The sequence below is a fragment of the Achromobacter kerstersii genome (genome assembly GCF_902859595.1).
GTDB classification, from domain to species: Bacteria; Pseudomonadota; Gammaproteobacteria; order Burkholderiales; family Burkholderiaceae_B; genus Achromobacter; species Achromobacter kerstersii.
In genome coordinates this window covers 170329-284467 of record NZ_CADIJQ010000001.1, presented here as the reverse complement: position 1 = coordinate 284467, position 114139 = coordinate 170329, and the positions used below count along the sequence as shown (strand labels likewise).

The 114139-nt window shown below is 64.0% G+C and carries 106 protein-coding genes and 1 pseudogene (2 of these 107 running past the window's edge); 37 read left to right on the top strand and 70 right to left on the bottom strand.

The window, feature by feature from the left end:
- The 6 genes from HV765_RS01325 to HV765_RS01305 form a co-directional block, all read right to left on the bottom strand.
- On the bottom strand, positions 1-624 hold the 5' portion of the coding sequence (locus tag HV765_RS01325; RefSeq protein ID WP_254600392.1) for an acid phosphatase. The gene continues 150 nt to the left of window position 1, outside the view; only the first 624 of its 774 coding nucleotides appear in the window; it begins with the start codon at positions 622-624; its stop codon lies beyond the left edge, outside the window.
- 361 nt (positions 625-985) lie between these two features.
- Entirely contained in the window at positions 986-1423 is a 438-nt protein-coding gene (locus tag HV765_RS01320) for a GNAT family N-acetyltransferase (RefSeq protein WP_054428040.1), read from the bottom strand.
- A gap of 139 nt (positions 1424-1562) precedes the next feature.
- A complete protein-coding gene (locus HV765_RS01315) occupies positions 1563-2186 on the bottom strand; it encodes a hypothetical protein (protein WP_175168505.1) in 624 nt (207 codons plus the stop codon).
- A 45-nt stretch (positions 2187-2231) separates the two neighbouring features.
- Entirely contained in the window at positions 2232-2642 is a 411-nt protein-coding gene (locus HV765_RS01310; RefSeq protein WP_175168504.1) for a VOC family protein, read from the bottom strand.
- Between the two features lie 127 nt (positions 2643-2769).
- Positions 2770-3021 carry a hypothetical protein gene (locus tag HV765_RS31765; protein WP_254600391.1) on the bottom strand — a complete coding sequence of 84 codons (252 nt, stop codon included), beginning with the start codon at positions 3019-3021 and terminating at the stop codon, positions 2770-2772.
- Between the two features lie 177 nt (positions 3022-3198).
- Entirely contained in the window at positions 3199-3810 is a 612-nt protein-coding gene (locus tag HV765_RS01305) for a hypothetical protein (protein ID WP_254600390.1), read from the bottom strand.
- A 217-nt stretch (positions 3811-4027) separates the two neighbouring features.
- Between HV765_RS01305 and HV765_RS01300 the strand changes: the two genes are divergently transcribed.
- The 5 genes from HV765_RS01300 to HV765_RS01280 all read left to right on the top strand — a co-directional run bounded on the left by HV765_RS01300 (position 4028) and on the right by HV765_RS01280 (position 6655).
- Complete coding sequence (locus HV765_RS01300; protein WP_175168502.1) at positions 4028-4528, top strand: hypothetical protein; 501 nt, start codon at positions 4028-4030, stop codon at positions 4526-4528.
- Positions 4529-4858: 330 nt separating this feature from the next.
- On the top strand, positions 4859-5242 hold the full coding sequence (locus tag HV765_RS01295; RefSeq protein WP_054428044.1) for a c-type cytochrome: 384 nt from the start codon (positions 4859-4861) through the stop codon (positions 5240-5242).
- A 64-nt stretch (positions 5243-5306) separates the two neighbouring features.
- Positions 5307-5750 carry a DUF695 domain-containing protein gene (locus tag HV765_RS01290; protein WP_054428045.1) on the top strand — a complete coding sequence of 148 codons (444 nt, stop codon included), beginning with the start codon at positions 5307-5309 and terminating at the stop codon, positions 5748-5750.
- 73 nt (positions 5751-5823) lie between these two features.
- The gene (locus HV765_RS01285) at positions 5824-6153 is read left to right on the top strand and encodes a YciI family protein (RefSeq protein WP_054428046.1); all 330 of its coding nucleotides are present in this window, start codon (positions 5824-5826) and stop codon (positions 6151-6153) included.
- A 19-nt stretch (positions 6154-6172) separates the two neighbouring features.
- The gene (locus HV765_RS01280; RefSeq protein WP_175168501.1) at positions 6173-6655 is read left to right on the top strand and encodes a cupin domain-containing protein; all 483 of its coding nucleotides are present in this window, start codon (positions 6173-6175) and stop codon (positions 6653-6655) included.
- Positions 6656-6676: 21 nt separating this feature from the next.
- Here the strand turns inward: HV765_RS01280 and HV765_RS01275 are convergent, their stop codons facing one another.
- The 4 genes from HV765_RS01275 to HV765_RS01260 all read right to left on the bottom strand — a co-directional run bounded on the left by HV765_RS01275 (position 6677) and on the right by HV765_RS01260 (position 10151).
- Positions 6677-7057 (bottom strand): GFA family protein, encoded by a 381-nt coding sequence (locus HV765_RS01275; protein WP_054428048.1) that lies wholly within the window; start codon positions 7055-7057, stop codon positions 6677-6679.
- A 108-nt stretch (positions 7058-7165) separates the two neighbouring features.
- Positions 7166-7867, bottom strand: coding sequence for an RraA family protein (locus HV765_RS01270; protein WP_175168500.1), 702 nt, complete (start codon positions 7865-7867; stop codon positions 7166-7168).
- Positions 7868-7935: 68 nt separating this feature from the next.
- The gene (locus tag HV765_RS01265) at positions 7936-8916 is read right to left on the bottom strand and encodes a Bug family tripartite tricarboxylate transporter substrate binding protein (RefSeq protein WP_254600389.1); all 981 of its coding nucleotides are present in this window, start codon (positions 8914-8916) and stop codon (positions 7936-7938) included.
- Positions 8917-8951: 35 nt separating this feature from the next.
- Positions 8952-10151, bottom strand: a complete 1200-nt coding sequence (locus HV765_RS01260) for a pyridoxal phosphate-dependent aminotransferase (protein ID WP_217483327.1) — start codon at positions 10149-10151, stop codon at positions 8952-8954.
- Positions 10152-10187: 36 nt separating this feature from the next.
- Here HV765_RS01260 and HV765_RS01255 point away from each other — a divergent pair, with 36 nt between their 5' ends.
- Positions 10188-11219 carry a LysR family transcriptional regulator gene (locus tag HV765_RS01255; protein ID WP_175168499.1) on the top strand — a complete coding sequence of 344 codons (1032 nt, stop codon included), beginning with the start codon at positions 10188-10190 and terminating at the stop codon, positions 11217-11219.
- Between the two features lie 90 nt (positions 11220-11309).
- Here HV765_RS01255 and HV765_RS01250 read toward each other — a convergent pair whose 3' ends face one another.
- Positions 11310-13094 (bottom strand): tetratricopeptide repeat protein, encoded by a 1785-nt coding sequence (locus tag HV765_RS01250; RefSeq protein WP_254600388.1) that lies wholly within the window; start codon positions 13092-13094, stop codon positions 11310-11312.
- Positions 13095-13167: 73 nt separating this feature from the next.
- Entirely contained in the window at positions 13168-15195 is a 2028-nt protein-coding gene (locus HV765_RS01245) for a tetratricopeptide repeat protein (RefSeq protein ID WP_254600387.1), read from the bottom strand.
- A gap of 149 nt (positions 15196-15344) precedes the next feature.
- Here HV765_RS01245 and HV765_RS01240 point away from each other — a divergent pair, with 149 nt between their 5' ends.
- Together HV765_RS01240 and HV765_RS01235 are read left to right on the top strand one after the other, a co-directional pair.
- The gene (locus HV765_RS01240; RefSeq protein WP_054428054.1) at positions 15345-16193 is read left to right on the top strand and encodes a class I SAM-dependent methyltransferase; all 849 of its coding nucleotides are present in this window, start codon (positions 15345-15347) and stop codon (positions 16191-16193) included.
- A gap of 276 nt (positions 16194-16469) precedes the next feature.
- Complete coding sequence (locus tag HV765_RS01235) at positions 16470-17054, top strand: hypothetical protein (protein ID WP_175168497.1); 585 nt, start codon at positions 16470-16472, stop codon at positions 17052-17054.
- Positions 17055-17083: 29 nt separating this feature from the next.
- Here HV765_RS01235 and HV765_RS01230 read toward each other — a convergent pair whose 3' ends face one another.
- The 7 genes from HV765_RS01230 to HV765_RS01190 form a co-directional block, all read right to left on the bottom strand.
- Positions 17084-17590, bottom strand: a complete 507-nt coding sequence (locus tag HV765_RS01230) for a hypothetical protein (protein ID WP_054428056.1) — start codon at positions 17588-17590, stop codon at positions 17084-17086.
- 64 nt (positions 17591-17654) lie between these two features.
- Entirely contained in the window at positions 17655-28526 is a 10872-nt protein-coding gene (locus HV765_RS01215) for a retention module-containing protein (protein ID WP_276529708.1), read from the bottom strand.
- 84 nt (positions 28527-28610) lie between these two features.
- Entirely contained in the window at positions 28611-29267 is a 657-nt protein-coding gene (locus tag HV765_RS01210) for a response regulator transcription factor (protein WP_175168496.1), read from the bottom strand.
- A gap of 25 nt (positions 29268-29292) precedes the next feature.
- Positions 29293-30726 (bottom strand): TolC family outer membrane protein, encoded by a 1434-nt coding sequence (locus HV765_RS01205; RefSeq protein WP_420840095.1) that lies wholly within the window; start codon positions 30724-30726, stop codon positions 29293-29295.
- A 304-nt stretch (positions 30727-31030) separates the two neighbouring features.
- Positions 31031-31732 carry a hypothetical protein gene (locus HV765_RS01200; RefSeq protein WP_175168494.1) on the bottom strand — a complete coding sequence of 234 codons (702 nt, stop codon included), beginning with the start codon at positions 31730-31732 and terminating at the stop codon, positions 31031-31033.
- A 46-nt stretch (positions 31733-31778) separates the two neighbouring features.
- Positions 31779-32171, bottom strand: a complete 393-nt coding sequence (locus HV765_RS01195) for a hypothetical protein (protein ID WP_254600386.1) — start codon at positions 32169-32171, stop codon at positions 31779-31781.
- Between the two features lie 129 nt (positions 32172-32300).
- Positions 32301-33176, bottom strand: coding sequence for a leucine-rich repeat domain-containing protein (locus HV765_RS01190; RefSeq protein ID WP_175168493.1), 876 nt, complete (start codon positions 33174-33176; stop codon positions 32301-32303).
- A gap of 149 nt (positions 33177-33325) precedes the next feature.
- Between HV765_RS01190 and HV765_RS01185 the strand changes: the two genes are divergently transcribed.
- Positions 33326-33748: a hypothetical protein gene (locus tag HV765_RS01185; protein ID WP_156336804.1), complete on the top strand. Its 423-nt coding sequence runs from the start codon at positions 33326-33328 to the stop codon at positions 33746-33748.
- 51 nt (positions 33749-33799) lie between these two features.
- On the opposite strand, the gene HV765_RS01180 is transcribed toward HV765_RS01185, so the two are convergent.
- From HV765_RS01180 to HV765_RS01125, 12 genes are all read right to left on the bottom strand, one after another.
- The gene (locus HV765_RS01180; RefSeq protein WP_054425669.1) at positions 33800-34351 is read right to left on the bottom strand and encodes a Dps family protein; all 552 of its coding nucleotides are present in this window, start codon (positions 34349-34351) and stop codon (positions 33800-33802) included.
- Between the two features lie 42 nt (positions 34352-34393).
- Entirely contained in the window at positions 34394-35452 is a 1059-nt protein-coding gene (locus tag HV765_RS01175) for a CobW family GTP-binding protein (RefSeq protein ID WP_082387167.1), read from the bottom strand.
- Position 35453: 1 nt separating this feature from the next.
- The gene (locus HV765_RS01170) at positions 35454-37118 is read right to left on the bottom strand and encodes an amidohydrolase (protein ID WP_175169448.1); all 1665 of its coding nucleotides are present in this window, start codon (positions 37116-37118) and stop codon (positions 35454-35456) included.
- Between the two features lie 43 nt (positions 37119-37161).
- A complete protein-coding gene (locus HV765_RS01165; RefSeq protein ID WP_175168492.1) occupies positions 37162-38187 on the bottom strand; it encodes an ABC transporter ATP-binding protein in 1026 nt (341 codons plus the stop codon).
- On the bottom strand, positions 38184-39218 hold the full coding sequence (locus HV765_RS01160; RefSeq protein ID WP_175169447.1) for an ABC transporter ATP-binding protein: 1035 nt from the start codon (positions 39216-39218) through the stop codon (positions 38184-38186). The genes HV765_RS01165 and HV765_RS01160 overlap by 4 nt, the downstream gene beginning before the upstream one ends.
- An 8-nt stretch (positions 39219-39226) precedes the next feature.
- Positions 39227-40126: an ABC transporter permease gene (locus tag HV765_RS01155; protein ID WP_054425677.1), complete on the bottom strand. Its 900-nt coding sequence runs from the start codon at positions 40124-40126 to the stop codon at positions 39227-39229.
- Positions 40123-41091 carry an ABC transporter permease gene (locus HV765_RS01150; RefSeq protein ID WP_054425679.1) on the bottom strand — a complete coding sequence of 323 codons (969 nt, stop codon included), beginning with the start codon at positions 41089-41091 and terminating at the stop codon, positions 40123-40125. The genes HV765_RS01155 and HV765_RS01150 overlap by 4 nt, the downstream gene beginning before the upstream one ends.
- Positions 41092-41103: 12 nt before the next feature.
- On the bottom strand, positions 41104-42681 hold the full coding sequence (locus tag HV765_RS01145; protein WP_175168491.1) for an ABC transporter substrate-binding protein: 1578 nt from the start codon (positions 42679-42681) through the stop codon (positions 41104-41106).
- Positions 42682-42840: 159 nt separating this feature from the next.
- Entirely contained in the window at positions 42841-43848 is a 1008-nt protein-coding gene (locus HV765_RS01140) for a Bug family tripartite tricarboxylate transporter substrate binding protein (RefSeq protein ID WP_175168490.1), read from the bottom strand.
- 115 nt (positions 43849-43963) lie between these two features.
- Positions 43964-44875 carry a LysR family transcriptional regulator gene (locus HV765_RS01135; protein WP_175168489.1) on the bottom strand — a complete coding sequence of 304 codons (912 nt, stop codon included), beginning with the start codon at positions 44873-44875 and terminating at the stop codon, positions 43964-43966.
- 39 nt (positions 44876-44914) lie between these two features.
- A complete protein-coding gene (locus tag HV765_RS01130; protein WP_175168488.1) occupies positions 44915-46051 on the bottom strand; it encodes a CaiB/BaiF CoA transferase family protein in 1137 nt (378 codons plus the stop codon).
- A complete protein-coding gene (locus HV765_RS01125; RefSeq protein WP_175168487.1) occupies positions 46051-46845 on the bottom strand; it encodes an enoyl-CoA hydratase in 795 nt (264 codons plus the stop codon). The genes HV765_RS01130 and HV765_RS01125 overlap by 1 nt, the downstream gene beginning before the upstream one ends.
- Before the next feature lie 204 nt (positions 46846-47049).
- Here HV765_RS01125 and HV765_RS01120 point away from each other — a divergent pair, with 204 nt between their 5' ends.
- Positions 47050-48219 (top strand): MFS transporter, encoded by a 1170-nt coding sequence (locus HV765_RS01120; protein ID WP_175168486.1) that lies wholly within the window; start codon positions 47050-47052, stop codon positions 48217-48219.
- 66 nt (positions 48220-48285) lie between these two features.
- Here HV765_RS01120 and HV765_RS01115 read toward each other — a convergent pair whose 3' ends face one another.
- Positions 48286-48498 carry a YbdD/YjiX family protein gene (locus tag HV765_RS01115; protein WP_156336810.1) on the bottom strand — a complete coding sequence of 71 codons (213 nt, stop codon included), beginning with the start codon at positions 48496-48498 and terminating at the stop codon, positions 48286-48288.
- 16 nt (positions 48499-48514) lie between these two features.
- Positions 48515-50596, bottom strand: a complete 2082-nt coding sequence (locus HV765_RS01110; protein WP_054425691.1) for a carbon starvation CstA family protein — start codon at positions 50594-50596, stop codon at positions 48515-48517.
- A 313-nt stretch (positions 50597-50909) separates the two neighbouring features.
- Here HV765_RS01110 and HV765_RS01105 point away from each other — a divergent pair, with 313 nt between their 5' ends.
- The 3 genes from HV765_RS01105 to folE all read left to right on the top strand — a co-directional run bounded on the left by HV765_RS01105 (position 50910) and on the right by folE (position 53653).
- Complete coding sequence (locus HV765_RS01105; RefSeq protein WP_175168485.1) at positions 50910-52331, top strand: cache domain-containing protein; 1422 nt, start codon at positions 50910-50912, stop codon at positions 52329-52331.
- Positions 52328-52984 (top strand): response regulator, encoded by a 657-nt coding sequence (locus HV765_RS01100; RefSeq protein WP_175168484.1) that lies wholly within the window; start codon positions 52328-52330, stop codon positions 52982-52984. Before HV765_RS01105 ends, HV765_RS01100 begins: the two co-directional genes overlap by 4 nt.
- Before the next feature lie 123 nt (positions 52985-53107).
- The gene (folE, locus tag HV765_RS01095) at positions 53108-53653 is read left to right on the top strand and encodes a GTP cyclohydrolase I FolE (RefSeq protein ID WP_054425697.1); all 546 of its coding nucleotides are present in this window, start codon (positions 53108-53110) and stop codon (positions 53651-53653) included.
- 441 nt (positions 53654-54094) lie between these two features.
- On the opposite strand, the gene HV765_RS01090 is transcribed toward folE, so the two are convergent.
- Entirely contained in the window at positions 54095-54496 is a 402-nt protein-coding gene (locus tag HV765_RS01090) for a hypothetical protein (protein ID WP_156336812.1), read from the bottom strand.
- On the opposite strand from HV765_RS01090, the gene HV765_RS01085 reads away from it, so the two are divergent.
- Positions 54495-55187, top strand: a complete 693-nt coding sequence (locus HV765_RS01085) for a response regulator (RefSeq protein ID WP_175168483.1) — start codon at positions 54495-54497, stop codon at positions 55185-55187. The two genes, HV765_RS01090 and HV765_RS01085, sit on opposite strands and share 2 nt — an antisense overlap.
- A gap of 68 nt (positions 55188-55255) precedes the next feature.
- Here the strand turns inward: HV765_RS01085 and HV765_RS01080 are convergent, their stop codons facing one another.
- Both HV765_RS01080 and HV765_RS32035 read right to left on the bottom strand, forming a co-directional pair.
- A complete protein-coding gene (locus HV765_RS01080; protein WP_175168482.1) occupies positions 55256-56602 on the bottom strand; it encodes an amidohydrolase family protein in 1347 nt (448 codons plus the stop codon).
- A gap of 1 nt (position 56603) precedes the next feature.
- Positions 56604-58295, bottom strand: a complete 1692-nt coding sequence (locus HV765_RS32035) for a methyl-accepting chemotaxis protein (protein ID WP_175168481.1) — start codon at positions 58293-58295, stop codon at positions 56604-56606.
- 377 nt (positions 58296-58672) lie between these two features.
- Between HV765_RS32035 and tauA the strand changes: the two genes are divergently transcribed.
- From tauA to pdxR, 4 genes are all read left to right on the top strand, one after another.
- Positions 58673-59701, top strand: coding sequence for a taurine ABC transporter substrate-binding protein (gene tauA / locus HV765_RS01070; protein ID WP_054425703.1), 1029 nt, complete (start codon positions 58673-58675; stop codon positions 59699-59701).
- A gap of 63 nt (positions 59702-59764) precedes the next feature.
- Positions 59765-60595 (top strand): taurine ABC transporter ATP-binding protein, encoded by an 831-nt coding sequence (locus HV765_RS01065; RefSeq protein WP_175168480.1) that lies wholly within the window; start codon positions 59765-59767, stop codon positions 60593-60595.
- A complete protein-coding gene (locus tag HV765_RS01060; RefSeq protein ID WP_175168479.1) occupies positions 60588-61415 on the top strand; it encodes an ABC transporter permease subunit in 828 nt (275 codons plus the stop codon). The genes HV765_RS01065 and HV765_RS01060 overlap by 8 nt, the downstream gene beginning before the upstream one ends.
- Positions 61416-61564: 149 nt before the next feature.
- Entirely contained in the window at positions 61565-63097 is a 1533-nt protein-coding gene (pdxR, locus tag HV765_RS01055) for a MocR-like pyridoxine biosynthesis transcription factor PdxR (RefSeq protein WP_175168478.1), read from the top strand.
- 85 nt (positions 63098-63182) lie between these two features.
- On the opposite strand, the gene HV765_RS01050 is transcribed toward pdxR, so the two are convergent.
- From HV765_RS01050 to HV765_RS00985, 14 genes are all read right to left on the bottom strand, one after another.
- Positions 63183-64616: an NAD(P)/FAD-dependent oxidoreductase gene (locus HV765_RS01050; RefSeq protein ID WP_175168477.1), complete on the bottom strand. Its 1434-nt coding sequence runs from the start codon at positions 64614-64616 to the stop codon at positions 63183-63185.
- Between the two features lie 23 nt (positions 64617-64639).
- Positions 64640-65032 carry a nuclear transport factor 2 family protein gene (locus tag HV765_RS01045; protein WP_175168476.1) on the bottom strand — a complete coding sequence of 131 codons (393 nt, stop codon included), beginning with the start codon at positions 65030-65032 and terminating at the stop codon, positions 64640-64642.
- 142 nt (positions 65033-65174) lie between these two features.
- Positions 65175-66104 carry a bifunctional enoyl-CoA hydratase/phosphate acetyltransferase gene (locus tag HV765_RS01040; RefSeq protein ID WP_175168475.1) on the bottom strand — a complete coding sequence of 310 codons (930 nt, stop codon included), beginning with the start codon at positions 66102-66104 and terminating at the stop codon, positions 65175-65177.
- Between the two features lie 84 nt (positions 66105-66188).
- Positions 66189-68000, bottom strand: coding sequence for a sulfoacetaldehyde acetyltransferase (gene xsc, locus HV765_RS01035; RefSeq protein WP_156336815.1), 1812 nt, complete (start codon positions 67998-68000; stop codon positions 66189-66191).
- A 164-nt stretch (positions 68001-68164) separates the two neighbouring features.
- A complete protein-coding gene (locus tag HV765_RS01030) occupies positions 68165-69148 on the bottom strand; it encodes a Bug family tripartite tricarboxylate transporter substrate binding protein (RefSeq protein WP_245636400.1) in 984 nt (327 codons plus the stop codon).
- A 133-nt stretch (positions 69149-69281) separates the two neighbouring features.
- A complete protein-coding gene (gene hpaH / locus HV765_RS01025; RefSeq protein WP_175168474.1) occupies positions 69282-70082 on the bottom strand; it encodes a 2-oxo-hept-4-ene-1,7-dioate hydratase in 801 nt (266 codons plus the stop codon).
- A 109-nt stretch (positions 70083-70191) separates the two neighbouring features.
- On the bottom strand, positions 70192-70599 hold the full coding sequence (locus HV765_RS01020; RefSeq protein WP_338077780.1) for a nuclear transport factor 2 family protein: 408 nt from the start codon (positions 70597-70599) through the stop codon (positions 70192-70194).
- 28 nt (positions 70600-70627) lie between these two features.
- Positions 70628-71917 (bottom strand): NAD(P)/FAD-dependent oxidoreductase, encoded by a 1290-nt coding sequence (locus HV765_RS01015; RefSeq protein WP_175168472.1) that lies wholly within the window; start codon positions 71915-71917, stop codon positions 70628-70630.
- Positions 71914-72234, bottom strand: coding sequence for a non-heme iron oxygenase ferredoxin subunit (locus tag HV765_RS01010; protein ID WP_054425727.1), 321 nt, complete (start codon positions 72232-72234; stop codon positions 71914-71916). Before HV765_RS01010 ends, HV765_RS01015 begins: the two co-directional genes overlap by 4 nt.
- A gap of 2 nt (positions 72235-72236) precedes the next feature.
- Positions 72237-73505 carry an aromatic ring-hydroxylating dioxygenase subunit alpha gene (locus HV765_RS01005; protein WP_054425729.1) on the bottom strand — a complete coding sequence of 423 codons (1269 nt, stop codon included), beginning with the start codon at positions 73503-73505 and terminating at the stop codon, positions 72237-72239.
- Positions 73506-73527: 22 nt separating this feature from the next.
- A complete protein-coding gene (locus tag HV765_RS01000; RefSeq protein ID WP_054425731.1) occupies positions 73528-74019 on the bottom strand; it encodes an aromatic-ring-hydroxylating dioxygenase subunit beta in 492 nt (163 codons plus the stop codon).
- Positions 74020-74063: 44 nt separating this feature from the next.
- Complete coding sequence (locus tag HV765_RS00995; protein ID WP_054425733.1) at positions 74064-75164, bottom strand: cupin domain-containing protein; 1101 nt, start codon at positions 75162-75164, stop codon at positions 74064-74066.
- 60 nt (positions 75165-75224) lie between these two features.
- On the bottom strand, positions 75225-76223 hold the full coding sequence (locus HV765_RS00990; protein WP_175168471.1) for an ornithine cyclodeaminase family protein: 999 nt from the start codon (positions 76221-76223) through the stop codon (positions 75225-75227).
- Positions 76216-77079, bottom strand: coding sequence for a fumarylacetoacetate hydrolase family protein (locus HV765_RS00985; RefSeq protein WP_175168470.1), 864 nt, complete (start codon positions 77077-77079; stop codon positions 76216-76218). Before HV765_RS00985 ends, HV765_RS00990 begins: the two co-directional genes overlap by 8 nt.
- Positions 77080-77293: 214 nt before the next feature.
- Between HV765_RS00985 and HV765_RS00980 the strand changes: the two genes are divergently transcribed.
- The 7 genes from HV765_RS00980 (at position 77294) to HV765_RS00950 (ending at position 83761) form a co-directional block, all read left to right on the top strand.
- Positions 77294-78025 (top strand): GntR family transcriptional regulator, encoded by a 732-nt coding sequence (locus tag HV765_RS00980; RefSeq protein WP_054425740.1) that lies wholly within the window; start codon positions 77294-77296, stop codon positions 78023-78025.
- Between the two features lie 41 nt (positions 78026-78066).
- Complete coding sequence (locus tag HV765_RS00975; protein WP_175168469.1) at positions 78067-78834, top strand: IclR family transcriptional regulator; 768 nt, start codon at positions 78067-78069, stop codon at positions 78832-78834.
- Between the two features lie 274 nt (positions 78835-79108).
- Positions 79109-80497, top strand: a complete 1389-nt coding sequence (gene dbpA / locus HV765_RS00970) for an ATP-dependent RNA helicase DbpA (RefSeq protein ID WP_175168468.1) — start codon at positions 79109-79111, stop codon at positions 80495-80497.
- 202 nt (positions 80498-80699) lie between these two features.
- Positions 80700-81107 carry a DoxX family protein gene (locus HV765_RS00965; RefSeq protein WP_054425747.1) on the top strand — a complete coding sequence of 136 codons (408 nt, stop codon included), beginning with the start codon at positions 80700-80702 and terminating at the stop codon, positions 81105-81107.
- 260 nt (positions 81108-81367) lie between these two features.
- Positions 81368-81532 (top strand): hypothetical protein, encoded by a 165-nt coding sequence (locus HV765_RS00960; RefSeq protein WP_175168467.1) that lies wholly within the window; start codon positions 81368-81370, stop codon positions 81530-81532.
- Positions 81533-81563: 31 nt separating this feature from the next.
- The gene (locus HV765_RS00955; protein ID WP_175168466.1) at positions 81564-83090 is read left to right on the top strand and encodes an adenylate cyclase; all 1527 of its coding nucleotides are present in this window, start codon (positions 81564-81566) and stop codon (positions 83088-83090) included.
- Between the two features lie 134 nt (positions 83091-83224).
- Positions 83225-83761 carry a peroxiredoxin gene (locus tag HV765_RS00950; RefSeq protein ID WP_175169446.1) on the top strand — a complete coding sequence of 179 codons (537 nt, stop codon included), beginning with the start codon at positions 83225-83227 and terminating at the stop codon, positions 83759-83761.
- Positions 83762-83849: 88 nt separating this feature from the next.
- Here the strand turns inward: HV765_RS00950 and HV765_RS00945 are convergent, their stop codons facing one another.
- Positions 83850-85298: a CoA transferase gene (locus HV765_RS00945; protein ID WP_054425752.1), complete on the bottom strand. Its 1449-nt coding sequence runs from the start codon at positions 85296-85298 to the stop codon at positions 83850-83852.
- 369 nt (positions 85299-85667) lie between these two features.
- Here HV765_RS00945 and phrB point away from each other — a divergent pair, with 369 nt between their 5' ends.
- Both phrB and HV765_RS00935 read left to right on the top strand, forming a co-directional pair.
- A complete protein-coding gene (phrB, locus tag HV765_RS00940) occupies positions 85668-87086 on the top strand; it encodes a deoxyribodipyrimidine photo-lyase (protein WP_175168465.1) in 1419 nt (472 codons plus the stop codon).
- 143 nt (positions 87087-87229) lie between these two features.
- Positions 87230-88884, top strand: a pseudogene (locus HV765_RS00935) (methyl-accepting chemotaxis protein).
- Here the strand turns inward: HV765_RS00935 and HV765_RS00930 are convergent.
- Positions 88847-89179 carry a hypothetical protein gene (locus tag HV765_RS00930; protein WP_175168464.1) on the bottom strand — a complete coding sequence of 111 codons (333 nt, stop codon included), beginning with the start codon at positions 89177-89179 and terminating at the stop codon, positions 88847-88849. The pseudogene HV765_RS00935 and the gene HV765_RS00930 overlap by 38 nt on opposite strands.
- 412 nt (positions 89180-89591) lie before the next feature.
- Here HV765_RS00930 and HV765_RS00925 point away from each other — a divergent pair, with 412 nt between their 5' ends.
- The 3 genes from HV765_RS00925 (at position 89592) to HV765_RS00915 (ending at position 92855) form a co-directional block, all read left to right on the top strand.
- Positions 89592-91064 carry a DUF1800 domain-containing protein gene (locus tag HV765_RS00925; protein ID WP_254600384.1) on the top strand — a complete coding sequence of 491 codons (1473 nt, stop codon included), beginning with the start codon at positions 89592-89594 and terminating at the stop codon, positions 91062-91064.
- A 9-nt stretch (positions 91065-91073) separates the two neighbouring features.
- A complete protein-coding gene (locus HV765_RS00920; RefSeq protein WP_175168463.1) occupies positions 91074-92273 on the top strand; it encodes a DUF1501 domain-containing protein in 1200 nt (399 codons plus the stop codon).
- Positions 92274-92363: 90 nt separating this feature from the next.
- On the top strand, positions 92364-92855 hold the full coding sequence (locus HV765_RS00915; protein WP_054425762.1) for a glutathione peroxidase: 492 nt from the start codon (positions 92364-92366) through the stop codon (positions 92853-92855).
- Between the two features lie 16 nt (positions 92856-92871).
- On the opposite strand, the gene HV765_RS00910 is transcribed toward HV765_RS00915, so the two are convergent.
- Positions 92872-93339: an Lrp/AsnC family transcriptional regulator gene (locus HV765_RS00910; protein WP_054425764.1), complete on the bottom strand. Its 468-nt coding sequence runs from the start codon at positions 93337-93339 to the stop codon at positions 92872-92874.
- A 124-nt stretch (positions 93340-93463) separates the two neighbouring features.
- Here HV765_RS00910 and HV765_RS00905 point away from each other — a divergent pair, with 124 nt between their 5' ends.
- From HV765_RS00905 to HV765_RS00880, 6 genes are all read left to right on the top strand, one after another.
- Positions 93464-94369 (top strand): DMT family transporter, encoded by a 906-nt coding sequence (locus HV765_RS00905; protein WP_054425766.1) that lies wholly within the window; start codon positions 93464-93466, stop codon positions 94367-94369.
- A gap of 134 nt (positions 94370-94503) precedes the next feature.
- Positions 94504-95205 (top strand): glutathione S-transferase N-terminal domain-containing protein, encoded by a 702-nt coding sequence (locus HV765_RS00900; protein WP_175168462.1) that lies wholly within the window; start codon positions 94504-94506, stop codon positions 95203-95205.
- A gap of 18 nt (positions 95206-95223) precedes the next feature.
- On the top strand, positions 95224-95688 hold the full coding sequence (locus HV765_RS00895; protein WP_175168461.1) for a GNAT family N-acetyltransferase: 465 nt from the start codon (positions 95224-95226) through the stop codon (positions 95686-95688).
- A gap of 26 nt (positions 95689-95714) precedes the next feature.
- Positions 95715-95990 (top strand): lipoate-protein ligase small subunit, encoded by a 276-nt coding sequence (locus HV765_RS00890; protein WP_054425772.1) that lies wholly within the window; start codon positions 95715-95717, stop codon positions 95988-95990.
- Positions 95987-96763, top strand: coding sequence for a lipoate--protein ligase family protein (locus tag HV765_RS00885; protein ID WP_054425774.1), 777 nt, complete (start codon positions 95987-95989; stop codon positions 96761-96763). Before HV765_RS00890 ends, HV765_RS00885 begins: the two co-directional genes overlap by 4 nt.
- A gap of 31 nt (positions 96764-96794) precedes the next feature.
- A complete protein-coding gene (locus HV765_RS00880; RefSeq protein WP_175168460.1) occupies positions 96795-97610 on the top strand; it encodes an RsiV family protein in 816 nt (271 codons plus the stop codon).
- Positions 97611-97897: 287 nt separating this feature from the next.
- Here the strand turns inward: HV765_RS00880 and HV765_RS00875 are convergent, their stop codons facing one another.
- The 13 genes from HV765_RS00875 to mltG all read right to left on the bottom strand — a co-directional run bounded on the left by HV765_RS00875 (position 97898) and on the right by mltG (position 110576).
- Complete coding sequence (locus tag HV765_RS00875; RefSeq protein ID WP_175168459.1) at positions 97898-99007, bottom strand: porin; 1110 nt, start codon at positions 99005-99007, stop codon at positions 97898-97900.
- Positions 99008-99303: 296 nt separating this feature from the next.
- On the bottom strand, positions 99304-99783 hold the full coding sequence (locus HV765_RS00870) for a thioesterase family protein (protein WP_175168458.1): 480 nt from the start codon (positions 99781-99783) through the stop codon (positions 99304-99306).
- A gap of 201 nt (positions 99784-99984) precedes the next feature.
- Positions 99985-101274, bottom strand: a complete 1290-nt coding sequence (locus tag HV765_RS00865) for a Glu/Leu/Phe/Val family dehydrogenase (protein ID WP_054425785.1) — start codon at positions 101272-101274, stop codon at positions 99985-99987.
- 308 nt (positions 101275-101582) lie between these two features.
- A complete protein-coding gene (gene hutG, locus HV765_RS00860) occupies positions 101583-102530 on the bottom strand; it encodes a formimidoylglutamase (protein ID WP_175168457.1) in 948 nt (315 codons plus the stop codon).
- Positions 102527-103315 (bottom strand): amino acid ABC transporter ATP-binding protein, encoded by a 789-nt coding sequence (locus tag HV765_RS00855; RefSeq protein WP_054425789.1) that lies wholly within the window; start codon positions 103313-103315, stop codon positions 102527-102529. Before HV765_RS00855 ends, hutG begins: the two co-directional genes overlap by 4 nt.
- Positions 103312-103980, bottom strand: a complete 669-nt coding sequence (locus tag HV765_RS00850) for an amino acid ABC transporter permease (protein ID WP_054425790.1) — start codon at positions 103978-103980, stop codon at positions 103312-103314. The genes HV765_RS00855 and HV765_RS00850 overlap by 4 nt, the downstream gene beginning before the upstream one ends.
- Positions 103977-104720 carry a transporter substrate-binding domain-containing protein gene (locus tag HV765_RS00845; RefSeq protein WP_054425792.1) on the bottom strand — a complete coding sequence of 248 codons (744 nt, stop codon included), beginning with the start codon at positions 104718-104720 and terminating at the stop codon, positions 103977-103979. Before HV765_RS00845 ends, HV765_RS00850 begins: the two co-directional genes overlap by 4 nt.
- A gap of 218 nt (positions 104721-104938) precedes the next feature.
- The gene (locus tag HV765_RS00840; RefSeq protein ID WP_054425794.1) at positions 104939-105679 is read right to left on the bottom strand and encodes an IclR family transcriptional regulator; all 741 of its coding nucleotides are present in this window, start codon (positions 105677-105679) and stop codon (positions 104939-104941) included.
- A gap of 209 nt (positions 105680-105888) precedes the next feature.
- Positions 105889-106788, bottom strand: a complete 900-nt coding sequence (locus HV765_RS00835) for an ankyrin repeat domain-containing protein (protein ID WP_175168456.1) — start codon at positions 106786-106788, stop codon at positions 105889-105891.
- A 38-nt stretch (positions 106789-106826) separates the two neighbouring features.
- Positions 106827-107597: a TatD family hydrolase gene (locus HV765_RS00830; RefSeq protein ID WP_175168455.1), complete on the bottom strand. Its 771-nt coding sequence runs from the start codon at positions 107595-107597 to the stop codon at positions 106827-106829.
- A gap of 68 nt (positions 107598-107665) precedes the next feature.
- Complete coding sequence (holB, locus tag HV765_RS00825) at positions 107666-108718, bottom strand: DNA polymerase III subunit delta' (RefSeq protein WP_054425799.1); 1053 nt, start codon at positions 108716-108718, stop codon at positions 107666-107668.
- An 8-nt stretch (positions 108719-108726) separates the two neighbouring features.
- Complete coding sequence (tmk, locus tag HV765_RS00820) at positions 108727-109350, bottom strand: dTMP kinase (RefSeq protein WP_054425801.1); 624 nt, start codon at positions 109348-109350, stop codon at positions 108727-108729.
- Positions 109347-110576 (bottom strand): endolytic transglycosylase MltG, encoded by a 1230-nt coding sequence (gene mltG / locus HV765_RS00815; RefSeq protein WP_175168454.1) that lies wholly within the window; start codon positions 110574-110576, stop codon positions 109347-109349. Before mltG ends, tmk begins: the two co-directional genes overlap by 4 nt.
- A gap of 153 nt (positions 110577-110729) precedes the next feature.
- On the opposite strand from mltG, the gene ygfZ reads away from it, so the two are divergent.
- The gene (gene ygfZ / locus HV765_RS00810; RefSeq protein ID WP_175168453.1) at positions 110730-111728 is read left to right on the top strand and encodes a CAF17-like 4Fe-4S cluster assembly/insertion protein YgfZ; all 999 of its coding nucleotides are present in this window, start codon (positions 110730-110732) and stop codon (positions 111726-111728) included.
- A 116-nt stretch (positions 111729-111844) separates the two neighbouring features.
- Here ygfZ and HV765_RS00805 read toward each other — a convergent pair whose 3' ends face one another.
- From HV765_RS00805 to HV765_RS00790, 4 genes are all read right to left on the bottom strand, one after another.
- On the bottom strand, positions 111845-112534 hold the full coding sequence (locus HV765_RS00805) for a VIT1/CCC1 transporter family protein (RefSeq protein WP_054425805.1): 690 nt from the start codon (positions 112532-112534) through the stop codon (positions 111845-111847).
- Positions 112535-112613: 79 nt separating this feature from the next.
- Entirely contained in the window at positions 112614-113051 is a 438-nt protein-coding gene (locus HV765_RS00800) for a PaaI family thioesterase (protein WP_054425807.1), read from the bottom strand.
- Between the two features lies 1 nt (position 113052).
- A complete protein-coding gene (mmsB, locus tag HV765_RS00795; RefSeq protein WP_054425810.1) occupies positions 113053-113943 on the bottom strand; it encodes a 3-hydroxyisobutyrate dehydrogenase in 891 nt (296 codons plus the stop codon).
- Between the two features lie 96 nt (positions 113944-114039).
- Positions 114040-114139 carry the end of an enoyl-CoA hydratase/isomerase family protein gene (locus HV765_RS00790; RefSeq protein WP_054425812.1) on the bottom strand. 1076 nt of this gene lie beyond the right edge of the window, so only the last 100 of its 1176 coding nucleotides appear in the window; its start codon lies off the right edge, out of view; it ends in the stop codon at positions 114040-114042.

The window sequence follows — 114139 nt, the reverse complement described above, 5'->3', positions numbered from 1 at the left end:
CGTGCGGCCGGCATCCACATCACTTTGCCAATGCGCGTTGCAGACGACTCGGCTTTGTCCAAACTCCAGGCCGCGCCGCAAGAGCGCGTTGGCGCGATCAGGATTGATTTCAGCCAGGATCAGCGCCCACGCCCACCCTGCCGCCGTATGGCCCGACGGGTAGGAACCATCCGTGCGCAGCAAGGACTCTTGCTCGGGGAAACACGTCCCTTCGTTGTGGACCACGAACGGGCGCACGCGGTTATAGGTGTTCTTGACGCCGTAAGTAGACAGCCCGGCATCGGTCAGCACCTTCTGCATCAAGCGATACAGGTGCGGAGTTTGCGCCTCGGTGATATCGACACCCATCGCGCACGAAAAATTCTTGGCAGGTTGCGGAAACTGCAAATCAGCATCCAGACGCGCCTGCGTGGCGCGCGCGGAACCCCGCAATGGCACCGTTGCAGCCCTTGCTTCTTCATCGCGCGCGTATGCGGCGCTGGCGGCAGCAGGCGGCGGCCCGAGCAGCTCAAGGCTATTGGGCAAGCGGTCTTTAGGGATATAGCCAGGCGCCAGTTCAAAGTGCGGATCGGTAACCGCAGGGCCATCGGCATTGCCCGCCGCGTACGACATCGCATGGGTCATGCCAAGCACAACAAGGAAAACGCTGGCTGCCTTACCGCGAGTCTTTAAAAGCATACGATCTTCACTGTCCATCTGATTTCCGAACGCTTCACGTGCGGACGCTTGAACGTTGCAAGCCGTCTTCGATGTGAAACCGATGGCGAATTTACACCGGTGCCTTTAGGACAAGCGGTAATCGCCGGGCAGATGAGACAGATCGATAGGAATAATGAGACGCGGCGTGGCGAAGTGCGTCAGACGCAGAGTTTCATCGCCTGCGCGACTAGGCGATACGGAGGAAAAATTGCAGTCTGACTGCACTTCTCTGACCAAATTGCATTCAGACTGCACTTCCAGAAAGCAAGCACAGCGTATGCCCCCGTCAGGCCTCCAGCACCTTCTTCATTGATGGAGCGGGATGCAGCCGGTAATCCGCTCGTTCATAGAACGGCACCGCATCCGGTCGTGCATCCAGGAACACGGCCGTCATGCCCCGCGCACGCGCATCGTTTTCCGCAAATTCCATCAACGATCGGCCCGCCCCACTGCCTCGCACCGCCGCGTCCACAACAAGGTCGTCCACATGCAGGTGCGCGCCGCGCGCCAAGGTGTGGACGGGTCTCATGCCCAGCACACCGATCATCTTTCCATCCAGAAAGGCGGCGGCCAGCTCGTAACCTGAATGCGATTGCCGGCGAACGCGGGCCAGAAATTCGGCTTCATCAAGCGTTCGAAGCTGCGCAATAACCGGATAGGCATCGCGCCATTCAAGCGGCGCTAACCGTCTGACTTCCAGCTTGCCGGGACGTTGTACGTTCATGGTTTCCAGAGCATTGAATGAAAGATGGTGATTGTGCAGAAATAAGCAGTCAGACTGCAATATCTCCCTGACTGCCCTACTTCTTAGAAACTGCAGTCTGATTGCCCGACTTCCCAAACGGCCCCGATCCCTCCTCGCACTAGGCAACCCAGGGATAGCCGATCTCTTCGACGTCAGCGATAAGGGCGTCGCGGTCAATCGGGATGCCTAGCGATTCGATGGCGCCGATTGATAGCGCTTGGTGGTTGAACGCATGACTCACCAATGTCGGGTCTACGTCCACCTCGTAGTACTCCTGCGCCCAAGACCGGTAAAGCTCCGGCCCATTGCAAAGCCACTTGAGCAGCGCCGCTTGGCCGCCTTCGTCGGCATCGCGCGACGACACGGCACGCCAACCCGCCGCATCATCCTCGAACCACAGCACGAAGGTCGCTTGCTCCATGGAGAACGCGGGTTCGGCCATGAAATCGGCGAAGCGCGCGGGAATTTTCTGCGCCACGCTGTCAAGAAACGCGCCGCCTGCCGCCGCCCTGCTATCCGAAAAACAGCCTTTGACGGCGCAACCATAGGGCGCGTGAATGACGAAGTAATCATCGCCCTCACCGTTGCGCATCGAGCTCATCTGCTGATCATCGGCCCACCTGGCGTTATGACTGAAATAACGCATGGTCCAATCTTGGCAATAGATGGCGTCCAGAATGGCAAGCGCCTTTGACTTGATGAGCAGCGCATCGGGCGGGGGCAATTCGTTCAGAAGCGTCATGATCTGGCTGGGCAAAAACAGGTTCTGTTGAAAAAGGGATGCGCGCTAGATCGCCGGCCCTTTCAGTTCAATTTGGTTTCCGTCAGGGTCCAGGCAATAGATCGACAGCCCTTCGCCTTCTGCGCCGTATCGCATCACGGCCTTGTCCGCCGCAACGCCGAACGCCTGCAGATGCTTGAGAATGGCCGTTTCATCGAACGGATCGACGCGCAAACAAAAGTGGTCGACATTGTGCCCCTCTTTGCCAGGGGCTAGCCCGCCTGCGGCGCCCAAGGGGCCTTGCACATCCACCAGATCAATCATGGACCCGCCCGCGCCCAAGTGGATCATCGCTAACTTTTCGTTCTTCTTTCTGATCGAGCAACCCAGGACTTTCGTATAAAAGTCCACGCTACGCTCCATGTCCCGAACCCTGAGGACGACATGATCCAAATGCTTGATCTGAAATACCGACATGATGGTTCCCTGGGGTGAGTCAGACAGCCATCCCGTAAACAAAAATGGATCGCTGACATTTTTTCAGATGTGCGCAACAGCACAACGCTGCGCGCGCACGGCCATTGCTTTGCGTAGCGGTTCGCGGTCAGTTGCTGTTGATCCAGTTCTGAGTGTCCTGGATGAACCACGGAAGATTCAACTTTTCGCCCTCGCCGGACTGTATGGTCAAGCGTTGGCCCGAGGAACCCGGGGCGCTGGTCGCAGGCTTTGCCTTTTCAGATGACCGGGTCCGATATTCCATATCGGTTTGCTGGGGCGGATTATTCGCGCAGGCGGCAATTGACGCGCACGCCACTGCGGCCAGGACTGACCGCAGTGCTAAAAGAAAAATTCTCATGATGTTCTGCTTCCCGCTGGCGGCACAGGCCGAAGTGCCGGGCAATCAAGGCCTATACCGCGTACCTTACTCGCTGTAGGGGACCGGCGTCAGCGGTTTGCGCCCATCAATGTGACCGTTGCCCGGCAACTGCCGCCCATTGCGCTTCGGGCATTCGCAGTTTGCGCTGCCGCCGAATTAAAAGCTGGGCTTCCTGGCGTTCGATTGATTCATGAATTCCATCCGCGCGTTGGTCCACGCCGGATCATAGAGATGGACCGTCACGCCGGAGTACTTCAAAACGGCTTGGGTCATATCGGTCGAGCAGCCCATTCCCGGATTCGAGCTCGGCTTGGTGCACCATTCCAAACTCAGGTCGTTTGGGTAGTTCGACTGCCTTCCGTACTTCTGCACCACCGCCTGCGCCATGGCGTCTTTGTTGGCCGGGGTCCACGGCATTTCGTAGTTGATCTGCGACACCACCAGCGGCCGTTGCTTATCGACGGGCACACGCGGTTCGAAGTGAACGACCAGCTCGACGCCGTCCTTCCTATAGCTGAAATCTTTCGGCGTCTTCGTGTTCGTGACGGGGTCTACCGTTGCGTATCCCGCTTTGATTTCGCTCTTGCTGACATTGAAATTCTTGGCGGCGGCGGCAACCGCCTCGTCATAGTCCATGCCCGTCTTGACCCCGGCGATATCGAAGGTACGGGCATCGACAGACCGTGGGGCTGCTGCGTGCGCGGGGGCAAGCGCCAAGGCATTGAGTGCGGAAATCAGGAGAGCGGCTTTCAACTTCAAAATAAACATCCTTTGCAAATGGTGCCGGGATTATCCGCAGGCCGCTTTATACCGTCCCCAATAAAATGCAACAATATTTATCGATTTAACCATTCATCCTTCGATAAGCCCGCCGCCCACGGCCGCACACGGCGCCAGCAAGCGCGACTCGCGACCATTCGGCTACAGTGCTGTTGGCGCCGCAGCGGCAAGGCTGCGAGCAAATGAATTCAGGAGTAGACCAGCAGTGAATGACACCCACACACCGGACACCGACATCGCCGAAGACAGAAAGGAACAAGAGCCCAGGCTGTGGCGCGATGACGGCTGGACCGCGCGCGTCATCAAGAACGAAGACGACGACGGCTGGGCCGTGGAAATGACGCTGGACGGGCAAGCCGAACCGGCGCTGGTCGGGCCTTGGACCATGGGGCGTGACAAAAAGAACCCCAAGCCGCTCGATTCTTCCGCCTTTTCGACCCTGGTCAAAACCGCCAACGAAGTGCTGCGCCGCCACGAACAGCAATTGCACGCAACGCTGCACAAAAGCGTGAAGATCGACGCTGCCGCGGGCCGCCTGACCATCAAGCTGGATATCGTTCCCGACGAAGACGAGCCCTATGCCGTGCTTAGCGCCTACGATGAATTGGGTGAACAGCTGGCGCAAACCCAGGTTGCGCCCACGTACAAGCTGAGCGTGCAGCGCGCATCCGAGTGGGCCAGCGGCGGTTTCGGCAAGCACGGCTGACCCTTAGGCGCGGCGCAAGCGACTTGTCGACGCTCCGCCTGTCGCAAGTTGTCTGGGCAGAAGCGCACATGCCATGACACCACGCACGCCCCCGCGCGCGGTCAGTGGGAGCCAGCGGCTCCCATTTTTCGCTGTGGAGGTTGCCGGTGATAGCGTGGCTCTGCCCTGCCTTGACCGCCCCCGGCGCGCCGGCCGCTTCCCGCGTTTGCTTCCGGGAGTTGTCCCGCGTTTGCTTCCAGATGTTCTTCCAGGTGTGCTTCCGAGTTTTCTCCCGGGTGTGCTCCCCGGGTTTCTCTCCAACACGTTATTTAATTCCTACAACAACACAAAATGAAAGTAAGAGCCTTGTGCGTGGCTTCGTTGGGCGCTGTGCTGCTGACTCAAGCACCCCTGTCCGTCGCTCAGAATATCAATGGAAAAAATCTCTTCACGCAGCGCTGCGCCATGTGCCACGGTGCGGACATCAAAGGTACGGGGCCATTGGCCAAGAAAAGCAATCCTCCCACCCCCGACCTGACGACCGCGGCCTTTAAGAAAAGGCTCAATGATTATCCGGGCGTGATTGTGTCGTCGGTGATTCTGCGTCCCAACGGAGACCTGATCCCGAGAACGTTGCGAGAGAATGGTGTCAAGATCCCGCCGCACACCTGGACGGTCCAGGATTTTCGGGATTTGAACCAGTACATGAGCAGTGTGATTGCCAAAAGCCGGTGACTTTGAAGATAGACTTAACGGCCGCCGAACCCGTGGGTTCGGCTTTTACAGAGGAATTGATTTAATGAGCAGCATTTTTCCAGGGGATCTGTGGGCGGTGGGAGAAACCCGCATCAACGGTCTGTCGGTCATTGTTCGTTTTCGTACCGGGCTTCCGCCGGTGACGGTTCGTCAGGCAAACGAGAACCTGATCATTATCTCCTGGCCGTATACGGGCATCGAGTCCGGCATGCCCAATGACGAAGACAAGGCGAGCACCAATCGCGTTGAAGAGGCCATCGAGCAAGCCTTCGAGAACTCCGATGTTGGCGTACAGGTGGTTTGCCTGACGGGCAATCACCTGAAGGAGTGGCGCTTCTACACCCATGACGTCGACGCTTTCATGGACGCGTTCAATGCGTGTCTGGCGGGGCATCCCGTCTACCCGCTACAACTGCGCGTGTTCAAGGACCCCGAGTGGAATGGCTTGGCTCAGTTGCAGCCTGAAGGTTCAGACCAGGTTCATTGAAGACGGTTGGCGCGGCCTTCCCGCGCCCCACACCCAGGCGCGGACGAAGACGCCTGATGTCAGGAGCCCCCCAATGCCCAAATTCGTGACGATAGGATACGGAGACCAAGCCGGTTACGACCGCACGCCGGCAACGCTGCGCGATGCCGCCCACGCGCATGACGCCGCGCTGCAACGGCGCGGCGTCTTGATGGGCATTGCGGGCGCGCCTGTGCAGGTCCGTAACCCTGAGACCGCTCAGGTCGAAACGACGAACGGCCCGTATATGACATCGCCCTTGCCCGTGGCAGGCTTTGCCATCATCGAGGCCGCCAATCTGGACGAGGCAATTGACATGGTGTCGCGCACCCCATGCGCGGTCGCACACGGCGTTGTTGAGGTGTGGCCGCTGGAACAGCCATAGCGATAAAGGAGAACCGCCGATGAGCCGGCCGCATTTCATCAAGCATTGGACTGAACTCGAAGCCACGGATGCGCAGACCTATCAGGGCGATACCGAGCCCATGGCGCTGGACGCACCGCTTTCAGCCGCCCTGGGCATTACACGAATCGGCATCCATCACGTCAGGCTGCTGCCTGGCAGACGCACGTCATACCCGCACGCTGAAAGCACCGAGCAGGAATATGTCTACGTGCTGGACGGCACGCCCGATGTCTGGATTGACGGCGTGCTGCATCCCCTGGCCGAAGGCGATTCGGTAGCGTTTCCCGCAGGCACCGGCATCTGCCACACCTTCATCAACAATACGCAGGACGACGTGCGCTTAATGGTGGTGGGTGAACCAACGCGCGCCGACAATCGGGTTCGTTTTCCGCTAAATGAAGCGTACGAACGTACCCGCAAGAACCGCTGGGTGGACTGGCCTGCCAGACCGCTGGGCGACCATGACGGCAAGCCGGACTAAGGGCACGAACCCGCCCAACGCCTAGCTCAGCGCCGCGCCGTTGATGGTGACGACAGGAATATTTTCCAGCTGCACGCCTTCCAGGCAACGGACATTCACCGCCCATCCCACGAATGGCAGTTTGCCTTCGGCCCGCTCTTCGGGCGTGGGATCGCTGGGTATCCGGAACGGCAGAATGCCGCACTGCGGGCAAAAATAATCCTTCGCCGTCTTCGAATGCCACGCGTAGACGCTCAACGCTTCCAGCGGCGTGAACAGGCGCAATGCAGATTTCGGAACGCGGTGAATCAGCGCACCGCGCCGCTTACAGATCGAACAGTTACAGCTTCGAACGTGGTCCAGATCCATGTCGACTTCAAAGCGGCATGCGCCGCAATGACATGATCCTTGATAGGTCTGCATGAGCGATGATCTCCTGTTCAAAACGCCGGGGATGCGCTGGGCGCCAGCCCTTAAATTAGGTATCAGACTGCAATATCGTTCGAGAATTGCAGTCTGACACCTAATTCCTCAAACCGGCAAACCCTTCGCCCGCAGAATCGAATCGAACCGTTCCGGGTCGGACGTCCCCGCACGATTCTCTTCACGAATCCTGGCTTCTTTTTCCAGATGACGATGCGTGCGCAGCAAGACGTCGCGGGCCTGCGCGGCGGGAATGGCGATGACGCCATCCGCATCGCCAACGATGACGTCGCCCGGCGCCACATGCAGCCCCGCGCACGCGATGGGCACGTTGATGTCACCCGGGCCGTCTTTAGTGGGGCCGCGATGGGTGTGGCCCTTGGCGAAGAGCGGCATGCCGCCCTCGGCCCACTCCACGACGTCGCGGACGGCGCCGTCGATGACCAGGCCGGCCAAGCCTTGCGCGATGCAGGTGGTGCGCATCAGCCCGCCGACCAGCGCCTGGGTCAGATCCCCACCACCGTCGATAACCAGCACGTCGCCGGGCTGCACCATGGTGAGCGCTTTGTGAATCATCAGGTTGTCGCCCGGCCGCACGCGCACCGTGAAGGCGTTGCCGCAGAGCACGGTGGTCAGATCCGCGTGGTATTGGCGTAGTCCGATCGCACCGATGTGGCGGCTCATGGCGTCGCCGATGGCGGCGACGGGCAGTGAAGAAAAAGCGGCGATGGTGTCAGCATCCGCGCCCTGCTGGCGCGGGTTGATGCTGTAACCCGCCGGCCATTGAATGGCTGAAGACGGAGAACTCATGGTCGAAATATTCCTGGTGGCAATAGGGTCAATGCGGAGCAAATGCAGGGCAAATGCAGACCCGATGATCAGAGCTGCACATCCGCGTTTTTGACAAGGCCGCCCCACTTGGCGCGGTCGGCCTTCAGGAATGCGGCGAATTCCTCGGGTGTGCTGCCCACCGGTTCAATGCCGTCACGCTGAAAACGTTCGCGTATTTCGGGGTCGGCCAAGGCTTGCGCGGTGGCTTGTTGCAGCACTTTCACGGCTTCTGGCGGAATGCCCGGGCCCGCGCACAGTCCGGTCCACGGCGTCGGGTTGAAGTCCTTCAAGCCGGCTTCGTCGGTGGTCGGCAGATTCGGCAAGCCCGGCAGGCGATGGCTATTCGCGACCGCCAGCGCTTTCAGCGAACCCGACTGGATGTAGGACAGCGAACTGACGGCCTGGTCGAACATCAGCGATACGCGCCCGCTGTTCAAGTCGACCATGGCCTGGCCCGCGCCTTTGTACGGCACGTGCACGATGTCGATCTTGGCGTTGGCGCGCAGCATTTCGCCCGCCAGGTGCGCGGTGGTGCCGTTGCCGGACGACGCGTAGTTGACCTTGCCGGGGTTCTCGCGCGCGTACTTCAAGAATTCACTGACCGTCGACACCGGCAGATCCTTGTTGACCAGCATCAGATAAGGCGTGTTGCCAATCTGCGTGACGGGGGTGATGGTATCGACGTCAAACGGCATGCGTTGCGGCAGGAACGGTTGGATGGACAACGTGCCCGTCGTACACATGAACACCGTGTGGCCGTCGGCGGCCGCCTTGATGGCCGCGTCCGCCGCGATGTTGCCTGCTGCGCCGGGGCGGTTCTCGACCACGACCGACTGCTTCAACACCGCTTCCAGCTTGGGCGCCAGCAAGCGCGCGATGATGTCGTTGGAGCCGCCCGGCGCAAAGCCGACGATCAAGCGCACGGGCTTGTTCGGGTAATCCGCGGCGTGCGCCAGCGGCGCGCACGCGATCAACGCAACGGCAACGGTTTGGGTGATGCCCCGCTTCAGAACGTGTTTTTTAATCATGATTTTCCCCTTGTGATTTTTTAAAGTGCGGCAGGTCAGGCCAACTGCGCCCGTGCCTGCGCGATACGACGGCAACCTTCCTCCAGCACGGCGTCGCTGGCGGCAAATGAAATTCGGAAATGGGTGTCCACGCCATAGGCCGAGCCTTGCAGCACCGCCAGGTTCTGCGCGTTCAGCAGATGCAGCACCCATTGCTCGCTGTTTTGCAATTTGCTGCCATCGGGCAAGGTCGCGCCGAACAGGTCCGAACACTGCGGGAAGACGTAGAACGCGCCTTCCGGGCTGGCGCACTGGATGCCATCAATGGCGTTCAAGGCCTGCACAATCTGATCGCGCCGCGCCTGAAAGCGTTCGCGGCTCTGCGCCACGAAGTCTTGCGGACCGGTCAAGGCCGCCAACGCGGCCGCCTGGCTCACCGAACTAGGGTTGGACGTGCTTTGCGATTGCAGCTTCGTCATCGCCTTGATCAACGCCACCGGCGCGCCGGCATAACCGATCCGCCATCCGGTCATGGCATAGGCCTTGGACACGCCATTGAGCGTCAGCGTGCGGTCCTTCAGGTCGGGCGCCACTTGCGCCAGCGTATAAAACGCGCGGCCGTCATACAGCAAGTGTTCGTAGATGTCGTCCGTCAAGATCCAGACATGCGGGTGCTTGCGCAAGACATCCGCCAGCGCTTGCAGGTCGGCCTTCGTGAAATTCGCGCCGCTGGGATTGTTCGGGCCATTCAGAATCAGCCAGCGCGTGCGGGGCGTAATGGCACGTTCGAGCTCTTCCGCCTGCAAGCGGAATCCGTTTTCCGAGCGCGTGTTGACGATCACGGGCGTGCCGTTGGCCAGCAAGGTGATGTCGGGATAGGACACCCAGTACGGCGCAGGCACGATCACTTCGTCGCCGGTATCGACGGTAGCCATGATGGCGTTGAAAATGATCTGCTTGGCGCCGGTGCTGACGATGATTTCGTCCAGGCCGTAGTCCAGCCCGTTGTCGCGGGCGAACTTGGCGCGGATGGCTTCGCGTAACGCAGCGGTGCCGCCCACATCGGTGTAGCGCGTTTGACCGTCGTTCATGGCGCGATAAGCCGCATCGCGGATGTGTGCGGGCGTATCAAAATCCGGTTCACCCGACGTCAGGCTCACGATGTCCCTGCCCTGCGCGCGCAGCATGCGGGCATGCTGGCCCGCCATTGAACTGGGAGAAGGCTTGATACGCTGAAGTCTTGCGGCGGTCTGCATGGGTGATCCAGGAGTCTATTGAACAGTGGATCGATTATGGATACGATCGGTTTCCAAGGGGTAGCGAGTAATCGGCATACCCCGTCATTCCAGATTGGCATGGGCTTCCAGGTCATCACGGAACCCAGGCCATCCGTCGCAATGAATCCCACCTTCAAACAACTCGAGGCGTTCTATCACAGCGCCAAGCTGGGCAGCCTGAGCGCCGCCGCAACGACGTTGCACGCGACGCAATCCGCCATCTCCAAGCGCGTAAGCGACCTTGAAACCGAATTGGGCAAGCGCCTGCTCCACCGCGGCGCAACGGGCATTGTGCTGACCCCCGATGGCGAACGCATTTTCCCCATGGCCGAAGAGGCGCTGCGCCTGCGCTTGCGCATGGCGGAAGCCGCAGGCGGCACGGCGCCGCTGGAAGGACGGGTCCGCATTGGCGTCACGGAACTGACGGCGCTCAGCTGGCTGGGGCTATTGATCAGCACCGTGGTCAAGGAAAGCCCGGGTCTGACGTTGGAGCCCAGCGTGGCGCCCGGCCTGCAACTGATCGACCAGTTGCGCCAACACGAGCTGGATCTGGCGATTGTGCCGGGGACGTACTGGGGCGAAGAGTTTCAACTGACGCCGGTAGGCGTTGTTGAAAACGTCTGGATGGCCAGCCCTGCGCTGGGCGTGCCGCAAGGCCCGCTGAAGCCGGCGGATTTCGCGCTGTACCCCTTTCTTGAACAGTCCCACGATTCCAGCAAGAGCCTGTTTTATCGGCCCTGGCTGGAAGAACACGGCTTTCGGTTCAACCGCGTCTTCGCCAGCAACAGCCTGGCGGTGCTGGGGGAATTGACCATCGACGGCTTCGGGATCAGCCAGCTATGCCCGGCGTATTTCCGGCCGGAGCTGGATGCGGGCCTGCTGAGAATTGTGCACAGCGTTCCCATGCCCCCGCCGATGGTCTACAACGCGGTGTTCCACCAAGGCACGCTGGACGGCCGCAACGAATACATCGCGCGGCGCGCCGCCGAAGTCTGCGACTTTTCCCGCCGCCGCAACGTGCCGGCCAGTGGCGTTGCCGTTACTTAGCCGCGCGGCCCATGCTCAGTCCGCCTACCCCGACCGTCCGATCCGGCTGATACACGCCTGCCCACGTGGATTTCTGCGCAGGCCTGGCGCTTATCGCGGCGCCAGCGCTGACAACGCGGCGGCTACATCCGTAAGCACCGGCCCCCACTGCCCCGGGGCGGGTTGGCGGAATAGCCGCATCGACGGATACCACGGCGAGTCGTTGCGGCCCAGCAGCCAGCGCCAGTCAGGCGCAAACGGCAGCAGGACCCAGACCGGGCAGCCCAGCGCGCCGGCCAGATGCGCGGGCGATGAGTCCACCGATACCAGCACATCAAGCAGCGTGATGAGCGCGGCGGTGTCGTCGAAGCTGCCGAGGTCATGGCCCAGCGACAGCATCGTCATGCCCGCCGGCGGCGCGGCGGCTGAGTCGGCGGCGGCGCCCTTTTGCAGCCCGATGAAGCTCACGCCCGCTTGCGCGAGGGGCGCTAGATCGGCCAGCGCCAACGACCGCTGCGCGTCGTTCGGATGGCTGGGCCGCCCCGCCCACACCAGCCCGACCCACGGCCGCGGCAGGTGCGCCAGACGTTTGCGCCATTGCTCGACGCGCTGCGGATCGGCGTGCAGGTACGACGTGCGGATCGGCAAGTCGCCCAGTCGCAACCCCAGCGCCATCGGCAGGCTCATCAGTTCGCAATGGACGTCGAACGGCGGCGGTATCGTGCCGGCACGAATGATCTGGTCAAAACCGCCGCTGCGTTCGGCCAAGGCGTGGCAGTCGGCATTGACGTCGAGAATGATGCGCGCCCCGCTACGCTCGCGCGCCCACGCTACCAGCCGCAAGAACTGAAAGGTGTCGCCGAACCCTTGCTCGTCATGGATCAGCAAGGTCTGGCCCGCGATGGGCTGCCCTTCCCAACGCGGCTTCTGCACATGGCGCGCCTGCATCGCGGTATGCGCCATCCGGTAACGGAAACGGTATTCCCGCCAACCCGCATCGAAGTCGCCTTGCAGCAGCAACAGCTCGGCCAGGTCGAACCGCAGGCTCGTATCACTGGGCGTATCGCGCACCGCGCGTTCCAGGAGCTTGCGCGCTTCGTCCACGTGGCCCTGTGTACGAAGCGCATGCGCCTGCACACTTGCCGCGTGGGCGTTGGCCGCCGTGGCGCTCACTTCTCTCGCCCCAGCCGCACCCTTGGCGGCGCGTGCCTGTTCAATGCGCGCCAGGTTCTGGTGAGCAAGCGGGGTCAAAGGGTCGATGTCGATGGCGCGGCGGATTGCGGACAGGGCCTCGTCATGACGGCCTTGGTTGCTCAAGGCAAGTGATTGATTACACAGCGTTTGCGCGTGATCGGGGTTCAACGCCAGCGCGCGCCCATAGTGCAAAAGCGCCTGTGCGGTATCGCCCAGCAGCAGGCAGGTGTTGCCCAGGTTGTTATGCGTTTCCGGGCTGTCGGGCAACAACACCGCCACGCGCTGCAAGCATTCCAGGCTGGCGGCCAGTTGCCCCGCCTCTTGAAGGATGATGCCCAGGTTGTTCCAGCCTTCGGCCAGTTGGGGTTCCAATGCCACCGCACGCCGGGCCGCGCTTTCCGCGTCGCCCAGCCAGCCCCTCTGGCGGCACATTTCCGCCAGATTGCTGTGGTACATGGCGGGCGCAAGCGGCGACCGGCACGCGGCGCGAAGGTGCTCGATCGCCATGTCTTGGTGTCCGTAGGCATGCGCTATCAGGCCCAGCAGATGACGTGCGCCGGGTTGATCCGGCACGGTCTCCAGCACCCGCAGGCAAAGCTGTTCGGCATGCGCGGCCTGGCCGGCGTGCCAATGCGCGTAGGCCTGGGTCAACGCGGTTGAGACGGTCAGCGCAGGAGTGGCGGGAGAATGGTTGTTGCCCAAGCGATCCGTTCCACGAAGGGTATGCAAACGTCAGAAAGCAGACATTATCCTCGCAGCTGGCCTGTGGCGGACATCACTCCACCCCGATTCGCCGCGCCCCTTTCCTGAACAAGGCTTGCGCGTCGTCGGTCAGGTGAAATGCCGCCAGGAAATCGCCGACGCGGTAGGCGGGATGCGACTTGCGGATCAACGCCAGAAAGCCGCGCGCCTCGTCCACTCGGTCCGCAATGGCCAGGCTATAGGCGGCAATCGCCAGGATGTGGACATGGGCGTTAGGACGCATCGCCGCCTTGACCGCCCAGTCGGCGGCTTCCTCGATCCGCCCCAACCGGACCAGCGCCAATGCGCGCACGGCCAGCATGCCGAACATCAAGGGGTCGAAGGGGCTCAGATGGCGTGAATGGTCGGCTGACCCGATCGCGGCCTGCGCATCGCCTGACTGGCAATGGACGAACCCCAACGTGTAGTGGCCCAGCGCAAAATTCGGGCTGAGGTCCACGGCGCGCTGCAATTCCGCCAGCGACGATTCCTGGTTGCCGCGTAGCCACAGGGCCCGCCCCATCGCCCAATGCGCCGCGGGGTCCCGGTCGTCGGCCGCCAGGCTCTGGCTCGCGGCTTGTTGCGCCAGGTCCATCGACGGTTTCTGTTCGCCCCACCGCTGGAACGCGTCCTGCCAATGCGTGAACGACAGACCCGCGTACGCCCGCGAATAGGTGGGGTCCAACCGCACCGCCATCTCGAAGAAGTGCCGTGCCTGCAAATTGTCCGCTTGGTTAAAGCGATACATGTGCCACAGGCCGCGATGATGGGCCGACCACGCGTCCAACGAATTCGGTGGCGTGAGAATGGCCCGGTTGCGTTCGGTAGATTCAATCTCGATGTCGATCGACGCGACAATCCGGTTGCCGATTTCATCCAGCGCCACGAAGGCGTCATCGATCGCGTGGTCGAACGTTTCCGCCCACACGATGCGCGCGGAGCGCGACTCAACCAGGGCCACGTCCACGATGATCCGCTTGGCGTGCCGGCGCAACGAACCACTGACCACGAAGTCCACATTCAGCGTGCGGCCGGCCTCCTCTGGGCCCACACTGCGCTGGTCCAGCGCGAAGACGGTTCCCTGCGCAATGATGAACAGGCTGCGCAGCTTCGCCAGCCGGGTGATGATGTCGTAAGCCAAGCCGTCCCCCAGCCCGCCCCGCACCCCGCTGCGCGCCGACGCGTCCGTGAATGGCATGACCGCAATCGACGCACGCCCGGTCCGCTCCCTGCCCCCTTCCGATGGCGCGCCAAGCGCTGCCTCTCCGGTCCTTGCCCCCGCTTCAGGCGGATCGGCCGGCGCCTGCCGCAGTTGCCGCCACGCATCCCGCAAGGGATGCCAATCCAGCCCCTCGTCTTCGAACGCGCGAATCGCAGCGGCCAGGTGCTCATCGCCTTCGCGAAATTGCCCGCGGTCGTTCAGTGATTGCAGCATCAATGCGTGCGCACGCCGGTCGAAGGGCGCCAGCCGCAACCACTGGTCCAGGCAGCCATAGCGTGCTTCGGAACCGGCCGGCAACGTCGCGGCCAGGTGTTCCATAACCGCCGTCTGGCAGGCTCTGAACCGGCGCCGTTGCGCCACCAGCCAACTGTCAAACATGGGACAGGATTTGAGTTGCAGGCCGTCCAGAAAATCGCCTGCGAACAACGCGGCGAGCGCTTGCAACCGCTCGCCGCCCACGCTGCTGATGCCCTGCTGCATTGCCTGTTCAACCTCGACAGCATCGACCTGGCAATCGTGCAGGTCGAGGCTCAGCGTCTCTTGGAAGGCTTGGACACGGCGCAGGCCCGGCCCGTCGAGCAACGCTCGCGCCTTGCTGAGACACCAGCGAAGTTCACCGCGCGGGTCATTCGGAATGTCCCAAAGCAACTCGCACAGATGCGCGCGCGAGACCGCGTGCGGGGCAAGCGCAAGATACGCGATCAGCGCACGTAACTTGCGTGACGGCGGCAAGGCCACGGTGGCGCCCGCCCGGCTGATCGTCATGGCCCCCAGCATTCGAATACGAATGGCGCCAGCCTCTTCGGGCAAACCCGAATTCCCGGCTGCGGCAGATTCCACGCCCGCTACCACGCTCGCCTCCACGCGCCCGACTTACGGTTGAGGTCGGGTCGCAGAACGTGCGGAAACTTTTCCGTCCCTGCCTGTGCATCCACGCCGCGCCGGCAATGCCCGCCAGCGCATTTCCCCCGTCTTAATGGAGACAGACCATGTCCATTTCCGCCACCGCAGCCCCTCAAGCGCAGACTCCCGCGCCGCCCGATCTTGCCGCCCTGAAGGCCCGCCAGCAAGCCACCTGGTCGTCCGGCGACTACGCCGTTGTCGGCACGACGCTTCAAATCGTCGGCGAACAACTCTGCGAATCGCTTGATGTCCGCGCCGGGCAAAAAGTCCTTGATGTCGCAGCGGGTAACGGCAACGCCTCGCTGGCCGCCGCACGCCGGTGGTGCGAGGTCGTCGCCACCGACTATGTCCCCGCATTGCTCAGCCGCGCCCGCGAGCGCGCCGCCGCCGAACGGCTGAAGATCGAATTCCAGGAGGCCGATGCCGAAGCCCTGCCCTTTGCGCCAGCGAGCTTTGACGCCGTCATGTCCACCTTCGGCGTGATGTTCACGGCCGACCAGGACAAGGCGGCCGCCGAACTCATCCGCGTGTGCCGCGCAGGCGGCAAGATCGGCATGGCCAATTGGACGCCAGAAGGCTTCATCGGCCAGATTTTCAAGACCATTGGAAAATATTTGCCCCCGCCGGCCGGGGCAAAATCGCCCGCGCTGTGGGGTACCCGGGCGCGCATCGACGAGATGTTCGGCGCGCACGCTTCGGCAATCCAGGCGGAACCGCGCCATTTCGTTTTCCGTTACCGCTCGCCAGCGCATTGGCTGCAAGTGTTCAAGACCTATTACGGGCCGCTCCTCAAGGCGTTTTCCGCGCTGGACCCTGCCGGGCAAGCGGCTCTGGAAAGCGATCTCATAGCGCAGATAGACCGGTTCAATCGCTCTGGCGACGCCGGTATGGTGGTGCCCAGTGAATACCTGGAAATCGTGATCACCCGCCGGTGACCGGGATGCAATCCCGGCGCCGTCACTGCCAGGGAAATCCGGGTAGGCAGCAAGCGATAGATGGTCCATGGCGCGACGCCTCCACGCCCCTCCGCGCGGCAAGCGGAGCGAGCAATGCGAAGCAGTGACATGCAAAACTGGCGCGCGGGCTAAGCACCCAGCGCCAGGCCGGGACTGATCCTCAGCCTGAAATCATACGCCTGGGCTGCGGGAAGCGGCCAGGGGGAGTTTTGCCCTTGGTTTATGCTGTCAGACTGCAATTTCTGGAGTCAATGAATGCTTTGCATGAAGTGCGGATCGGGTTGCGAGCGCGAAGATCGTTATTGCGGCCAGTGCGGCGCCTCGCTTGCACGCCAGTTTGGCCGCAGCGAAGAAACCGACAAGGCGCAGTCCACGCCTTATCTCACCCGGGTGGACATCAAGCCCTTTGTCATCCGAGGGCGCCAGGTCAAGGTCGACTGGCTATATTGGCCCAGCCTTGCCGCCTGCTTGCTGGCGGTGCTGGGTTTCATCAACGCGTGGGGGCAAGGCTCGGGGTATTTCTGGTTTGCGCTGCTGTTTGTCTTTGGCCTGGTCTTCAAACCGGCCAACGACCTGCGCCGCGTGCGCTTTGGCCGTGTGTGGCGCAGCACCTGCCTGGAAGCCAATGAGTCGGGCGACGTGTTCATCACGCAGCTTGGCGGCGATTGCCCGATTTGCGGCGGGGAATTAGGCTTGCGCACGGTGCGCGGCGGACCCCGGCATTACACCGACAACCCCGTCTACACCGTCGTGCGCTGCGCGGATCAGTATGACCATTACTGGCGCTTTGATCCGCTGGCCATTCACCCGCTGCGCAACGACGCGCCGCCACGTGAATGACGGCAACCTGACCCGGCTGGCCGCGGCAATCAGCTCTTGGCTTGCCGCGCCAGCTTTTGCTTGCTGCGGTCTGCGGCTTCCTGGGCCAGGTTCTTGATGTAGCCCTCGTAGGTTTCACCGTGCGTCGCCTTGCGCACTTCTTCACCGACCTGGCACGCCCACTTCTCGCCGCCGATGATCAGCGCCGATTGCGTGATCAGGTCGGCATACGACGACCGCAACACAAAGGCGATGCTCTTCTCGTAATTGCCCCCCTCGCGTTCAAGCTTGGTGGCGATCTGCCAATTCGACACGGCATTGATCAGCACCGCATTCAGGTGGTCGAAGTGCGCACGGTAGAAGGTATTGCGCGGCAACCGTATCAGCGCTTCAAAGAAACCGTGGTTAATGTCGTCATCAGGAACGTCCTTGTCGCGGTCGATCAGGTCGTCCCACAAGTGCGCGATGCGGCACACCATATCGACGTAGTCCGCCGCAGCCGCGTTCCCCTTGAACCAGGTCAGCAGCTGTTCACGCTCGAAAAAATGCTTGGGCATGGGATGAATTCAAATAGCAGCGATCCGGCCCGCTGGGCCGGATCGCGTGGGGGAAAGGGCAGGCTTATTGATCGACGATCAGTTTACCCTTGGTCAGCAAGTCGTTGATGACCTGCGCGCTGGACAGCGCCCCGTTGTTGGTCAAGTCCACGTTCTCCAGCACGATCTTCTGGTTCACGTTGTGCTGCAAGTCGCCGTTGGTGCTGACGTTGATCACCGTATCGTTGCCCTGCTTCTTGAACTCCAGGAACTGCGACAAGGTGCCCGTGTGCTCGCCCTGCAAGAGATCACGCAAGTCCAGCACGTCGCCCTGATTGGCGATGGTGGCGTTGGAGAAGTCCTTGATGCGGTCAACGGCAGGCGCTGCCGCCGTACCCTGGTCGTTGAGTTCCCACTTGAAGGTATCGCTACCGGAACCGCCCACCAGGATGTCGTTACCCTTGCCGCCGACCAGGACGTCGTTGCCCGTGCCGCCGTAAAGAATGTCGTTGCCCTCGCCGCCGTTCAGGTAGTCGTTGCCACCCTGGCCGTAGAGAATGTCGTCACCCTTGCCGCCATACAGGAAGTCGTCGCCGCCGCGCGTGTCGTTGGCTTTGTCGAATTCAGCATGGTTCTGCTGCAAGTACGAGAACAGGTCCGCCGTCGTCGGCGCCACACCGCCCTTTTGCGCCGTCAGGTAATCCACCAGCCCCTGCCAGCCCTGGCCGTCGTGCGTGCCTTGAGCATGGCCAGCCCATGACAGGTGATCCGTATTGATGGTGTCACCGAACATGATGTCGTTGCCGTCGCCACCGTGAATCGTGTCGCTGCCCACCGCGGCCAGCTCCGTCGACGAATGGCCGCCTTGCAGCGCCGCATTCAGTTCGTTGGCGTTGTTGACGATCTGCGGCTGGCCCACTGTGCCGGTCACGTACTGCGTTGAGGTGCTGCAACCGCTGCTCACCTCGACCCCTTGCGAACCGCTGCCGGTGGCATTGGTGTTGTCGAAGAAGCGCAGGTAGTCGCTATTGACGCCCGCACCCATGCCAATACCGTACATGACCACCTTGTTGCCGCCCACCAGCACGCCAGAGCCGTCCACCAGCGGCTTGGCCGCGTCGATGGAACTCTGCAGCACTTCCTTCATGTTGCCCGACTGGCCATTGCTGCCATAGCGGGTGGGATCGCCATCCGTCAGGAAGAAGGTCAGGTTCTGATAGTTGTGCGCTGCGTCCTTGCCGCCGTTCACCTGCGAGTTGAACCAGCTGACCGCCTTGTTGAAGGCGTCTTCGTAGTTCGTGTTCCCGCTGGCGCTCAGGGCGTCAATGGCGTCAAGCAGTTGCTTGACGTTGGATGCGCTCAGGTTGTTGATCGTGACACCCGTCTTGGCCGTGTCCGCGAACGGAATCAGGCGCACGTTGACGATGCCGTCGTGCTGGGCCAACTGGTTGGCCAGCGACGTCAACGACGCCTTCAGCAAGTCGATACGCGTCATGTTGGTGTTGCCGATCTTGTCCTTCATGCTGCCGGACACGTCGACAATCAACGAGATGTTGTAGTTCTTGCCGGGCTCCACCGCCGTCACGGAACCGCCGCGGTCGCCAACGATGATGTCGTTGCCACCACCGCCGTTCAGGTCCGTATTGCCGTTGTTGTTGCCCAAGACCAGCTTGTCGGTCGACAACGTGAACGTGTGCTCGGCCGAGGTGTCCTTGCCGCCGTGTTCCGTGCCGCCCGCATCACGCACCGAGAAGCCAAACGACGAATCGCCGCCATTGCTGCCCGCCGTGAAGACAAGCTTGCCCGACTGGATATCCGCCACGGTGATGACCTGGCCGGCGGTAACCGGCTGGCCGTTGAACGTCAGCGTGCCCTCGCCTGCGCCCGGCGTGCGGGTGATGACGACGCTTTGGAAGCTGTCGTTCTCGACGCCGTCGTTGAACGGGAAGTCGCCAACCTTCAACACGTAGCTGCTGCTGATGTTGACGTGCGCCGATGCGTCGCCCGAGACCGGGGCGTCGTTCGTGCCCACGATGGTGACCGTGACCGGGCTGGACGCGGTGCCGTCTTGCGACGCCACGCTGAAGCTTTCCGACAGCGTTTGGCCGGCCTTCAGGTTTTGCACGGCGGCCAGCGCGTTGTTCAGCTGGTACGTCCAGTTGCCGTTCGCGTCCACCGTGAACGTGCCATACAGACCCGGCACGCCGGACTGCGCCTGCATGAAGCTCTGGTTGGCGTCAGGGTCAGACACGGTCAGCTTGCCGCTGGCGAAGACGGCAGAGTCTTCGTACACGGTGTCGGCGCCCGATCCAGTGATCGTCGCCGCGTCGTTCTTGCCCATGACGGTGACCGTCAGCAAGGCCTGGCTGGTGCCGCCCTCGCCATCGGACACGGTGTACCAGACCGAGGTCTGGCCAGACTGGCCTTCCGGCAGGGACTGGAAGTCAGCGCCCGGGTCGAAGGAATACGTGCCATCGGCGTAGATGATGAACGTGCCGCCTTGCAGGCCGGCAACCGCCTGGCCCACCTTGTTCCCATCGCCGCCCACCGCCGACACGTGCAGCGCGTCGCCGTCCGGGTCCACGTCGTTGGCCAGCACGCCCTTGGTCACATCGGTGACCTGGATGGACGTGTCTTCGTCCGTATTGGCCTGATCATTCACGGCTTCAGGCGCCGGGTTGGTGATGTTCCACTTGAACGTTTGCTCGGTCGATGCGCCCGCCGAGTCCGTCGCCGTCACAGTGATCGTATGCACGCCGGTGCCGCCATACTGGGACGCCGAATGGTCGATCTTGCCGCTGATGACGCCGGTTTCCGGATCGATGCTCAGCCCCGCCGGCAGGCCGGTGGCGGTGAACGTCAGCTTGTCGCCGGTTGCCAGGTCGGCGTCGTTGAAGTGGCTCGACACATCCACGCTGACGACCGTTTGCGAATCTTCGCCGTTCTGGTTGGCGATTGCGGTGGACGTGGGACCCGTGTTGGTGCCCGTGACCGTCACCGTCAACGTGGCCGACGACGTGCCGCCCTCACCGTCCGACACGGTGTAGGTAATCGACGTCGTCGCCGTCGCGCCGTTCGCCAAATTCTGGAAGGCGCTGCCGGGGTTGAACGAGTAGGAGCCGTCAGCGTTCAGCGTGAACGTGCCGCCGTTGGAACCGGCGATGGCCGTGCCGACATTTGCCGCGTTGCCGTTCACTTGCGAGACGGTCAGCGTGTCGCCGTCCGGATCGGTGTCGTTGACCAGCACGCCATGGTCGGCGTCAACCGACAGCGTCGCGCTTTGCTTGGTATTGCCTTCGTCATCAAGCGCCGTCGGAGCCGGGTTCTTGACGTCCCACGAGAAGTCTTGCGTAACCGAAGCGCCAGCCTTGTCGGTCGCGGTGATGGTGACGGTGTAGACCCCGTCGGTACCACCTTGCGAGGCGGAACGGTCCAGCGTGCCGGTGATGATGCCGGTAGCCGGGTCGATCGTCAGGCCGGGCGGCAGGCCCGTTGCCGAGTAGGTCAGCACGTCGCCGGTGTCGACATCCGTGAACTGGCCGGAGATGTCGACCGGGGTGATGGCCTGGCCGTCGTTGCTGTTCTGGTCGTCGAGCGTCACGCCCGGGGTCAGCGTGGGGGTGTCGTTCGTGCCGGTGATCGTGACCGTCAGGGTCGCGGTCGACGTGCCGCCTTCGCCGTCGGAAACGGTGTAGGTGATCGACGACGTTGCGGTTTGATCAACGCCCAGCGAGTTAAACGTCGAACCCGGGTTGAACGTGTAGGAACCGTCGGCGTTAAGCGTGAACGTGCCGCCGTTGGAACCCGTGATGGCGGTGCCGACGTTGGCGGCGTTGCCGTTGACTTGCGAGACCGTCAGGTTATCGCCGTCAGGATCGGTATCGTTGGTCAGTACGCCATTTGCAGCGTCAACCGACAACGATGCGCCCTGCTTCGTATCGCCTTCGTCGTTGACGGCGGTCGGCGCCGGGTTCTTGACGTCCCACGAGAAGTCTTGCGTGACCGAAGCGCCAGCCTTGTCAGTGGCGGTGATGGTGACGGTGTACACGCCGTCGGTGCCACCTTGCGAGGCGGAACGGTCCAGCGTGCCGGTGATGATGCCGGTGGCCGGGTCGATGGTCAGGCCGGGCGGCAGACCGGTGGCGGAGTACGTCAGCACGTCACCGGTGTCGACATCCGTGAACTGGCCGGAGATATCGACCGGGGTGATGGCTTGGCCGTCGTTGCTGTTCTGGTCGTCCAGCGTCACGCCCGGGGTCAGCGTCGGGGTGTCGTTCGTGCCCGTAATCGTGACCGTCAGCGTTGCCGTCGAGGTGCCACCTTCGCCGTCGGAGACGGTGTAGGTGATCGACGACGTCGCGGTTTGATCAACGCCCAGCGAGTTAAATGTCGAACCCGGGTTGAACGTGTAGGAGCCGTCGGCGTTAAGCGTGAACGTGCCGCCGTTGGAACCCGTGATGGCGGTGCCGACGTTGGCGGCGTTGCCGTTGACTTGCGAGACCGTCAGGGTATCGCCGTCAGGATCGGTGTCGTTGGTCAGTACGCCGTTGGCGGCGTCAACGTTCAGCGATGCACCTTGGTTCGTATCGCCTTCGTCGTTGACGGCGGTCGGTGCCGGGTTCTTGACGTCCCACGAGAAGTCTTGCGTAACCGAAGCGCCAGCCTTGTCAGTGGCGGTGATGGTGACGGTGTACACGCCGTCGGTGCCACCTTGCGAGGCGGAACGGTCCAGCGTGCCGGTGATGATGCCGGTGGCAGGATCAATCGACAGGCCGGGCGGCAGGCCCGTTGCCGAGTAGGTCAGCACGTCGCCGGTGTCGACATCCGTGAACTGGCCGGAGATATCGACCGGGGTGATGGCTTGGCCGTCGTTGCTGTTTTGATCGTCGAGCGTCACGCCCGGGGTCAGCGTGGGGGTGTCGTTCGTGCCGGTGATCGTGACCGTCAGGGTCGCGGTCGACGTGCCGCCTTCACCGTCGGAAACGGTGTAGGTGATCGACGACGTCGCGGTTTGATCAACGCCCAGCGAGTTAAATGTCGAACCCGGGTTGAACGTGTAGGAGCCGTCGGCGTTAAGCGTGAACGTGCCGCCGTTGGAACCGGTGATGGCGGTGCCGACGTTGGCGGCGTTGCCGTTGACTTGCGAGACCGTCAGGGTGTCGCCGTCCGGATCGGTGTCGTTGGTCAGTACGCCGTTCGCGGCGTCAACCGACAACGATGCGCCCTGCTCCGTATCGCCTTCGTCGTTGACGGCGGTCGGAGCCGGGTTCTTGACGTCCCACGAGAAGTCTTGCGTGACCGAAGCGCCAGCCTTGTCGGTGGCGGTGATGGTGACGGTGTAAACGCCGTCGGTACCGCCTTGCGAGGCCGAGCGGTCCAGCGTGCCGGTGATGATGCCGGTGGCAGGGTCGATGGTCAGGCCCGGCGGCAGGCCGGTTGCCGAGTAGGTCAGCACATCGCCGGTGTCGACATCCGTGAATTGCCCGGAGATGTCGACCGGGGTGATGGCTTGGCCGTCGTTGCTGTTTTGATCGTCGAGCGTCACACCCGGGGTCAGCGTCGGGGTGTCGTTCGTGCCGGTGATCGTGACCGTCAGGGTCGCGGTCGACGTGCCGCCTTCACCGTCGGAAACGGTGTAGGTGATCGACGACGTTGCAGTTTGATCAACGCCCAGCGAGTTGAACGCGGAACCCGGGTTGAACGTGTAGGAGCCGTCGGCGTTCAACGTGAACGTGCCGCCGTTGGAACCGGTGATGGCGGTGCCGACGTTGGCGGCGTTGCCGTTGACTTGGGAGACGGTCAGCGTGTCGCCGTCCGGATCGGTGTCGTTGGTCAATACGCCATTAGCGGCGTCAACGTTCAGCGATGCACCCTGCTCCGTATCGCCTTCGTCATTGACGGCGGTCGGTGCCGGGTTCTTGACGTCCCACGAGAAGTCTTGCGTGACGGATGCGCCAGCCTTGTCGGTGGCGGTGATGGTGACGGTGTACACGCCGTCGGTACCACCTTGCGAGGCGGAACGGTCCAGCGTGCCGGTGATGATGCCGGTGGCAGGATCGATCGTCAGGCCGGGCGGCAGGCCCGTTGCCGAGTAGGTCAGCACGTCGCCGGTGTCGACATCCGTGAACTGGCCGGAGATGTCGACCGGGGTGATGGCCTGGCCGTCGTTGCTGTTTTGATCGTCCAGCGTCACGCCCGGGGTCAGCGTCGGGGTGTCGTTGGTGCCGGTGATCGTGACCGTCAAGGTCGCGGTCGACGTGCCGCCTTCACCGTCGGAAACGGTGTAGGTGATGGACGACGTCGCGGTTTGATCAACGCCCAGCGAGTTAAATGCAGAGCCCGGATTGAACGTGTAGGAACCGTCAGCATTCAGCGTGAACGTGCCGCCGTTGGAACCGGTAATCGCCGTGCCGACATTCGCGGCGTTGCCGTTCACTTGCGAGACGGTCAGCGTGTCGCCATCCGGATCGGTGTCGTTGGTCAACACGCCATTGGCGGCGTCGACGTTCAGCGATGCACCTTGATCGGTATCGCCTTCGTCGTTGACAGCGGTCGGAGCCGGGTTCTTCACGTCCCACGAGAAGTCTTGCGTAACCGAAGCGCCAGCCTTGTCGGTCGCGGTGATGGTGACGGTGTACACGCCGTCAGTACCGCCTTGCGAGGCCGAGCGGTCCAGCGTGCCGGTGATGATGCCGGTGGCCGGGTCGATGGTCAGGCCGGGCGGCAGGCCCGTTGCCGAGTACGTCAGCACATCGCCGGTGTCGACATCCGTGAATTGACCAGAGATATCGACCGGGGTGATGGCTTGGCCGTCGTTGCTGTTTTGATCGTCGAGCGTCACGCCCGGGGTCAGCGTCGGCGTGTCGTTGGTGCCGGTGATCGTGACCGTCAGGGTTGCCGTCGACGTGCCGCCCTCGCCGTCGGAGACGGTGTAGGTGATGGACGACGTCGCGGTTTGATCAACGCCCAGCGAGTTAAATGTCGAACCCGGGTTGAACGTGTAGGAGCCGTCGGCGTTCAGCGTGAACGTGCCGCCGTTGGAACCCGTGATGGCGGTGCCGACGTTGGCGGCGTTGCCGTTGACTTGCGAGACCGTCAGCGTGTCGCCGTCGGGATCGGTGTCGTTGGTCAGTACGCCGTTCGCGGCGTCAACCGACAACGATGCGCCCTGCTCCGTATCGCCTTCGTCGTTGACAGCGGTCGGTGCCGGGTTCTTGACGTCCCACGAGAAGTCTTGCGTGACCGAGGCGCCAGCCTTGTCGGTGGCGGTGATGGTGACGGTGTAGACGCCGTCGGTACCACCTTGCGAGGCGGAACGGTCCAGCGTACCGGTGATGATGCCGGTGGCAGGATCAATCGACAGGCCGGGCGGCAGGCCCGTTGCCGAGTAGGTCAGCACGTCGCCGGAATCCACATCCGTGAATTGACCAGAGATATCGACCGGCGTGATCGCCTGGCCGTCGTTGCTGTTTTGATCGTCGAGCGTCACGCCCGGGGTCAGCGTCGGGGTGTCGTTCGTGCCCGTAATCGTGACCGTCAACGTTGCCGTCGAGGTGCCACCTTCGCCGTCGGAGACGGTGTACGTGATCGACGAAACGGCCGTTTGACCAACGCCCAGCGAGTTGTAGGTCGAACCCGGATTGAACGAGTACGAACCGTCGGCGTTCAGCGTGAACGTGCCGCCCGTCGAGCCGGCGATTGCCGTGCCAACATTGGCCGCGTTGCCGTTGACCTGCGAAACCGTCAAGGTGTCGCCATCCGGGTCGGTGTCATTCGTCAACACGCCGTTGGCGGCGTCAACCGACAGGGTTGCGCCCTGGTTCGTGCTGCCGTCGTCATCCAGCGCCGTCGGAGCCGGGTTCTTGACGTCCCACGAGAAGTCTTGCGTGACCGACGCGCCGCTCTTGTCCGTCGCCGTGATCGTGACGGAGTAAACGCCATCCGTACCACCTTGCGAAGCCGAACGATCCAGCGTGCCGGTGATGATGCCGGTAGCCGGATCAATGGTCAGTCCAGGCGGCAGGCCCGTTGCCGAGTACGTCAGCACGTCCCCAGAATCCACATCCGTGAATTGGCCAGAGATATCAACCGGCGTAATCGCCTGGCCGTCGTCGCTGTTTTGATCGTCGAGCGTGACACCCGGCGTCAGCGTCGGCGTGTCGTTCGTACCAGTGATGGTGATCGTCAGCGTCGCCGTGTCCGTCGCGCCTTGTGCGTCGGACACCGTGTAGGTGATCGACGTGGTGGTCGTCTGGCCGACGCCCAGCGAATTGAATGCGCCGCCCGGATTGAAGGTGTACGTTCCGTCCGCATTCAGCGTGAAGGTGCCGCCGTTGGAACCTGCCACGGCCGCGCCTACGCCCGCCGCGTTGCCGTTGACGTGCGACACGCTCAGCGCGTCGCCGTCGGGGTCAACGTCATTGCCCAGCACGCCTTCGGTGCGGTGGTCGACAACCAGCACGTTGTCTTGCGACGTCGCGCCGTTGTCATCGGTGGCGATCGGCTCGGGGTTGCCCACCTTCCACAGGAAGGTCTGCGTCACCGATGCGCCCGACTTGTCGGTGGCCGTGACGGTGATCAGGTACTCGCCCTTCACGCCGGTGTTGGTGTGGTCCGACGCCCAGTTCGCGAACGTGCCGGTGAACGTGCCGGTTGCCGTGTCGAACGTCAGGCCGCCGGGGATGTGGTCGACCGAATACGTCAGGACGTCGCCCGCGTCGATATCGCTGAATGCGCCCGCGACGCTGACCGTCACGGTGTCGCCGTCCATGTTGTCGCGGTTGTCCAGCGCGATGGCCGTGGGCGCGTCGTTGGTGCCGGTGATTTCAACCGTCAGCGTTGCCGAGCTGAAGCCGCCCTCGCCGTCCGAGACCGTGTACGTGATCGAGGACGTGGTCGTTTGGCCGGCGGCCAGCGAGTTGAACGCGGAACCCGGATTGAAGGTGTAGGAACCGTCGGCGTTCAGCGTGAACGTGCCGCCGTTTGAGCCCGCGATGGCGGCGCCGACATTGGCGGCGTTGCCGTTGACTTGCGACACCGTCAGGGTGTCGCCGTCGGGGTCGGTGTCGTTCTTCAGCACGCCATTCGCCGCATCAACCGTCAGCGTGACGCCTTGGTCGGTGCCGCCTTCGTCGTTGACGGCAGTCGGCGTGGGGTTATTGACGTCCCACGCGAAGTCTTGCGTGACCGAGGCGCCGCTCTTGTCGGTGGCGGTGATGGTCACGATGTACAGGCCATCCGTACCGCCTTGCGACGCCGAGCGGTCCAGCGTGCCGGTGATGATGCCGGTGGCCGGATCAATGGTCAGCCCGGGCGGCAGGCCCGAGGCCGAATACGTCAGCACGTCGCCATTGTCCACGTCGGTGAACTGGCCGGAGATGTCGACCGGGGTAATCGCCTGGCCGTCGTTGCTGTTCTGGTTGGCAAGGATGACGTCGGGAATCAGCGTCGGCGCGTCGTTGGTGCCGGTGATCGTGACCGTCAGCGTGGCGGTCGACGTGCCGCCCTCACCGTCCGAAACGGTGTAGGTCAGCGACGAGGTCGCGCTTTGGCCAGCTGCGAGCGAATTGAATGCGGAACCCGGGTTGAAGGTGTACGAACCATCGGCGTTCAGCGTGAAGGTGCCGCCGCCGGAACCGGCCACGGCCGTGCCGACGTTGGCGGCGTTGCCGTTCACTTGCGAGACCGTCAGCGTGTCGCCGTCCGGGTCCGTGTCGTTGGCCAGCACGCCATTTTGTGCATTGACGTTCAGCGTGACGTCTTCGTCCGTGCTGCCCGTGTCATTCACGGCCGTGGGTGCGGGGTTGGTCACGTCCCACTCGAACGCCTGCGAGGTGCTTGCGCCAGCGGGGTCCGTGGCGGTGACGGTGACCGTGTAGACGCCGTTGGCGCCGCCTTGCGAAGCGGAATGGTCGATCGTGCCGGTGATGATGCCGGTGTTGGGATCGATGCTCAGGCCCGGCGGCAGGCCGGTGGCGGAATAGGTCAGCTTGTCGCTGGTGTCGATGTCAGAGAAGTTGCTCGACACATCAACGCTGATGCCCGTCTGCGCGTCCACGCCCGACACGTCGGAGATGGCGGTAGAAACCGGACCATCGTTGGTGCCGGTAATGGTCACGACCAGCGTGGCCGTGGACGTCGCGCCACTGGGGTCGGTGATCGTGTAGGAGATCGTGCTGGTGGCGGTTTCACCGGCGGCAAGCGACACATACTGGTTGCCCGGCGTGAACACATAGCTGCCGTCGGGCAGCACGGTGAACGTGCCGCCGTTGGAGCCAGTCACGGTGACACCGGCCGGCGTCATCGCGCGGCCGCTGACCGACACGATCGCCAGCGGGTCGCCATCGGGGTCCGTGTCGTTGGACAGCAAATTGCCGCGCACTTCGGCGCTTTGTTCACCGCGGCCCGCGTCGTCCAACGCAACCGGCGCATTGTTCAGCGTCGGCGTCGCGGCGGCGTCGCCGTCGCCGGTCGCGCCTGCGCCCGACACACGATTCAGCGTATCGTCGCCGCGCGCCGGGTTGGGATACGCCAGATCCAGCGGCGTGGTGGTTTCCAGGATGCGGGCCAGGCGCACGAAGCTGCTGCCGCCGGCATCGCCGCCGCCCGCCACGATGGCAGCGGTGGGGTCCAGGTCATCGAACGGGTCGCGGCCAGCTTGCAGCGCGGCCAGCAGGCGATCCGAATCCGTGCCCGAAGGCGGCGTCACGGCGGCTTCGGACGGGTCGGCAAGCGGGCCGCCCATGTCGGGGCTGATAGCGACTTCACGGCCTTCGCCGATCACGATCGGCATGCCGTTTTCAACTTGAAGCGAAACCGTTGCGCCCGACGCCGTGACGACGTCGCTACCGGCCGGAACCTTGCTGCCTTGGTGAAGTTCAGTCAGAGAGCCGTCGCTATTGCGAATCCAGGCACGACCGGTGATTTCGTTGACGACAGCGGGAGAAGTATTGGCCATAACGATTCCATTTCAGGAGGTTATCGAAGATGACCGGATACTACATAGGCTCGCAGGATTGCGATATTGTCCGTAAGGACAATGTCAGCTGATTGCCCTTGCGCGGGGCGTCGGACGTGCAGAAATTCCATGCACCAACAGCGCAAGCTGCAAGCGGTCCGAGACCTTGAGCTTGTCGAAGGCCGACGAAAGATGCGCCTTCACCGTGCGCTCGGTGATGCCGAGTTGATCGGCGATTTGCGCGTTCGCTTGCCCGCTCGCGGCGCATTCAGCAACGGTGACTTCGCGGTCGGTCAAGAGGCCGCCGTCCCACGCTTCGGACTCTTCGCCATGCTCGGACACCATCTTGAGCAGACGGGTCACTAAGGAGCGGCCCATCCAGATGCCGTCGGACGCCACCACCTCAAGCGTTTGCGCCAGAGACGTCACCGGCGCATGGCTGTGCCGGTAACCATGCGCCCCGGCCGCCAACACGCGTGTGCCCTCTTCATCGCTGGGATGCGGGCTGGCGACCACCAGCCGCAGCCCCGTCATCGTGGCGCTCCACGCGGGCGCATTCCAGGACGGGAGCCCCGGCACACCCGTGTCCAACACGACAAGTGAGCGGCCCTGTTCGCGCCAGCCTTGCAAATCCGACAGCGCAGCCCCGCGCACCGGCAGCCAGCGCGCAGCGTCAAGCGCGCTCCAGTGGCGCCAGAGCAGATCGTCATGCGTGATCAACAAGACAGGAGTGGGCTTCATCAGTGCGTCCTGCTCGGTTGCGTGTTCATCGGGCACGCGACAACGCGGCCGGCGAGGCTTCGCTGGTTTGCATACGCACCGGAGCCAGACGCGCCTCGTCGGGCACCGTCGAATTGCACTGCTTGATCACTTCGTCAGCCACAACCATTTGGCCGTTTTCTTCAGGCATTTCATTGCGCGCCGGTTGCAGCGACAACGCGGGCAACAGCGCATGCGACAGCGCCAGCCAGCGGTACTGCGCAAGCTTCAGGTCGTACAGCCCATTGGTCAGCGCGCGGCGCGATTCGAACAATTCGTTTTCGGTGTCCAGCAAGTCCAGCAGCGAACGCTGGCCGATCTGGAATTGCTGGCGATAGGCGTCGCGCACTTTGGTGGTGGCCAGTTCGTGGTCACGCAGGAACGGCAGCTTCTGGCTCAGGCTCTGGATGTTGTTCCAGGCCACGGCCAGGTCTTGCTGCACGTTGCGGCAGGTGTAGTCGCGAATGTCGCGCGCGGCGTAAGACTGCGCGGTCGTTTGGCGAATGCGCGCGGCATCGGCGCCCCCGCGGTACAGGTTGTAGTTCGCCACCACCTGCACGCTGGTGCTCTGGATGTCGCGGTTTTGCGGCGTGGGGTCGTTCTGATCGCGGCCAGTAGAAGCCACGAATTCAAACTTCGGCGAGTACGCGCCCTTGGACGACGCCACGCCTGCTTCGGCCGCTTGCAGGCCCGCTTGCTTGGACAGGAAGCTGGGGTTGCGGCGCAGCGATTCGTTGAAGCTGCCCGGTTTAACCGGAAGCTTGTCGCCGACGTCGGGCGGCGGCTGCATGGCGTCTGGCGGGAAGGCGCCGGTGACGCGCTGGAAGCGCTGCTGCACGTCCAGCAGGTTGGCGGTTTCTGTCATCAGGTTGGTCTGGGCCAGCGACAAACGGCCGCCCGCCTGTTCCAGATCAACCCGGCGGCCAACGCCCGATTCGGTGCGCTCGCCAATCTGCTTGAGCGTTTCTTCGTGCAGGGAATAGTTCTGGCGGGCCAGCAGTTCCATGTCGCGATAGCGTTGCAGGTCGATATAGGCCTGCACAGCGGCAAACGCGGTGCTGTCGCTGGTGGCCAGCACGTCATAGAAACGCGCAAGCTTGTCGAAACCGGCTTGCTTGACGTCGTTATTGGTGCGGAAGCCGTCAAAAATCAGCTGGCGCAGTTCGACGTTGTAGCCCGGGCGGCTCCAGTTCTGCGAGCCCACACCCGGCACGTTGCTGCGGTATTCGCGGCCGACGTAACCCTGGGCATTGATCTGCGGAAAGAAGGCGGCGCGCGCCACAGCCTGCCCTTCCAGCGACGCTTGAAAGTCGTGGTACTTGGCTTGGATTTCGGGATTGCTAAGCAGCGTCTGCTCAACGATCTGATTCAGGGTGATCGCCGACTGGGCGCCGGGGGCCGCAGGGGGCACAGGGGCTTGTGCAAATGCGGTGGGAGCCATGACCAAGGCAAACATCGAAACCGAACGTCTGAGCAAAGGCGAATTCATATTAAGTATGCGCAAGTAAACCAAATGAAATGGTGGAAATTACGCGCACCCAGCCCATGCAAACAGAACCCAAAAATGCCCGGCCCTACCCGCCTTCAGAACGCTGACTTTGTCGCGCAATAATGCTTAACATCGCTGATCAGGACGGGATTGTACGTGGCATTAATTGCTAATACTAATAATTCGTTTTATTTCCCATTATTGCCGAACATGCTTGCGAATATTATTAATTGATTATCTATTCTTCGCTTTAATATCAGTCTTCTAGAAACCCCAACGTACGCAACTCGGCGATGGCGCCGCGCTCTTCTTCGCGGCGGGCTTTGGGCGCCGCCAGCGACACGGTCAGCAACCGCGTGGAATCGCTGGATGCATCGAAGCTCTGCAAGACGCTGTGAGCCAGGGGAAAAGCTTGCGCAAAGCCAGGTTCCAGCGCGTGAAGACCTGCGTAGCGGCCCCCCTTATCAACGATCACCTGCGTCTGCGGGTCGCGCTTGATCAAATGCAATGGCACGCCTTCGCAGCGTAGCCCAAGCAGCTTGGCTTCGCTGATATCCAGCGCCCAATCCGTCTGCGCGTAAAACGCCGCGCGCGCCGTCTCGAAACGTTCAAGCAGGCCCACGTCCTTGCAGAACGCGGTGGGCGCCAGATTCAGATTGAGCTTGCCGATTTTGCCGACGAGTTTGACGCGGCGAAAGAACCCGGCCCACACCAGCAGGATAGGGTTGGTGGATAGTTCTTCCACCACCACATCCTCGAAGATGCACGGCATGATCTCCGAATTAACAGCACGGCATTTCGAGATCCGCACGCCCTGCACGCGCGACATATTTTCGGGAATCTTCACCATCGACAATCCACAATTGTCGAACGTGCAGTCATGCAAATTCAGATCGTGAAAATGGGATCTGCCTTTGTCGAACGCCATCTCGAACGTCGCGCCATTAATGCAATCCATTACTCTCCGATTGACGTAGTGGGCTGGATGGGCGCTCGCGCCGCGCTTATTGCGGGCGCGCCGCCGACATGGCCTTCAATTGCGCGCAGGTCTTTTCCTTATCGGCGGCACTGAGCGAAGCCAGTTGACCCTTGGCCGCGGTGTAGGACTGCGAGAAAGTGGAATCGAAATCGGCGGCGGCCATACCTTGAGCGCTTGTCGCCGCCCGCTGCTGCTGCTTCATCTGCTCAAGCTGCGCGGCCGTATAAGCGTTGCAGTACTCGGCGGCGGCGTGCATCTGGCCGCTTAGCGCCGCCATGTTCGGCATTTGACCCGGCATCTGACCCGGCGTCGCCTGCTGGGCCACGGCAGCGCCGCCACTCAAGGTCAGCGCGGCCGCAAGCAGAACGGCCTGACGGCGATGCAAAACAATGGCGCAAGCTTGCTTGAGAATTTGCAATTTAAGCTCCAACACAAAAAGGGGATGGGGTTTTCGCCACGGCATGTGACGATCAAAGCGGGAGCAATATGCCTTAAGCCGTGTAATGGGTTTATGAGCCGATGCAACAGTGTGTATCACCCACCGCGATCACGTCGTTGCCGCAATATTCGAGCGCCGCAAGCGCGCACGCAACGTCTCTTCCAACTTACCTAGACCGACATCGCCGCAACCCACCAGCGTGAGCTCTTGTAGTTGAGACAGTTCCCCCAACACGTCAATGTCGGCAATTCGCTTGCAGTACTGAATGTTCAGCTTCTCCAAATTCGATAGCGCGGCAATGGGACGAATCGTGTGCAATATTCCTTGGTTCTTCACCTGCAGCGACCGCAATCCGCCAAGCTGTTCTATGCCTGCCAGGGTGTCCAAGGTACGGCCGTTAACCAAGCCAAGCGCCACCAGCTGCAATCGCGCAAGACGATCGAACACTGACGCATCGACCGGCACGTTCCACAGGTTCAGTTCCTTAAGCGGCAGTTGCAATGCCCGATCCAACATGACGCCGCGCCGATCCGGAACCGCCGTTAGCGACATCAACGCCGGAAAATCTTCCGGTTCAAATCGCAACGCCGCCCCCACGGTCAGGGACTCCAGCCTGGGCATCGCGCCGCCCTCCCAGGTATAGGTGTTTTGACTGGGATGCAGGGAAAGGTGGCGCAGGCTGTCGGGCAACATGTCCGCGCGCAAGCCCGTCATGACACTGGGGTCGATGGCGCCCGGCCCCATGGATAAATCCACCAAGGATGGCAGCCGCGCGATGAGTGCGGGCATTTCGGTCAACGGATCGCCGTGCGGCGCCCAGACATGCACGGATTCAATCTGAGCCAGCGTGGCCGCATCCGGCGGCGCGTCGTAAAACACCACGGGTTTGTTCGGCACCTGCAATTGCGCACCCTGACGGCTATGCATCAACCCCCAGGTTTGATCGCGGCCGGGCTGCGGCGTCGAAAACGGGACGAATGACATGCGGCTTTCCGGTGAATGTTGGAGCACCAGTTTACGTTCATGTTCGACACATTCTTAGGCGCCCGATGTATGTCATTTAGTTACCGAGCAGTCCCCGATTTAACCGACTTTCTATAGAATGCTGCCGGTGCCGCCACCAGGAGATCTTCATGACACATCCCCGTCTTGCAATACTTGCTGCCGCCGCCCTGCTGTCGGGTTGCGTGGCCGGCCCTCGTCCCGCCACACTTTCCCCGGAACTGCAAAAAGCGTTGGATACGCCTCTGTATTGCAACGAGGCATCCGAGTGCAAACTGGTTTGGGAACGCGGCATTTACTACGTGGCGAACAATTCCCGGTGGCGCGTCATGGCCGAAACCTCGAACCTGATCGAGACCGAGTATCCGGACAAAGGGTATTACGGGCTGGCGTATCGCATCACCCGCGAGCCGATGGGCAATGGCCGCTATCGCATCTCGACCCAAGCCTGGTGCGGTTTGAAGGATTGGCAATGCAAGCCGCATGCCGATGAAGGTGTGGCGCGCGCCAAGTACTACATGATGACCGGCCAATCGCAGGACAAGGCGCGGTAATCAGCATGAAGCGGGGCCACCACGTGGCCCCGTCAATAGCCTAGCCCGGTATTAATGACCCGTTGAATCGCCCTGACGGCTGGCTTCAAACAGGAACCACGTGCGCCGTTCGGTTTCGTCGATCCAGTTTTCGATCAGGCTGGAACTGGCGATGTCGCGGTGCTCGTCGGTAATGTTGTGGGCCTCGCGTAGCGCGGCCGCCAGCATTTTGTTGTCTTCGCGCAGCTCAGCCAGCATATCCAACGGCTGGACGTAATCGGCGTCGTTGTCAGACACCCGCTGCATGCGCGAGATATGCCCGATCGACCGTAGCGTGGTGCCACCAATCTTGCGGATGCGTTCGGCAAGGGGGTCGGTCATGGCGAACAGCTGGTCGCCTTGCTCATCCAGCAGCAAGTGGTAGTCACGGAAATGCGGCCCGCTGACGTGCCAATGGAAGTTCTTGGTTTTCAGATACAGCGCGAACACGTCGGCCAACAGTTGGTTCAGCGCGGCTGAGATATCGCGGGTAGCGGCCGCCGCCAGATCGGTGGGCGTCGCCAGCGGCAGCTTGCGCCGCTCTTTCAACGTCTTGGTGGTTTTCTCATTCAGTTTCTTGGCCATGGCAGTCCAGATGAGTTCCAGGAAATCTGATGCTACTGCAAACTACCGGCCGCCATGAGTGGTACTAGACGCTTGATTTGAAAGCGAACTTTGCCAAAGTGACGCCCATGCCGGGTGCGCCTGTGGTCCATCACGAAGGCCGATAAACACGATGCCCGGCGATGGAAGGTCATCGGGCGGCGTCGATTGCGTGTCGAAGCGCACGCGGCGGCCCGCCCATTGCACCAGCACCCACCCGTGGCGATCCGTCCTGACCCAGCCCTTTGCCCGCAACAACTGCCTGGGCATGGCCCGAAGCCGGCCCGCCAGTTGATCGGCATTCAGCACCGCCGGGGCCTCCCAGAACCAGCTTTGGAAGGGATGGTCGGGCGCGGCTTGATGGAGGTCGCCATGGACCCCGCCATGGCCTGCGTCGTGACCTGCGCCATGCCCCCCACAATGCCCCCCGCCGTGGCCGCAGTTCGCCTTCGCACAATCGTGGGGTGCGTGCCCCGCGGGTATTGCCTCACCCGACAAGCCCCGCAAGTCCACGCGCCCTTCCCGCGTTTCGACCATGGCCGCGCCACGCGTTTCGTCTTTCAGCCACTGCCTCACCTGCCCCAGCGCGTCGGGCGTCACCAGGTCAGTCTTGTTCAGCACCAGCAGATCCGCCGCCTGCAACTGCCGCGCGACGGTGTCGCTTAGCAAGGGGTCGGAAGCCAATGCGCGCACGTTCGCCGCATCCACCAGGACCACCACGCCTTCCAGTTGCAGCAGCGGGTCGCACATGCCGACCTGCGCGATGCGGGACGGGTCCGACACGCCGCTAGCCTCGATCACGATCCATTCTGGCAAGGGGTCCAGCGCCAGCACGCGCGCCAGGGCGTCGTCCAGACCGCCCGCCATCGAGCAGCAGACGCAGCCGTTGGCCAGCCGGATCACTTCATCCGCGCGCCCGGCAAGCAGCCCGGCGTCGATGTCGATAGGCCCGAAGTCGTTGACCAACACCGCGGCACGGCGGCGGCTATTACGCAGGACGTGATTCAGCAACGTCGTCTTGCCCGCCCCCAGAAAGCCGCCCACCACCGTCAGCGGAATACGCGCTGCATGGGAAGCCGCCATGTCAGGCTCCTTCCAACGACAGCGGCCGGCCGCCCACCACCGTACCCAGCACGGCGACGTCTTTCAGGCGTTCGGCAGGCACCGCGGCGGGGTCGTCTCCCAACACGCAGAAATCCGCATACTTGCCCACTTCAATGGAACCGACCAGATGGTCCATATGCAAGGTGTAGGCCGCGCCCAAGGTGACGGCGTGCAGCGCCGCATCCACGCTGATGCGCTCAGACTCGCCAAGAATTCGGCCCGAGGCAGTTTGACGATTGACGGCGCACCACGCGGTGAACAAGGGCCCAAGCGGCGTGATCGGCGCGTCTGAATGGATGGAAAACGGCACGCCGGCCCGCGCCGCCGACGCACACGCGTCCATGCGGTTTGCCCGGTCAGGCCCCATCGTCAGCGCATAGTGCGCGTCGCCCCAGTAGTACAGATGGTTGGCGAACAGATTGACGCACATACCCAAGCTGGCCATGCGCCGGAACTGGGCGGCGTCGGCCATCTGGCAATGCTGCAAGGTGTGGCGGTGGTCACGGCGCGGGGTGCAGCGCAGGGCCAGGTCTACCGCTTCGATGGCGCGCTGCGTGGCTTCGTCGCCGTTGGTGTGGATGTGCAATTGCACGCCTGCATCGTGATAGGCCTGCACGGTGGCATCCAGCTCGGCGGGCGCAATCACCCAGATGCCATTGGGCGCGCCGTTGTAGTAACCGGGCCAACGCACCCGCGCGGTGAACCCCTGGATGGACCCATCCACCACCAGTTTGACCATGCCCAGGTGCAGCTTGTCGTGGTTCAAGCGCTTGGCGGCCGACAGTTTTTCCAGGCACTTCGCGGGGTCGCCGGCATACGTCAACGCCGACGCGGCGGGCACGATGCGCACCGGATAGTCGGCCTCGGCAGTGATGCGCGCCAGCGTCGCCAGACCGTCATCGCCCAGCTCATTGACCAGATCCGTCGCGGTGGTCACGCCCGCCCACTGCGCCACCTTGCCGAACATGCGCAGCCCGTCTTCCGACAGCCCTACGGTACGGAAGGGGCTGCCGATCAGCCGCATCACCGGGAACATGGCCGCAAATTCACAGAGCTCGCCACTGGGGCGGCCATCTTCCATGCGGGTCACGCCTTCGATGTCAGTGTCGCGGTCGATACCCGCGCGGGCCAACATCGGCGAATTCACGTTCATCAAATGCATGCTGGCATGCATGACGACAATCGGCCGCGTGTTCGATACCGCATCCAAGTCCTGGACGCGCATGCGCTGGCCATCGAAGAAGATGGGGTCAAAGCCCCAGCCGATCAACGTTTCGCCCGCAGGCAGATTGCGTTCGGCTTCGCGCAAGCGGCCCGCTACCGCGTCAAAGCTTTTCAGGCCGCTCCATAACCGGCCATCGGGCCCACGGCGGTCGTAGAAGCCCACGTAGACGAACTTCCACATCCCGCCTTCCGGCAGGTGGCAATGCCCTTCGACCAGGCCGGGCATCAGAACCTTGTCCGCGTACCGGTCGTCAACCTCCGACGGCCCCCATCCGGCTAAGTCTTCTTTACTGCCCACGCCCAGGATGCGGCCGTCTTTCACCGCCACATGCGTTGCGCGCGGCTGCGCCGGGTTCATGGTCAGGATGCTGCGGGCGGCGTAGATCGTCACCTTGGCATTGCTGGGATGGCTTACGTTCATGCCTTCGTGCCGGGTCATCGATGCTTCCTTCTGACGGTTGGATTCAGCCGGCAAGCGGCGCCACCAGGGCGCCGTCGCGGACTTCGACAAAATGGCAGGCCACACGGTGGCCCGATACGACTTCGCGCAATGCCGGTTCGTGCGTGGAACAGACGGCTTGCGCGGCGGGGCATCGTCCGGCAAAGCGGCAGCCGGGCGGCGGGTTGACCGGGCTGGGGGGATCGCCCATCAGCCGCACGCGGCGGGCGGCCGATTCGCGCCCGCCCTTGACGGTGGGCACCGCTGACATCAGCGCCACGCTGTAGGGATGCAGCGGGCGCGTGAAGAAGGCCTGGCGCGAGGCTTGCTCGATGATCTTGCCCAGGTACATCACGGCGATGTCGTCGCAGATGTGTTCCACCACCGCCATATCGTGCGAAATGAACAGGAATGACTGGTTCTGCTCACGCTGGATACGGCGCAGCAGGTTCAGGATCTGCGCGCGAATGGCGATGTCGAGTGCGGACACGGGTTCGTCGCACACGATCAGGTCGGGCGCACTGGCAAGCGCCCGCGCCACGTTCAGCCGCTGCCGCTGGCCGCCCGAAAACTGATGCGGAAACAACTGGCGCTGTTCGGGCCGCAAGCCCACCAATTCAAACAAGCTGGCCACGCGCGCTGCGCGTCCGCCAGGCGGGTCGATATGCATCAGGTCCAGCGGCGCCCGCACGATATCCTCGGCGCGCTGGCGCGGGTTCAACGACGAATACGGGTCCTGGAACACCAATTGCAAACGGCGGCGCATCTGCCGCATCGACGATGCGCCCAACGCGGTCAAGTCGGTGCCGTCGAAATGGATGGAGCCTGATGTGGGGTCTGCCAGGCGCAGCACGGACAGCGCCGTGGTGGTCTTGCCGGAGCCGGACTCGCCCACGATGGCCAGCGTGCGTCCGCGGGCCAGATCGAACGACACGCCATCAACCGCCTTGACCACAACGGGCTTGCCGTCGCGGCCCCGGCCGCCTACTGGAAAATGCACGGCCAGGTTGCGCACGGACAGCAATGCGGGAACATTCGGCTGCGCCATCATGAAGCCTCCTGGTAAAGCCAACAGGCCACGTCTTGGCCGTGCGCCACAGACGTCAAGGGCGGAAACTCGCTGCGGCAGCGCGCAAGCGACTGCCCGCAACGATCCAGAAAAGGGCAACCCACGCCGCGATCCCACACGGATGGCACCACGCCGGGAATCTCGGGCAAGTCCGGGCGCACGTCGTCGGGTTCGCGGTCCAGCTCGGGCAGACAGGCGATCAAGCCTTGCGTATACGGGTGGCTGGGCTGCGTCAGAATCTGCCGCACACCGCCCTGCTCCACCACGCGCCCGCCGTACATCACGACAACACGGTCGGCCATTTCCGACACCGCGCCCATATCGTGAGTGATCAACAACATGGCGGTGCCACGCCGCGCCTGCTGGTCGCGAAGCAGATCGAAAATCTGCGCCTGCACGGTGACATCCAGCGCGGTGGTGGGTTCATCGGCAATCAGCACGTCGGGGTCGCAGGCCAGCGCGATGGCGATCATTACCCGCTGCCGCATGCCGCCAGACATCTGATGCGGGTAGTCATCCACCCGCCGCTCCGGCACGGGAATGCCCACCGACTTCAGCATGCCAATAGCGCGTGTGCGAGCCTCGGCCTTGCTCAGCCCCTGATGCAGCCGCAGCGGCTCGGCAATCTGGTCGCCCACCGTATAGACGGGGTTCAGCGCGGTCATGGGTTCCTGGAAGATCATCGAGATCTTGTTGCCCCGCACCCGCCGCATGGCTTCGTCATCGTGCAAGGCCAGATCCGCACCCGATAAGCGCACGCGGCCGGCGCCGATGCGGCCCAGCTCCGGGATCAAGCGCATGATGGCCAAGGCGGTCATGCTTTTTCCGCAGCCAGACTCGCCTACCAGGCACAGGGTTTCGCCGGCGCGCAATTCGAAGCTGACCTGGCTCAAGACCTCTGCCACGCGTCCACGCGAACGGAACTCCAGGCTTAGCGACTCCACCTCCAGCACGGGGCCGCCCTTGTGCACGCCCCTTTGCTCCCCCCTGTCCGCTTCCGGTATTGCCTCCATGCGCGCGTTCATGACCGGCCTCGCGACTTGGGATTCAATGCGTCATTCAAGCCATCGCCAATCAGGCTCACGGCCAGCACCGTCAGAAAGATGGCCGCGCCGGGCAATGTCACCGCCCACCACGCAGTCAGGATGTACGGGCGGTTGCTGCCAATCATCAGCCCCCAGCTCATGATGTTCGGGTCGCCCAGCCCCAAAAACGACAAGCCCGCTTCGAAGAGGATGGCGGTGCCGATGGCGAGCGTGGCCGAGACGATCAGCGGCGCCAGCGCATTGGGCAAAATCACGCGCCAGATGATGCGCGCATCGCCCGCCCCAATGACGCGTTCGGCCAGAACGTATTCGCGGCGCTTCAAGCGCAGAAATTCTCCGCGCGCCAGCCGCGCGGTGCCCGTCCAACTGACCACGCCAATCGCCACCGCAATGGTCGCCAGCGACGGCGAGAACAGCGTGACCAAGACCATCGCGAAGAGCAAGGTGGGCAGGACCTGAAAGAACTCGGTGATGCGCATCAGGGTCTCGTCCACCCAGCCGCCGTAGTAGCCGGCCAACGCACCCACCGTCAGGCCAATGGCCATCGACAGCACCGCGGCCACCACGCCCACCAGCAACGTTGCGCGGCCGCCGTAGACCATGCCGGTCAACACATCGCGGCCCAGGTAGTCGGTGCCTAGCAGCATTTCACCACCGGGCGGCTCCATCGGTGCGCTGGCGATTTCAAACGGGTCTGCCTGCATCAGCATCGGGCCAAAGATCGTCACCGCCAGAATGACCGTCAGCAGCAGCACGCCAATGATCGCCGACGGATTGCGCGCAAACACGCGCAGGGCCTCATAGGACTGCCGGGCCGGCGCGCGGGATGGCGCGGGGGCAACAGCAAGGGGAATCGCGGAAGGCGCTTGGCTCATGATGTCTTGATCCTCGGGTCGATCAGCCGGTAGGCCAGATCCGTTAGCTGATTCATCACCACGACCAGCAGCGAGGCGAACAGCAGGATGCCCAGCAACGTCGGGTAGTCGCGCCTGAGCACGGAATCAAACGCCAGCCGGCCCAACCCCGGCCAGTTGAAAACCGTCTCCACCAGGATCGCGCCAGCCAGCACGTTGCCAAATTGCAGGCCTAGCATCGTCACGACCGGCAACACCCCGTTGCGCAAGGCGTGCTTGTACAGCACGATGCGCTCGGGCAGCCCCTTGGCGCGGGCCGTGCGGATGTAGTCAGCGGACAGGGCTTCCATGACGCTGGCGCGCGCCAGCCGGCTGTATTGCGCCAGGTACACAAACGCCAGCGTGAACGCCGGCAGCGCCAGATGGTGCAACACGTCCACCACGCCCGCCCATCCGTCTTGCGGCCCGCCGGCCGACCGCATGTCGGACACCGGAAAGACCGGCAGCACGGACGCAAACAGGATGATCAGGATGATGCCCGTCCAGAACACCGGCGCGGAATAGCCCACCACCGACAGCAGCGTGATGCCTTGCGACAGCGGCCCGTTCGGCTTCCTGGCGGCCAGCGTGCCCAGCAACGTGCCGACGATGAATGCGCTGAGCACAGAGGTCACGACCAATAGCAGCGTGGCCGGCACGCGTTCCCAGATCAGCTGCGCCACCGGCACGTTGAAGAAGTACGAATAGCCCAGATCGCCGCGCAACACCTGCGACAGATACAGGCCCAACTGCACCAGAAACGGCTTGTCCAGCCCGTACTGCGTGCGCAGCTGCGCGCGCAGGTCTTCGCTGATGCCGCCCATCGAACCTGCAATGGTCTCAACAGGATCGCCCGGTGAAATATGGATCAGCAGAAAATTCAGCGTCACCACGGCCAGCAGCAAGATGGCCGCATAGGCAAACCGGCGAAAAATAAATCGCAACATGGCGGCCCCGTCCTACTGAAGGTAGACGTCGTCCAGGGGCGACAACATGCCCCAGATCCCCTCGGGCATGCCGTGCACCTTCTTCGACATCAGCGTGTGATACGGAATGACCGTCAGAAAATCGATCGGCACGTCTTCCGTTACCAGGCGCTGGAACTCCGCGTACAGCGCGCGGCGCTTTTCCACATCGGTCTCCGTGCCCGCCTGCTCCAGCAGCGCGTCGACTTTCGGGTTGGCGTAGGACTGGGTGTTGGTCCAGATGATGTCGCGGATGTTGCTCGACAAGTACGTGCGGTGCACGCCAATGACGGGGTCGCCCCAGTTGAAAACAATGTCCGTCGTCATGTCGAAATCGTGGCTGGCGATGCGCTTGGCCCAGGTGGGAAAGTCGGGCGAGGCGCGAACCTGCACCGCGATGCCCACCTTCTTTAACTGGCTGCGCAAGTATTCCGCCACGTTCTTGCCCTGCACGTCAGAACCCGGCATGTAGTCCACCGTCAGCGTCAGGCGCTCGCCCTTGGCGTCCTTTTTGAAGCCGGCCTCTTCCAGCAGTTGTTCGGATTTCTTCAAATCCAGCGGATAACGCGTGACGTCGGGCGTGGCGAAGGGGCTGGTGCCAACAATCGGGCCGTCGGCGGGCTTGGCAAAGCCCGCGTTAAGCGCCTTGGTGATGAAGCCCTTGTCGGTGGCATGCGCAATGGCCTGCCGCACGCGCACATCGTTCAGGGGTTTGCGCGCCGTATTGAAGGCCAGCCAGCTCAGCGCACCAATTCCTTCGTAGCCGCGGCTGGTCATGACGATGGCGGGGTTGTCTTTTGCGCGCCGCAAAATGGTGGGTTCGGTCATGAACGGCAAGGCCGCAATGTCACCGCGTTCCAACCCGATCAGCAGGTTTGTTGCATCAGGATTGATCTTCACGACAACCCGGTCCAGGTAGGGCTTTCCGGGCAAGAAGAATTTATCAAAGCGCTCCAGCACGATCTCCTGGCCGGGCTTGAATTCCTTGAACTTGAACGGGCCTGAGCCCACCACATCCGCCGAGTTTCGAGGATGCGTCTTCAAGTCCTGCCCATCGTCGTAGATGTGTTTGGGCAGCACCGGCATCAATGCGGGCGACAAAGCCAGCAGAATCGCCGGGTGCGGCTGGCTCATGCGCAGCACGGCGGTGTAGGCGTCAGGCGTATCTACCGCTTGCACCGGCGCAAGCATGGTCTGAAACGGGTGGTTCTTCTTTACCGCCATCACCGAGAACGCCACGTCGGCGGACGTCACGGGTTTGCCGTCGTGAAATACGGCGTCTTTGCGCAGGTGCAGCGTCAGGGATTTGCCGTCGGGCGCCAACTCCCACGATTCCGCCAGATAGGGTTGCGGCTTCCAGTCCGCGTCGTAGCGCAAGGGGCTGGCGAACAATTGCGCGCTAGGCAACGCGGTGGCGGTGCCCGACTGCACCGCGCCGTTCAGGTGCCGGGGCACTTGTGTCGACCCCACCACCAATGTGCCGCCGGGTTTGGGTGTTTGCGCAGCGGCGGCGCCTGCCGCCGTCGCCAACACCATCAGAATCGTGGCCAAGCCTTGTCGAGCGCTGCGCATGATTTGCCCCTTGATGTGTTGCGATCAGCCATTCATTGGATGGCTTAGGTCGAAGGGTAGCGACCCGATGAAGCAAGCCTTAGTACCAGACCACCGGAATCACTGGTACCAGGCTGTTCATCATTGCTTCACTGCGCAGCGCAACAAGAAACGCGGCGCTTACTGCGGTTCAATCTTTGCGTCGACCGCACGCTGCGTCCAGATCTGGCGCTGCGCCTGGGCGAAAGACTGGTGTTCGGCCACCGTGTTGGGCGACACCTGCATGCCCAGCGATTCGAAGCGCTGCAACACGTCGGGCTCGCGCAGAATCGCCGCAACTTCCGTGTTGAGCTTCTGCACGATGGCGTCCGGCGTCTTGGCCGGCGCGGCAACGCCCACCCACACCACCAGGTCAAAATTCTTGTAGCCCAGCTCGGCAAGGGTCGGCACGCTTGGGAATGCCTTGGCGCGCTCATGACCGGTGTACGCCAGCCCGCGCAGCTTGCCGCCTTGCATGAACGAGGTCACGACAGACAGGTCGGCGAAAAGATAATCGACGTGGCCGCCCAGCAGATCCGTCACGGCCGGCGGCTGGCTCTTGTAGGGCACGCCGTTGGCGGCCGCGCCGGCAACCGTGTTGAACGTGGCGCCGGCAATCTGGCTGGTGGGCGAGCCGTAGGCGTAGTTCAAGGGCTTGGCCTGCGTGGCCTTGACCAGTTCCGGCAGCGTTTTGTAGGGCGCATCATCGCGCACCACCAGCATCATCGGAATGGTGGCGATGCGCACGATATGGATGAAGTCGCCCGTGGGGTCGAACGGCAGCTTGCGAAACAAGGCGGGCGTGGCCGAGTGCGTCGAGCTGCTGGTAAGAATCAGCGTGTAGCCGTCGGGCTGCGCGCGTGCGGTGAACGACGAGCCGATCGTGCCGGAGGCGCCCGGCTTGTTCTCGATCACCACCGGCACGTTCATGCGCGGGCCCAGCTTTTCCGCAATGATGCGCGCGCTGGTGTCGGTGGCGCTGCCCGGCGAGAACGGCACAACGATGGTGATGGGCTTGTCGGGATACGACGATTGCGCTTGCGCGGCGGCCCAGGGCAGCGCGCCGCCCAGTGCACCCAACGCGCCAAGAACAGTGAAGGTGCTGGCTGCCAGCAGGCGGCGGCGCGGTGCACCGAACGGTCGAGTCATGCTTGTCTCCTGTTGGGGCCGCGGGTCGGCCCTCTTGAATGCATGCCCGTATGATGCTCGCGCTGCGCTTATCCCAACAAGGGACTAATTTTCATAGACTTATTCCAATCAAGGATTAATGCTCGGCACTCTGCCGTTGGCGCAGATAGTCTTCCGTGCGCGCTAGAAAGGCCGACGCGGCCAACGACAAACGCGCGTTGCGGCGCTGGATAAGCCAGAGTTCATGCCCATGCTTGCGAGCGCCATCAATGGCCAGAATGCGCAAACCCAGCTGCCGCGCCAGGTCGCACGCATAGCCCGGCACCACTGTGATGCCCAGCCCCGCACCCACCAGCTTCAGCACCGAGATCAGCATGCCGGCCTCGATGCGATACCGGAATTCCAGGTTCAGGTCAGCCGCCACCCGGTCCAGGCTGCGCCGCACACTGTAGACGTTGCGCAGCATGATGTGGTCGTGCGCGGCCACATCCGCCCACGTCACCGCACGCTTGCGGGTCAGCGCGTGGCGTGGCGCGCACACGGCGTACATGGTGTCGCGATAGATCACCCGAGTGGTCAGCTCTTCCGAAGGCGTCTCCAGCGACACGATGCCAAAGTCTGCACGCCCGTTGCGCACATGTTCGATGGTGTCGTCGGTAGTGAGCTCAAAGAGGTCCAGTTTCACGCTGGGATGGGCGCGGTGGTAGTCCGCAACCACCTCACCCAGCAGACCGGCCATCATGAGCGGGGACGTGGCCACGCCCACGGTGCCGCGTTCCAGCGTGCGCAGGCCCGCCATGCTGCGCTCGGCGGCGCGCACGGTGCCCAGAATCTCTTGCGCATAGGCATAGAAATCTGCCGCGCCGTCGCACGGCGTGACGCTGCGTGTCGAACGCTCGAACAACGGCTGGCCAACTTCGGCTTCCAGTTCGGCGCACAGTTTGCTGACCGCCGACTGCGTCACGAAGGCCGCGCGCGCGGCCGCCGTGAAGCTGCGCAGTTCGTACAGCGCGCAGAAGACGCGCAATTGCTTAAGAGTGATGTTCATGGTCGAAGTCGCCGCGGGGCGCCGCCGGCCATGCCGGCCTTAGCGCGCAGGCACGAGCATATCGCGATCGGCGTCCTGGCGCGGGGCTTGCCGGCTGATTTCACCTGGCGTACGCGAGAAGCGCACGGGGATACCGCAAGCCATCAACGGCCCTTCGCTGGGATGGTCCACGCGCTGGAAAAATCCGGTCGCCTGCAAGTGCGGGTCGTCAAACAGGGCTTCGGGCGTATTGACGCGCGAATGCGGAATATCGGCATCCGCCAGCAGCGCCAGCCACTGCTCAGTGCCTTGCAAGGCGACGATGTCAGCCAAATCCTGATAGAGCGCGTCGAAATGGCGCGCGCGCGACGCGGCGTCGGCATAGCGCGCATCCGCCGCCAGATCGGGGCGCTGAGCCAGCGCGAAGAAACGCCGCCATTGGGCGTCGGTATACGGCAGCAGCGCCAGGTAGCCATCCTGCGTGCGGTAGGGCCGGCGCTGTGGCGACAGCACGCGGCTGTAGCCCATGGGGCCAAGCGGCGGAACAAAGCTGTGGCCGCTCAGGTGCTCGACCAGCGTGAACGACACCAGCGTTTCAAACATGGGGACCTCGATGGCCTGCCCCTGCCCCGAACGCTCTCGCTCGTACAACGCCATCGGGATGGCGTAGGCCAGCGTCAGCCCCGCCACCTTGTCGGCAAGAATGGTGTTCACATACGCGGGCGCGCCGCTGTTGCGGCCTTGCAGATCCGCCAGCCCGCTCATGGCCTGGATGATGTCGTCGAACGCGGGGCGCGCGGCGTATGGGCCGTTTTGGCCAAAGCCTACCGCTGAACAATGGATCAGCCGGGCGTTGCGTGCGCACAGCGAGTCCGCGTCCAGCCCCAACCGCGCCAGCGCTGCCGGACGCACGTTCGATACGAAGACATCGGCCCCGTCGATCAGGCGCAGCAGGGTTTCGCGATCGGCCGGCGTCTTGGCGTCCAGCGTCACGCTGTATTTGTTGCGATTCAGGTTGAGATAGGCAGGCCCCATCCCGGCATGCGCGGCCGGGGCCGACGTGCGAAACACGTCCCCCTCGGGCGCCTCGACCTTGATGACCTCGGCGCCCATGTCGGCCAAAATCTGCGTGGCGTACGGCCCCATCGCCACAGAGGTCATGTCGATGATGCGCACGCCCTGGAGCGGACCTGCCATTACTTGGGCTCCCCGTGCTGCTTGCGCGTCAGGAAAGGCTCCATGTAGCGGCGCGGCTCGTCGGTGGTGAAGGCGTCACCGAAGGCGTCCACGCTGCGGTCCAGCCCGGCTTCGATGGTTGATTCGCGCCAGTAGCGCAGCAGCGCCTTTTGCGAACGCACCGCGCGCGGCCCGCTGGCCGCAATCGGCGCTACCGTGCGTTCCACTAGCGCATCCAGTTCGCCCGTCTCGCAAACGAATTCCAGGAAGCCCCATTGCTTTGCCTGGGCCGCATCCACCGTCTCGCCGGTGAGCAGCAGCCAATTGGTCGGGCCAGGTCCGATCAGCGCCGGCAACAGCACGGCGTGAATCACCGACGGAATGCCGACGCGCACTTCCGGCATGCCAAACACGGCGTCCGCCGACGCCAGCCGGATGTCGCAGGCTGCCGCCAGCTCCATGCCCGCGCCCAGACAAAAGCCCGGCAGACGCGCAATAGTGGGCACCGGAATGGCGGCCACGGCCTCGCAAAGATCGCGCAACCGCGTGATGAAGGCGCGCGCGCCCTGGGGATCAAGCTCGGCCATCTCATAGATATTGGCGCCGCCTACGAAAGCCCTGTCGCCCGTCCCCCGGACGACCACGGCGCGGGCGTCCTCTTGCGCTGCGATCCAGCGCGCCGCGTCGATCAAACTGAGTGTGACCGCCGACGCCAGAATGTTCAGGCTCTTGGCGTCGTGAATCTGCAAGGTATAGACGCCACGCTCATCGCGCGTGACGCGAGCGTGAGAAAAAGAAGGAATGGGCGCAGTCATGGAAGCTCCAGCTTGAGGTGTGACTACCGATGCTAATGGCGAGGTTTGATCACAACAAACAAGTAATTTTCATGGAATAAGTCTGGAATGGAATAAATGGGGGCTTTGAGCTGGGGCGCCCTGCGCGCTCATCCAGGCATCCGAACGCCCCCCCGCAAAGGAGTATCCTACGGCGCTTCGTCTCAGCCAGATTCACTCATCGCTATGCGCGGCAATCCCGACGCCAGACAAGGCGCCATTGCGTTGCACGGGTTCTACTTCCTGTATTACGGCTTGCAGGGAGTCAGCATTCCCTTTCTACCCCTTTGGTTCGCCAGCCGTGGGCTGGACCCCGCCACCATCGGGCTGATCGTCGCCACGTCTTTCCTGCCCAAAATTCTGTCGACGCCCGTCGTGGCGCATGTGGCCGACCAGACGGGCCGTGCCCATGCGCTGATTGCTTCGGGGCTGGCGGCGTCGCTGGTGCTGTTTGTCTGCTACCCGTTTTCTCAGACGCCGGCGTGGCTGCTGGCGATCACGCTGCTGTTGAACGCCGTGTTTCCCGCCGTGTTGCCGCTGATGGACCGCATGGCGATCGCCAGCGGCCGTACGCAGGGCAATTCCTACACCATCATGCGGGCGTGCGGGTCGCTGGGCTTTGCGGTGGTCACCGTTGCGGGCGGCTATCTGATCAAGACGTTCGACACCAACTGGGTCATGTGGCTGTCGATCCTGCTGATCATCGCCTGCCTGGCCTGCGTGCGGCTGCTGCCGCAGGCCGCGCGCCCTGCCGCGGACGACGCGCCGGTAGAACGCGTGCGCTTGCCCATGCGGGAAGTGCTGCGCGACCGCCCGCTGCTGCTGTGCATCGCCGCGGCCTCGCTGGTGCAGGCCAGCAACGGCTTTCTGTATTCGTATTCCACGCTTTACTGGACGGCCAGCGGCCTGTCCACCGCGCTGATTTCCCTGCTGTGGGTGGTGGGCGTCAGCAGCGAAGTGCTGTTCTTTTTCCTGGCGCCGAAGATCCTGGCTCGCACGGGCGCGCAGTGGCTGATCTTGGCGTCGGCGGTGATGACGGCCATCCGATGGGCGGGCCTGTCGGCCACCACGGACCCCGCCTGGATCGCCGCGCTGCAACTGCTGCAATGCTTCACGCTGGCGGGCAACAACGCCGCCATCATGTGGTACATCACGCGCCACGTGCCGGCCGCGTGCAAGACGTCGGCGATCGCGCTGTATGCGCTGCTGTCCGGCGGCGTGTTCATGTTCGCCAGCATTCAGCTGGGCGGCGCGCTGTATCGCAGCTACGCGCCGGGCGGCTTCATGATGATGGCGATGTGTGCGGTATGCGCAGTTCCGCTGGTGCTGTTTGCGGAGAGATTGCGGCGGGGGTGATGCCGCGGGGGTGACAAAAAATTCCCACAAAAAAAGCCACCGTTCCCGGTGGCTTTTTCATGGTCATCAGCAGCAGCCGATCCGTTTCTTTCCGCCGTAGCGCGCGTCCTGGCGCTCGCGGAAGAATGCCTCGTAAGTCATCGGCTCCTGATCAGGATGGGTACGCCGCATATGCTCGACATACGTTTCGTAATCCGGCACGCCGACCATCAGCCGGAGCGTCTGCCCCAGGTAACGGCCAGCGGCGCCGGCTGCCGAACTCATGTTGGTAAACAGCATGCGGCGCCTCCCGGGGTCAGTCCGCGCCTGCCGGCATGGGCAGGGGCTCGTACGGCGTCTCGCGCGAGGTCGGCTTGTTCTCGGCGCGGGCGCGCCGCACCGATTTCACGCCGAACACCACGATGCTGACCACGACGAACATGAAGATCGCGCACAAGCCGGCGTTGATGTAGTCGTTCATCACGACGCGGCCCATCTCGGTCAGCGACTTGGCTGGCGCCAGCACCTGGCCTTGGTCAATGGCCGCGTTGTACTTGTTGGCGTGAGCCAGGAAGCTGACGCGCGGGTCGGCGTCAAACAGCTTCTGCCAGCCAGCGGTCAACGTGCATGCCAGCAGCCACAGCGTCGGCAGGATCGTGACCCAGGCGTAGCGGTCGCGCTTCATCTTGAACAGCACGACCGTACCCAGCGTCAGCGCAATCGCGGCGAGCATCTGGTTGGCGATGCCGAACAGCGGCCACAAGGTGTTGATGCCGCCCAGCGGGTCGACCACGCCTTGGTACAGGAAGTAGCCCCAGGCCGCCACGCACAAGGCGGTGGCGATCAGGTTGGCGGGCAGCGAATCGGTGCGCTTGAGCGACGGGGCGAAGGTGCCCAGCAGGTCTTGCAGCATGAAGCGGCCGGCGCGCGTGCCCGCGTCCACGGCGGTCAGGATGAAGAGCGCTTCGAACAGAATGGCGAAGTGGTACCAGAACGCCATCATGCCCGGGCCGCCAATGGCCTGATGCAAGATGTGCGCCATGCCGACGGCCAGCGTCGGCGCGCCGCCCGCACGCGAAATGATGGTGCTTTCGCCCACGTCCTTGGCCGTCTGGATCAGGTCTTGCGGCGTGACCACAAAGCCCCAGCTGGACACGACTTGCGCCACCTGGTCCGGCGTGGTGCCAATGACGGCGGCCGGGCTGTTCATGGCGTAGTAGATGCCCGGCTCGATCACGCAAGCCGCCACCAGCGCCATGATGGCCACAAACGATTCCATCAGCATGCCGCCGTAACCGATATAGCGGGCCTGGGTTTCGTTTTCGATGAGCTTGGGCGTGGTGCCCGACGAGATCAGCGCATGGAAGCCCGACACCGCACCGCAGGCGATGGTGATGAACAGGAACGGGAACAGGTTGCCCGACCACACCGGGCCGGTGCCGTCCACGAACTGCGTCAGCGCGGGCATCTTCAGTTCCGGCGCCACGACCACGATACCGATCGCCAGACCCAGGATCGTGCCGATCTTCAGAAAGGTCGACAGGTAGTCGCGCGGAGCCAGCAGCAGCCACACGGGCAGCACGGCGGCGATGAAACCGTAGACGATCAGAATCCAGGTCAGGCCCTTGCCGTCGAAGTCGAACATCGGGCCCAGCACCGGGTGCGCGGCCACGTCCTGGCCGAACGTGATGGCGGCCATCAGGCCCACGAAACCGATGATGGACACTTCACCGATCTTGCCCGGACGGATGTAGCGCAGGTACACGCCCATGAACAGCGCGATGGGAATGGTGGCGGCCACCGTGAAGGTGCCCCACGGCGAATGCGTCAGCGCCTTCACCACGATCAGCGCCAGAACGGCCAGAATGATCACCATGATCATGAAAGCGCCAAACAGCGCGATCACACCGGGGATCTTGCCCAGCTCGGACTTGACCAGATCGCCCAGCGAACGGCCGTCGCGGCGGGTCGAGATGAAAAGAATCGTGAAGTCCTGCACGGCGCCGGCGAACACCACGCCCGCCAGAATCCACAGCATGCCCGGCAGATAACCCATCTGCGCGGCAAGCACCGGGCCAACCAGCGGGCCGGCGCCGGCGATGGCGGCAAAGTGGTGGCCGAACAGCACGTGCTTGTTGGTCGGCACATAGTCCAGACCATCGTTGTGCTTCCAGGCCGGCGTCATGCGCGAGGCATCCAGCTGGAAGACATTTTTTGCGATGAAGCGGCTGTAATAGCGGTATGCGATCAAATAGACGCACACGGCGGCAATCACCACCCATAGCGCGTTGATGGTCTCCCCTCTGGCCAGCGCCACGGTGCCCAGCGCAAACGCGCCCAGTACCGCAACCGCCAGCCAGACCAGGTGCTGACCCAGTCCCTTACTGCTGGTTTGCATAAGTGCTCCTCTTGCCTCCCGCCATGCTTGTGGCGTGAAACGCTTTTTTCGTCTCGCGGAAGGCAGACTCATTGTTGTGGGGTGGCGGGCGCGCAAGCGTCCGCGCTGCGTCCAATGGACGCGGGCGTTAGTATTTCGTTTTGCTCCGGGGCCAACAAGCGCGGAACTACGCAAACCGCGTACGTGTTACTACGCAATGCGCCGCAGCATATTCCTGTGGGAATCGTAAAATCGTCGTCATGAATCCCGTTTCCCCCTAGGGGACGCGGCTTGGTGCATCGCACCAATCTCCATCCGGGCTGAATCCCACGCCATGAAGCTCCGACTGAAAATCCTGCTGCTTGCCGCGGTGCCTTTGCTGGTGGCCGTGGCCGCCATCACGGTGGCCGTCTACGTGCAGGGCCTGCAACTGGCCCAGCGCGAAAAGCAGGTTGTCGAAAGCGCCTGGCTGGCCAGCAAGGAAAGCGAGCTGCGCCACTACGTCAGCCTGGCCTACAGCGCGGTGGCCCCCTTGCAGGCGGCGGGCGACGACGAAGCCACCCGGCAACGGGCGCTGGATCTATTGGCGCAGATGGAGTTCGGCCACGACGGCTACTTTTTCGTCTACGACCTGCACGGCAAGAACCTGATGCACCCGCGCCAGCCCGAACTGGTCGGGCAAGACCTCTGGGACTTGCGCGACACACGCGGCCAGGCCGTCATCCAGAACCTGTTGACGGCGGCCCGGCGCGGCGGCCAGCAAGGCGAAGTGGTGCATTACCTGTGGGAAAAGCCCTCTACCCATCAGACCGTGGAAAAGCTCGGCTACGTGGTGGTGCTGGACCGTTGGGGCTGGATGCTGGGCACCGGCATCTATCTGGACGACGTGGAGCAGGCGCTGGTGCGCATCGACGCCGCCGCGCAGGCCAACATTCGCAGCATGTTCGCCTGGGTGGCAGGCATTGCCGCCGTGTCCATCCTGGGCGTGGCCGCCTGCGGCCTGGCGCTGAACATCAGCGACCACCGCCAGTCCGACGCCAAGCTGCGGCTGATGGCCCAGCAGCTGGTGCGCTCGCAGGAAGAGGAGCGCGCACGGCTGTCGCGTGAATTGCACGACGGCATCAGCCAGGTGCTGGTGTCGATCAAGCTGTCGCTGGAGGCGTCGCGCGAACGGGTGCGGCAGGCGTTGCCCGGCGATCCGCAAACGTTGGCCCATATTGATAAGCCGCTGGGTGGCGCGCTGGACCGCTTGAATACCGCCGTGGGCGAAGTGCGGCGCATCTCGCACAACCTGCGCCCGACGCTGCTTGATGATCTGGGCCTGCCCGCTGCCCTGGAACACCTGGGCCGCGAGTTCGCCATCCCCAGCCCCGATGGCGCGCCGCCCCTGGCCGTGCGGCTGCACACCACCGGCCAGCCGGTCAAGCTGCCCGACGCCTACGCCACGGCGCTGTTCCGCGTCACCCAGGAAGCGTTGACCAATGTGATGCGCCACGCGGGCGCCTCGCGCGCCGAGATGACGCTGGCCTACAGCGCGCAAGACCTGCGCCTGACCATTTCGGACGATGGCCGTGGCTTTGACTACGCCGAGGTCCAGCAGGACCCCCGGCGCGGCATCGGCCTGCGCAATATGCGCGAACGCATGAACGCCCTATCGGGCAACCTGAGTTTTCATTCCAGCGCCCAAGGCACCACCTTGCAAGCCTGGCTGCCCCTGCCCGGCGCAGCCGCCCCTACCGCGACGACCCAAGCATGAACGACACCCCCGACGCCATCCGACTCCTGCTGATCGACGATCACCCCCTGGTGCGTGACGGCCTGCGCCTGCGCCTGGAAACCGTGCCGCGCCTGCGGGTCGTGGGCGAAGCGGGCAACGCCGCCGCCGCGCTCGCCTTCCTGGCCAGCTGCCACGCCGAAGACCCGCAGGGCGACACCCTGCCCCATCTGGTGTTGATGGACTTGAACATGCCCGGCGTGGGCGGGCTGGAGCTGACGGCGCAACTGCATGAACGCTATCCGCAAATTGCCGTGCTGGTGCTGTCCATGCACGACAACCCGGAATACATGGTGCAAGCCGTCAAGGCCGGCGCCCGGGGTTATCTGTTGAAGGACGAGCCGGCCGAAGAGATCATCACGGCGATCAGCGCGGTGATGGAGGGGCGCAGTTATTTCAGCGCGGCGGCGGCGGTGCGGCTGTCGTCGGCAAGCGCGCCGGCCACCTTGCTGACCCAGCGTGAACGCGATGTGCTGCGCCACATCGCCAGCGGCCAGGCCAACAAGCAGATCGCCCACACGCTGGGCTTGTCGGTGCGCACGGTTGAAACCCATCGCCTGAATATCAAACGCAAACTGGGCATCGACGGCCAGGCCGAGCTGATCAAGTACGCCGTGGAGAACCGGGGGGTGTAGTCCCAGACCGCCCGCTGCCTGCCCCGTCGCCCGCCCTGCGGTAGACTTGCCTCCATTCCCGCGTCCCGGACGCGACACGACACAACAACACGCCACGATACGCGCGCTGCCCAGGAGTCCCCCATGTCATTGGAAAAGAACTACACCGAAATTCTCAAAGCGCTGGGGGAAGACCCGTCTCGCGAAGGGCTGGCCGACACGCCCGCCCGTGCGGCCAAGGCCATGCGCCACCTGTGCCGCGGCTACGCGCAGAACCTGGATGAAATCGTCAACGGCGCGCTGTTTACGTCCGACACGCGCGAAATCGTGCTGGTCAAGAACATCGAGCTCTACTCGCTGTGCGAACACCATATGCTGCCGTTCATCGGCAAGGCGCACGTGGCTTACCTGCCCGCGGGCAAGGTGCTGGGTTTGTCTAAGGTTGCCCGCATCGTCGAGATGTACGCGCGCCGTCTGCAAATCCAGGAAAACCTGAGCCGCCAGGTCGCCGAAGCCGTGCAGACGGTGACCGGCGCCGCAGGCGTGGCCGTCGTTATCGAAGCGCAGCACATGTGCATGATGATGCGCGGGGTGGAAAAACAGAATTCGTCGATGGTCACGTCGGTGATGCTGGGTGAATTCCACGAAAATCCTTCCACGCGCGCCGAATTCTTGAGCTTGATCCGTTGAGCTGCTGATCACCGCAAGACGCCAACACGGGCGGCAAGACCAAAAAGGTCTTGCCGCCCGTGTTGTTTAGGCTTCATTTGGCCTTCCTTTGGTCTTCCTTTGGTCTTAGTTTTCCACCTTGTCTTAGTGTTCCACTTGGCCTCAGATTTCCACTTGGCCTCAGATTTCCACTTGGTTTTAGATTTCCCCTTGGCCTCAGTTTTTCCTTTGGTCTTAGATTTGCATTGAGCGGCGTATCACCTTCAATTCAATTCACAGAGATACGCCCTGCTCTGCCCCCTGCTCTTTCGTTTACTGCCCGCTAAGCCGCAGCGCTTGAAAAACAAGGTGGCGCAATGCCGCCGCATCACGAAAAAACGGTGCAGATCACCCTCAATTGAAACGCCGCAAATCCCGGTGGCAAGCGGCTGTTCTCGTCCGAACAGCGCCTGCACAGGCGCTTTACATTGAAGTTGTTCGCAGCCCCCTCACAATCATTACGCTGCGAACCGCGGCCAAGCGATCGGATTCCGCCACAGCCTCCGAAAGCAAACGTCGTGATGTCTGGTTGTTGTTTGCAGTTGCAGTTGTCGCAGCACGAACGGTGACGCCCGCCTTCCCCCCGATCTGGCGCACCGTCAGCAGCAGCTTTCCCCGGCCGGTCTGCCGGCTGGCCGGGGTATTTTTAATAGTCGTCTCATTCACAAAAGCGTTATTAGCAGTCAGCATGACGGGTCGCCTGGCTCGCCCGTTTTGACCGCTGTTTTTCGTCGCGCCAGTTCGTTTGCAGAATGCCGTCAGGCTGCTGGTCGCGCCTTTGCCCACAAGGCAAATCAACGGTGTCCATTCGATGCTGTCTCCCATGAAAGTTCTCGTAATCGACAATGACAATTCCTCGGCGCAGGCACTGCGCAACACCCTTGCCGAACACGGCCAGGTCGTCCACATTGCCGTCGATGGCGCTACAGGACTGCGCATCGCAAGAACCTTTCCCTATGATCTGATCCTGCTGGAAGTCCAACTTCCCGTCATGGATGGCTTCACCGTCTTGCGTGAACTACGCAAGGAAAGCAATGTGCCGGTGTTGATCGTGTCCTCTCGCGACGAACTCCAGGCCCGCGTGCAAGGCCTGAGCGAAGGCGCGGACGACTACGTCACCAAGCCCTACGCCACGTGCGAACTCGTCGCGCGCATGAAAGCCATCAACCGGCGAGCCGTTCCGCCGGACGAGCATTCGTCGCAGCACGTCTTGCGCGTAGGCGACCTTGAACTCCAGCTGCTCAGCCGCAAGGCTTTGCGCGAAGGCCAGCGCATCCGGCTCACTTCGATTGAGTTCGCACTGCTTGAACGGCTGATGCGCAAGCATGGCGAAGTGCAATCCCGGATGAATCTGGCGGCGCACGTGTGGGGTATCAACTTCGACCGCGGCACCAACGCCATTGACGTCGCGGTGCGCCGCTTGCGCATGAAGATGGACGACCCCTTCGAAACGCGCCTGCTGCATACCGTTTGGGGGTTGGGCTACATCATGGAGCAGCGGGACCCGCCCCAATAAAGAAAAAAGGCTGAAAAGAAGAGGACCAAAAAGAAAGGGGCTGAATAAGCCCCTTTCTCTATTGGCTGCTAGGCCGCCTTGGCGCTGCGCTCCTCATGGGCCATCGGCGTGCGGGCGCGCAGAAAGCGGCCCGTGCCGGGCGCGGCCTGTACGCGCCTACCGTCATACACCAGCTCGCCGCGCCGCCACGTGCCGTAGACATGCACGGAATGCGGCCGCCCGATGCTGGCCAGCGGCTGTACCGGCGACGGCCCCGGCGCCAGCACAACGAAGTCGGCGTCCTTTCCGATATCGAAAGACCCTTTGCGGTCATCCAGCAGAAAATGCACCGCCGGGTTCAGGCAAAGCAGGCGCACGACAAGCGTGGGCGACAGGCCTCGGGCTTCGCAGCCGGTCCACAGTGTAGGCAGCAGCAGCTTGGGCCCGTAGTCGGGCGTGCGCCCCGGCCCTTGCAGCGTGTCGTCCACGCGCGCGTGATAACCGGTCGACACGAACGTGCAGGCGTCATTCGCCAAGCGCCGCCAAAGCGCTTCAACCTCTTGGCGCGAGCGAAGCAAGGGATAGTCCTGCGCCGATCCGCCCAGCAAGGCCACGGCGTCTTCGGTGCACAACATCAGGCTGCGCAAGCAGGTTTCGATCATGACCCAATGGCCGGCCTTGCGGGTATGCGCGCAGAGCGCATGGCCTTGCTCGGACCAGACATCGGCCGCTTGCATCCGTACGCCCGCCGCCGCGCCAACCCGGCACAGCAAACGCGTCGTCAAGCCTTCGATCAGCGCAAGATTCGCCCGGGCCAGCACCTCTTTGCCGGGCTTGCCTGCGTCCAGCAGTTGGCGGGCGTTGCGGCCCGCGGTCAGGCGTGCGTGGTTGTGCATGCTGCACGCGAGCCCGAAGCGCGCGATGGCCTGAAAGGCCTTGATCAAATCACTTTCATGGTGCGCAAAGCGAGACCGTTCAACCTCGAACGTGGGAATCGAGAACGCGCAAATGCCACCGTCTGCCAGTGCTTTGGTGGCCCGCAGGCCATGCTCGGCGTTGAGGGTGCCGGCCACGGCCACGTCCACCTGCGCGCCCTGCTCGATGCGCGACACCATCGCATCCAGTTGCGAACGGCTGGCAACGACTTCGGCATGCTCATAGGGCATGTCCACCAACGTGGTCACCCCGCCCGCGGCGGCCTCGCGGGACGCGCGGCCGATGCCTTCGCCGTCGCCCCAGCCGCCAATGTAAGTTCGGCTGTCGATCGCGCCCGGCAGCACCCAAAGCCCGCGCGCATCGACATAGTCTCGCGCCGCAGGCGGGCTGTGGCTGCCCATCGCCGCGATCTTTCCGTCGACGACGCCCAACCAGCCGTCTTCAAGAATGCTGTCGGCTCCCACCAGCGAGCCGCGTATCACCATGTCGAAGTCGCTCATATCAGAACACCTGCCAATCGTTGGTCAAATCAGGACCGGTGCTGGCCGCCCGGGCGCGCGGCAGCGCGGAGCGGCCGCCACGCGCAGCCGGCACGGGCATGACCGGGTCGGGCTCGCGCGGTACCGCCATATCAATAATGACGCGGGGCGCCACGGTAAAGACAGCCACGGTCTGCGCCAGCTTTTCCGCCTGATCGTGCAAGGCGCGCGCGGAAGCCGCCGCCTGCTCGACCAGCGCGGCGTTTTGCTGCGTGGCCTCGTCCATGCTCGACACCGCCAGATTGACCTGGTCGATGCCCTGCGCCTGTTCGCTGGAGGCCGCCGCGATTTCACCCATGATGTCGGTCACGCGATGCACCGCGGTTTCGATTTCGCGCATGGTCGCGCCCGCCAGCTCGACTTGCTGTGCGCCCGCCTGCACCCGGCCTGCGGAATCGGCGATTAGCTGCTTGATCTCGCGGGCGGCCGTTGCGCTGCGCTGAGCCAGCGCCCGCACTTCACCCGCCACCACTGCAAAGCCCTTGCCCTGGTCGCCGGCGCGCGCGGCCTCTACGGCGGCGTTCAGCGCCAGGATGTTGGTCTGAAACGCGATGGCGTCAATCACCGACACAATGTGCGTGATCTTGGCCGAGCTGGCGCTGATGTCCTGCATCGTGCCAACCACGTCAGCCACCACGGCCGCGCCGCGCCCGGCCACTTGCGAGGCGCCTTCAGCCAGTTCGTTGGCGCGCTGCGCGTTGTCGGCGTTTTCTTTTACGGTGACGGCCAGCCGGCCCATCGACAGCGCCGTCTCTTCCAGCGTGGCCGCTTGCTGCTCGGTACGCGAGGACAACACGACATTGCCGTCCGCGATCTCGCGCGTGCCCACGCCAATCTGCTGCACGCTCTGGCGAACGGCGGCCACCGTCTTGGCCAGACTGGCCTGCATGCGTTGCAGCCCCAGAAAGAGCTGGCCGATCTCGTTGTGGGATTTGATCTGGATGTGATTGGTCAGGTTGCCGTCGGCAATGCTTTGGAAATGGGTGCCCGCGCGCAACAAGGGGCGCAGCACCGACCGGCTGACAAAGAGCGCCGCGCCGATGCTGAGCAGCACGGCGGCCGCCAGCAACCCCACAATCACCAGATTGGCGCGCAGGTGCCGGGTGGCGGCGGCGGCCACGAGCGCGTCTGTCCGGAGGTCGACAAGGTCCAGGTAAGCGGCCACCTGCGCGTCGAACGCCAGATGCGCGCTCTGGACGGCATCCATCTGCAAGGCGAACGCGCGGGCGTCCTGGCCGCGCATGGATTCGAATTGTTCGGCGGCCAACGCGTCGTAATGTTTGAACGCCGCCAGCACGGGCGCCGCGCGGGCTTCGCGCTCGGGGGTTCGAACTTCGCTGGAGAAGGCCTCGAACCGGCTGCGCGAGCGGCGCCACAACTCTTCCGCGCGCTCGGCGTCCGCAGCGCTTTCGCGCGTGCGGCCAACTTGGCGGTTGATCATGGCCGCGTCCATCGCCAGCCGCGCCCGCAACATCAAGGTGTAGGCCTCGTACGCAGGCACCACCTGGCTGGAGTACGCGTCATTGACCTGGCCCAGATTCGCGTTGCTGGAGCGCGTGTCCATCCAGGCGGCGCCGTTGGCGGCCAGCATGCCGGTAAAGAACAGCGCCAGCAAGATGCCAAGACAGGTGCGGACTTTTAGATTGTTGAACATACGACCTCTGCGTTTTTTTGCGGCGAAATCCGGCCGCCCAGATGGCGCGGCGGCGGTAAGCGCAGGCCGGACAAAAAGAATGTATGCCGGCGCCGCTAACAAATCGTTAACAAATGAATGACATTTCCGTCACCGGCCGACATGCGCAGTAGTGCTAAGCCAAGGCCGCCGACATGGCCCTCGGGCATTTGGCCGATACCTCGCGCGCGCGCCCGGGATTAACCATGAGGGCAAGGCGGCGGCGCCAGCGTGTGGCTCCTACTGATCCGCCCATCTGGACCTAGCGTTCTGCCCCTATCCGGGCAAACTGGCACCAGGCCGCACCGGCACAAAGCCGGTCGCGTCGGGGCGCGGCCCACTCTCTTTCGGAGATCACCATGAACGCGATTTACCGCCTCATCCGCCGCTGCACCCTGGCCGGCCTGACCGCCGCGCTGCTTGCCGCGCCCGCCTACGCCCAGACCAAACTGGTCGTCGGCTACCAGCTCATCGTTGGCCCCTTCCTGTCTTCCATCGCCGATGGCAGTTTCGACGCCGCCTTGAAAGAGGCTGGCTACCAGGTGGACTGGCGCCAGTTCACATCAGGCGGCGATATCTCAACGGCGCTGGCCTCCGGCAATGTGCCGGTCGGCGTGCTGGGCTCCACGGGCATGACGTCGGCCGCCACGCGCGGGGTCGACTTGCAGCTGTTCTGGATTCTGGACAACATCGGCAAGTCCGAAGCGCTGGTGGCGCGCAACGGCTCAGGCATCAACAGCACAGCCGACTTGAAGGGCAAGCGCGTGGCCACGCCGTTCGTGTCGACCTCGCACTTTCACCTGCTGGTCGGCATGGACCAGGTCTGGAAGATCAATCCGCGCGACGTGCGCATTCTGAACATGCAGCCCCCGCAGATCGTGGCCGCCTGGCAGCGCGGCGATATCGACGCCGCCTACGTGTGGCCGCCCGCGCTCACCGAAATTGAAAAGACCGGCAAGATCATTGCCGACTCCGAAGCCATTGGCCGCGCCAGCGTGCCCACCTTCGACGGCATCGTCGTTGACCGCGCCTGGGCCGCGAAAAACCCGAAGTTCATGGCCGCCTTCACAGGCGTGCTGGCCAAGTCGTATGCCGACTATCACGCCAACGGCGCCAAGTGGACGGCCGACTCGCCCCAGGTCAAGGGCATCGTCCGGCTGATTGGCGGCAAGCCCGAGGACATCGTCAGCGCGCTCAAGCTGCTGGTGTTCCCGACCGCGCAGGAACAGGCGTCCAACACCTGGCTGGGCGGCGGCAAAGAGTCGGGCGCGGTGCGCGCGCTGGACGCCAGCGCCAAGTTCCTGAAAGACCAGAAGCAGATCGACCGGGCGCTGGGCGACTACAGCCCGCACGTGACCGACCAGTACGCGAAGGCTGCGGCCAAGTAAGCGCGCCGTCTTGGCGCAGGGCGCCCGCCTGGCCGCGGGCGTCCTGTCATAAGGGGAAACCGCATGACTCACCCACCCATGTCCGCCGCGCAGGCCCTGCGTGCGGATCACGTCAGCGTCACGTATCCCGGCCTGCACGACAGCGGCCCGGTGGTTGCGCTGCAAGACGTCAACCTGACGATCGAACCCGGCGAGTTCGTCGTGGCGCTGGGCGCATCAGGATGCGGCAAGACGACCTTGCTGAGCCTGTTGGCCGGGTTTCTGTCGCCCACCGACGGCGAGATCACGCTGGGCGGGCGGCCCATTACCGGCCCGGGCGCCGAACGCGGCGTGGTGTTTCAAAAGCACGCGCTGCTGCCCTGGCTGAACGTGCTGGAGAACACCGAGTTCGGCCTGAAGCTGCAAGGGGTCGACAAGGAAACGCGGCACGCCCGCGCCCGGCGCAACCTGGAGCTGGTCGGCTTGCAGGATTTTCACCGGCACATGATCTACCAGTTGTCCGGCGGCATGCAGCAGCGCGTGGGCATTGCCCGCGCCCTGACCTGCGACCCCGCCATGCTGTTGATGGACGAGCCGATGGCGGCGCTGGACGCGTTGACTCGCGAGACCATCCAGGAGCTGCTGCTGGACATCTGGCGCCAGACCAACAAGATGTTCTTCTTCATCACCCATAGCGTGGAAGAGGCGCTGTTCCTGGGGTCGCGGCTGATCGTCATGTCGCCGCGCCCAGGGCGCATCACGCACACCTTCACGCCGGACTTCAACCGGCGCTACCTGGAGACCCGCGATGGCCGCCGTATCAAATCCAGCCCCGACTTCATCGCCATGCGCGAGCAAGTCCTTGGCATCATCTACGGCGACGAGCTTGCCGTCCAAGAGCCCGCACATGCCTAGGCCGCGCGGCGGGCACAAGCCCGCAGCGCCCGGCAAGGTGTATGGCGCCCCGGGCGCGGGCTACAGCGGCCACATCAGCCTGATCACCACCATTGCGCTGATCGCGCTGTGGTTTCTGGTGACCAGCGCCGGCTGGGTCAAGCCGCTGTTCCTGCCCTCGCCCTTTGCGGTGTACGACAAGTTCGTGTCCGCCATGACCGACGGCGTGGCCAATTCCACGCTGGCCGAACACGCCATGGCCAGCCTGACGCGGGTGTTCTCGGCGTTTCTGCTGGCCTGCGTCACGGCGGTGCCGGTAGGTATTCTGATGGGCGTGAACCGCTATGCGCGCGGCATCTTCGACCCGCCGATCGAGTTCTACCGCCCGCTGCCGCCGCTGGCTTACCTGCCGCTCATCATCATCTGGTTCGGCATCGGTGAATTTCCGAAAATCCTGCTGATCTACCTGGCCATCTTTGCGCCAATGGCAATTGCGGCGCGCGCGGGCGTGCGGTCGGTATCCATCGAACAGATCCATGCGGCCTACGCCATGGGTGGCACACCCATGCAGATCGTCTGGCACGTCATTCTGAAAGCCGCCATGCCGGAAATCTTCACGGGCTTGCGTATCGGTATCGGCGTGGGATGGACCACGCTGGTGGCGGCCGAAATGGTGGCCGCTGACCGGGGCCTGGGCTTCATGGTGCTGAACGCCGCGCAATTTCTGGCCAGCGACATCGTCATCATGGGCATCATCGTGATCGGCGTGTTCGCCTTCGCGTTCGATCTGCTGGTGCGCTACGTGGAAAAATTCGCCATCCCGTGGAAGGGACGCATCTGACGCGCCACGCTAAAGGTAAAGGGCAATCCCCCATTTCGCCACCCAGACCGCTCCTCTATCCTGAGTCTCCGACCCAGACTCACACCCCGACCCCGGCCGCGCTTGCCTCATGCGCGCCGGGCGTTGCGTCGTCTACTCAAGGAGCCGTCATGTCCAGCCAGGCCTCGATGCTCAAGCCTGTGTTGTGGGAACGCCTGTTTGAACGGGAAAGCGCGCCCAATCTCAGCCTGCAAGGCCGCGTGCGCCAGATGCTGGTGTCGGCCATTCTTAGCGGCCACTTGCCGCCCGGCACGCCGGTGCCGTCCAGCCGGCAATTGGCCGACCAGCTGCGCATTGCGCGCAACACCGTCGTGTTCGCCTACCAGCAGCTGGTCAGCGAAGGGTATCTGGTGTCACGCGAGCGCAGCGGCCATTTCGTGTGCGACTCCGTCATGCAGGGGCATTCGGGACCCGCGCCCGAAGCCGCCGCCGCGCTGCCCGATGCCGACACCCCGCAACGCGTACGCTGGGACGAACGCTTGCGCTTTCGCCCGTCGCGGCAACGCAATATCACCAAACCCCAAGACTGGCAGAAGCAGCCCTACCCCTTTGTGTACGGCCAGTTCGACCCGGACCTGTTCCCCACCGCCGAATGGCGCGAATGCTGCACCAAGGCGTTATCGGTGCTGGACATCCGCAGCTGGGCGCCTGACCTGATCACCCACGACGACCCCGCGCTGATCGAACAGATCCGCACGCAGGTGCTGCCGCGCCGGGGCGTGTGGGCCGACGCCGAAGAGATCGTCATTACCGTCGGCGCGCAGCATGCGCTGTACTTGCTGGCCGACCTGCTGGTCAATGAAGACACCGTCGTCGGCATGGAAGACCCCGGCTACCCCGACGCCCGCAACATCTTCGCCAGCCATACCCGCAACCTGCTGCCCATGCCGGTTGACGAACGCGGCCTGTGCACCGGCACGCATTTGCTCGGCTGCGACTATCTGTTCGTGACCCCCGGCCATCAATGCCCCACCACCGTGACGCTGTCGATGGAGCGCCGAGAAAGCCTGCTGGCGCTGGCGCGCCAGGCCGACAGCATGATCATCGAAGACGATTTCGAAAGCGAAAGCCGTTGGGGCGAAGGGGCGATCCCCGCGTTAAAAAGCCAGGACCGCGATGGCCGCGTCATCTACGTGGGCAGCCTGGCGAAGTCGTTCGCACCGGGCTTGCGCATTGGCTACATCGTCGCGCCGCGTGAGCTGACGCGCGAATTGCGCGCGCTGCGCCGGCTGATGCTGCGCCATCCTTCCGCCTACATCCAGCGGGCGTTCTCGCTGTTCATCTCACTGGGCCATCACCATTCCTTGCTGCGCAAGCAGTCGCAGGCTTACCAGCGGCGCGGTGCGGAACTGACGCAGGCGCTGGCCCGCTACTTGCCGGATTTCAAACCCACGCCCATTACCGGGTCGTCGTCGTGCTGGCTGGAAGGCCCGCCGTGGCTGAACGCCGCTGACCTGTCCGAGGCCGCCCTGGCCGAAGGCGTGGTGGTGGAACCGGGCGACGTCTTCTTCATGAACGGGGCCGATGCGCCCCGCAATTTCCTGCGCGTGGGGTTCACGTCGATCCGGCCGGAACTGATCGGCCCGGGCATCGAAAGGCTGGCGCAGGTGGTGCGCCGCTACCGCTTGCAGGCAGCGGCGTAGCGGCGCATCGCAAGGCGTTACCGCTTGCAGGCAGCGGCGCATCTCAAGGCGCTACCGCTTGCAGGCAGCGGCGCATCGCCGGGCGCTACAGATGTTCGTCGCGCAGGTGATACCAGCGGTACAACAACGCCTGCCCGATGCGCCGGAATGGCGCGAACGGATGCCCCGGCAGCGGCGAATCGTAGATGGGCAGGTTCCACGGAATGCCGTCCTTGCCCATCATTCTCTCAGCCAACCGCTTACCCGCTTGCGCCGAAAACGCGACGCCGTTACCGCCATAGCCAAAGGCGTAATACACCGGCTGAGCGGGATCGGGCTGCGTCACGCGCGGCATCATGTCGTGGCTGACATCGACCCAGCCCCACCACGAATACGCCACATCCACGTTGCGCAATGACGGAAACTTGCGGGCCAGCCCTTCGCGCAGCAACGCCAGATGCCGGGGGTGCTGCGCATCAGCGCCATGCAAGGCGCTGCGGCTGCCAATCTGCATGCGGCCATCTGGCAGCAGGCGGTAATAGAACCGCAGGGTGCGGGTGTCGGTGATGAATACCGTGCTCTTCAAGCCAGCGGCTTCGCGCTCGGCCGGGGTCAACACCCGCGTCACCAGCGAATTCGACAGCACCGGCATGATGCGGTTATCCAGCAGCGGGTTCACGCCCTGCGCCGTATAGCCGCCCGTGGCGAACGCCACGCGCCGCGCCCGCACCACCCCGCCCGGCGTTTCCAGCAGGATGGCGCCTTGTTCTTTACGCCATCGCAGCACCGGGCTGGACGGATGCACGCGCACGCCCAACGCGCGCGCCTGACGCAGATAGCCGTAGGCCAGCTTCAGCGGATGCACGCCCACGCCATCGGGTTCGTGCATGGCGCCAACGGCCTCGTGGTCGTGGACATAGCGTTCGCGCAGCTCGGCCTGGCTGAGCATCTTTGCGTCGTAGCCGAACACCTCGCGCATCACGCGGGCCTCGTTCGCCAGGAACGCGATCTTCTTCTGGCGATGCGCGGTGTACAAGTGGCCGCCGGGCTGTGCATCGCAATCCACCTGCGCGACCAGGCTCTTCCAGTATTCAAACCCTTCGCGGATCTCGGCATCCAGGCGCTTGGCGGTATCCAGGCCCCAACGGCTGATCCATTGCGACCGGTACAAGCGGCCCGACGCGTTCTGCCCCTGGCCGCCATTGCGGCTGGTGCAGCCCCACACGGCGCGGTTCGCCTCCAGCACCACCGCCCGCACGCCGAAGTCGCGCGCCAGCGTCAGCGCCGCCGATAAGCCGGTAAAGCCCGAGCCCACGATGGCGACGTCGACATCGATATCGCCCCGGATGGGGCCGTCGTCTTCGGGCGGTTCGCCGGCGGTTGCCACCCAGTACGTGGGTGCATAGTCCTGGCCTTGGCCGGGCGGCGACACGAGCGGGTCGTAAGTTGGGTTGTAGGCAGCCACAGGCGCGGTGGGCGCTGCGGACGCTGCGTGCGCACCGGGTGGAAGGGACGTGTCGAAGGGCATTTGCGTATCCATGCTTCGATTCCGTGGGGCAACGCTCAGGCACGGGCCGGCAAGGCCGGACGCTGCTTGCGGAACGCGTTCTTCACGCGGATCTTGCCGTCCTGGAACGTGAAGATATCAACCATATCGGCCTCTACCCGCGAGCCATCGGCGGCGGTGCCGGTGAACGTGCATTCCGACACGCCACGGTCGCCCGCCACCCAATGCCGGCCGTTGTTCCATTGCGCATCAGGAAAGTTCTTCCAGGCCGCCGCAAAGGCGGCGCGCACCGCTTCCGTTCCGCTGTGGCGGCTGCCGCAAGCGTCCGGCCCGCCCACGGTTTCGAACACGCAGTCTTCGCTCATGAAGCGCATCAGGGCATCGATATCGTGGCGGTTCCAGGCGGCGGCAAAGTCGGCCAGCATGTCCACGGTGACGGTCTTGTGCATTGCGTACCCCTTTCTCAAAGTCCGGCGCAAAGCGCGCGCGGGCGTCTGGACTCAAGGTACGTGGGCCACCTGGCAGGGTCTAGAACCAGACGCGGGGAATCGCTTGCACCAGAATTGCTTGCTCCCCATTCCGGCAGCCGCTTTAGCGGACGGCAGCCGCCAAGGCGCGTGCGTGCAGCACGGCGATGGCGCAGCTGTTGACGCGCGCCTCCATCGAATCGGAACGGCTGGTCAACAACACGGGCACACGCGTGCCCAGCACCAGGCCCGCGGCGCCTGCGCCCGCCAGCCAGGTCAGCTCTTTGTAGAGCATGTTGCCGGCTTCGATATCGGGCACCAGCAGAATGTCGGCATCGCCCGCCACGTGCGACACGATGCCCTTCTGATCGGCCGCTTCACGGGATATCGCGTTATCGAACGCCAAGGGGCCATCGATGTCACCGCCCCGAATTTGCTGGCGGTCGGCCATTTTGGATAGCGCGGCGGCATCCAGCGTGGCGGGCATCGACGGGTTGACGGATTCTGTCGCGCACAACACCGCCAGCTTTGGGCGCGCCACGCCCAGCGCGCGCGCAAGGTCGATGGCGTTCTGAGCAATGTCGGCCTTCTCTTGCAAGGTCGGCGCGATGTTGACGGCGGCATCCGTCAGGATGAATAGCTTGGGGTACGCCGCTACCGCCATGACGAACACATGGCTGATCCGGCGCTCTGTACGCAAGCCCGATTCGCGCGCCACCACGGCCGACATGAAATGATCGGTGTGCAAACTGCCTTTCATCAACATGCTGGCCGCGCCGTCGCGCGCCAGGGCGGCGGCGGTGCGCGCGGCAAGCTTCTCATCGTCCGGCGTGTCCACGATTTCCAAACCGCCCGCGCGCACGCCCATTTCCGCCAGCAGGGCCTGAATCCGGCGCGCCGGGCCAACCAGCACGGGTTCGATATAACCGGCCTCGCGCGCCTGGACCGCCGCGCCCAGGCTCGCCGGGCACAAGGGATACGCCACCGCGGTGCGCAGGCGCCCGCCCGATAGCGCGGCCTCGCGCAGCGGTGCGAACAATCGGTCGATTGCCATGGGGGGTCGTGCCTCCTGCCGCGAATGTTGGGGGCAAAGTGTGACGCGAGCGGCGCGGCGTTTGCCGTGCCGCTCGCGCGCCGATCAGCGCTTGACGGGCTCGATCGACAGCGGCACCTCGCCCGCATGGAACGGCTGGTTCACGTACGACTTGTACTTGTCCAGGAAGCGCACCGGCTGCTTCAAGGCATCGCGCCGGAAGGGGTCGCCCAGTTCCTGGCTGACCATCATTTCCAGCACGGTGGTCTTGCCTTCGGACTGCGCCTTGCACGCCGCCTGCAACGCCGCACCCACCTGGTCCGCGTGCTCCACCCGAATGCCCTCTGCGCCCATGGCCCGCGCCAGCTCGGAAAAGTTCGGGTTCAGCAGGTTGCTGCCCACGAAGCGGCGGCCATAGAAGTCGACCTGGTTTTTCTTTTCAGCGCCCCATTGGCCGTTGTGAAAGACCACGGCCGTGACCGGAATCTTTTCGCGCACGCAGGTCAGCAATTCCTGGAAGCTCATGCACCACGCGCCGTCGCCCACATAGGCCACGGCGGGCCGGTCGGGCCGCCCGAGCTTGGCGCCGATGAGCGCGGGCAGCGCATAGCCGCAGTTGCCGAAGCTCATGGCGGCCAACATCGAGTTCGGCTCATCAAAGCGCAGGTAGCTGTTGGACACCGAGCAGATGTTGCCGATGTCTGTCGACACCATCACATGCTTGGGCATCGCGCGTTCCAGCTCGCGCAGCATGCGCCGCGGATGCATGCGCCCGCCGCCCTGCTCGATGATGTCCAGGCTCCAGTCGTCGCGCTCGTGCGACCAGCTGTCCAGTTCGTTTTCCCATTCCGCTTTCTGCGAGGCAATCGCGTCACCGCGCGCTGACTTGGTGCGCACGCAGGCGACGTCACGGCCTTTCAGCTTTTCGGTCAGAGCGGCGGCGGCGGGCTTGGCGTCGCCGCAGATGCCCACCGATACCGGACGCACCAAGCCCAGCATGCGGTGGTCGGCATCCACCTGGATGATGCGCGCGCCTTGCGGCCAGTAGTCCAGCCCGTGCTGCGGCAAGGTGCCGAATGGCCCCAGCCGCGTGCCTAACGCCAGCACCACATCGGCCTGCGACAACAGCTTCATGCCGGCTTTCGCGCCCTGATAACCCAGCGGACCGCACCACAGCGGATGGCTGGCGGGGAACGCGTCATTGTGCAGATAGCTGGTGACGACCGGCGCGCCCAGCAATTCAGCCAGCGCCACGCATTCCGCCTGACCCTCTGAGAACAGCACGCCGCCGCCCGCCACGATGACGGGGAACTTTGCCTCGGCCAGCATTCGCGCCGCCGCTTCCAGGTCTTCTTCCGAGCCCGGCCCGCGACGCACGCGGCGCGGCTCGGGAATGGCCACGTCGATCTCGCCGTAGAAGTAGTCGCGCGGAATGTTCAGCTGCGTGGGGCCGCGTTCGGCCAGCGCGTTATCAAACGCCTTGGCCGTGAATTCCGCCATGCGGTCCGGCCGGTTCACGTGCGCCTGGTACTTGGTGATGCGGGAAAAAATCGGCAGCTGTTCGGTCTCTTGAAAACCGCCCAGCCCCATGCCGGCCGTGCCGGTTTCGGGCGTAATCGCCACTACCGGGCTGTGCGCCCAATAGGCGGCGGCTACCCCCGTGACGAAGTTGGTGATGCCCGGCCCGTTCTGCGCAATGCAGACGCCGTGGCGGCCCGTGACGCGGGAGTAGCCGTCGGCCATGTGGGCCGCGCCCTGCTCGTGCACCGTGGGCACGAAGCGAATTCCCGCAGCGGGAAACAAGTCCAGCGCATCCATGAAGGCCGAACCAACGATGCCGAATACGTCTTTGACGCCTTGCGCCACCAGCGTTTCAACGAACGCTTCACTGGGGGTCATGTGTTGCTTGCTGCTCATGGTCTCTCTCCTGGCAGGCCGGCGCTTGCGTGCGTGCATCGTGGCCGGTGTGATCCGATACTGCCGGAGAAAGGCGGCGGGTCACAGCCCACCGCGTTCCATTTTCTGCAAAATCCGCACGGCAGCCCGGAGGCCGCCGCGGAAATTGCAGATATTGGAAGTCCTTAGTCGATCGCCGCGCCAGCGGTCTTCACGACCTTGCCCAGCCGCGTGTATTCCTCGGCGCCAAATTCACCTAGCACCTGACGCGTGGTGGGGGACGGAATGGCCCCGCGCGATTCCAGCGCCTTCTTCACGTCCGGCCGTTGCAGCGCCTGGTTGACCGCGGCGTTCAGCTTGTCCAGCACGGCAACCGGCGTGCCCTTGGGCGCATACAAGCCATCCCAGGCGAAGAACTCGTAGCCCTTTACGCCCGCCTCGTTCATGGTGGGAATGTCGGGGTTGGACGCCACGCGCTCAGGCGTCGTCACCGCCAACGCCCGCAACTTGCCCGCCGCGATCTGGCCCGACACGTTGGGCATGACGTCGATCAGGAACGAGATCCGCCCGCCCAGCAAATCCGTCATGGCCGCGCCGCCGCCCTTGTACGGAATATGCATGACCTTGATGCCCGCCATCTGGTTCAGCAGTTCACAGGCCAGATGGGACGATGTGCCGTTGCCGGCCGAGCCACAGGTCAGCTCACCCGGGTGTGACTTGGCGTAGTCCAGCAACTGCGCCAGCGATTTGAAACGGTCGTCGGTGCCATTCACAACCAGGGCGGCCGCGATGACGGTAAAGCGCGATATCGGTTCGAAGTCGGCCGGTGCGTAGCCCGGTGATTTGTACAGCCAGTGGTTGGTGGCCTGCGTGCCGTTGGTGCCATAAGACAGCGTGTAGCCGTCCGGGTTGGCGCGCGCGGCAATTGATGTCCCGATGTTGCCACCCGCGCCCGGGCGGTTTTCCACGATGATCGACTGGCCGAGTTCCCGCGACAGCGGCTCGGCGACCAGGCGCGCCAGCGTATCGCCACCACCGCCCGCCGCAAACGGCACGACCAGCGTGATGGCGTGGGTGGGCCAGTTGGCCTGTTGCGCCAGAGCGGCGGCGGAAGGTAAGGCTGCGCAGGCGGCGGCCGCCATGCAAATCAAGGTCTTGAGGGGTTTCACTTGTTGTCTCCTGAGGGGATGCCTGCCACGCGCCCGCGCTGTTTTAGGTGTATGCGGCGCGCTTATTCAAATGGGAAAGCGGGGTCGGGGGTCGCTCCTGAAAATCGCGTTGAATGCCGGATGAAAAATTGCGTTAAACGAAGCGGCAGCTCACCGCGCCCAGCGAACCGTAGTCCACATGGAACGTGTCGCCTGCCTGCGCGAATACCGGCCGGGTGAACGAGCCGCTAAGAATGATCTGCCCCGCCTCCAGCCCCACGCCGTGTTCGCCCAGCTTGTTGGCCAGCCACACGACGCCGTTGGCCGGATGGTTCAGCACACCCGCCGCCAGGCCGGTTTCCTCGATCACCGCATTGCGCGACAGCAAGGCGCCTACCCAGCGCAGGTCCACCTCCCCCACGCGCACGGGCCGCCCGCCCATCACCACGCCCGCGTTGGCGGCGTTGTCGGCGATGGTGTCGAACACCTTGCGCGGCCGTTTGGAATCCGGGTCGATCTGATGCGAGCGTGCGTCGATGATCTCGAGTGCCGGGATCACATAGCGCACCGCGTCAAGCACATCGAACAAGGTAACGCCCGGGCCCTGCAACGGGCGGTCCAGAATGAACGCCAGCTCCACTTCCAGGCGCGGCACGATGAAGCGGTCACGCGGAATCTCGGCGCCATCGGCAAACAACATGTCGTCCAGTAACGCGCCGTAATCCGGCTCGTCAATCTGCGACGACAACTGCATCGCGCGCGAGGTCAGGCCGATCTTGTGGCCCACCAGCCGCCGGCCCGATGCGATCTTGTGCGCGACCCATTCGCGCTGGATGGCGTAGGCGTCGGCGATGGTGATGTCCGGGTGGTCCAGCGACAGCTGACGCACCTGGCTGCGGCGCTGCTCGGCCTCGTCCAGACGCAGCGCCAGTGTTTTTATAGTTGTGGCATCCATGGGGTCTCCTTGGGGGCTTGGTGTGGGTGTTATTGGGGTGTTATTGGGGTGGTATTGGGGTGTTATTGGGGTGTTGTTGGGGTGTTATTGCAGCGGGTGATGCCGAGGCTTATTCCGGCGGCAGATGGCGCCGGCTGCGCTTGTCGGCCAAACGCCATTCGCCCGCCGTCTTCACCAGCACGTCCTGGCATTCTCGGATGGATACCAGCCGGGGCGCGCCGCCCTGCTCTTGCGGCACGCTGTCATAGGCGGTCAGGAAGTAGCCGACAGTCGCGCGCGTATCGTCCCCATCGACGAGCCGTAAATTGGTGATCACGTGACAGGTGCTGCGCTCGGCGGCACGGGCGTTCAGCGCCGCCAGCACGTCGTGCGGGCCTGACAAGCGCCGGCCTTGCCGCATCCAGACGCCGTCGTCCGCCATCAAGGCGGCGGCCACGTCATGCTGGCGCGTGTCCAGCGCATGAAAGAACGTCAGCACAACCGCTTCGCAAGCGGCCTTGATGTGTAGGGATTGCATTGCATGGTCCATGCGGGTTTGTGCTCCGTTATCCGATTTGCGCGTTGGCCAGCGGCACGTCAGGCCGCTGCAACAACGCCGGGTCCAGGACCGCGCCTTGCGCGATCCATTTACGCAACTGGCGCAACTCCCGGGGTGCGTCAACCGCGACGGCCGCCACGATGCGGCTCCCGGCATCCAGCGCCACCGACAGCAAGGCGCGGCGCTCTGCCTGCGGGCGCAGCACTTCGCTTGCCGCCAGCGCGGGAAAGCCCACGATCTGCACCATGGCGTCGTACTGCTCGGACCAGACCGCGCCGCTGGGCGTATACGGCACGGACTCGCCCAGCGCCGACAGGGCGGCAGCGGTGCCTTGGTCCTGCGCGTTCTGCCAGGATTCGAGCCGCACCCGGCCGATCGCGCCGGTATGGACCGCCCCGGCATGGGCCGCCCCGGCAAGGGCCGCCCCGGTATGGGCCGCCCCGCCATATACCGACACCGCCACATCGCCCGCCGCATACACGTCCACGGCAGACGTCCGGCAGTACGCATCGACCAGCACGCCGCGTTCACATTCAATGCCTGCTGCGCGCGCCAACGCGTCATTGGCTTGCAGGCCCACGCCCAGCACCACGGCATCCGCCGCGATAGCGGACCCGTCGGCCAGCTCGGCCACTGCGCGCCCGTCCGGCTGCGGATGCACCGCACACAGGCTGGCGCCCAGGCGAACCTCGACGCCATGCGCGGCATGCAGCGCGGCCAGGTGCGCGGACACGCCCGGCTGCACGCTGCGCGCACACAAGCGCCCCGCCTGTTCCAGCACCGTGACGCGGCTGCCCGACTGGCGCGCCGTGGCGGCCACTTCCAGGCCAATCCATCCTCCGCCCACAATGACGACATGCTTGCCCGGACCCAGCTGCGCGCGCAGGCGCATCGCATCATCGCGCGTGCGCAGCACATGCACGGCGGCGCTGGACACGCCGGGCAACGCCGGAACAACGGGCCGCCCGCCGGTACACAGAATCAGCTTGTCGTAGCCCGCCGATGCGCCGTCCGACAACTCCACCTGCTTGTCGTCCACCCGCAAGCGCGTGGCGGCGATGCCCGGCCGGAACTCGATATCCAAGTCCGCCAGCCGCGCCGTGGAAAACAGTTCGGTGCTGTCAGCCGCCGCCTGCCCGCTTAGCACGGCTTTGCTCAACGGCGGCCGCTCATAGGGCGCATGGGGTTCTTCGCCCAGCAGCAGCACGCGGCCGTCGTAGCCGCGGCTGCGCAAGGTGGTGGCGGCCCAGCCGCCCGCCTGCCCTGCGCCCACGATGACGATCGCGCGCGCGCTCACGCGGCCTCCGCCTTCAGATACACCGTGTCGGCTTCGACCCGCACCTCGTAACGGCGCAGGTCGGTTGTGACCGGCGGGCATTGCGGCTTGCCGGTACGGATGTCGAAGACGCCCTGGTGCAACGGGCACTCGATGGTGCCGTCTTCCAGATAGCCGTCGGCAAGGCTGGCGTTGCCGTGGGGGCAGCGGTCTTGGGTGGCGCAGATTTCGCCCTGCAAGTCGTACAGGCAGACGCCTTCACCTTCATGCACGACTCGCAGCGTGCCGGTATCCGGCGAGATGTCCGTCACCAAGGCAACGGGTTTCCAGATGTCCATGATCAGAGCCCCATCGCCTTGCGGTAGTAGTCGTAGAACGACCGGATCAGCACTTCGGTCACCATGTAGTCGGCAGGTTCCGTGTCGCGGCCGCCCATCTCGACGATGCCGCGCGCCTCGGGGTAACCCGTCACGCCGATCTGCACCTGGTTCAGCATTTCGCTGTCGTCCATCGACACAAAGCCGGCCGGCCCCAACAGGTTGGCGTGCTTGAGCCGCAGGCGGGTCATTTCCTCGTCGTCGTCCTCGTAGCCGTAATAGGTGAACACCAGTTCGTGCTCGGTCGGGCTGCGCGGGATGACGTGGCGGGTCTTCAGCGAATTGGCCTGGATGCCGAATTGGGCGGCGGGAAACACCCACGCGCCCCCCACCCGGCCCCGGTTGAACTCGGCGCGCGGCGTCACGGTTTCCAGGTCCAGCAGTTCCAGGTCGTCACGAAAGCGGCTCATTTCCGTGGTGGCTTCGGTCTTCTTCTTGCCTTCGTTGTGCGACACCATGACGCTATGCGCGCCGCCGCCAGTGGGAATGCATTCCGACTTCGAATCCGCGCGCCATAACCCGAAGGTGATGTAGAACGTGTGCAGCAAGGTGGCGTGGTACGGGTCCTTCAGATTCTCCAGGTACATCTTCCAGTTGCTGGGAATCAGCTGGCGGCTATAGCCCAGCAGCTTGAGCGGCTTGCCCGGCAACATGTGATCGATCTCGGCCAGCACTTCCGCGCCGCAATAGTCTTCAAAGCTGGGCGCCTCTTCCGAGAACGTGGCCCAGATCGAGCCGCCCCGGTTCACGCTGCGCAGCTTGCGAATGCCGTTCTGCTTGGGGTCGAAGTCCTTCGGCATGCCGCCTTTGCCCATCGCGCCGCGACGGAACGGCACGCCTTGCAGGTTGCCGTGCAGGTCGTAATTCCATTGGTGATACGGGCAGGTGAAGTCCGTCACGCGCCCCGTGTTTTGCCAGCAGATCTGCGCGCCGCGATGCGCGCAGCGGTTCTCCAGCACATTGACCTCGCCGGTTTCGGTGCGCACCATCACCACCGGGCGGTTGCCGATCCAGTTGCGCTTGTAGCAACCGGTCTCGGGCACTTCGCATTCCAGGCCCACGTAGTTCCAGGTCTGGCCGGCAAAGAACACATCCATTTCCTTTTGGAAGATGGCCGGGTCCGTGTAGACCCAGTTGGGGATGCGCGTGTAGCCCTCTTTGGGCCAGCGGCGTTCAAGATGAATGGGGGCCGCGGCAGGCGTGTCCAGCACGGCGGAATCGGAACAGGTCATGACGGGTTTCCTTGCAGCGGATTCAGATGGGAACGATCAGCGAGGTGCGCACGCGGTAGTTGTCGTAGACGCAGTCGCGGCGGCTCAGCAACAGGCCGTCGGGCGTCACGCGCAGCACATCCAGATAGCGGCCCACCATATTCAAGGTGGGCTCGCGGTCAGACAGCGACTCCATCACGGCGAAGTTGGCCTGCGACACGATGTGGTCGCCCTGCAATTCCATGACGCGCACGCCGCTGATGAAGTGGCGCAGCGAACGCGGCTCGAACATCGTGGTCTCGCGCAGCGCCGTGACGCGGTCGCGCACCATGTTCTTGTTCATGCAATAGATCAGGCCCAGCGGCAGGCCGGCGTCGTGGTTTTCGCGCGAGAGCACGCGGTAGTGACAGTCTTCGGTGAAGAAATCGGGCCACTCCTCCAGCCGGCCTTCGTCCAGGCAGTAGGCGTAGTCGTCGTAGAAATCCCGCAGTTGCGCGCGCAATGCCGGGGCGTCGGACAGTTCAATCAAGGTCATGGGGAATCCAGATATCAATGCGTGTGAACGGGGCCGGAAGGCGCTCAGGACGCCGCGGCCAACTGCGCGCGGTTGCTTTCAAAGCCGCTCTGGCTGCCCAGCGCCAGAATGGGTTCCTGCATGCGCTCCTGCCAGATCAGCGATTCCATGGCGATTTGCAGCGGGTGGTCTTGCACCGTCAGGGCAGACGTGGTTTCCGTGCCAGAGTGATGCGAGTGCATGGCCCAGCCGGGCGCAGACAGAATCAAGTCGCCCGCCTTCCAGTCCAGCCGGGTGCCGTTGACCTTGCTGTAACCGTTGCCGCGCAGGTAGTAATTGATGGCCGACGAACTATGGCGGTGCGGCACGTGGTGGTTGTCGGGCGGCGACGACGAAATCGTGGCGAAGAAACTGTGCGTGGTGCCGATACGGCGTTCGGTCGCCGGGTTGTACAGCACGAAGAGACGGCGGCCGTTGTAGCCGCGCGCCATGTCTTCCACGGTGGGCAAATAGCGCGACACGGCCTCCCAGGGCCAATGCAGCGCTTTCGATTCCAGCACGTCGATATCTATCAGCCACTCGTAGCCCATCAGCCAGGCGCCCTCGGGCGTGATCTGTTCGCGCAGGGCCAGGTCGCGCGAACGGGCGGCGTCGGGTGCGCGGGCCGGTACGGGCTGGGTGTTCGCATCCGCCGGTGGCACGGCGCCGTCGAACTCTTCAACGTAATGGATCTCCAGCTTTTCCAGCAGCGGCGCGTTGGAATACGACAAACGCACCCACGGCGTCTTGCCGTCATTGCGGTACGAATGCACCTGCATCGCGGGCGTGTTCCAGACGTCCCAATGCCCCACCCGGATATCGCGGCCCGCCACCGTAGCCACCCCTTCCCCGCTGATACAGATTTCCAGCATGTTGGAGTTCTTGCGCAGGTTGTAGGTGCGTTCGCCGGGGTTCACCACATTGATGGTGACGTCCGTGCCGGGCGCCAGACCCAAGCCCGGCGCGGTCGCCTCGGGGTGGGTAATCAGCGACGCGCGGCGGCCGTTGTCCGGTCGGGGCGCGTCGATCAGCCGCGCGATTTCCAGATCAATATCCTCTTTCGGGATCACGATCGACGGCCACTTGTTTTGTTCGCGAGGCGCGGCCCCGCTGATATCCACGAACATGCTTGTCTCCTCTTGCCGCCAGCGCTGCCGGCCGGCTGTGTCTTGTTGATTGAATGCGGTTCAGGGCTGCGCCAGCAGCAGGTTTTCGCGGGTTTGGGGAGGAAGTTCGATACCCAAGCCATGCTCGCGTGCGTGCTCAAACACCACGCGCGCCATCGCCAGATCCGACAAACCCATGCCCATGCCCTTGAAGATCGTCAGCCGCGCCTGAGGGGGTCGCGCGTCACCTTGCGCCAGCAGTTGGCCGAGCACGGCGACATCCGGCCACGGCGCGCCGTCGGCGCCATAGCGTTCGCGCAGTTCCCGCGACCCTTTACGCGCGTTCTCCAGGTCGTCCACCACCACGCGGTCGGCCAGCGTGAACACGTCTTGCGCAAACTCGGCCTTGGACGGCAAGATCGCACCCACGGCGTTCAGGTGCCGGCAGCCCGCCAGCAGCGCCGCTTCCACGAAAGGATCAACCGCGCGCGTGATCAGCGTGACGATCTCGGCGCCCGCCAACGCGTGTTCCAGGCTGGGGGACTCCTGGACGTCGAATGCATATTTGCCCGCCACGCTCGCCACGAACGCGCGGCGCTTTTCCGGCGTGGGGCTGTACACCCGCACCTGACGCAAATCACGCACCGCGGCCAAGGCCGCCAATTGCGTGACCGCTTGCGGGCCGGTGCCGACCAGCGCAGCGCGCGTTGCGTCTTGCGGAGCCAGCGCTCGCGTGGCGACGCCGCTGATGGCCGCCGTGCGCAACATGCCCAGCGCACGCGCTTCGATAATGGCGCGCAAGGCGCCCGTGGCCGCATCGAACAAACTGAACAACGAGCCGCCGCCCGCCTTCGTGTGCACCCAGGTTTTGAACCCGGCGTACCCGCCCTCGCCCGTCTGCACGGAACCCAATGCATGCATGGAGCTGCCGTCGCCCCATGTGGCCAGCGTTTTGGGCAGGTTGCGCGCCTGGTCGCGGGCTTGCGCCACCAGCATGTCTTGCAGCGCATCAATGGCGCGATGGATGTTCAGCACCGAGACTACGTCCCGTTCCGTCAGATACCGCAGCGCGTCAGCCATGCGCAGCTCCTTGTTGGGCGGGTTCGTCCGCCACCGTGTTGATCAGCGTTCCGATGCCGGGAATCTCGACTTCCAGCGTGTCGCCGGCAGCCATGAAGCGCGGCGGCTTGCGGCTGGAGCCCACGCCTTCCGGCGTGCCGGTTGCGATGACGTCGCCCGGAGACAGCGGCGTGAACGTGCTGATGTAGGCAATCAGTTCAGGGATGGGGAAGATCAGGTCGGACACGTCGCCGTCTTGCATCACTTCGCCGTTCAAGCGGCTGATGACGCGTAGCCGCGCGGGGTCGCCAATGTCGTCCGCCGTGACCAGCCAAGGGCCAATCGCGCCACTGCGCTCGAAGTTCTTGCCCGGCGTGACCTGCGCGTTGTGCTTTTGAAAGTCACGCACCGAGTTCTCGGCCATACAGGTGTAGCCAGCCACGTGCGACAGCGCATCGCTTGCGGGAATGTGGCGTCCGCCCCGGCCGATGACGACGGCCAGTTCGCCTTCGTAATCAAACCTGTCGGAGGCGCGCGGCTTCCAGACGGGTTCGCGGTGCCCGACCAGGCTGTCCGCAAAGCGGGCGAACAAAGACGGGTGCGCCGGCAGTTCACGTCCTGCTTCGGCCACATGCCGTCCGTAATTCAGGCCCACGCAAAGAATCTTGCGCGGCGCGGGGATGGGCGGCAGCCATTGCAGGCCGGCCAAGGGCGTACAGGGCACGCCCGGCGCGTCGGCCGCTTGCGCAATCTGGTCCACGCCCGCGGTCAATGCCGTCATCACGTCGGGCCAGACCTGGGTCAGCACCACGACGTCGGTATCACGCACCACGCCCCAACCGGGGCGGCCTGCCTCTACGAAGCTGATGAGCTTCATGTTGTCTCCTGTGCTTTCGGCTCAATGGCATGCAATGGCTTGCGTCTTTGCATGCATTACCAGGCTTAAAACGCCTAGTACCGCTGTTTTTCCGAATTATTGCATGCAATTTTGATAAATCGCAAGACAGGAAGATCTATTTTTTGGCTTATTGCATGCAATTTTCTAGGTACACTGGGAGCCCTTTCAGACAATCTTCAGCCCACGCCACGCTATGGCAGCTCAGATCGACAAAGTTATTTCCGAACTTCGGGACATGGTGCTTTCCGGTGCGTTGCAGCCCGGGGAACGCGTCGTGGAATTGCAGTTTTCCGCGCGCCTGGGCGTGTCACGCACGCCGCTGCGCATTGCGCTGACCGAGCTGGAAAAGGAAGGCCTGCTTGAACGCCTGCCTTCGCGGGGGTTCCGGGTTCGCGCCTTCACGGTGGAAGAGATTGGCGACGCCGTGGATGTGCGCGGCGTGCTCGAAGGCATGGCCGCCCGCCTGCTAGCGGAACGCGGCGCACCCCAAGACGTGCTGGACGCGCTGTCGGAAGCGGTAGAGGAAGGACGCGCCTTGCTGGCGCCCGCCCGCCGCGACCCCAACACCACGGTGGACGCGCGCGCCTGGGGCCAGATCAACCGCCGGTTCCACGAGATTCTGTGCGAAGCCGCCGGCAATCGCGCCCTGCTGTCCGCACTGGAGCACAACAACAAGACCCCGCTTGCCGGCCCCGCCGCGCTGACGCTGCCGTCTACCCCGTCGCTGCTGGAAACGCCGTTTGTGCTGCGCGCGCAAGCCGATCATGAAGACCTGCTGCGCGCCATCACCCGGCGCGAAGCCGTGCGCGCCGAAAACCTGATGCGCGAACACGCGTATCGCAGCCGGGAAAACAAGCGGGTGCTGCTGGAGTCTTTGCGTGGCGCACTATGCGCGCGGCCGTTGCTGGGCGATGATGGCGCGTGAGTTGTCTGCTCCCCCATCCGATCACTTTCAAACCCTGAAAGATGAAAGACGAATCCTCTGCCGCCTTGCGGGCGTTGACCTTGCTGGAACAGGTCGCCCGATCTGAAAGCCCCGTGTCGTTGGCCGCCTTGACCGACGCCACCGGCTTGCCCAAACCGTCGGTGCTGCGCATCCTGACGCGTCTGGTCGACGCCGGCATGCTGCTGCGCGAGCCTGCCGGCAAAAGCTACGTCAGCGGCCCGCGGCTCAGCGCATTGGCGCGCGAGACGCTGCTGAATTCCCCGCTGCGCGGCGAACGCCATCGCATTCTGGACAGCCTGGTCGATGAGATCGGCGAAACCTGCAACTGCACGATGCTGGATGGCGACGAGGTCATCTATCTGGATCGTGTGGAAACCGCGTGGCCGCTGCGTGTGAACCTACAGACCGGGTCACGCGTGCCGCTGCATTGCTCGGCCAGCGGCAAGCTGTTTCTGGCGCACATGCGGCGCGAAGCGCGCGCCCGTCTGCTGGCGGCCGCCCCCTTGCCCCGCTATACGCCCAACACCTTGTGCGAGGTGGCATCGCTGGAATACGAACTGCGCACGATCAAGAAAGAAGGCGCAAGCTTTGACCGCGAAGAATTTCTGCTGGGCATCGTGTGCATGGCGGTGCCGATTCTGCATGGCACGCGGGTGATTGCTGCCGTAGCCTTGCATGCACCGGTTGCGCGCTTGTCGATCGATGGCGCGCGGGCCTGGTTGCCGCGCATGCAAGAGGCTGCCCAAGCGCTGGCCGGCACGTACGAGCCGCAAGCGGATACGGACTGACGCAGCCGGAATGGCGCCGCGCTGGCTGAGGGCGCCCTGCTGAAGGCGTACTTGTGGAAGACGTCCTTACTATGGAAGACGTCCTTATTGACGCCCCCCTATTGACGCCCCCCCTTATTACGCCCCCTATCGACGCCCCCTTATTGCGTCCCTAATTATTTTCCCCATACGCGGGTATTGCATGCCGACGCGGACGCGTGCGACGGCGAAAGCAACTCAGGGATTACACTGTCGGTCGACTCAGTTTTTCGCGGTTTTTGCGATCCGCCCTATTGTGACCAACACGCCCTTCTCCACCCTGCCCCTCTTGCCCGCCCTGCTCGACAACCTGCAAAGCCTGGGGTTCGAGCAAATGACGCCCATCCAGGCGCAAAGCCTGCCGCTTATCCTGGAAGGCCGCGACATCATTGCGCAAGCCAAGACCGGCAGCGGCAAGACCGCGGCGTTCGGCCTGGGCGTGCTGCAAAAGCTGGACACCACCCAACTGACGCCACAGGCGCTGCTGGTGTGCCCCACGCGCGAACTGGCTGACCAGGTCGCGCAAGAACTGCGCCGTCTGGCGCGCCTGATTCCGAACGTCAAGATCCTGACCTTGTGCGGCGGCGCAGCCGCCCGCCCGCAAGCGGAATCGCTAGCGCGCGGTGCGCATCTGGTGGTGGGTACGCCCGGCCGCATTCAAGACCACCTGGACCGCGGCAGCCTGGACCTGGCTGGCCTGACGACGCTGGTGCTGGACGAAGCCGACCGCATGGTCGACATGGGTTTCTACGATGACATCGTGGCCATTGCTTCGCACTGCCCCACCAAGCGCCAGACGCTGCTGTTCTCGGCCACCTACCCCGACAATATCCGCAAGCTCAGCGCGCGCTTTTTGCGCAACCCCGCCGAGGTCAAGGTGGAAGCGCAGCACGACGCCAGCCGCATCGAACAGATCTTCTACGAGATCGACGGCAAAGACCGTCTGGACTCGGTAGCCCGTCTGCTGGCGCATTTCCGCCCCGTGTCCACGCTGGCGTTCTGCAATACCAAGATTCGCAGCCATGACCTGGTTGAACGCCTGCAAGCCGACGGCATCAGCGCGCAAGCACTGAACGGCGATCTTGAACAACGGGAACGCGATGAAATCCTGATCCAGTTCGCCAACCAAAGCTGCGCCGTGCTGGTCGCCACCGACGTGGCGGCGCGTGGCCTGGACATCCAGAACCTGGGCGCGGTCATCAACGTGGACGTCACGAAAGACACCGAAGTCCACGTGCACCGCATCGGCCGCAGCGGCCGCGGTGATCAAAAGGGCTTGGCGCTAAGCCTGTGCTCGCCCGATGAAATGCGTTGGGCCAACCTGGTTGAGCAATACCAGGGCTCGCCCTTGAAGTGGGGCGACATCAAGTCGCTCAAGCCCAAGGCCGACCGCCCGTTGCGCGCGCCGATGGTGACGCTGTGCATTCAGGGCGGCAAGAAAGACAAGCTGCGTCCGGGCGACCTGCTGGGCGCGCTGACGGGTGATGGCGGCCTGACGTTCGAACAAGTCGGCAAGATCAACATCACGGAATTCAATTCCTATGTGGCGCTTGACCGCCAGATCGCCAAGCAGGTGTTTTCGCGGGTGTCCAACAGCAACATCAAGGGCCGCCGCTTCCGCATGCGGTTCCTGGAAGAGTTTTGATTGCTGCTTGGGCAGGAATCCATTCCTGCCCGCCATTCGCCATTCGCTGGCGATAGCTTGATGATTTTGCATGGGCTTTGCCATAATGGCCCCGGCTGAACTGGCTGCCGCACCCATCGCGGGGGCCAGGACGCGGAACCAAAGGTTAACGGCGTGCTCCAACGAGCCGCTGTCCCCTTAACCATCACAAGAGAAACTCACCATGATCAAGTCCGACGATACCGGCAAGCTGATCCTGCGCCTGACCCTCGGCATTCTGATTTTGCTTCACGGCCTGTCCAAACTCATGGGCGGCGGCGTGACCGGCATCAGCGGCATGCTGTCTTCGCATGGCCTGCCCGGCTTTCTGGCTTATGGCGTGTACGTGGGCGAAATCATCGCTCCCGTGCTGCTCATCATCGGCGTCTACACCCGCCTGGGCGGCCTGATCATCGCCATCAACATGATCGTGGCGGTGTTGCTCGCGCACACCGGCCAGCTTGGCACCATCACCAACACGGGTGGCTGGGCGCTGGAGCTGCAAGGCATGTTCTTCTTTACCGCACTGGCCATCGCCTTCATGGGCGCCGGCCGTTTCAGCCTGGCTGGCAATGGCGGCCGCTGGAACTAACGCTTGGCTGACCTTGGCGGCGTGACACAACACGACGCCAAGTGATACCAGACAACGGGGTCGCTCAGGCGGCCCCGTTGCTTTTGCAGCAAAGATTGATACCAACGACATGGGCCGTCACGCCGGCGCAAACATCGGTCACGCGAAAGCTGTTTCGGAACGATTACAACGAAGAACTCCCGGCCTGCTGGTATGGCCTAATCCTTACCAGCGCACCAAGGGCGTGAGCCACGCCTGGCGCAAGGTAGGGAGTTACCGAAATGAAGAAGAGTCTGCTGCTGATGCTGGTGATGGCCAGTTCGTTGACCGGTTGTGTGGTGGTGCCGGCCCGCCCGGCGTACTATCGCCCCGCGCCGGTTTACTACACGCCGCACTACTACTACCCCGCGTATCCCGCGCCGCATTATTACTACCGCGGATATTGAGCCCTCGCATCGGATGCGATGAGGACCTGCCATGACATCCTTAGCCCGGATTTCCCGTTTGCAACCCTTGGCCTTCACGGCGCTGCTGGCCGTTTGCGCGAGCGCGGCGGCGCAAACGTATGCACCGCCCCCGCCGCCCCCGGCGCCCGCTGCCCCCGTCTATGACAATGGCGACCCCGCCAACGCCAACCTGGCGCTGGTGGACCGCAGCCCCGAACCGCCGCCGCCGCTGCCCGTCTACGTGCAGCCGCCCGCGCCAGCCGATGGCTATATGTGGGTGCCAGGCTATTGGAGCCGCAACCGCTACGGCTTTTTCTGGGTGCCTGGCGCCTGGGTGCTGGCGCCCTATACCGGCGCGCTCTGGACGCCTGGCTACTGGGGCTTCGTCAACGGGCTTTATGTGTGGAACGCCGGTTACTGGGGCCCTCATGTGGGGTTCTATGGCGGCATCAATTACGGCTTCGGCTACGTCGGTTTGGGCTATGTGGGCGGCTATTGGAAGCGCGACCGCTTCTACTACAACCGCTCCGTCACGAACGTGAACGTGACGCGCGTCACCAACGTCTACAACCACAACGTCGTCATCAACAACGTCGACAACCGGCGGGTCAGCTATCACGGCGGCCCTGACGGCATCCGGCGCGCGGCCGACCCGCGCGAAGTGGCGGCCCGCAACGATCGGCACGCGCCACCCACCGACATGCAGCGTGGATTCGTGCGCGACGCCGGGAACAACCGCGCCCAGTTCTATGACCACAACAAGGGCCGCCCGCCGCAAGCGTTTGTGGACCATCCCGGCAATGGACGCCCGCCTGAAGGGCAACGGCCCGGCGGCGACGGGAATCGCGGTGACCGCAATGATGTGAACCGGGGTGAGCAGAACCGGGGTGACTCGAATCGGGGCGACTCGAATCGCGGCAATCCCAATCGCGGTGATCAGCCCCGAGGGCAGAACGTCATCCAGACGCAACCGGGACGGCCGCCGCAAGCGCAAGCGCAGCAGCAGCCCTCGCGCGATGGGCAGCAGGCGCAGCGGGATCAACAGGCGCAACAACAAGCCGGTCAGCAGCAGGCACGGGATCAGCAGGCTCGGGATCAACAAACGCGTCAACAGCAGGACCGCGACCAGCAACAGCAGCAAGCGCGGCAGCAGCAGGCTCGCGACCAGCAAAGGCAGCAGCAGGATCAAGCCCGCCAGCAGCAAGCGCGCGAACAGCAGTCTCGTGAACAGCAGCAGCAGCAGCAGCAGCAGCAGCAGCAGCAGCAAGCCCGTCAACAGCAGGCCCGAGACCAGCAACAACAGCAGCGCCAACAGCAGGCGCGTGAACAGCAACAGCAGCAGCAAGCTCGCCAACAACAGGCCCGAGACCAGCAACAGCAGCAGCGCCAGCAACAGGCTCGCGAACAGCAGCAACAGCAGCACCAACAGCAGCAGCAACAAGCCCGTCAACAACAGGCCCGTGAGCAGCCGCAGAAGCGGCAACAAGGCGGCGACGACGGGCGCGGCCGGGATCAGCCGCGTGGCAACGATGGACGGGGCGGACCGAATCGCGACTGAGTTGAATCCCGGAACTGAACCCCGTGCGCGGGTCCCGCTGCACTGGACCCGTCATCGCGGCAGGACTACAGTAGGCGTCTCGCCGCGGCCCGCCGCAAAAGATTGATTGAATATCGGAGACACCCATGAACCGCATGAAGCGCCTCGCCCCCTGCTTGATGTTCTGCGGCCTGCTGGCCGCCACTTCCGCCCAAGCCGCCCTGAATGTCGGCGCCCCCGCGCCCGACTTCAGCACCCAGGCGTCGCTGGGCGGCAACGTCTTCACCTTCAAGCTGAACGAGGCGCTCAAGCAAGGCCCGGTCGTGCTGTATTTCTTCCCCGCCGCCTTTACGCAAGGCTGCACGATTGAAGCGCACAACTTCGCCGAAGCCACCGACGAATACAAGTCGCTAGGCGCGACCGTTATCGGGGTTTCGACCGACAACATCGACACGCTGAACAAATTTTCGGTTAGCGAGTGCCGCAGCAAGTTCGCGGTGGCCGCCGATGGCGACGGCAAGATCATGAAGGCCTATGACGCCGTGCACGACAAGCGCCCGGATTACGCGCAGCGCGTGTCGTATGTGATCTCGCCGCAAGGCAAGATCTTGTATGAATTCACGGACATGAACCCCGAGTCGCACGTGTCCAACACGATGCGCGCACTGCGCGACTGGAAGGCCAAGCAGTAAAGGCCCCAGCAGTAAGGCCCCCAGCAATAAGGCCAAGCGATAGGCCGCAGAGGCTAACCGCCAGGCCGTAACTTAGTGACTGAGTTGCTTAGTTGAACGGCCAGACGGTCGGATGCGATCCGGGCGGGCTGGACGGACGCGTCCACCGCGCGGGCGTTTCTGAAAAATTGGCGGCATGGCGCACGGCCACAAGCTCGCCAAAGCCCGAATGTTCGGTTTCCAGCAGGCCGTCAAAGCCGGGCATCTTACAGGCCAGCCCCCCATCCACCCGGCCCAGGCTGCGCAGCCAATGCGCAGTCTGCGCCAGCGACACGCGCACATGCCAGCTGCCGCCTTCGGTGGCCTGCCGCGCCAGCGCCACTTGCGCACCAAACGCCATCAGATACCCCGACGCATGATCCAGAATCTGCATTGGCAAGGGCTTGGGCGCTTCCTGCCCCGCGGCTTGCGCTTCCGCATGGTTAAAGCCCGTGGCCGTTTGGACCAGGGAATCGAAGCCCCGGCGGTTGGCCCACGGACCCGCATTGCCGTAAGCGGTCAACGACACATAGACGATGCCCGGACGAATTCTTGCGGCGTCCTCCGGGCCAAAGCCCAACGCCGCCAGTCCGCCCGGCCGATAGCCCTGCACGAACACATGCGCACTGCGCAGCAAGTTGCCCAGCGCAATACGGCCATCCGCCGTGTCCAGATCCGCCAGCACGGACAGCTTGCCCCGGCTGGTGTCGATGATGTTGTCGATGTTGGGCAGGTGCGGTGAATTCACGAGCATCACGTCGGCGCCATAGGCCGCCAGCGCGCGGCCACACACGGGGCCGGCGATGATGCGCGTCAGGTCCAGTACGCGAATGTCCTTCAGCGGCCGGGCGTCGTGCCCGTACTTCGGCAAGGGCCGGGGGTCGGCCTCACCGATGCGTTCAATCGTCATCAAGGGTTGCGCAGCAATAGCCTGGCCTTGGCCGTGGCGGTCCCAGTCGTCAAAGCTGCGCATGGCGGCCACCACCATCCCGGCGTCTGCGGCCACCTGTTCGAAGTCAGTGGCCTTCCAGCGTGACAACGCAAGTTCCACCGTTTCGCGCGTGGTGTCTTCGCCAATTGGGCATCCCAGCAAGGCCAGCGCCCCATCCCGGTGATGCGCGAAGTTGGCGTGGATGCGAACCCAGCCGCCATCGCCGCAGCGATACAAGCCGCTGATCGGGTCCCAGGGGTTGGGCGTGACGCCGTTGATGGTGAAGTGGCTGCGGCATTCCTGGGCGGCGTGCAGCATGTCGACACTGACCTGCTGACGCGCGCCGCCGCGCAAGTGCCAGAGCTCGGCGGCGGCCATGGCGGCGGCCGCCATGCTGACCTGCGCCGCAGCACCCACCGCGAATGAAGACGGCAGCACGGGGTTGGCGCCGGTCAACAGCACATGCTCAAGCGATTCGTCCGGCAAATCGAATGAACGCCATAGTTTCTGCAGAACGTCGCGAGACGTCTTGCTGGCGGGTGTGCGTCCCCGTAGAAAGGACGGGCGTAAATCCATCAGATTTCCCATAGCGTTCAACTCGGCTCTAGTCGTTGGATGAATTACATGGCGGGGGCACATATCGCGTCAATACGTATATGAGCTCAGCGTGTTTCACGGTTTGACCGCCCTGCGCCCCGCGCCAGACGCGCTATGCATGGAAGGTGGGGTAGCGGCCCACGCCCCGGGGAGCGGGCGGGTTTCTCCACCCGGAATGTGCATGCTTGGCGCGGTGTGACGCGCGAAATACGCGCACGCGGCCGTCACATCTACTCGTAGTTTTTACATCGTCTTCCAGGCGCGGCGCCAAGATAGAATGCCAGCCTCAATGAAAAACGCCTGGACAGCGCATCGATAACGCTGCCGCCCGCCCCTTTCTTCCGCCCTGGATCGCCCTTCATGAATACGCTGCTCTGGCTCCGCACCGACCTGCGCATGCACGACAATCCGGCGCTTGCCGCCGCCGCCGAGAACGGCACGGTAACGGCGCTGTTCATCGCGTCGCCCGGGCAATGGCGCCAGCATGATGACGCGCCCGCCAAGGTGGACTTCTGGCTGCGTAACCTGCACGAGTTGCAGCGTGACCTGGGCGGCATCGGCATCCCCTTGAAGCTGCTGACCGTTGACGACTGGCGCCACGCGCCCGACGCCATTGCTGCGTTCTGCAAGCAGCACGACATCGCCCAGGTTCATGCCAACACGGAATGGGCCATCAATGAACGCCGCCGCGATGCGGCCGTGGGCATTGCGCTGGCCGAGATCGGCGTGGACTGGACCTTGCACCATGGCGCGTCGCTGCTGCGCCCGGGCACGGTGCTGACGGGCAAAGGTGAGTGCTACCGCGTCTACACGCCCTATGCGCGCACCTGCCGCGAGCGTTTGCGCACCGCTCCGTTGCGCGCCCTGCCCCCGCCCAAGGCGCAGACCCCGCCCGCCTGGAAGGCCGACCCGCTGCCGGATGCGTTCGACGGCTTTGCGCCTGCCACCGAGGCCATCCGCGCGCTATGGCCGGCGGGCGAAGCCGCCGCCAGCGACCGGCTGGAAGCCTTTGCCGACGGCGTCATCGACGCCTATAAAGACGAACGCGATTTTCCGTCCTTGCCCGGCACCAGTTGCCTGTCGCCGTATCTGGCAGCGGGCGTGCTGTCGCCCGGCCAGGCGCTGCGCGCGGCGCTGGCCGCCAACCATGGCGAGCTGGATAGCGGCAAGGCGGGCGCCGCTACCTGGATCAACGAACTGCTGTGGCGCGAGTTCTATCAGCATCTGCTAGCCGCCTACCCGTCGTTGTCGATGCACCTGCCCATGAAACCGGAAACCGCTGCCGTGCCATGGCGCGATGCGCCCACCGACTTGCAGGCGTGGCAACAGGGGCAAACCGGCATCCCCATCGTCGACGCCGCCATGCGGCAGTTGCTGGCGCTGGGTTGGATGCATAACCGCCTGCGCATGGTGACGGCCATGTTCCTGTCGAAAAACCTGTTGATCGATTGGCGGCTGGGCGAAGCCTGGTTCATGCAACACCTGGTGGACGGCGACCTGGCGGCAAACAACGGCGGCTGGCAATGGAGCGCGTCCACGGGGGCCGATGCCGTGCCTTACTTCCGCGTCTTCAATCCGCTATCGCAGTCCCGCCGTTTCGATCCGCGGGGGGTGTTCCTGCGCGAGTGGCTGCCCGAGCTGGCGCACCTGGACGACCAGGCCATTCATGACCCCAGCCCGATGGAACGCGCGGCGGCGGGCTACCCCACCGCTATCGTTGATCTGGCGCAAAGCCGGCTGCGCGCGCTGGAAGCCTTTGGCAATTTGCCCGCCGTGTGACGCCCCGGCAGCCACCGCCGATCACAGATTTACGTTTTGCATAACATCCCAATATTTTGATGTAGATCAACCCCGCGCACGCCCCCCTCCCCGATGATGCCCGGCTGCACCACGCCCCCCGCCCATCACAGGACGACAGACGCATGCGCAACAATCAGCCGGTTTACGACAAGGAATACACGCTGCACGACGAGCAGTACCTGATCTCCCGCACTGACGCCCGTGGCCGCATCATCTACGCCAACCCCGCGTTCGTGGAAGTCAGTGGGTTCACACGCGAAGAACTGGTGGGCGCCGCGCACAACATCGTGCGCCACCCCGACATGCCCGAAGACGCCTTTGCCGACCTATGGCGCACCATCCAGCGCGGGGAATCCTGGACCGGCGTCGTCAAGAACCGCCGCAAAGACGGCGGCTATTACTGGGTGCTGGCCAACGTCACACCCATCATCGAACGCGGCGTCACGTCTGTTATGCGTCGGTGCGTGTCAAACCCACTCAAGAACAAATTGACGCGGCCGATGCGCTGTATGCGCGGCTGCGCAACGGCACCGCGCGTGGCGTGCGCCTGCATCGCGGCCAAGCGCGGCCCACCGGGCTGATGGGGGTGCTGGCGCGGCTGAAATTCTGGCGCCTGACCGGCGTGCGTTCACGCATGCTGGCCTGGGCGATGCTGGCGTCCACCCTCTTCCTGGGCGCGGGCGGCGTCGCGCTGTACGCGATGATTGACCGCCTGCCGCCCGAAGAACTCGCCATGGCGGCGGGCGCGCTGGCCGCGGGCGTCGCGCTGATATTCGCGTCGGGCTGGGGCTTTGCGCGGTCCATCACAGGTTTGTTGGTGACGGCTACCGACTTCACGCGGCAGATCGCCGCCGGCAATCTCAGCACGGCCATGCCGCCCGCCGGCTTGCGCGATGAGATCGGCGCCCTGAAATTCTCGTTGGAAGTCATGCGCAAAAGCCTCGTCAGCATTACGCGCGATGTGCACAACGGCATCGAAAGCGCCTTGCATTCCGCCTCGGAAATTGCCGACGGCAACGAAGATTTATCCGCCCACACGCAACACCAGGCCGCGTCGCTGGAAGAGGCGGCGGCCAGCATGGAGCAATTGGCCGCCACGGTGAAGCTGAATGCGTCGAATGCGCTGGGCGCGGATCAGATGGCCAGCCAGGCGTCGGATGTGGCCAAACGCGGCGGCCAGGTCGTGCACGATGCCACGGCCGCCATGCACGGCATCGTGGAAAGCTCGTCACGCATTGCGGAAGTGGTGAGCATCATTGACGGCATCGCCTTCCAAACCAACATCCTGGCGCTGAACGCCGCTGTGGAAGCCGCGCGGGCAGGCGAAGCCGGCAAGGGCTTTGCCGTGGTGGCGACCGAAGTGCGCAGCCTGGCGCAGAAAAGCGCCACGGCCGCTCGCGAAATCAAGGCGCTGATCGAAGCGTCGAACGAACGCGTCAACGACGGCGTGCGGCATGTGGAACGCGCGGGCGAAGCCATGTTGGATATTGTGGCGTCGGTGCAGCAGGTGACGCAGATCATGAACGAGATTGCGGCCACATCCACCGAGCAGCACACGGGCATCGACAACGTCAGCCGCACCATTTCGGAAACGGACAATGCGGCGCAACGCAATGCCGCGCGTGTGGAACAAGCCGCGCTGGCGGTAGACAACTTGCGCACGCGCGGCGCACAGTTGCGTCACGCGATTGAGGTGTTCCGGGTGGGCAGCAGCGCCCCCGCGCAACCGGCCCGCCCCCTCAGCCTTGCGCGGCAGCTTCCCTATCCAGCCGCTTGATGAAGACTTGCAGTTCTTTTTCGACCTGCTTGTCTCCGCGCGCCTCTGCCGCCTTCAGCCCGCTATCCCACGCGGCGCGTGCGCCCGCTTTATCACCCAAGCCCAGGCAGGCCTTGCCCAGCCATTTCCACGCGACTGAATACGTGGGGTCAAACGCCAGCGCCGCGCGCAGATGCGTTTCAGCTTCGCGAAAGCAATCCTGCTCGGCGTAGGCCTTGCCCAGGGAAAACCGCAACAGCAGGTTGTCGGTGCCCTTGGCAAGCATCCCTTCCAGACGATCAATCATTCCTTCCATGCGTGGGCTCCCGGTAGTCTGCAAATATTGAACGCCATGATAGGACGGCGCTGCCGTCGCAGCGGCAATGGCCCCGGCGCGTGCCCGGATATGACGCGCCACTTGGGGATGGCGGTTTGAAGGAACGGTTTCCTTGCGTTTCAATACGCGCACGGCAAGCAACGCTTGCGCGATGATGCTGTCACACTCGCTATCGCCATAGGTTGCCGCCACGGCGTTGTCACCCGTGTTTATCGCCCCTGGTTGTCGTCGCATGAAAGGTACTGGTTCGATGATGCTTTTGCGCCCCAACTCACTTCGCCGGTCTCTGCTGCGCTCGTCGTTGTTGCCGCTGCTGCTCTGGCTGCCGCCCGCCTCCCGCGCGCGGGGGCAGCCGCCCGATGTGAACGCATCCGATGTGAACGCAACTAAGGTGAACACGCCCCAGCCCGCTGACACCCGCGCGCATGACGCGGCGCTGGTCAACCGCATCACCTGGGGCGCGACCCCGTCGGAGCTTGCGCGCATCCACGAGCTGGGCGCCGACCGTTATCTGCATCGCCAGCTGCATCCCGACGCCCACGCGGCCTTGCCCATTGATGTGCAACAACGCATCAACGACTTGTCGATCAACCACGAGTCTGATCAGGACGCGCAGGCCCGGCAGCGCAAGATCCGCCAAGACGCGCGCGACCTGGATGCCGAGGCCAAGCAAAAAGCGCAGCGCGAAGCGCGGACAATTTCGCGGGTTCGCGCCGACGAGACCGCTTACCGCACGATATGGCGCGCGCTGTATTCGCCGAATCAGTTGCAGGAACAGATGACGTGGTTCTGGATGAACCACTTCAATGTCTTTGCGGGCAAGAATGACGTCGGCACTTATCTGCCCCAGTACGAAGCGCGCGCCATCCACCCGCATGCGCTGGGGAAATTTCGCGACATGCTGCGGGCCACCACCCGGTCGCCCGCCATGCTGGTTTACCTGGACAACACGCGCAATACCGTTGGCCATATCAACGAGAACTACGCGCGTGAACTGATGGAGCTGCATACGCTGGGCGTCAAGGGCGGCTACACGCAGACCGACGTGCAGGAACTGGCCCGCATCCTGACCGGGCTGGGCGTGCACAACAACGACAAGCCGCCCAAGGTAAAGCCTGAGCTGCGTGGCCAACTGGTGCAAGACGGCTTGTTCCTGTTCCACCCCGGGCGCCACGACACGGGCGACAAGGTGTTTCTGGGCCAGAAGATTCGCGGCGGCGGCCTGGACGAAGTGGACCACGCTCTCGACCTGCTGGCGCGCCAGCCCGCCACGGCGCATTTCATCAGCGGCAAACTGGCGGCGTACTTCGTGGGCGATGCGCCCTCGCCTGCGCTGGTCGACCGGATGGCCAAGACGTTTCTGGCGCAAGATGGCGATATTGCCGCCACGCTGCAAACGCTATTTACCTCGGCTGAATTCACGGCATCGCTGAAGACGGGCGTGTTCAAGGACCCGGTGCACTATGTGTTGTCGTCGTTGCGTCTAACGTATGCCGACTTGCCGCCTGTGCGTAACCCCAAAGCGGCCATGGCCATCCTGCGCCAAATGGGCCAAGGGCTTTACCAGCGGCCCACACCCGATGGCTATCCGCTGGCCATGTCTGACTGGTCGGGTTCTGGCCAGATGACGCAGCGTTTTGAAATTGCACGCACCATCGCCGCCGCCCCGCAAGTGTTTTACCGTCTTCCCGACGATACGCAGCCGCTGGTGCTGCCCCGCCTACCGAACCTGCTGACGTCGGCGTCTGAACAGGGCCTGTTCACCACGCTGTCACCCGCCACGCGTGACGCCATCGCGCAAGCGAAAACGCCCGCAGACGCCAATACCTACCTGCTGGCCTCGCCAGAATTCATGCGCCGCTAGGAGAACCCCATGGACCGCCGCCGCTTGCTTCAGATGATGGCCGCCGCCCCGCTGCTACTGGGCGGCAGCCGCCTGTACGCCGCGCCCGCCGCGTCGGGCAACCGCCTGCTGGTCGTCTTCATGCGCGGCGCCTACGACGCCGCCAGCCTGCTGGTGCCCACCACCAGCGACTTCTACTACGAATCACGGCCCAGCATCGCCATTGGCCGGCCCGGCAGCGGCGCGGAGGCGGCCTTGCCTCTGGCAGACGGCTGGGGCCTGCATCCCGCATTGGCCGACAGCCTGATGCCCTTCTATCAGAAGAAGCAACTGGCCTTCGTGCCATTTGCAGGCACGGACGACTTGAGCCGCAGCCATTTCGAAACCCAGAACAGCATCGAGCTGGGACGAGGCGGCGAAAAAGGCGGCGGCAATTACCGTTCAGGCTTTCTTAACCGGCTGACCGCCACGCTGAACGGGTCGGCGGCGCAGCCTGCCGCCTTCACGTCCGAAGTGCCGCAGATTCTGCGGGGCGACGCGCGTGTTCCCAACATTGACCTGGGCGGCGCCAACCGCAAATCGCGCCTGAGCGAGGCCGACAACCGCGCCATCGCATCGATGTACCGCCACACGGAACTGGACGCCTCGGTGGCCGAAGGGCAGCGCATCATGGGCGCCACGCGGCAAGACCTGGACGCCGAAATGCAGGCGGCCAATGGCAATGCCGTGTCAACAGACAAGCTGGAAAAAGAAGTGCGCCGCATCGCCCGCTTCATGACCGACCGCTACAACCTGGGCTTTGTCGACGTCGGCGGCTGGGACACGCACGTGGGCCAGGGCGCGGCCAAAGGTGCGTTGGCGGGCCGCCTTGGGCAATTGGGCCGCGCGCTGGCGGCGTATGCAGACGCGATGGGGCCGGCGTGGCGGCAAACCACCGTCGTCGTCATCAGCGAATTCGGCCGGACGTTTCGCGAAAACGGCAACAAAGGCACGGACCACGGCCACGGCACGGTGTATTGGGTGATGGGCGGTAATGTCCAGGGCGGGCGCATTGCGGGGCGGCAAGTCGCCGTCAAACACGAAACCCTGTTCCAGGACCGCGACTACCCGGTCTTGAACGAGTACCGCGCCGTCTTTGCGGGCCTGTTCGCGCGCTTGTACGGGCTGGACAAGGCGCGTCTGGCGCAAGTGTTTCCGGGCGTGGCGCCCGTGGACTTGAAGCTGGTCTGAGCGCCCCGTCGTCAAGGCGCAGGGGCTACACTCGGCGAGCAATCCGGCGCATTGACGCAATCGCTTCCCGCGCCTGAAACAGGAGCCCGCATGAGCACGATCTTCGATTTCTCCGCCCGCGACATCAACGGGGCCGAACAGTCCCTGAGCACCTACCGGGGCCGCGTGCTGCTGGTGGTGAACGTGGCGTCCAAGTGCGGATTCACGCCGCAATATGCAGGCCTGGAAGAACTCTACCGCTCGCTGCGCGATGACGGCCTGACGGTGCTGGGATTCCCCTGCGACCAGTTCGGCCATCAAGAGCCCGGCGACGAATCCGAGATCCGCAATTTCTGCGCAACGCAGTACGACATCAGCTTCCCGATGTACGCCAAGATCAACGTCAACGGCGCCGACGCGCACCCGTTGTACCGCTGGCTCAAGGGCGAAAAGCCCGGCGTCTTTGGCACGGAAGGCATCAAGTGGAACTTCACCAAGTTCCTGGTGGGCCGCGACGGACAGGTCATCAAGCGCTACGCGCCCACCGATACGCCCGCCGGCTTGAAGGACGATATCGAGCGGGCGCTGTCCGCGCCCGTCTGACACGGCGCCCGTCGTCTTAGCGTAATGGCGGCAACCGGCGGCGCACGGTATGCGCCTTGACGATGGCGGTGTTGGTTTCGGCGAACTCGGTCACGCGTTCAAGAATGCCATCCAGGTGCGAGATAGACCGCAACACCACGCGGGCGATGAAGCAGTCATCGCCCGTCACCTTGTCGCATTCGACGAATTCCGGAATCTCTTGGATCAGCCCTTCGACGTGGCGCAATTGCCCGGGCAGCGGCCGGATGCGCACGATGGCTTCCAGCGTGTACCCCAGCGCCACGGGGTCCACGTCCAGGGTGTAGGCGCGGATCACGCCCGATTCTTCCAGCCTGCGCAGGCGGTCGGCCACGCTGGGCGCCGACATGCCCACCTGCCGGGCCAGATCGGCCGTGGTGGTGCGCGCATTGGCCGACAGGGTCTCCACCAGACGGCGGTCAATACCGTCCAAGACCGGGTTTTCGTTTTTTAGGTCGTTTTGCATAAATTCCACCTAAAACAAGGTTTGACGTCAAAAGCACCACGCGAACATCATATAACCGCGTTGATCCGCCTGGGATAATTTCTCCATCGCACCTTGTGGCCAACTGGCCCGCCGGAGAACCCTCATGAACCCCGCATCAGAACGCCTAGGCCTGGCGCAAATGGCCGCCGCCATGACCTTATCCGGCACGCTGGGCGTCTTCGTCCTGGAGTCCGGGCAAAGCGCCTGGAACGTCGTCTTCTTCCGCTGCGTCTTCGGCGCCCTGTCACTGTTCCTGTATTGCTGGGCGCGGGGCCTGCTCAAGCCCGGCTTGTTCACCGCCAAAACGCTGGCCCTGGCGCTGGTGGCCGGCGCCGCACTGGTCTTGAACTGGGTGCTGCTGTTTTCCGCCTACCGGCTGGCGTCGATCTCGCTGGCCACCGCCGTCTATAACGTGCAACCCTTTTTCCTGATCGGCCTGGGCGTGCTGTTCCTGGGCGAACGCCCGACGCGCGGCAAGCTGGCCTGGTCCGTCGTGGCGTTTGCCGGCCTGCTGCTGGTGCTGCGTCTGACGGACACCGCGGGCGCGGGCGGCGCGGCCTATCTGTCGGGCCTGATGCTGGGCCTGGGGGCCGCCGCGCTGTATGGCGTCACCGCCATCATCGTCAAACGGCTGAAGGGTATTCCGCCTCAGGTGCTGGCGCTGGTGCAGGTCACGCTTGGGGCCATCATGCTGCTGCCGATGGCGGATTTCAATGCCCTGCCCGCAGCACCCTTGCAATGGGGGTATCTGGTGGCGCTGGGCGTGATCCATACCTGCCTGATGTACATCCTGATGTACTCGGCCATCCAGAAGCTGCCGACGACGTCGACCGCCGCGCTGAGCTTCATCTACCCGGCCGTGGCGATCATGCTGGACTTCGCGGTCTACGGCCACCGCATGGACGCCACGCAGGTGATCGGGGTGGCGCTGATCTTCGTGGCCGCGGCCGGCGTCAGCTTGAACTGGACGTGGCGGCTGCCGGGCCGGGCGCGGCCGGGTGCGGTCTGAAGCCCCCCGCCGCGCACACGTAGAAACCCGCCCCCGGCCCCGGTTATTCGGGGGGCTGCGCCTACGGCCCCGCTATCATGGCCTTTCCATCCGCCGGCCCCGCCGGCGGCGCCATGACTCTGCGGACACACCCTATGATCGATCTCTACTACTGGACCACCCCCAACGGCCACAAGATCACGCTGTTCCTTGAAGAAACCGGCCTGCCCTATCAAATTCACCCGGTCAACATCAGCCGCGGTGATCAGTTCAAACCCGAATTCCTGGCCATCGCGCCGAACAACCGCATCCCCGCCATCGTTGACCAAGACCCGGCCGATGGCGGCGCGCCGATCTCCCTGTTCGAATCGGGCGCCATCCTGCAATACCTGGCGGAGAAGACCGGCAAGTTCCTGCCCGCCGACGTGCGCGGCCGCGCCGAAGTGTCGCAATGGCTGTTCTGGCAGATGGGCGGCCTGGGCCCCATGGCCGGCCAGAACCACCACTTTTCCGGCTACGCGCAAGAACGCATCACCTACGCCATCGACCGCTACGTGAAGGAAACCAACCGCCTGTACGGCGTCTTGAACAAGCGCCTGGCCGACCGCGAATTCGTCGCCGGTGACTACTCCATTGCCGACATGGCGGCCTACCCCTGGATCGTGCCGCACGCCAAACAGGGCCAAGACCTGAACGACTTCCCGCACCTGCAACGCTGGTTCAACACCATCGCCGCGCGCCCGGCCACCCAACGGGCCTATGCGCTGGCCGACACCATCAATACCGCGCCGTCCATCAGTGATGAAGAATCGCGCCGCATCCTGTTCGGCCAGACCTCGCAGAACCTGCCCCGCTAACGCTCTGGAGCACGCGCCATGTCTCATCCGCAACGGGTTTTTCGCCGCGCACGCCAGGAAGATCTGCCGCAGATCGTCGCCATGCTGGCCGACGACGAATTGGGCGCCACGCGCGAGGACGCCTCGGTTCCGCTGAACCCGCGCTATACCGCGGCGTTCGCGGCCATTGCGCAGGATTCCAATCAGTTCCTGGCCGTGGTTGAGCAGGATTCACACCTGGTCGGCTGTTTGCAGTTATCGTTCATACCCGGCTTGTCGCGGCTGGGACAATGGCGCGGGCAAATCGAAAGCGTCCGCATCGCGTCGTCGTCACGCGGCCAGGGCCTGGGACGCACCATGTTCGAATGGGCAATCGAGCAATGCCGCCTGCAAGGCTGTGGCATCGTTCAACTGACCACCGACCGCGCCCGCCCGGATGCGCGCCGGTTTTATGAAAGCCTGGGTTTCGTGGCCACCCATGACGGCATGAAACTCAGCCTGTAGTGTTTGTACTGATTCAAGGAAAGCCCATGCATGGCGAATACAAAGTCCCCGGCGGCAAACTGGTCGTTGCGGATCTCGAAGTGCGCGACGGCCGCCTGGCCAATGTGCGCATCAGCGGCGACTTCTTTCTTGAGCCGCCCGAAGCGCTTGAGGCCATCAACGCCGGCTTGAACGGCATGCCGGCCGATGCCGGCGAATTGGAACTGGCCGTTGCCGTGCAATCCGCCCTGCCTGCCGACGCCGAGATGTTCGGCTTTTCCGCCGAAGCCGTGGCCGTGGTGTTGCGGAGGGCGCTTGCATGACGCGCACTGACTGGAACGACTACGACTGGCAACTGATTCATGAAGCCCCCCAGGCGCCCGCGCTGCACATGGCGCTGGACGCCGTCATCACCGATGAGGTCGGCGCAGGCCAACGCCCGCCGACCTTGCGCATCTGGGAATGGGCCGCCCCCGCCGTCGTGATCGGCCGTTTCCAATCCCTGAAAAATGAAGTCGACCCGGAAGGCGCCAAACGCCACGGCATCGAAGTCGTGCGCCGCGTGAGCGGTGGCGGCGCGATGTTCATCGAACCCGGCAACTCCATCACCTATTCTCTCAGCGCCCCGCAAGCCCTGGTTCACGGCATGAGCTTCCAGGAATCCTATGCCTTCCTGGACGCCTGGGTGCTGACCGCGCTGCAAGGGCTGGGCATCAAGGCCTGGTATCAGCCGCTGAACGACATCGCCTCCGACATTGGCAAGATCGGCGGCGCCGCCCAAGCCCGGCGCGCGGGCGCGGTGCTGCACCACGTGACCATGTCCTATGACATCGACGCCGATAAAATGGTCGAAGTCTTGCGTATCGGCCGCGAGAAGCTGTCTGACAAAGGCACCACCAGCGCGAAGAAACGCGTGGACCCGCTGCGCACGCAGACGGGCCTGGCGCGCGAGGTCATCATTGACCGCATGCTGGAAACTTTTGCCAGCCTGCATCGTCTGACCCCCGGGCAGATTGGCAGCGATACGCTGGCCAAAGCGCAGCAACAGGCTGACGAGAAATTCTCTTCAGCCGAATGGACCGGCGTCGTGCCCTGACGGCAGTTGATGAATTTGTGGAGGTAGTTCAATGCGTCGCACGTTCACGCCGCAAGGCGCGATAAGCGGTTTGATTCTGGGCGCGGCTCTGCTGGCGCTTGCCGGCTGCAGCAGTGCGCCCCCGGCGAACATCACGCTCGCCACGCCCACCACCAGCAGCACCACGGCCGAAAAGGTGGGCGACCTGTCCACCGAACGCATCAAGTGGGCATCGAACAAACCCGGCTGCGAGGGCGACTGCCCCCACATTGAAATCGACAGCGTCGCCTTTCCCGGCAACCCCAAGTTGACGGCGCTGGTTGACCACGTGCTGGCCTACATGACCGGCACCGACGCCAACCGGCGCGGCGCCTACGACACGCTGTCGGAATACACGCAGTACTTCTGGTCCACGGCGCGACCGCGCGACGCCACCTACTTCAAGGCCAGCGTGAAAGACACCGTGGGCGACATCGTGTCGATTGAACTGCACACCGAACAGTTCCTGACCGGCGCCGCGCACGGCATCCCGGCGACGCAATATTTGAATTGGGAACGTTCGCGGGGCCGCGTCATGAGCCTGGACGAAGCCCTGATTCCGGGCCGCCGCGCAGAGTACGTCGCCGCCTTGCAGCGCGCGCACGCAAAATGGCTCACCACCAACCCCGACGCCAAGCGCGACCCGGCCAGCTACAACAAGATGTGGCCCTTCCAGGAAAGCGACAACTACGCCTTGACCCGCGACGGCATCGTGGTGAAGTACGACGCCTATTCCATTGCGCCCTACTCGCACGGCGAGCCGGAACTCAGCATTCCGTACGCGGACCTGCGCGGTATCCTGAAGCCGGAGCTGTTGCCGAAGTCGTGATCCTTGGCGCATGAACAGCCGGCTGCCAGCCGCTGCGATGGTGCTGCACCTGAAATGCGACAACCGGCACCGGGCATGCAGCCCGTTGCCGGTGGTTGCTCGCGCCAGGCGGCGCAAGGCCTCTTCGAGGCCGGGGTTCGGGTGAGCGGACTGGGGGTGGAGCTAGGGAGGTGGCCGCTTTTTTCGCGTCTGTGGCCGGGTAAGACGCCCAGTCCGCTCAATACAACCGCGGCATGAAGGAGCCGGCGGCGCGCACCGATGGCGCGCCGCCCGCTCACGTCAGGCGCTTAGAAGCGGTGACGGACACCCACGATGCCGACCGAGCTCTTGACGCCGTCAACAAACGCGAAGTCGGTAGCGTACGAACCCAGCGCGTACAGGTTGGTGCGCTTGGACAGGTTGTACGTGTAGCCGATGCTGTAGACGTTCATCGTCGAGTCGTTGCCGGCGGTCAGCGGGTTGCCGTTGGGGTCAGCACGCTGCCACGACGCCAGGATGCTGCTGGCGCCCAGCGGCACGGTCAGGCCGACCAGGTACGAATTGGCCTTGAAGCCAGAGACGGCCACGTTCGTGCCGAAGCTGCTGGCCGTGGGGCTGCCGCTGCCGAACGAGTTGATGCTTTGGCCGGTGAACCAGCCGTCACGCGTCTGGCCGAAGCCCAGCGCCAGCTTGACCACTTCAAAGTCATAGGCCGCGGCGATAGACCACGACTTGGGCGTCGCGTCGTTGTTCAGCTGGCTGGCGGGGTTCAGCTGGTCGTACGTGGCAGCCACGTTCAGCGGGCCGTTGACGTAACGCAGGCCGGTCGTGATGGCGCGGGTGTTGTCGGCGGTCTTGAAGCCGGTTTGGGCGGCGGTGGTGTCAGCTGCGTTGAACGAGTAGCCAACGCCAAACTGGAAGCCGCTGAACGACGGGGTCGAGTACTGCACCATGTTGTCGTAGCGGACCGTGTTGGCGGCGCTGAAGGCCACGCCAACGTTAGCCTGGCCGTAGCTGCCGGCGAACGGGTCGATCGCTGCCAGGTACTTCGACGCAATGTTGGTCTGACGGCCGAATTCCAGCAGGCCCCACGAATCAGCCTTCAGGCCGACGGTGGCTTGGCGGCCGAACAGGCGGCCGCTTTGGCCCGACTGGCCGTTACCGGAGTTGAAGCCGCTTTCCAGGGTGAACACGGCGCTCAGGCCATCGCCCAGATCTTCGGCGCCACGCAGGCCCCAACGCGAGCCGCTCGACACGCCGTTGACCATGCCGACTTTCGATTCGTGGTAGCCATCGCCCTTGATGCGCTGGTAGCCGATACCAGTGTCGATCAGGCCGTACAGCGTCACCGACGTTTCGGCTTGAGCCACGCCGGACAAGGCGGCGAACAGCGCGGTGACGAGCAGAGTCTTTTTCATTACATATTCCCTTTGATTGAACATACATGCGCAGGTGGCTTGGCTTGCATGGCAAGCGGCGTGCGGCACATGGCAGGAACAAATTCTAGGGACGCAATGTGTCAGTTTTCCAGACGCAAGGGCTACTCGTCCCAGATCTCGAAAAAAAGTGCCTCGTTGTGGCCTTAACTACACACCCTTTGCGACCCCCAACGGGTTCGCAAAGGCGTCATTTCATCGTGCTAGGAACGCAACTGCCAGAACAGCAACTGCTGAAAAGGAAACGGGGGAAAGACCGACGCCAGGAAGGTAGCGTGTCAGCGCGCGCCCTTCAATGGCAGAAGCCGACGATACTCCTTCGGCAGCGGATGTGCAGCATGTTCTTCCACGGTGCGCGCCAGCCGCTGGGCAAGCGCATCGGGGAACGGGGTGGCGCGCCGGGTATCCAGGTTCACGTGCAAGGAGAGCTGCTCCATGGTGGCGGCCAGGTAGCCGTCGCGCGTCTGAATTAGCTCCATCATGCACATCAGCCGTTTGTTGTCGGCTTCCAACAGACGGATGCGCAGCATGAGGGGGTCGCCCTCCAACACTTCGCGCAGGTAGGCCACGTAGATGTTCATCGTGTAGATACCGCAACGCGTGGCCTCGGTGTAGTCCAGCCCCACGCCAACCTGACCCAAGAGTTCAAAACCGACGCGGTCGAAGATACCCACGTAGTGGGCGGCGTTCAGATGGCCGTAGGCGTCGATCCAGGCGGGGTCCACGGCAAGGGTCGTGGACGGCAAGGCATGCGTCATGGGTACTCCAGACAAAGGGGCCGGGCCCAAGGCGGGCAACGGCACATTCTATGCAGGTTCCGGCATCCGTGCCGCCCCCATTTCCCCCAGTTGAAGGATTCCGCCCGCGCAATAGAAATCGCCCCTTTCGGGGCGATTTCTGTTTTTGTCTTCCTCTGCCTCCTCAGCGGCGCGTTCAGGAACGCACCGCCGATTCAGACATCACGGATACAGGCCGCGCACTTGGCGCGCTTGCAGAATCCGGGTGCAAGCCACGATGAACGCAGCGGTGCGCAGCGTGACCTTGTGTTCCTTGGCCACTTGCGACACGGCGGCGTAGGCTTCGCGCATGATGCGTTCCAGGCGTTGGTTGATCTCTTCTTCGCTCCAGAAGAAGCTGGAGAAGTCCTGCACCCATTCAAAGTACGACACCGTCACGCCGCCAGCGTTGGCCAGCACGTCCGGCACGACATACACGCCGTGTTCGGCCAGGATGTCGTCCGCTTCCGGGGTGGTCGGGCCGTTGGCGCCTTCGACCACGATCTTCGCGCGCACCTTGGCGGCGTTGTCGACGGTGATCTGGCTTTCCAGGGCTGCCGGGATCAGGAATTCGGTTTCCAGCGTCCAGAACTCGTTCTTGTCCATGGCCTGGCCGCCCGAGAAGCCGCCCACGCCGCCGTGTTGCGACACGTGCGACAGCAGCTTGTGCACGTCCAGACCTTCGGCGTTGTGCACGGTGCCGGTGTGGTCTTGCGCGGCAATGACCTTGGCGCCGGCTTCATGGAACAGGCGGGCAGCGGTGCCGCCCACGTTACCGAAGCCCTGCACGACCACGCGGGCCTTCGAGACGTCGATGTTCAGGTCGCGTGCGGCTTCGCACGCCACGACGAACACGCCGCGGCCGGTGGCTTCGACACGGCCCAGGCTGCCGCCCAGCGCGATCGGCTTGCCGGTGACCACGCCGGTGGCGGTGGCGCCTTCGTTCATGGAGTACGTGTCCATCATCCAGGCCATGGTCTGGGCGTTGGTGTTCACGTCAGGGGCGGGAATGTCTTTCGACGGCCCGATGATCACGCCGATTTCGGTCGTGTAGCGGCGCGTCATGCGCTCGAGTTCGGATTGCGACAGCTTGCGCGGATCGACACGGATGCCGCCCTTGGCGCCGCCGTACGGCAGGTTGACTGCGGCGTTCTTGACCGACATCCACGCGGCCAGCGCCATCACTTCAGACAGGGTCACGTCTTGGTGGAAACGCACGCCGCCCTTGCCCGGGCCGCGCGACACGTTGTGCTGCACGCGATAGCCCTCGAAGTGGGCGATGGTGCCGTTGTCCAGTTCGATCGGCACGTCGACGATCAGCGAGCGCTTCGGGCGCTTCAGGGTCTCAACCCACCGTCCCAGAGAGCCGAGGTACGGGGTGACCCGGTCGACTTGTTGCAGGTAATTACCCCAGGGGCCGAGGTCATCGGCATTCAGATAAGACGGCAAGGCATGGGTGGGTGTGTGAGACATGAGCATGATCTCCTGACAAAGTTGCGCCATTTTATCCACGAAAGTAATAGCGTCCCCATTTAAATATAAAATATATTAAATGGGGACGTATTAATGTTGCGGATACCGTACGGGTCACAAGCCCGGTCTTAAAGCTGCCCCTATCCTAAGCCGGCAATCCGGACGCGTCCACCCTCGGTCAGCCGCAAGTCGCGCAAGTATTGGCTTTGCGGGCATCGATGAAAAAAGGGGCAGCCTCCCTGGAAGCCGCCCCTTTTGCTTGCACCGCCTGCGTCGCTACAAAAAGCGATGCGAATTCCGCATCGCCATCACGCCGACATCAACTGCCAGGCCAGCCGGGCAGCCGCGCGCGCGCCATGTCCGTCGATGTCGAAACGCGGGCTGTATTCCGCCATATCGGCCAGCCGCAACTTGCCGCTGGCCTTCACGCGCAGCACGATTTCCTCAACCACGGCCATCGGCACCCCGTAAGGCGCAGGCGCCGAAACGCCGGGCATGACGCCGGCCGGCAGCACGTCCAGGTCGATCGTCAGGTACACGTGGCGCGCCCGCGCCAGCAAGGCGTCGACGTTGGCCAGGCGGGCTTCAAGGTGGCGTTCCTGCATGTCACGGTCTTCGACCCACACGGCGCCCACTTCGGCGGCGCGCGCGTACAACGCCGGCGTATTGGCCAGCCGCGACACGCCCAGGCAGGCGTATTGCAAGGGCCGTCCGCGTTCCTCGCAGTAGTGGGCGATCTGGTCGAACGGTGTGCCCGAGCTGCCCGGGCGTCCGGTGCGCAGGTCGAAATGCGCATCCAGGTTCAGCACCAGCACGGGCTCGTTGTCGCCTCGGGATTCCAGCCAACGGGCCAGGCCCTGGAAGCTGCCCCAGGCGATTTCGTGCCCGCCGCCCAACACCACCGGGCGGGCGCCCTGCGCCAGCAGATCGGCCACGCGCAGGCCCAGTTGCTCCTGCGCCGCCTCCAACTGGTCGCCTTCGCAGGTGACATCGCCCGCATCCAGCAAGCGGGTCAAGCCATGCGCCGGCAAGCCCGCCATAAACTTGCGGATGCCAGCCGGGCCTGCCGCCGCGCCGATACGCCCTTGGTTACGGGCGACGCCCGCGTCGCAGGCAAAGCCCAGCAACACCGGCTCGCCCTTTTCCACCTGGCCAGCGGCCGCTTCGACAATGTGCGCCAGACGGCGCGTGTCGCCTTGTTCGGCGCTGTCGTCGCGCGCCTTCCACAGGGTTTTGTCCAACTGCACCGCGCTCATGCCGCTGCCCCCTGCCCCGCATTCAGCACGGCTTGCAGGAATTCACGAGTGCGCGGTTCGCGCGGCTGGCTGAAGATCACTTCCGGCGTGCCGGATTCCAGGATCACCCCGCCATCCATCACGGCGACCACATCGGCCACGTCACGGGCAAAGCCCATTTCGTGCGTCACCACCATCATCGTCATGCCTTCGCGCGCCAGCAGCTTCATCACCTGCAGCACTTCGCCCACCAGCTCCGGGTCCAGCGCCGAGGTCGGCTCATCAAACAACATGACTTTGGGCTGCATGGCCAACGCGCGGGCAATCGCCACGCGTTGCTTCTGTCCGCCAGACAGGCTGGCGGGCATGGCGGCGGTCTTTTGCGACAGGCCCACCTTCTTCAGCAGGTCTTCGGCCAGCGCATTGGCCTCGTCGCGGCCCATGCCGCGCAGCTTGCGCGGGCCCACCGTCACGTTATCCAGCACCGACAAGTGCGGAAACAGGTTAAAGCCCTGGAACACCATGCCCACCTGCATGCGCAGCTGGTTCAGCGCCGCCTCGGGCAGCAGTTCGCCATCGTCCAGCAAGGTCTGACCGCAGATGTCCACGGTGCCGGCCTGCGCCACTTCCAAGCCATTGCAGCAGCGCAGCAAGGTGCTCTTGCCGGAACCGCTGGGCCCGATCACGACCACCACCTGTGAAGGCAGCACGTCGAAATCGATGCCCTTCAGCACGGCATGTTCGCCATAAGACTTGTGCAGGCCGCGGATGCGGATCATTTCCTGCGGAGCGCCAAATTGGTTCATTGCACCATCCCCCCGGCGCGCAGGTGTTGTTCCACCTTGCGCAAAATCACCATCGCGGCCGTGGTCAGGACCAGATAAATCAAAGCGACCACCAGATACGTTTCCAGCGAGCGATACGACACGCTGATGATCTTCTGCCCTTCGTGCATCAGATCGTGAATGGTCAAGAGCGACACCAGCGCCGAGTTCTTGATCAGCGCAATGAACTCATTGCCCAGCGGCGGAATCATGCGCACCACTGCCTGCGGCAGGATGATGATGCGCATCGCCTGACCCGACGACATGCCCAGCGAGCGCGCCGCTTCCGTCTGGCCGCGGTCAACCGACTGAATTGCGCCGCGCACAATTTCCGACACGTACGCGCCGGAATACATGCCTAGGCCCAACACGCCGCACGCGAACGCCGGCAGTGTCACCCCGAACTGCGGCAGGCCGAAGAACCAGATGAACAGTTGCACCAGCAAAGGGGTGCCGCGAAAGAACAGCAGGTACGTGCTGCACAGGTTGTAGATGATGTAGCGCTTGGGGTTGAGGCGGCCGACGCCGACCAGCAGGCCCATGACACAGCCCAGCAACAAGGCGCCAGCGGTTACCTCAACGGTAACCACCGCGCCCCGCATCAGGCTGTCGAAGTCGGCGAAGACGGGAGCGAATTCCAGGTTCATTTCGCGGGAGCCTCAAACCACTTGTTCACGATGGCCTGATAGCTGCCGTCGGCCTTCAGCTTTTGCAGCGCGGCGTTCAGGTCGCGCGTCAGCTCGGGCTTGCTCTTGGGCACGGCGATGCCGTAGTCCTCGGTCGTGATCTGATCGTTCAACACGGTCAGCCCCGTCGTGCTTTGCGCGAACAGCTTGGCGGCGGGCTTGCCGGTCACGGCGGCCTCCGCGCGGCCGATCTGCACCAGGTTGAACATTTCCTGGTTCTTCTCGACTTCCACGCGCTGCACGGCCGGGAAGTGTTCCTTCAGATAGTTGACCGACTTGGTGCCCACCTGCACCGACACCTTACGGCCATCCAGATCCTTCAGCGTCTTGATGGGGCTGTCCGTCTTGGTCAGCACCACGAGGCCGCCTGCGTAGTAGGGGTCGGTGAAGTCAACGACCTTGCTGCGCTCGGGCGTGATGTAAATGGCGGACACGGCGATGTCGGCGCGGCCGGCTTGCAGCGCGGGGATCAGGCCTTTGAAGTCGATGTCGATCCATTCGACTTTCTTGCCCATGGCGCCGGCCAGCGCCTCAACCAGTTCGATGTCGAAACCCGTGCGCTTGCCGTCTTTGACAAACTCCATCGGCGGGAAGGTGGCGTCGGTGACGGCGCGGATGGTTTCCTGGGCGTGCACGGAGCCAGCGCTCCAGGCCAGGCCCAGCGTCAGGGCGGCAGTCAGCAGTGTGCGGCGAGTGGTCATGGTCAGTCCTATGGGAAAGAGGTACGGCGATGAGTACGGCGGAAGAGGAATAGCGAAAAGTGAGGCGGCAGAAATGGCGTGGTAAATGCGGCGTGGTGAATGCGGTGCGGCGAATACGGTGTGGCGAATGCGGTACGGCGAAAAACGGGGAGTGAAAAAACGCTACAGCGTGGAATTCAAGGAAATGTGGTGCCGATGGAGATTCCGTTTTTGGCGCGTCAATGCACCTTCAATCGTTCGGAAATACGGCGGGCGGCGGCAACCGTCATGGCGATCAAGGCGTCGGGACGCTGGGCGGCGCGGGTCGACGGCGCCATCAACGTGATGGATGCGACGGCCTGGTTGGGCCGCTGAAAAATCGGCACGCTGACACCCCACACGCCCGCATCGACTTCGCTATCGGTCACGGCGTAGCCTTGCTCGCGGATGGCTTCGAGTTCATCGGCCAGGCGTGCCGCGTCTACGCCGGCTTCGTCGGCCAGATAGGCCAGCGCGGCCTGCAAACGGGCCAAGGGCATGAAGGCCAGCAGGGATTTGGCCGAGGCGCCGCGCGCCAGCGGCAGGCCGCGCCCCTTGGTGAACGAGCAACGCAGCGGATGCTGGCTTTCGACCATGTCCAGGCAAACGGCCTGATCTTTCACCGCCACGAGCAAGCCGATGGTTTCACCCGAGGCCGCCGCCAGCGACGCCATGTCAGGCTGCGCTTCGTGGATCAGAAACGACGATTGATCAAAGCCCCAGGCCAGTTGCACGCACAACGGTCCAGGGCCGTACTCCCCTTCGTGTTCAGCCACGAAACCCCAGCGCTTGAGCAGCGCCACCTGGCGATACAGGGTGCTTTGAGCCAGACCCGTTTTCTCGGCCAGCGCGGCGATCGTCAGGGGGCCATCGTGCCGGGCCAGCGTGGCCAACACGTAGAGAACGCGATCTGCGCCCGCCCCCACCGAGGAATCCGACATCACACTCAACTCCTAGCAATAAGGCGCTGAGATTATCAATTTGTGGTGGTTATCCTTTCTTTTATTCCCGACAGTTGAGAATAAACAGGGAAAACCCCAGGAAGAGTACGAAAAAAAAGACCGCATAGCGGTCTTTGGATCTGTCCCTTTCGGGCATTTCAAGCGGGGCGGGGCCGAGCCTGGGCTCGGCCGCTGCCACGGCGTCTGACTTAAGGCGCGGCGGGCTTGTCGTCGTAGTTGTTCAGGCGCACGCCCGACACGCCGCCCACGTTGGGGGTGGCTGGGGCGGGAGCTGACGCGGCCGGCGCCGGAGCGCCCGGCGCATCCGCCGACGGCGCCACCGCGGGCGGCAGCGCGGCGGTGTCCGGCACCGGCACCGGCTCGGCTTCCGCCGGTACAGGATTCGTGGCGCGGCGGGCGCGCTTGGCGTCGTCGGCGCGCGCGACCATGGCCGTCAGTTCGGTGGCCAGCGCTGCCGACTTGCCATTGCGCGCCCAGTCGGCCGCGCTTTGGTCTTTCAGATCGCGGGTCGTCACATCGGCGCCCGCCTTCACCAGAAGATCGACCATGTCTTTATTGCCACCCAGCGCCGCCATCATCAAGGGCGTCTCACCGCCAGGCGCCGGCGCATTGACCATGGCTTTCTTGGAAAGCAGCATGCGCGCCATTTCCATCTGCCCCTTGGACGCCGCATAGTGCAACGGCGTCCAGCCCAGGCGATTCACCTGCGCACCGCGCGCAATCAGCTTCTTGGCCCGCTCGGTCTGGCCGGCAATCGCCAGGTACATCAGCGGAGTTTCACCCGCCGGGTTCTCGGCGTTGACGTCGGTGCGCTTGTCGGCGGCAATCACGTCAAACACCTTCCAGGCGCCATCGACCACCGCACGCATCAGCGCCGGCTGGCCGTTCTTGTAGCGCACGTTGGGATCGGACCCGTGAGCCAGCAGGTCTTTGATGTCGTCGGGATAGTCGTTGGCCACATAGACCCACCAATCGCCAGGATTGGCGGCGTGCGCCATCGGCGCCGCCAGCCCGATGGCCAGCGCCAGCAGCGCGCCGCGGCAACGCGACAACAAGACGTGACGGGCGGTCGGAGCGTAGGCGGTCATGGCTATCCTAGAAGTGACTTTAAATAAATTAGATGAACTTATTTCTTTATCTTATTGAAAAGACGGAAGAAATTATCAGTTGATGCGCGCGCCACCTCGGCCACCGTGATGCCTCGCAGATCGGCAATCTTCTCGGCCACGTGGATCACCTTGGACGGATCATTCAGTTTGCCGCGATACGGCACCGGTGCCAGATACGGCGAGTCCGTCTCGATCAGCAAGCGGTCCAGCGGCACCTTGGACGCCACTTCATGCACCACTTGCGCATTCTTGAACGTGACGATGCCCGACAGCGAGATATAGAAATTCTGGTCCAACGCCGCTTGCGCGACTTCCCAGTTCTCGGTGAAACAGTGCATCACGCCTCCCACTTCGGCCGCCTGCTCTTCCTTCAGCATGCGCACCGTGTCTTCGGCCGAGGCGCGAGTGTGCACGATCAGCGGCAAGCCCGTCTCGCGCGCGGCACGGATGTGGCGGCGAAAGCGTTCGCGCTGCCAATCCAGCGGTTCGGACAAGCGGTAATAGTCCAGCCCGGTTTCACCAATGGCCACCACCTTGGGGTGGGCCGACAGGCGGACGAGCTCTTCGGGTTCAGGGTCGGGCGTGTCTTCGTAATCGGGGTGCACCCCCACCGAGGCCCACAGATTGGGCTGCGGCTCGACCAGCGACATCAGGCCAGGCCATTCCGGCATGTTCACGCTGACGACCAGCGCGTGGGTGACCTGGTTGGCGGCCATTCGATCAAGAATGCCCGGCAAATCGGCCGCCAGCTCGGGAAAATTCAAATGACAGTGGGAATCGACGTACATGTTTTGACTACATAAAGAGACCGCGGCGCCCTGCCCGTTTTCGGGCAAAACGCCGCTGGATCAGAGACTTACGCTTGGCAGGATAGCACCACGCGTTGCAGGGTGGCGTGCGCAAAAAGCTTGGCGTTCAGCGGATGGGTGGCCAGCGCCCGTTGCCGCGTCAGCCAGCGTGCGGCTTCCGCCACGCGCGCGGTATTCATGCGCGTGGCGACCTGGGCCACGCCCGCCGCCAATGCCGGGAAGTAACGCACGGGCGCGCCCGCGCTGGCCAGCATCAGGTCGGTGTACAGCCGTTGCAACGCGTCGATCCATTCGGTGGCCGGCACTTTTTCCAGCGACTCGGCCAGCGTGCCGACGTCTGGCGTCTGGCCTTGGGCCAAGGGGCCGATCAGTTGCTGCAACCACGGTGGGCAAGGCGTGTCGCCCGCTTGCGCCAAGCGCAGCGCAGCCAAAGGCGCGCCGCCCGCAGCCGCCAGCCATTCGCGGGCAGGTTCAACATTCTGGGCACGCAACCATTGCAACGCGGTGTCAGGGTCGGGCGCAGGCAGCGGCAAACGCCGGCAGCGCGACACCAGCGTTGGCAGCAAGCGGTCTGGCGCGTCGGCCACCAGCAGAAACACCGTGTGTGGCGGCGGTTCTTCCAGCACCTTGAGCAAGGCGTTGGACGACACCACATTCAGCGCATGCGCCGGATACAGCAGCGCCACGCGCCATCCGCCCCGGTGGGTCGCCGTGTTGAACCAGGACTCCAGCGACCGAATCTGATCGATGCGGATTTCCTTGGACGGCGCCCGCTTGGCCGCGCCCGTGGCGGGTTCAGCGTCTTCCGCGGCATCGGCGGCGGCATCCGCCCCCTCTTCCACGGCCACCGCCTCGGGCCGGATGCGGCGCAAGTCGGGGTGATTGCCGCTGGCGAACCAGGCACAGGCGGCGCAATGGCCGCAGGCCAAGCCGTTATCGGGCGTTTCACAGAGCAGGCTAGCGGCGGCGGCGATCGCGAAATCCAGCTTGCCGATGCCGGCCAGGCCATGCACCAGCCACGCGTGGGCGAAGCGGTCGCGGTTGCCCAGCCAGGCCCGCGCCGTCTCCATCTGCCAGGGCAGGAATTGAGGTGCGCTCATGCCCGCGCTCACGCCTTCACGGCCAGCAGCGCCCGCAGCCCGGCTTCAAGCTCGGTGCGGATCTGCGCAATCGACTGGGTGGAATCGATGACGTGAATACGGTCGGGATCAGCCTTTACGCGTTCGTGATACGCGTTGCGGGTGCGCTCGAAGAAGGCTGCGCCTTCGCGTTCGAAGCGGTCGGGTTCGCGCGCATTGGCCAGGCGCGCACGGGCCACGTCCAGCGGCACATCGAAGAGCCAGGTGCGGTCGGGCTGGCCGGCCTGCATCCATTGCTCAAGCACGGCCACGCGCTCGGCGCCCAAGCCGCGCCCGCCGCCCTGATAGGCGTAGGTTGCGTCGGTGTAGCGGTCGCACACCACCCAGGCGCCACGCGCCAAGGCCGGCTCAATCACCTGGCGCGCGTGTTCGCAGCGCGCCGCGAACATCAGCAGTGTTTCAGTGTCCAGGCCCATGGTGTCGGTCAACACCAGGGCGCGCAGTTTTTCACCCAGCGGCGTGCCGCCGGGTTCACGGGTCGAGACGACCTCAACGCCCTGCGCTCGTAAGAAGTCCGCGATCCAGTCGGTGTGCGTGCTCTTGCCCGCGCCGTCCACGCCCTCCAGCGTAATGAAGCGTCCGCGTGAGGTCATTGATCTTGTCCTTGTGCTGAGTCGGAATCGGAATCGGAGTCGGCGCTGGCGCCAGTACCCGTGCCAGTGCCAGTGCCAGTGCCCGTGCCAGTGCCAGTGCCAGTGCCAGTGCCAGTGCCGCGGCCCGCGCTGGCGTCAGAGGAAGGCGCGGCGTTCGTGGAAGCGGCCGGCGCGGCCGCCGGGGCCCCGGCCGGAGCCGGCGTCGCGTTCGGACGCGCGCCCTGGCCCAGGATGTAGCGGGACACATTGCGGTTATGCCCGGACAGGTTCTCGGCGAACTCGCTCGTGCCATTGCCCCGCGACACGAAAAACAGGTACTTGTGTTGCTCGGGCTGCACCGCAGCCAGCAGCGCCGCACGGCCCGCCGCTGCGATGGGCGTGGGCGGCAAACCCGGGCGCGTATAGGTATTCCACGGCGTATCCGTTTGCAGATCGCGCTTGCGGATGCGGCCTTGATAGGCCTCGCCCATGCCGTAGATCACGGTGGGATCGGTTTGCAGCAGCATGCCGATCTTCAGCCGGTTGGTGAACACGCCCGACACGCGGCGGCGATCCGGCCCATGGCCGGTTTCCTTTTCGATGATGGACGCCAGCACCAAGGCTTCATAGGGCGTGGCGACCGGCAGGTCCGATTGGCGCTTGGCCCAGGTGTCCTGCAAGATGCGCTGGCCTTCCTGGTAAGAGCGGCGCAGCAGATCGAAGTCGGTGCTGCCGGGGGTGAAGATATAGGTGTCCGGGAAGAACAGGCCTTCCGGGTGCTTGATGTCGGAACCCAGCCGCTCCATCAGCGCTTCATCGCTGGTGTCGCCCAAGGTTTGTTTGACGTCCGGGTTCTCGCGCAGCGCCTGGCGAATCTGGCGGAACGTCCAGCCTTCCAGGAACGTGATCTGGCGCTGGGTCATGTCGCCACGAGCCAGCCGTTCCAGCAGCAGCCACGGCGTGTCGCCGTTAATGGCTTGATAGCCACCAGCCTTCATCAGCTTGTCTTGCTCGGTCAGGCGGGCCATCCAGACAAAGCCGGGTTCCCACATCGGCACGCCCACGGCATTCAGCGCGCGCGCGACCGTACGCGGGCTGCTGCCCGGGTCCACTACAAAATCGATCCTGTCGGCCGGTAAATGCATGGGCCGATGCATCCAGCTCCAGGCGGCGCCCACGGCTGCCGCGGCGGCAATCACGATGAGCAGGAAAGACCACAAGACGTAAAAACGGAGTCGCTTCTTCATAAGTCCCGGAAGTTTAATGGATCAGGCGGACCTGTCGCGGCAAAAGAGGGGTCAGAGTGCACGGGGCGGCCCTTTTCCCGGCGAGGGGATGGCCCATTGCCCGCAGGAAGGCGGCTATCATCTGCACTTTGATGACGCGATCACTCCGCCGACATGCACGCTTTCTACTCTTCGATTCCTGTCCGCGCCGAAGGTTGCGCGCAATGCGCGCCGCTGGAAGATTTTCAAGTCTTCAGCGCATCCGGCGCAGACGCCCTGACCTTTTTGCACGGCCAACTGACGCAAGACGTCACCGGCCTGCCTGCTGACGCCGCCCGCCTGGCCGGCTACTGCACCGCCAAGGGCCGCCTGCTGGCCACGCTGGTCATGTGGCGCGGCACCGCCGCTGGCGATGACGCTCCGCAGCTCTACGGCCTGATCCGCAAAGACTTGTCGCAAGCGCTGCTCAAGCGCTTGTCCATGTTTGTGCTGCGCGCCAAGGTCAAGCTTGCCGCCACCTTGCTGAATGTAGCCGGGGTGCAGGTGACGGAGGAAGATGCCGCTGCACTGGAAGCCGTAACCGGCCCCTTGCCGCGCGCCGCCTGGCAGCGCGTGGACCTGCCGTCCGGCACCTGGATCGCCGCGCCCACGCCCGATGCGCGCCTGCGCTGGTGGTGGATAGCGTCCGACGAACAGCTGGAACAGTCGGCCGCGTTTTCCGGCGTGCTGGGCCTGGCCCCCGCCGCGCAATGGCAAGTGGCCGATCTGGCGGCCGGCATCCCCTGGATCGCCACGGCTACCCAGGACGTTTTCATCCCGCAAACGGTCAATCTGGAACTGGTGCAAGGCGTGAGCTTCACCAAAGGCTGCTACCCCGGCCAGGAAGTTGTGGCGCGTAGCCACTACCGTGGCACCGTCAAGCGCCGCATGGCGTATGGCACAGTTGCCGACGCCGGCGAGCAAGGCGCGACGCTGGCGGGCGTGGATGTTTTCGACGCCACCCAGCCGGGCGAGCCGATTGGCCGCGTGGTGGATGCGGCAAGCCTGGGCGGGGTCGCATCCGTCTTGTTCGAAACGACGCTTGCCGCCTTGCCCGAAGGCGATCTGCGGCTGGGTGCCGTAGACGGCCCGCGCATCGCGACCGCGGCGCTGCCCTACTCCATCACCCCGTAAGCCGTAGTTGGCGCGGTGCGTGGCCACCGGCTCGACGGTGGCCACCACGAAGCGTTCCGCTGCGACAACGACGCGTAGCCCCCCACAAAGAAGCGTTACGCACCCAAGCCGAAGCGTTACGCCGCGACGCCGAACAGCGCACCCACGCCGGCAGTCACCGCCATCGCCAGCGCGCCCAGTATCGTGACGCGCAGCGCGGCGGGCCCTTTGGGCGCGCCGCCCGCCCCTGCGGCCAACGCCCCGAGTCCGGCCAGACACAGCACCGACGCCCCAATCACCCACCCAATCAATTGCGGCCCGGGCGCCATCAGGGCCACCACCAGCGGCAAGGCCGCGCCGCCCGCAAACGATGCGGCGGACGCCACCGCCGCCTGCACAGGACGGGCCCGGTTATGGATGGATATGCCCAGTTCGTCGCGCGCATGGGCGTCCAGCGCATCATGTTGGGTGAGCTGGCGCGCCACCTGCGCCGCCAGTTCGCGCGTCAGCCCGCGCTCGACATAAATATCGATCAGCTCGGCCAGTTCTTCCTCGGAGTTGCCCTTCAGCGACCGCTGCTCCATCCGCAAGTCCGCCGCTTCGGTATCCGCCTGCGACCGCACGGATACGTATTCGCCCGCCGCCATCGACAAGGCCCCGGCAACCAGCCCGGCCAGACCCGATGTCAGGATGGCGCCATGCGTGGCCTGCGCCGCCGCCACGCCGGTGATCAGGCTGGCCGTGGACACAATGCCGTCATTGGCGCCCAAAACGGCCGCACGCAGCCAGTTGCTGCGAAAAATTCGATGGTGTTCTTTTGCTGGCATTGCCCGATACCCAAGCGACACGCGACAAGCGCGCGGCGCGCCCCGCCCCGTCAAGGGCAGGACGCACCGCGCGCCGGATTCATCGCGGCGTCACGCGTACCGCGGTGAGCAAGCCTATCACGCAAAGCGTGGCCTGTTCGCCTTCGTAGGCGTGAACTTCCACCTGGCAGATCGACAAGCGCTTGCCCGGTTTGACCACGCGGCCGCTGGCCACGAAGCGGTCGCCCTTGGCCGGCGCCAGGAAGTTCATCTTGAACTCGGACGTCAGCACATCTTCGCCCGCGTTGAACAGCGTGAAGGCGGCATAACCGCCCGCACTGTCGGCAATGGTGGTGGAAATGCCCGCGTGCAAGAAGCCGTTCTGCTGGCAGAGGTCAGCCCGGTAAGGCAGCACGATGTCCACCCTGCCCCGCTCCACCACCTCCAGCCCGGCGCCCAGCAGGCGCATCACGCTTTGCTGGTCGAAACTTGCCTTGACCCGCGCGGCCGGGTCAGGCGACGACACATGCTCGCTCATGTCAGTCTTGCTCGCGCTTGACCAAATTGACGATGCTGGAGAAATCCAGCTTGCCCGAGCCGCCCGAGCTGTGCAGCGAATACAGATTGCGCGCCAGCTCACCCAACGGAATGGACGCTCGTGCCGACAGCGCCGCTTCGGCCGCCAGCCCCAAGTCCTTCAGCATCAGGTCCACGCCGAAACCACCCGCATACCCCTTGGACGCCGGCGCATGCTCCATGACGCCCGGCCACGGGTTGTAGAGTTCGGTGGCCCAGTTGCGGCCCGAGCTCTTGGCGATGATGTCGGACAGCACCTTCGGGTCCAGCCCATTGGCCACGCCCAGCGCCAGCGCTTCGGACGTACCCGCCATCAAGATGCCCAACAGCATGTTGTTGCAGATCTTGGCGACCTGGCCAGCACCCGCCGGACCGGCGTGGAAGATGTTCTTGCCCATCTTTTCCAGCACGGGACGCGCGCGTTCCAGCGCGGCGGACTGACCGCCCACGATGAACGTCAGCGTGCCTGCCGCCGCCCCGCCCGTGCCGCCAGATACCGGGGCGTCAATCATGGCGATGCCGCGCACGTCGGCCGCCTGCGCCACCTTGCGCGCGGAGTCCGGCGCGATGGTGCTGCATTCGATGACCAGCGCGCTGGATGGAATCTTGCCCAGCAAGTCTTCGCCCAGATACAGCCCTTCGACGTGCTTGCTGGCCGGCAACATCGAAATCACGACGTCGGCGCCCTTGACGGCCTCGGATGCCGAGGCCGCCGCGCGCGCCCCCGCATCAGTCAACAGCTTGACGGCCGCTGGCACCAGATCGAACACCGTCAAGCTGTGTCCGGCCTTGACCAGATTCAATGCCATGGGCGCGCCCATGTTGCCCAAACCGATAAACGCAATACTGCTCATGATGTCTTGTCTCCTGTTGCTATTGCTGTAGGTATGGAACCATCGTGATCTGCATGACGGGGTGGCCGGTCCGCCTCTACCGAACCGGCCGGCGCGCTAGCGCCCTTCCTGACCCAGGTCGGCCAGCGGATGCGGCTCGCCTTCGGGCCACGGCTCTTCAAAGAATTTCTGCACCCAGGCGTCCGTCGCCATATCG

Bases quoted from the DNA above. Each gene is read 5' to 3' on its own strand.
- HV765_RS01180 (WP_054425669.1), bottom strand. From the start codon at position 34,351: ATGGCCAAGAAACTGAATGAGAAAACCACCAAGACGTTGAAAGAGCGG.
- HV765_RS00965 (WP_054425747.1), top strand. From the start codon at position 80,700: ATGATCAAGTCCGACGATACCGGCAAGCTGATCCTGCGCCTGACCCTC.
- mltG (WP_175168454.1), bottom strand. From the start codon at position 110,576: ATGAAGAAGCGACTCCGTTTTTACGTCTTGTGGTCTTTCCTGCTCATC.
- holB (WP_054425799.1), bottom strand. From the start codon at position 108,718: ATGAGCGCACCTCAATTCCTGCCCTGGCAGATGGAGACGGCGCGGGCC.
- HV765_RS01190 (WP_175168493.1), bottom strand. From the start codon at position 33,176: ATGTCATTCGTCCCGTTTTCGACGCCGCAGCCCGGCCGCGATCAAACC.
- HV765_RS01080 (WP_175168482.1), bottom strand. From the start codon at position 56,602: ATGAGCGACTTCGACATGGTGATACGCGGCTCGCTGGTGGGAGCCGAC.
- HV765_RS00920 (WP_175168463.1), top strand. From the start codon at position 91,074: ATGGACCGCCGCCGCTTGCTTCAGATGATGGCCGCCGCCCCGCTGCTA.
- HV765_RS00990 (WP_175168471.1), bottom strand. From the start codon at position 76,223: ATGGCTGACGCGCTGCGGTATCTGACGGAACGGGACGTAGTCTCGGTG.
- HV765_RS00885 (WP_054425774.1), top strand. From the start codon at position 95,987: ATGACGCGCACTGACTGGAACGACTACGACTGGCAACTGATTCATGAA.
- HV765_RS01275 (WP_054428048.1), bottom strand. From the start codon at position 7,057: ATGCAGACCTATCAAGGATCATGTCATTGCGGCGCATGCCGCTTTGAA.
- pdxR (WP_175168478.1), top strand. From the start codon at position 61,565: ATGTCCAGCCAGGCCTCGATGCTCAAGCCTGTGTTGTGGGAACGCCTG.
- HV765_RS00855 (WP_054425789.1), bottom strand. From the start codon at position 103,315: ATGAACCAATTTGGCGCTCCGCAGGAAATGATCCGCATCCGCGGCCTG.
- HV765_RS01285 (WP_054428046.1), top strand. From the start codon at position 5,824: ATGCCCAAATTCGTGACGATAGGATACGGAGACCAAGCCGGTTACGAC.
- HV765_RS00910 (WP_054425764.1), bottom strand. From the start codon at position 93,339: ATGCAAAACGACCTAAAAAACGAAAACCCGGTCTTGGACGGTATTGAC.
- HV765_RS00805 (WP_054425805.1), bottom strand. From the start codon at position 112,534: ATGCCAGCAAAAGAACACCATCGAATTTTTCGCAGCAACTGGCTGCGT.
- hutG (WP_175168457.1), bottom strand. From the start codon at position 102,530: ATGAGCGCGGTGCAGTTGGACAAAACCCTGTGGAAGGCGCGCGACGAC.
- HV765_RS01205 (WP_420840095.1), bottom strand. From the start codon at position 30,726: ATGGCTCCCACCGCATTTGCACAAGCCCCTGTGCCCCCTGCGGCCCCC.
- folE (WP_054425697.1), top strand. From the start codon at position 53,108: ATGTCATTGGAAAAGAACTACACCGAAATTCTCAAAGCGCTGGGGGAA.
- HV765_RS01290 (WP_054428045.1), top strand. From the start codon at position 5,307: ATGAGCAGCATTTTTCCAGGGGATCTGTGGGCGGTGGGAGAAACCCGC.
- HV765_RS01115 (WP_156336810.1), bottom strand. From the start codon at position 48,498: ATGCTGTTTACCAACATGAGTTCGGCAGCCGGCGCCGCTGGCCGTTAC.
- HV765_RS01090 (WP_156336812.1), bottom strand. From the start codon at position 54,496: ATGGGAGACAGCATCGAATGGACACCGTTGATTTGCCTTGTGGGCAAA.
- HV765_RS01065 (WP_175168480.1), top strand. From the start codon at position 59,765: ATGACTCACCCACCCATGTCCGCCGCGCAGGCCCTGCGTGCGGATCAC.
- HV765_RS00835 (WP_175168456.1), bottom strand. From the start codon at position 106,788: ATGACCGCCTACGCTCCGACCGCCCGTCACGTCTTGTTGTCGCGTTGC.
- xsc (WP_156336815.1), bottom strand. From the start codon at position 68,000: ATGAGCAGCAAGCAACACATGACCCCCAGTGAAGCGTTCGTTGAAACG.
- HV765_RS01185 (WP_156336804.1), top strand. From the start codon at position 33,326: ATGACACATCCCCGTCTTGCAATACTTGCTGCCGCCGCCCTGCTGTCG.
- HV765_RS01100 (WP_175168484.1), top strand. From the start codon at position 52,328: ATGAACGACACCCCCGACGCCATCCGACTCCTGCTGATCGACGATCAC.
- HV765_RS00880 (WP_175168460.1), top strand. From the start codon at position 96,795: ATGCGTCGCACGTTCACGCCGCAAGGCGCGATAAGCGGTTTGATTCTG.
- HV765_RS01040 (WP_175168475.1), bottom strand. From the start codon at position 66,104: ATGGCAATCGACCGATTGTTCGCACCGCTGCGCGAGGCCGCGCTATCG.
- HV765_RS01165 (WP_175168492.1), bottom strand. From the start codon at position 38,187: ATGATGGCGCAGCCGAATGTTCCCGCATTGCTGTCCGTGCGCAACCTG.
- HV765_RS01150 (WP_054425679.1), bottom strand. From the start codon at position 41,091: ATGTTGCGATTTATTTTTCGCCGGTTTGCCTATGCGGCCATCTTGCTG.
- HV765_RS01045 (WP_175168476.1), bottom strand. From the start codon at position 65,032: ATGCACAAGACCGTCACCGTGGACATGCTGGCCGACTTTGCCGCCGCC.
- HV765_RS01280 (WP_175168501.1), top strand. From the start codon at position 6,173: ATGAGCCGGCCGCATTTCATCAAGCATTGGACTGAACTCGAAGCCACG.
- HV765_RS01060 (WP_175168479.1), top strand. From the start codon at position 60,588: ATGCCTAGGCCGCGCGGCGGGCACAAGCCCGCAGCGCCCGGCAAGGTG.
- HV765_RS00865 (WP_054425785.1), bottom strand. From the start codon at position 101,274: ATGTCTCACACACCCACCCATGCCTTGCCGTCTTATCTGAATGCCGAT.
- HV765_RS00870 (WP_175168458.1), bottom strand. From the start codon at position 99,783: ATGACGCATGCCTTGCCGTCCACGACCCTTGCCGTGGACCCCGCCTGG.
- HV765_RS00960 (WP_175168467.1), top strand. From the start codon at position 81,368: ATGAAGAAGAGTCTGCTGCTGATGCTGGTGATGGCCAGTTCGTTGACC.
- HV765_RS01005 (WP_054425729.1), bottom strand. From the start codon at position 73,505: ATGACCTGTTCCGATTCCGCCGTGCTGGACACGCCTGCCGCGGCCCCC.
- HV765_RS01050 (WP_175168477.1), bottom strand. From the start codon at position 64,616: ATGGATACGCAAATGCCCTTCGACACGTCCCTTCCACCCGGTGCGCAC.
- HV765_RS01085 (WP_175168483.1), top strand. From the start codon at position 54,495: ATGAAAGTTCTCGTAATCGACAATGACAATTCCTCGGCGCAGGCACTG.
- HV765_RS00895 (WP_175168461.1), top strand. From the start codon at position 95,224: ATGTCTCATCCGCAACGGGTTTTTCGCCGCGCACGCCAGGAAGATCTG.
- HV765_RS00955 (WP_175168466.1), top strand. From the start codon at position 81,564: ATGACATCCTTAGCCCGGATTTCCCGTTTGCAACCCTTGGCCTTCACG.
- HV765_RS01135 (WP_175168489.1), bottom strand. From the start codon at position 44,875: ATGAACATCACTCTTAAGCAATTGCGCGTCTTCTGCGCGCTGTACGAA.
- HV765_RS01295 (WP_054428044.1), top strand. From the start codon at position 4,859: ATGAAAGTAAGAGCCTTGTGCGTGGCTTCGTTGGGCGCTGTGCTGCTG.
- HV765_RS01160 (WP_175169447.1), bottom strand. From the start codon at position 39,218: ATGGAGGCAATACCGGAAGCGGACAGGGGGGAGCAAAGGGGCGTGCAC.
- mmsB (WP_054425810.1), bottom strand. From the start codon at position 113,943: ATGAGCAGTATTGCGTTTATCGGTTTGGGCAACATGGGCGCGCCCATG.
- HV765_RS00840 (WP_054425794.1), bottom strand. From the start codon at position 105,679: ATGTCGGATTCCTCGGTGGGGGCGGGCGCAGATCGCGTTCTCTACGTG.
- HV765_RS00995 (WP_054425733.1), bottom strand. From the start codon at position 75,164: ATGTTCGTGGATATCAGCGGGGCCGCGCCTCGCGAACAAAACAAGTGG.
- HV765_RS00905 (WP_054425766.1), top strand. From the start codon at position 93,464: ATGAACCCCGCATCAGAACGCCTAGGCCTGGCGCAAATGGCCGCCGCC.
- HV765_RS00890 (WP_054425772.1), top strand. From the start codon at position 95,715: ATGCATGGCGAATACAAAGTCCCCGGCGGCAAACTGGTCGTTGCGGAT.
- HV765_RS01270 (WP_175168500.1), bottom strand. From the start codon at position 7,867: ATGAGTTCTCCGTCTTCAGCCATTCAATGGCCGGCGGGTTACAGCATC.
- HV765_RS01020 (WP_338077780.1), bottom strand. From the start codon at position 70,599: ATGCAATCCCTACACATCAAGGCCGCTTGCGAAGCGGTTGTGCTGACG.
- HV765_RS01170 (WP_175169448.1), bottom strand. From the start codon at position 37,118: ATGAACGTAAGCCATCCCAGCAATGCCAAGGTGACGATCTACGCCGCC.
- HV765_RS00975 (WP_175168469.1), top strand. From the start codon at position 78,067: ATGAAAGACGAATCCTCTGCCGCCTTGCGGGCGTTGACCTTGCTGGAA.
- HV765_RS32035 (WP_175168481.1), bottom strand. From the start codon at position 58,295: ATGTTCAACAATCTAAAAGTCCGCACCTGTCTTGGCATCTTGCTGGCG.
- ygfZ (WP_175168453.1), top strand. From the start codon at position 110,730: ATGCACGCTTTCTACTCTTCGATTCCTGTCCGCGCCGAAGGTTGCGCG.
- HV765_RS01255 (WP_175168499.1), top strand. From the start codon at position 10,188: ATGGATACGATCGGTTTCCAAGGGGTAGCGAGTAATCGGCATACCCCG.
- HV765_RS00930 (WP_175168464.1), bottom strand. From the start codon at position 89,179: ATGGAAGGAATGATTGATCGTCTGGAAGGGATGCTTGCCAAGGGCACC.
- HV765_RS00845 (WP_054425792.1), bottom strand. From the start codon at position 104,720: ATGACCACTCGCCGCACACTGCTGACTGCCGCCCTGACGCTGGGCCTG.
- tauA (WP_054425703.1), top strand. From the start codon at position 58,673: ATGAACGCGATTTACCGCCTCATCCGCCGCTGCACCCTGGCCGGCCTG.
- HV765_RS00850 (WP_054425790.1), bottom strand. From the start codon at position 103,980: ATGAACCTGGAATTCGCTCCCGTCTTCGCCGACTTCGACAGCCTGATG.
- HV765_RS01265 (WP_254600389.1), bottom strand. From the start codon at position 8,916: ATGATTAAAAAACACGTTCTGAAGCGGGGCATCACCCAAACCGTTGCC.
- phrB (WP_175168465.1), top strand. From the start codon at position 85,668: ATGAATACGCTGCTCTGGCTCCGCACCGACCTGCGCATGCACGACAAT.
- HV765_RS01120 (WP_175168486.1), top strand. From the start codon at position 47,050: ATGCGCGGCAATCCCGACGCCAGACAAGGCGCCATTGCGTTGCACGGG.
- HV765_RS01110 (WP_054425691.1), bottom strand. From the start codon at position 50,596: ATGCAAACCAGCAGTAAGGGACTGGGTCAGCACCTGGTCTGGCTGGCG.
- HV765_RS01145 (WP_175168491.1), bottom strand. From the start codon at position 42,681: ATGCGCAGCGCTCGACAAGGCTTGGCCACGATTCTGATGGTGTTGGCG.
- HV765_RS31765 (WP_254600391.1), bottom strand. From the start codon at position 3,021: ATGAGAATTTTTCTTTTAGCACTGCGGTCAGTCCTGGCCGCAGTGGCG.
- HV765_RS01140 (WP_175168490.1), bottom strand. From the start codon at position 43,848: ATGACTCGACCGTTCGGTGCACCGCGCCGCCGCCTGCTGGCAGCCAGC.
- HV765_RS01310 (WP_175168504.1), bottom strand. From the start codon at position 2,642: ATGTCGGTATTTCAGATCAAGCATTTGGATCATGTCGTCCTCAGGGTT.
- HV765_RS01125 (WP_175168487.1), bottom strand. From the start codon at position 46,845: ATGACTGCGCCCATTCCTTCTTTTTCTCACGCTCGCGTCACGCGCGAT.
- HV765_RS00900 (WP_175168462.1), top strand. From the start codon at position 94,504: ATGATCGATCTCTACTACTGGACCACCCCCAACGGCCACAAGATCACG.
- HV765_RS00875 (WP_175168459.1), bottom strand. From the start codon at position 99,007: ATGAAAAAGACTCTGCTCGTCACCGCGCTGTTCGCCGCCTTGTCCGGC.
- HV765_RS01305 (WP_254600390.1), bottom strand. From the start codon at position 3,810: ATGTTTATTTTGAAGTTGAAAGCCGCTCTCCTGATTTCCGCACTCAAT.
- HV765_RS00950 (WP_175169446.1), top strand. From the start codon at position 83,225: ATGAAGCGCCTCGCCCCCTGCTTGATGTTCTGCGGCCTGCTGGCCGCC.
- HV765_RS01210 (WP_175168496.1), bottom strand. From the start codon at position 29,267: ATGAAGCCCACTCCTGTCTTGTTGATCACGCATGACGATCTGCTCTGG.
- HV765_RS01230 (WP_054428056.1), bottom strand. From the start codon at position 17,590: ATGCCCAAGCATTTTTTCGAGCGTGAACAGCTGCTGACCTGGTTCAAG.
- tmk (WP_054425801.1), bottom strand. From the start codon at position 109,350: ATGACCTCACGCGGACGCTTCATTACGCTGGAGGGCGTGGACGGCGCG.
- HV765_RS00985 (WP_175168470.1), bottom strand. From the start codon at position 77,079: ATGAAGCTCATCAGCTTCGTAGAGGCAGGCCGCCCCGGTTGGGGCGTG.
- hpaH (WP_175168474.1), bottom strand. From the start codon at position 70,082: ATGGATGCCACAACTATAAAAACACTGGCGCTGCGTCTGGACGAGGCC.
- HV765_RS01260 (WP_217483327.1), bottom strand. From the start codon at position 10,151: ATGCAGACCGCCGCAAGACTTCAGCGTATCAAGCCTTCTCCCAGTTCA.
- HV765_RS01175 (WP_082387167.1), bottom strand. From the start codon at position 35,452: ATGGCGGCTTCCCATGCAGCGCGTATTCCGCTGACGGTGGTGGGCGGC.
- HV765_RS01105 (WP_175168485.1), top strand. From the start codon at position 50,910: ATGAAGCTCCGACTGAAAATCCTGCTGCTTGCCGCGGTGCCTTTGCTG.
- HV765_RS00980 (WP_054425740.1), top strand. From the start codon at position 77,294: ATGGCAGCTCAGATCGACAAAGTTATTTCCGAACTTCGGGACATGGTG.
- HV765_RS01315 (WP_175168505.1), bottom strand. From the start codon at position 2,186: ATGACGCTTCTGAACGAATTGCCCCCGCCCGATGCGCTGCTCATCAAG.
- HV765_RS01215 (WP_276529708.1), bottom strand. From the start codon at position 28,526: ATGGCCAATACTTCTCCCGCTGTCGTCAACGAAATCACCGGTCGTGCC.
- HV765_RS01130 (WP_175168488.1), bottom strand. From the start codon at position 46,051: ATGGCAGGTCCGCTCCAGGGCGTGCGCATCATCGACATGACCTCTGTG.
- HV765_RS00830 (WP_175168455.1), bottom strand. From the start codon at position 107,597: ATGTACGTCGATTCCCACTGTCATTTGAATTTTCCCGAGCTGGCGGCC.
- HV765_RS01000 (WP_054425731.1), bottom strand. From the start codon at position 74,019: ATGACCTTGATTGAACTGTCCGACGCCCCGGCATTGCGCGCGCAACTG.
- HV765_RS00915 (WP_054425762.1), top strand. From the start codon at position 92,364: ATGAGCACGATCTTCGATTTCTCCGCCCGCGACATCAACGGGGCCGAA.
- HV765_RS00800 (WP_054425807.1), bottom strand. From the start codon at position 113,051: ATGAGCGAGCATGTGTCGTCGCCTGACCCGGCCGCGCGGGTCAAGGCA.
- HV765_RS01010 (WP_054425727.1), bottom strand. From the start codon at position 72,234: ATGGACATCTGGAAACCCGTTGCCTTGGTGACGGACATCTCGCCGGAT.
- HV765_RS01240 (WP_054428054.1), top strand. From the start codon at position 15,345: ATGTCCATTTCCGCCACCGCAGCCCCTCAAGCGCAGACTCCCGCGCCG.
- HV765_RS01200 (WP_175168494.1), bottom strand. From the start codon at position 31,732: ATGGATTGCATTAATGGCGCGACGTTCGAGATGGCGTTCGACAAAGGC.
- HV765_RS01320 (WP_054428040.1), bottom strand. From the start codon at position 1,423: ATGAACGTACAACGTCCCGGCAAGCTGGAAGTCAGACGGTTAGCGCCG.
- HV765_RS01235 (WP_175168497.1), top strand. From the start codon at position 16,470: ATGCTTTGCATGAAGTGCGGATCGGGTTGCGAGCGCGAAGATCGTTAT.
- HV765_RS01155 (WP_054425677.1), bottom strand. From the start codon at position 40,126: ATGAGCCAAGCGCCTTCCGCGATTCCCCTTGCTGTTGCCCCCGCGCCA.
- HV765_RS00945 (WP_054425752.1), bottom strand. From the start codon at position 85,298: ATGGGAAATCTGATGGATTTACGCCCGTCCTTTCTACGGGGACGCACA.